Source organism: Bradyrhizobium sp. Ai1a-2 (genome assembly GCF_000426245.1).
Taxonomy (GTDB): domain Bacteria; phylum Pseudomonadota; class Alphaproteobacteria; order Rhizobiales; family Xanthobacteraceae; genus Bradyrhizobium.
On the sequence record NZ_AUEZ01000022.1, the window covers coordinates 1 to 112,262 of the forward strand.

Here is a 112,262-nt window from a genome sequence, read left to right on the forward strand (position 1 = left end):
CCGGTGACCGGGCTTTCTTGCCACCGTCACCTCAAGCGCGAACAAAGTTCGCGCGAAAGGCTTAGCGCCAGCGTCGGGGCGCCAGGACCACACGACTTCGCCGTCCGCGATGTGTGTGCTCGTCAGTCACACCCATCGCGTCCACCGCATCTCACCGCAACGTTCGTGACGATCGCGAGCCGCCCCTCATTCGGGTGAGACGCGCGGATTCATAGTGCTGATTTGCCCGACGACGGAAGCGGAATGTTTTTCGCAAGCCGACTGGACGGGCCAAATCAGGTTGGAATCGCTGGCAAATTTTCTCTCCGTCATTCCGGGGCGTCGCGAAGTGATGAGCCCGGAATCGATTTTTCCTCTTGCGCATGTGGCGCAATGGATTCCGGGCCTGCGCCTTCGGCGCATCCCGGAATGACGACGAGAGAGGTTTTGGCCCGATGGATTGCGGGCCCGCGCCGGGGGCGCGCCCTGGAATAACGGGGTGGTGAAGAGTGCGCGGTTACCGTCTGCGGAACTGGCAAACCGCGGTGGGGCCACCATATCTGGCACAAAAATCGACCGCCTACCGCAATCGCTTGGCCGGCAGCGGGCGATGTGATAACGCTGACCGACCAGCTTCGACCGCCCACAATGGACCGACCGCATCCTCTAAAGGCTTGCGGCGGTGGAGATATTTCGCCGATGACCTCATCCTCCCCGAGCGCCAAATCCGGTTCCGCGCCTGATTCCTTCTTCAGGGCGACCCTTGCCGAGGCCGACCCTGAAATCGCGGAGGCGATCAAGGGCGAACTGGGCCGGCAGCGCCATGAGATCGAGCTGATCGCGTCAGAGAACATCGTCAGCCGCGCGGTGCTGGAAGCGCAGGGCTCGGTGATGACCAACAAATATGCCGAGGGCTATCCGGGCGCGCGCTACTATGGCGGCTGCGAATGGGTCGACGTTGCCGAGACGCTGGCGATCGAGCGCGCCAAGAAGCTGTTCGGCGCCAAGTTCGCCAACGTGCAGCCGAACTCCGGCAGCCAGATGAACCAGGCGGTGTTCCTGGCGCTACTGCAGCCCGGCGACACCTTCATGGGCCTCGACCTCGCCGCGGGCGGCCATCTCACCCATGGTTCGCCCGTCAACATGTCCGGCAAATGGTTCAAGGCCGTGCACTACACGGTGCGGCGCGAGGACCAGATCATCGACATGGATGCGGTGGCCAAGCAGGCCGAACAGGTCAAGCCGAAGCTGATCGTTGCGGGCGGCTCGGCCTATTCGCGCGCCTGGGATTTCAAGCGCTTCCGCGAGATCGCCGACAGTGTCGGAGCCTATCTCATGGTCGACATGGCGCATTTCGCGGGCCTCGTCGCCGGCGGCGTCCATGCTTCGCCGGTGCCACACGCACATGTCACGACCACGACGACGCACAAGTCGCTGCGCGGCCCGCGCGGCGGCCTGATGTTGTGGAATGACGAGACGCTGACCAAGAAGCTCAACTCGGCGATCTTCCCGGGCCTGCAGGGCGGCCCCTTGATGCATGTGATCGCCGCCAAGGCGGTTGCATTCGGCGAAGCGCTGCGGCCGGACTTCAAGGTCTACGCCAAGAACGTGGTTGAGAATGCCAAGGCGCTGGCGGAAACACTGCGCGGCCATGGGCTCGACATCGTCTCGGGCGGCACCGACAATCACCTCATGCTGGTCGACCTCCGGCCCAAGGGGCTGAAGGGCAACGTGTCCGAGAAGGCGTTGGTGCGCGCCGCCATCACCTGCAACAAGAACGGCATTCCGTTCGATCCCGAGACTCCGTTCGTCACCTCCGGCCTTCGGCTCGGTACGCCCGCGACGACCACGCGCGGCTTCGGCATCGCCGAGTTCAAGGAAGTCGGCGGCATGATCGCGGAAGTCTTGACCGCGCTGCAGCAGTCGCCGGAGGGCAAGGCGCCGCTGGTGGAAGCCGCGATCAAGGAACGCGTGAAGGCGCTGACCGACCGCTTCCCGATCTACCAGTAAAGGCTCGTTCGATGCGCTGCCCGAGTTGCAACAGTCTGGATACGCAGGTCAAGGACTCGCGTCCGACCGAGGATTCGGCTGTGATCCGGAGGCGGCGCGTCTGCATCACCTGCAATTTCCGCTTCACGACATTTGAGCGGGTGCAGCTCCGCGAGCTGACGGTGATCAAGCGCAACGGCCGCCGCGTTCCGTTCGACCGCGACAAGCTGGTGCGCTCGCTGCAGATCTCGTTGCGCAAGCGGCCGGTGGAGACCGAACGTTTGGAGAAGATGGTGTCCACCATCGTGCGGGAGCTCGAAAGCAGCGGCGAGGCCGAAGTTTCTTCCGAGGCCATCGGTGAGATCGTGATGGAGCATCTGCGCCAGCTCGACGATGTCGCCTATGTCCGCTTCGCCTCGGTCTACCGCAACTTCCGCGAAGCCAAGGATTTCGAGGCGGTGCTCGGCGAGCTCACCAGCGAAGACGACCCGCGCATCGCACAGTTCCGAAAATGATCTTCCGCATCCTGGAAGACAAGCTCGCCGCAGAAGCCAAACAGTCGAAAGCCGCCGATCTGCGGTTCATGCAGCTCGCGCTGACGCTCGGCCGCCGCGGGCAGGGCCGCACCTGGCCGAATCCGGCGGTCGGCGCAGTCGTGGTCAAGGATGGCATCATTGTCGGTCGCGGCTGGACCCAGCCCGGCGGCCGGCCGCACGGCGAACCGGAGGCGTTGCGGCGCGCGGGCAAAGCGGCGCGCGGCGCCACGCTCTATGTGACGCTCGAACCATGCTCGCATTTCGGCCGCTCGCCGCCTTGCGCCGACGCGATTATCGCCGCGGGCATCGCGCGCGTGGTGTCGGCGATCGAAGATCCCAATCCGCTGGTCGGCGGCCAGGGCCATGCACGGTTGCGCGCGGCCGGGATCGCGGTCGATCTCGGGCTGTGCGCGGAGGAGGCGGCGCGCGACCATGCCGGGCATTTCCGCCGTATCACCGACAAGCGCCCGCATGTGCTGCTCAAGCTCGCGGTCTCCGCCGACGACAAGATCGGCGCTGCCGGTCACCGCCCGGTGGCGATCACGGGAGACGTGGTGCGGACGCGGGTGCATCTGCTTCGCGCGCAGAGCGATGCGATCCTGATCGGGATCGGCACGGCGCTCGCCGACGATCCGGTCTTGACCTGCCGCTTGCCGGGCATGGAGGCGCGTTCGCCGGTGCGGGTGGTGCTGGATCGCGCGCTGCGCCTGCCGGGCGACAGCCGCCTGGTGCATTCGGCGCGCCAAACGCCGTTATGGGTGATGACGTCGGAGCTCGCCGAAGCACCGGCTGCGATGAAGCTGGGGGCCGCGGGGGCCCAGGTGATCCGGGTCGCGGACGCGAGCTCGCCGCCGGGACTGGACTTGCTCGCGGTGCTGCATGCGCTGGCCGAGAAGGGCATCACGAAAGTGATGGTCGAGGGCGGGGCGCGGGTGGCGTCATCCTTCGTCGCGGCTGACCTTGTCGACGAAGCCTGGCTGTTGCGCGCACCCGAAGCGGTCGGCGCCGACGGCGTGCCCGCGCTGGACGCATTGCCGCTCGCCGCGATCACGCAGTCGCCGGCCTTCAAGGTTCGTGCTAGCGAAACGCTCGGAAAAGATAGTCTCACAATTTATGAGCGTGCTTGATGTTCACGGGCATAGTCACGGATGTCGGCGAGATCACCAGCCTGACACCCACGGCGCAGGGACAGTTGCACCGGTTGCGGATCGCCTGCCGTTACGATCGCGCGACCATCGCCGATGGCGCCTCGATCGCCTGCAATGGCGTGTGCCTGACGGTGGTTGCCTCCGGGGTTGAGGGCGGCAAGGCCTGGTTCGACGTCGATGCCGCCGCCGAAACGCTTGGCATGACCACGGCGAAGCACTGGTCCGTCGGAACCCGCCTCAATCTCGAGCGCGCGCTGAAGATTGGCGATGAACTCGGCGGCCATATCGTGGCGGGCCATGCCGATGGCGTCGCCAGCATCGTCTCGCGCGAAGATCTGCCTGATATGGCGCGGTTCGTGCTCCGAACCACGCGCGATCTGGCGCGGTTCATCGCGGTCAAAGGCTCGATCACGCTCGATGGCGTATCGTTGACGGTGAATACGGTCGATGACGTCACATTTTCGGTGCTGATCATCCCGCATACTTTCACAGTCACGACGATTGGCGGCTGGCGCGCCGGCAGCGAGGTCAATATCGAAGTGGACCTCATGGCCCGCTATGCAGCACGGCTGACAGAGATGAAGTGACGGCGGCCCTTGGCACAGGCAGCGCCTGCGCCTAAAACGCCTGCCAACTCCTCATGGTGAGGAGGCGCGAAGCGCCGTCTGCGGACGGTGCTCCGTACCGCCCGGAGAACCATGAGGCCCGGATGCATCTCATCCTTCGAGACGCGGCCTCCGCCGCTCCTCAGGATGAGGGCCATGTGTGAAACGGAAAGAGATAATGGCAGACGCACGGCGTGCACCGCTGAAGGACCAGACCGACATTTCCGGCGCGCGTGCGCTGATCGTCGAGGCACGGTTCTATGACGACATTCAGGATGCGCTTCTGGAAGGCGCGGTCGCGGAATTGAAGGCCGCCGGCGTCGGTTACGACGTCATCACGGTTCCGGGCGCGCTGGAAATTCCGGCGGCGATCGCGATTGCGATCGATGCCGCAGAGAAGAACGGCAAGCCCTATGATGCGGCCATCGCGCTCGGCTGCGTGGTGCGCGGCGAGACCATTCATTTCGAGATCGTGTCGATGGAGTCATCGCGCGGCCTGATGGACCTCGCCGTGAACAGGAAGTTTCCGCTCGGCAACGGCATCATCACTGTCAACACCGAGGAACAGGCCTGGGCACGGGCGCGCGCCAATGACCTGAACAAGGGCGGCGATGCCGCGCGCGCGGCGCTTGCGATGCTGCGCATCAAACGTCGGCTGGCGAAGGGTTGACCATGGCGGAAGACAGGAAGCCGGTAAAACCAGCGGACCGGAAGGCCAATCGGCGCGGCGCGGCTCGGCTCGCAGCCGTGCAGGCGCTCTACCAGATGGACATCGCCGGCGCCGGGCTGAACGACGTGATCGCGGAGTTCGAGAGCCACTGGCTCGGCAACGAGGTCGAAGGCGAGACGTATCTGCCGGCGGAAGCAGCGTTTTTCCGTGACGTCGTCTCCGGCGTGGTGCGCGACCAGGCCAGGCTCGATCCGTTGATCGACGAGGCGCTGTCCAAGGGCTGGCCGCTGCAGCGGATCGATGCGATCCTGCGCGCGGTGCTGCGGGCAGGCTCCTACGAACTGGAGCACCGCAAGGACGTGCCGGGCCGCGTGGTCGTCTCCGAATATGTCGACGTCGCGCATGCGTTCGTGGAGAAGGACGAGACCGGCATGGTGAACGCGGTGCTCGACCAGATCGCCCGGCAGTTCCGGGCCGACGAGTTCGTGCGTGGCTAACCCACGCATTCCGCCGTCATCATCCGCGAATGCGGATGATCCAGTAAGCGGCGACGGTTATGCTGGATCACGGGCAGCGCGGAATACTGGATCGCCCGGTCAAGCCGGGCGATGACGGGTGAGGAGACTTCGGGCGGCATGGCCAGCGGGAAGAGCAACTCATCCGGTGAAGACTCCCTGATCGCGCGCTACTTCAAGCCGCTCGCGAAGGACCCGGGCGCCTTCAATCTCGATGACGATGCGGCGGCGCTGCGTGCGGGGGACGACGATATCGTCGTCACCACCGATGCGATCGTCGAGGGCGTGCATTTCCTGCGCGGCGATCCGCCGGCGACGCTGGCGCGCAAGGCGCTGCGGGTCAATCTCTCCGATCTGGCGGCGAAGGGGGCGGACCCTGCCGGCTTCGTGCTGACACTGGCGCTGCGCGGTGCTGACGATGCCTGGCTAAAACCGTTTGCGCAGGCGCTTGGCGAGGACGCCGCGCAATTCGGCTGTCCGCTGCTAGGCGGCGACACGGTCTCCACGCCGGGACCGGTCATGATCTCGGTTACTGCGTTCGGGCGCCTGCCGCAGGGCAAGATGGTTCATCGCCGCGGCGCGCGGGCAGGGGACCGCGTCGTGGTTACCGGCACCATCGGCGATGCCGCGCTCGGGCTCAACCTGCTGAAGGCCGGGCCGGTCGCTTCGGCGCTCGCCAACGACGCTGCCGCCCGCGAGATGCTCACCGGCCGCTACCGCGTGCCGCAGCCGCGCAATGCGCTCGCCAGGGCGGTGCGCGACTACGCCAGCGCCGCGATGGACGTATCCGATGGGCTTGCCGGTGATCTCGCAAAGCTCTGCACGGCTTCCGCCGTCTCGGCCGTGATCGACGTCCAGAGCATTCCGCTCTCGCCGTCGGCCGCCGCGCTGGTGGCGCGCAAGGTCGTCGGCATCGAGACCCTGCTCTCGGGCGGCGACGACTACGAGATCCTCTGCGCGATCCCCGGGGACCGCATGGCCGCCTTCGTGCAGGAGGCCAAGCGGGCCGGCGTTGCTGTGACAGCGATCGGCGGCATCATCGCGGGCTCCGCACCCCCAAGCTTCCTCGACTCACAGGGCCGGGAATTGGCGCTGAAGCGCCTGTCCTACAGCCATTTCTAGAGGGCAAGCCGCATCCGCGATGGATGCTCTGCTCCTTCTCGCGCTCGCGGGGAGGTGAAGGGGACGCGCGGCCTGATTTAACCGGTCGCATCGGGCTCTAGAATTACCCGAGAAAGCCGCCCCTCAGACTAATTGGCTGCCCAAATCGTCCCGTTTTGGCCCCCGGCGGCGTTGCGCTGCGAAAGCGATTTTGGCAAGGTCGTGACCGATTGTGGCCACCCTTCAGGGCAGGGGTGGACCACTTAATAAGCGCCTGCCGCATCCCGCGGAAAAAACAAAGGCGTGGGGATACATCAAGGATCTGAGGCAAAATTCCAATGACAGCATTATGGTTGATCGTGCTCTGCGGAATACTTTCCGTTGTCTACGCGATCTGGGCTACTTCTTCCGTTCTGAACGCTGACGCGGGCAGCCCGCGCATGCAGGAGATTGCCGCGGCGGTGCGCGAAGGCGCACAGGCCTATCTGCGGCGCCAGTACACCACGATCGGCATCGTCGGTGTCGTGATCTTCATCCTGCTGACCTACTTCCTCGGCGCCCTGGTCGCGATCGGCTTCGCGATCGGTGCGATCCTGTCGGGCGCGGCCGGTTTCATCGGCATGAACGTCTCGGTCCGCGCCAATGTCCGCACCGCGCAGGCGGCGACGAAGTCGCTCGCCGGCGGCCTGGAGCTGGCCTTCAAGGCGGGCGCGATCACCGGCCTGCTGGTCGCGGGCCTGGCGCTGCTCGGCGTCACCATCTATTTCGCCTACCTGACCAAGATCGCAGGGTTCGCGGCGGATAGCCGCACTGTGATCGACGCCATGGTGGCGCTCGGCTTCGGCGCTTCGCTGATCTCGATCTTCGCCCGTCTCGGCGGCGGCATCTTCACCAAGGGCGCCGACGTCGGCGGCGATCTCGTCGGCAAGGTCGAGGCCGGCATCCCCGAGGACGATCCACGCAACCCGGCCACCATCGCAGACAATGTCGGCGACAATGTCGGCGACTGCGCCGGCATGGCGGCCGACCTGTTCGAGACCTATGCGGTGACCGCGGTCGCCACCATGGTGCTGGCGGCGATCTTCTTCGCGAAGTCGCCGATCCTGGTGAACATGATGACGCTGCCGCTCGCGATCGGCGGCATCTGCATCATCACCTCGATCATCGGGACTTTCTTCGTCAAGCTCGGCTCCAGCCAGTCGATCATGGGCGCGCTCTACAAGGGCCTGATCGCGACCGGCATCCTGTCGCTGATCGGCATCGCCGGCGTGATCTACTACCTGATCGGCTTCGACAAGCTGCCGGGCGTGGACTATTCCGGCATGTCGCTGTTCCAATGCGGCGTGGTCGGCCTCGTCGTCACCGCGCTGATCATCTGGATCACCGAATACTATACCGGCACCGACTATCGGCCGGTGAAGTCGATCGCGGCCGCCTCGGTCACCGGCCACGGCACCAACGTGATCCAGGGGCTGGCGATCTCGATGGAGGCGACCGCGCTGCCGGCCATGGTCATCATCGCCGGCATCCTCGTCACCTACAGCCTCGCCGGCCTGTTCGGCATCGCGATCGCGACGGCGACCATGTTGGCGCTGGCCGGCATGATCGTGGCGCTCGACGCCTTCGGTCCGGTCACCGACAATGCCGGCGGCATCGCCGAGATGGCGGGACTGCCGAAGGAGGTGCGCAAGTCGACCGACGCGCTGGACGCGGTCGGCAACACCACCAAGGCCGTGACCAAGGGCTATGCGATCGGTTCCGCCGGTCTCGGCGCGCTGGTGCTGTTTGCGGCCTATAACCAGGACCTCAAATTCTTCATCAGCGACTCCGCCAATCACACCTACTTCGCGGGCGTCAATCCGGACTTCTCGCTCAACAATCCTTATGTGGTGGTCGGGCTGCTGTTCGGTGGCCTCTTGCCATATCTGTTCGGCGCGATGGGCATGACCGCTGTCGGCCGTGCGGCCGGCGCGATCGTGGAAGAGGTGCGGCGCCAGTTCCGCGAGAAGCCGGGCATCATGCAGGGCACCGACAAGCCGGACTACGGCAAGGCGGTCGACCTCCTGACCAAGGCTGCGATCAAGGAGATGATCATCCCCTCGCTGCTGCCGGTGCTGTCGCCGATCGTGGTCTACTTCCTGATCTACGCGATCGCGGGCGGCGGCGCGGCCGGCAAGTCGGCGGCGTTCTCCGCCGTCGGCGCGATGCTGCTCGGCGTCATCGTCACCGGCCTGTTCGTGGCGATCTCCATGACGTCAGGCGGCGGCGCCTGGGATAACGCCAAGAAATACATCGAAGACGGCCATTACGGCGGCAAGGGCTCCGATGCCCACAAGTCCGCGGTGACGGGCGACACCGTCGGCGATCCCTACAAGGACACCGCGGGCCCGGCGGTCAACCCGATGATCAAGATCACCAACATCGTGGCGCTGCTGCTGCTGGCAATCCTGGCGCACTGAGCGGCGCGAGCTGAACGCAAAACCCCGCGACGCAAGTCGCGGGGTTTTGTTTTGAGCGTGTCGATCGCACCCTCCGCGTCATTGCGAGCGAAGCGAAGCAATCCATGTCACTACGGGTGGATTGCTTCGTCGCTGACGCTCCTCGCAATGACGGCGGTAGAAGCTATTTCACCTCCATCTGCAGGCCTTCCTTCTCGATGATAGCAGCGAATTTCTTCGTCTCGGCGTCGACGAAATCGGTGAACTGCTGCGGCGTGCCGTAGTCGGGGCGGGCGCCCATGCCGGCGATGTTCTTCTTGATGTCGTCGCGCTCAAGCATCGCCTTCACCTGGCGGTTGAGCTCGTCCACGATCGGCGCGGGTGTGGTCTTGGGCAGGAAGACGCCGAACCAGGAGGAGACTTCGAATTTCGATAGCTCCGGCGCGCTCTCGCGCATGGTCGGCAGTTTCGGCGCGGCATCGCTGCGCTCGGTGGTGGTGACGCAGAGCCCGTTGAGCTTGCCGTCGAGCACCTGCGGCAGCGACGGGTAGAGGTTGTCGAACAGGACCTGGATGTCACCCGCGAGTCCGGCCTGCAGCGCGGGGCCGGCGCCGCGGAACGGCACATGGGTCATCTTCAACCCGGTGAGCTGCAGGAACCAGGCGCCCGTTAGATGCGGGCTCTGGCCGGTCCCGGACGAGCCATAGGTGAGCTTGTCCGGATTGGCCTTCAGATAGGTGATCAGTTCGGGGATCGACTTGATGCCGGTCGAGGGATGCGCCGAGACGATGTTCGGAATCCGGATCATGTTGGAGACCGGCTGCAACTGATCCTTCTGGTAGTTGAGGTTCTTGAAGATCGAATAGGCGATCGCATTCGGCCCGGGATTGCCGATCAGGATGGTGTGGCCGTCGCCCTTGTTGCGGACGACCTCGGCGGTGCCGATGGTGCCGCCGGCGCCCGAGCGGCTCTCCACGATCGCCGACTGTCCCCAGGCGGTCTGCAGATGCGCCGCCAGCAGGCGGCCCATCACGTCGGTGGAGCCGCCGGCGGCGGCCGGCACGATCAGGCGGACAGTCTCGGTCGGCCGCCAGTCGCCGGCCCCGAGGCTCGCGCGCGGCAGGATGGCGGCGGCCGAGACGGCGGCCGTGCCCGTCAGCAGACGACGGCGGGAAAGCAAGGTTCGGCTCACGTGTTCACTCCCTGATTTGATCTTGTTTTCAGGGAGCGTAGGGGAGCGCAGGGCGGTCCGGCAAGCGAGGAGTTAAGCGGCGACTTGGCGCAGCGGGCCGATGGTTAGTTGAAGCTCAAGAGCTTGAACAGCGGCGTCAGGTAGCTGAGCTCCTGGCCCGAGGTCGGGGTGGTGCGGCTGACGAAGTCGAAGATCTTGCCGTCCTGCAGGCCGTAATTGGCGATGCGGCGGACGGTGCGGTTCTTGTCGAAATAAACCGCGATCACGCGCTGGTCGACCACCCGCTGGTTCATGAAGGCGACCGGACGCTCGGTGCGCTGGGAGATGTAATAGAACACCTCGCCGTCCAGCGTCGCCACCGTCGAGGGCGTGCCCATCACGATCAGCACCTGGTCCTGGCTGGCGCCGATCGGAATCTGCTCCAGCGCGCCCTGGGGCAGGATATACCCCTTCTGGAATTGCTCGCCAGTGCAGGCGGCCAGCAGCACGCAGACGAGGCCGATGGCCGCCGCGACGCGGCAGCGCGCTAGCACGCCGCGTAAAGAGGACACGCGTGGGCTGATCTCGTTGGCTCTGGTCATCGGCGGAACTGATTCGTCCCCTTGCGTCGCGCGAGGCGTTGACGTACCGGGCACGGCTGAGGATTGCAACAGAAGCGGGCGCTTTGGGCCCCCGCGCGGAACCCACAATGCTTTGGCCGTTCAATCAATTCAGAAAACCCCGGCTAACACCGCGCGGCACCATTGAGACCATCTATGGCATGATCGTGACGCAGGCGCGAGAACCGGTGTTTTACCGGCAGTTCGCGGTCGCGGACACGGTTAACGGCCGATTCGACCTGCTGCTGGTGCATTTGTGGCTGGTGCTGCGGCGCCTGCGGGCGGTGGAAGGCGAATCGGGCCTGTCGCAGGCGTTGTTCGACCGCTTTTGCGAGGACATGGACGACAATCTGCGCGAAATGGGGGTTGGCGACCTCACGGTGCCGAAGCGGATGAAGGCGTTCGGCGAAGCCTTCTACGGCCGTTCCGTGGCCTACGATCTTGCGCTCTCCGACGGCCCCGAGGCGCTGGCAAACGCTTTCTGCAAGAATATCTTTGATGGCAAGGACATCGAGAAGGCACGGCAGCTCGCGACCTATGCCGGGCGCGTGGCGGCCGTGCTGGACCAGCTCGACGCAACGGCGCTGTCGGGCGGATCGTGGAAGTTTCCAGTGCCGGAGCAGGTGGGCGCGGCTCAATGAACAGGACGACCGAGACAGAGAGGCTGAGCATTCCGCGCGACCCTTGGCGCGCGCTGGTCGCGGTGGCGCAGGTGCCGGAAACCGGCCTGCACCGCGACATCGAGGCCGATCCACGCCAGCGCCAGGCACTGGCTGATATTGCGGGCCTGCGCGAAGTGCTTTCCGCTGAGGCATCGTTCGACGTCACGCCGAAGAGCGGCGGCCGCTTCCATGTCGCGGGCTCCGTGCGCGCCCGCATCGGGCAGACCTGCGTGGTGACGCTCGAGGAGATCGAGAACGACATCGACGAGGAGATCGACCTGATCTTCGCTCCGCCGGAGCAGATCCCGCAGATGGCTGCGCTGGCGGAAGAGGCCGAACGCAGCGACGCCGAGATTCCCGACCCGCCGGAGCCGATCGAGAACGGCATGATCGATCTCGGCCGGCTTGCGACCGACGCTCTGTTCCTCGCGATCGATCCCTATCCGCGCAAGGCGGATGCCGTGTTCGAGTCGGTGGTCGAGGCCGCCGACCCCGAGGATCACCCGTTTGCCGCGCTGAAAGCGTTGCAGGCCACGCCGAAAACCCCCGGTGGAAACAGGCCGAAAGGGAAATCCAACGGGAAATAGGCTCCGGTTAAAGTGGATTGTGAGGGCGAACCATCGCGCGAAATCGATCCTATGCATTCTCATAAATATGAGATAAGATATTGAACAAATTGAAATATCCTGTGTCGATGCCTCCGCATTCCCGCAACCCTGAGCCGGCTGGTAAAGCTTGGTGAAGAGGTTGTGTCAGAATGGGGACAGGTTATTGTCGCGGCCCGGCCGGGCGCGCCGTTGCCTCCGGCCGTACATCGCTTGCGCGATGGACATCGCGATTGCGACAGACATCGCTGACCGCGATGGACATCGCTGATGGCGGTGGCTTTCAAACGGGTGGCTGGTCCGCTTCAAGGCCGCCGAGAGCAGGTTTCCGGGACGTTCATGCCTAAAAAGGTTCGAATCGCGCTTGACGCCATGGGTGGCGATGACGGCGCATCGGTCGTCGTCCCCGGCGCCGCCATCTCGTTGAGCCGGCATCCTGACACCGAATTCTTGCTGTTTGGCGACAGCAAGCTGATCGAGTCGGAATTGGCGGCGCATCCCGCTCTGAAGGCGGCCTCGCGCGTGATCCACACCGACGTCGCGATCAGCAACGATGAGAAGCCGAGTCAGGCGCTCAGGCGCGGCCGCAAGACCTCATCGATGTGGCTTGCGATCGACGCGGTGAAGCACGGAGAGGCCGATGTCGCGGTGTCAGCCGGCAACACCGGCGCGCTGATGGCGATGGCGCGGTTCAACCTGCGCACGTTGCCCGGAATCGACCGCCCGGCGATCGCGGCGCTGTGGCCGACCGTGCGTGGCGACACCATCGTGCTCGACCTCGGTGCGACCATCGGTGGCGACGCGCAGCATTTGGTGGCGCTGGCTTTGATGGGCGGCGCGATGGCGAGCGTCCGATTCAACGTGGAGCGGCCGACCGTAGGGCTGCTCAACATCGGTCGGGAAGAGATGAAGGGACATGAGGAGATCCGCGAGGCGGCCGAGATGTTGCGGGCGATGAACCTGCCGCAACTGAACTATGTCGGCTTCGTCGAGAGCGACGGCATCGGCAAGGGCATCGCCGACGTTGTCGTCACGGAGGGATATGCCGGCAACATCGCGCTGAAGGCGGCCGAGGGCACCGCGCGGCAGATGGTGGACTTCCTGCGCAATGCTTTGTCCCAGACCTGGCCGAGGCGCATCGGCTATCTCCTGGCCCGCGGCGCCTTCCGGGCGTTGCGCGACAAGATGGATCCCAACAAGTCAAATGGCGGGGTGCTGCTCGGCCTCAAGGGCCTGGTGGTGAAAAGTCACGGTGGGATCAATTCCGAAGGCTTTGCCTACGCGGTCGATGTTGGCTATGAGATGGCCCACTACGATCTCCTCACCAAGATCAATCAGATGCTCAACCGCGTCGGCAGCGCGCTGGCCTCAGCGCAGACCGCGCAGGAGGCTGTCTCGTGACTGCGATACGATCGGTCGTGCTCGGCTGCGGCTCTTATCTGCCGGCGCGGGTCGTGACCAATGCCGAGCTGGCGACCCGGGTTGATACGTCAGACGAATGGATCGTGCAGCGCACCGGCATCAGGGAGCGGCACATCGCGGCCGAAGGGGAGTTCACCTCCCATCTCGGCATCAACGCGGCGCGCGCGGCACTGGCGAACGCCGGCCTTGATGCGCAGGACATCGACCTGATCGTGCTCGCGACCTCGACGCCGGACAATACGTTTCCGGCAACCGCGGTCGCGGTGCAGAACGGGCTCGGCATCACCCATGGCGTAGCTTTCGACTTGCAAGCGGTGTGCTCCGGCTTCGTGTTCGCGCTGGCGACCGCCGACAATTTCCTGCGCACCGGCGCCTACAAGCGGGCGCTGGTGATCGGTGCCGAGACCTTCTCGCGCATCCTGGACTGGAACGACCGCGGCACCTGCGTGCTGTTCGGCGACGGCGCCGGCGCGGTGGTGCTGGAAGCGCAGGAGCAGCCGGGCAAACCGTCTGACCGCGGCGTGCTGACGACGCATCTGCGCTCCGACGGCCGCCACAAGTCGAAGCTGTTCGTCGACGGCGGCCCGGGATCGACGCAGACGGTCGGCCATCTGCGAATGGAAGGCCGCGAAGTGTTCAAGCATGCGGTCGGCATGATCACCGACGTGATCGTCGACGCCTTCAACGCCACCGGCGCCAGCGCCGAGGACATCGACTGGTTCATTCCGCACCAGGCCAACAAGCGGATCATCGATGCTTCGGCGCACAAGCTTCATATTGCACCGCAAAAAGTGGTGCTGACGGTCGATCGCCACGGCAACACCTCGGCGGCATCGATTCCCCTGGCGCTGTCCGTCGCGGTGAAGGATGGACGCGTGAAGCGGGGCGATCTCGTGCTGTTCGAAGCGATGGGTGGCGGCTTCACCTGGGGCTCGGCGCTCGTCCGTTGGTGAGTCTCGCAATCAAAAAGGATACCTCCCTGACGATTTTTGGCAGGCTGCTGCATTATCGCCACTGTTGACCATTGCCTGCTAACCTCCTAATTTCAGGGGACAAATTTTGTTCGCCGAGAGTGCGGGGCAGGCGATGACCGGAACCGGTAAAACAGTCACACGAGTCGATTTGTGCGAAGCGGTCTACCAAAAGGTGGGGCTGTCGCGCACCGAATCCTCGGCGTTTGTCGAGCTCGTCTTGAAGGAAATCACCGATTGCCTGGAAAAGGGTGAAACGGTGAAGCTGTCATCCTTCGGCTCGTTCATGGTGCGAAAGAAGGGCCAGCGCATCGGACGTAATCCGAAGACCGGCACCGAAGTGCCGATCTCGCCGCGGCGGGTGATGGTGTTCAAGCCGTCGGCGATCCTGAAGCAGCGGATCAACGGCAACCACGGGCCGACCAACGGCGAAGGCAAGAGCGGATAAGTCCTTCTTGGGCGTTATGACGTTTCTTCGAATCGTCATCCCGCGCTATCGTTGTTCGAGTGTGATCACGGCGCGGACGCGTGGCGTCTGTCGCAAGCGCATTTGCGCGGATCATGCTCTGGAGCATGTTCGGTTCTGTTGAATCAGAGCCGAAACTCTAGAGTCTTGTTCTGACGCGTTTTCTTGACGCGAACCGGTATCCACTTCGCTCGAAAACGCTCTAGGAGAGGGAGCGGGCATTTGGAAAAGGCGCCCGATGCATTCCGTACCATCAGCGAGGTAGCGGACGAACTCGACATCCCCCAGCATGTGTTGCGCTTCTGGGAGACGCGGTTCGCGCAGATCAAGCCGATGAAGCGTAGCGGCGGCCGCCGCTACTACCGCCCTGACGATGTCGACCTGCTCAAGGGGATTCGCCGTCTGTTGTACGGCGAGGGCTATACCATCCGTGGCGTGCAGCGGATCCTGAAGGAGCACGGCATCAAGTCGGTCCAGGCGGTCGCCGACCAGAGCGCGGCGATCTCCTTCGGCGCCGTCGAGGAGGCGATCGGCCAGAGCCTGCGGGAACCCGACGAGGAGGATGAGGAGGCCGCCGGCCACGATAACGATGCCGAGGACGAGGAATTTGATGACGGCAACGCTATCGAGATCGATTACCGCTTCGTCGACCCCGACGAGGACGGCATCCTTGCCCCCTTCAAGGGCCGGCAGGCACCGGCCGCGCAGCCTGCGGCCGCAGCGGCGCCCGCCCGCGGCATCCCTGCCGCCGACCGCGAGCGCCTGCAGCGCGCGCTGCAGGACCTGATCAGCTGCCGGGAGATGCTGGATTCGGCATTGAAGGACGGCGAAAGCCGGTAATCGCGGCCGGGCTGTCTAGAGCATTTTCGGTTCTGATTGAATCAGAACCGAAGCTCTAGATTCTTGTTTTGACGCGTTTTCTGCGCAGATAAGTCTACGCAATCTGCGTAAACTTGATTGCTGTGCGAACCGGTATCCACTTCGCTCGAAAACGCTCTAGGAGCCGGCCGGCGGATGCACCGGCTCGCGGTGCACCTCGCGTCCTGACTCGCTGACGACCACGATCGCCAGGTCCGGTTCAGCAGGAGCCTCCTTGCGAAAATGCGCGGCGAGCTCCTTGCTGTATTCGATAGCCTCGGCGTCCGATGAAAACTGCTTCCCGATCCGGTCGCGGGTCGGAACTCCGTCCTTCCGGTCGAAATAGAAGGTCTGCACTTCGTTTGCCTCTGGTTTTGGGATCGTGGGCGGACTGGCGGAACGGCTACCCAACTACCGCGCCGACGGGAACTTTGGCTTGATCTGCCTCAATCTGGAGCGGCGGGCCCAAGCCGAGCCGTTTCGGTCGCGCGCTTCTGCGAGAGCCGCCCGCGGGACAAGGCTCGGTGAGCACGATCCGATCGCGCCTTGCGCGAAGCCCTGATCGCAGCTAATGGAACGATATCGGAGCGTGGCGCAGCCCGGTTAGCGCACTAGTCTGGGAGACTAGGGGTCGAAGGTTCAAATCCTTTCGCTCCGACCAAAATCTTCAATGTTTTGATGTGTACCCAGACGGGCGGTTTGCAGGCGACCGCCCGGTTTACAATTTTGTTCGCCGACCGTTCTGGCCCCGCATAAGCGGGAAGCCGGTAAGCCAGCCTGCCGCTCCGTTTCACGAAAAAAATGCGATGACGAGAGGATCACGCCGGCGCAATCCGTAAGGGTTGCGTCAATGTCACATCGAACATTTGTTTTATGGATGGAAAGCCAGAGTTTGGCGGCACGCGGAACCAAAAGTTCTCAAAGCGGTTCGAACTTGGTTTTGCCCTAACAAATGCCAGGAGGATAAATGGCTCGTCGACCCCTAGGAGCCGGGCTGCTCGCTGCGATTGCATTAACGTGGCCAGTGGATCTTGCGATGCTTCCTTCACCAGCAAACGCGGCCGTTGTGACCGACATGAGTGCGCAGCGTCGACCTCCGGGCGCGCATCGTCCTCCCGGCGCCCATCGTCCTCGTCCACCGGCTGCCCGTCCGCCCGGAGCGCATCGCCCTCGGCCACCTGGTGCGCATCGCCCACGTCCGCCAGGTGTGCATCGTCCCCCAATTGGCGCCCATCGTCCCTGGGCGCGTCCGCCGCGCTACACTTGGCGTCCCGGCGGCGCAATCGCAGCAGGTGCTGCGCTTGGCTTCATCGCGGCCGCAACCGCCGCTGCGTGGGCGGGCGCGCCGCCCGCGCCTGGTCTTTGCTGGTATTACACTGACTGGACGCAACGGCAGGGCTTCTGGGACACTTGTCCGTAGGCTCGACCCGGAGATCGAAAATCAAGAGGGCGCGGTGATCGCGCCCTTTGTTTTGGTGGGCTGATGGCCCGCCGTTAGCGGAAGTGTACATCGTGCTCGACATGGAGCAAGGGAGCGACGTTGGCCGCGCTTGATCCAACCTTACCGTGGCAGCTTCGCGTTTCTGATGTGTTTGATAGCCATGAAGTACGCTGACACTGCAACCATCAGCACACCTACGGCGAACATGACTCCTTCAAAAACCAACACAGTCTCTTCCTTTCACTCACCGGGCCAGGACACCCTCTGAGCGTTCCCTTGCTCATTGATATAGGACGCCGGCGTCTCGGACGCGGTCTTCCGCGGCTTAAATTCGCGTAAGGCGCTCCGTCCTCGATGCTCGACCGCGCATGCAACCTCAAAGCGCGGCTTTCTCGAAAGGTTGCGCATTTGCTGCTTGGGTTCGGGGTGGCGGCGTAGCCGCAACTTCCTGTTGATGCGTGTGAATTGCCACACAGGATACAAATGCGAATCGCTCTAGACTGAAATGGCGTCCCTCAGGCGCGCCTCCCTAACCTTGAGCCCGTCGCCAATGGCGGGCTTCCCTTCAACAGGCGCCCAACGCCAAAGCGTTTTCGAGCAAAGTGGACGCCGGTTCGCGTGAAGAAACGCGTCAATCCAAGAATCTGGTGTTCGCGCTGGTGCACACCTGTGCTCACCGGTGGGGTATCCGCATTCTTACTGAGCCGATTTTCATTCCCTCGTTACAAGCTTCGGCATTTAATTGCCGCATCGTATCACCTGATCATATTCGCGAATTAACCCGGCAGCTGCTACCTGCCGGGTTTTTCGTTTCTGTCCCGAGGGGCCGTCTAACCCTTGAAGAACCCTCTGATGGACGGCTGGATCGTCAAACGGTAAGCGACCGCGCTGTTGCCGCTGAAAGTCTCCAGCGACGTATCGCAAGCGGGGCAGCGATATTCGCCCGGCTCGCCCTTCTCAGACGATAGCTCGATCCTGCGGAATCCCGCCCCACACTTGGGACAGGTCACGTCGTCTTTTCTCATCAGATCACCCTTCGGTATGTGCCAACGCTTTACCCTGCGTTGGGCGGCGGAGCTATGATCTGAGAGTTACGAGTGTAACAACGTACGGACGCGCTACACCATCAGTGCCGCGGTGGATATGTGGCGATCTTACGGTCGCCCTGCCAAAGTTCGACTGCGCAATCTTGCGCGAGTTGCTCGGCCCGTTCCTTGGCCGTGTCCTCGTCGCTGCAAAGCAGATCAATACGGCTGACAATCCTGCCATCAGGCCCAAGCAAATAGGCCCTGTACTCTTCCATCGAAGTCGTCTCGCGTCGCGCGGCTTACGGCCGGCGCGTCATGATTAAAGCGACTCGCGATGGCTTGTCACCGGGAAAAATAGGCAATCTGTTCGCGGATTGGCCGGCGATCTCGCTGAGATCGGCGAGGTCGCTACCTCGCCACGTTCGCCGCCGGTTCACGCCGGCGGACCGCTCCAATCCAGGCGACAGGTCGAAACCAGAGAATTGGTCAAGCTTTGCACAGCCAACCTTTCCTCGTTCAGGCGCCTTTCGACGAACCCGCGCTCAAGGTCCGAGAGATTGGTTCCAAGCAGCCGCCGATATCGGCTGATGTTGCTTCTATGAGCCCGCAGACGGGTGACTTTGTCGTCGGTCATCGAGCATCCAATGTACGGGAGGGGTCGGTTGTGAAGCTGTGGGAATACCGTCGCTACTTAACCCTCGATATGAAGCTTTCGCAGGTTCATCTCGGCCCCAACACTTGGCGGTTGATAAAATTGCGCCGCCGGGCTCGAAATACATTGTCCCGGCGGCGTGTCTCAACTGGTGCCCTGAAATCCCAGCAACGGTATTCTAGCAGGACCATGCTGCGCGAAATGTGAAATAGTTCACACAACAGGCAAAGAAAGCAGCCGAGCGGGACCGGACTGCAAAGGGCAGGGGGTCCCAACTTGGGGGATCTGGTGCGCGCTCATGCAACTTGACCACGAGAGTTTCCCAAGGATGGTTCAATTCCGCCGCTCCGACCATTCAGCGTCGGATGCTCCTTGATCTTGAGCCACACGCCCCCCTGAGGGCGCAGCGTGATCGACGGAAATGGCGTCACCTTGCGATCCGGCAGCCACTCCATCGAGAAACGTTGCGCCATCGTCGTCAGCACCAGAACGGCTTCCATCATGGCGAAACGCTGGCCGATGCAGACGCGCGGTCCGCCGCCGAACGGCATATAGGCGAAGCGGGGCAGCTTACGCTCAAGGTCGCCCATCCAGCGCTCGGGACGGAAAGTCTCCGGGTCCTGGAAGTAATGCGGGTTGCGATGCAGGACCCATGGAATGATGAAGATGGTTGTCCCGGCTTCGAAGGAGTAGCCGCCAAGCTCGAAAGGTTGCACGGATTCCCGGCCGATCGCCCACGCCGGCGGGTAAAGCCGCATCGCTTCCATCACGACGCTTTCGGTGAACTTCAAGCGCGGAAGGTCGTCGGCTGTTACGGGGCGATCGCCCAGCACTTCCGCGATCTCGGCGGCCATGCGCGCTTCCACGCCCGGATACTGGCCGAGCAGGAACCAGGTCCAGGAAAGTGCCAGAGCCGTGGTCTCGTGCCCTGCAAGCAGGAGCGTAATCGCCTCGTCTCGAAGCAGCGAGTCGCTCATAGGCTTTCCCGCCTCGTCGCGCGCTGTCATCAGACGCGACAGAAAGTCATTTCGATGGTCCAGGCCGCCCTTGCGCCGCTCAGCGATCATGGACGAAACAACTCTCTCGGCCGTTCGGATCGCCTGCTGATATCTGAGGTGGCCGGGCAATGGAAACGCGTCCGGAATAAGGATCGGGCGCTTGTAGCGCGATGCGATCTCCACGATGAGATCGTTTACTGCACCGTCCATGTCGCGGATGTCTTGCTCCACCTCAGAATCAAACAGAGTCTTGGCTGCGATGCGCAGTGTCAGTCCCATCATCTCGGGATGGATGTTGATGATCTCGCCATCCTTCCAGCCATCAAGCATCCGGCGGGTAAGGGTCACCATCGCGTCGTCGTAAGCACGAAGTTGCTCGCCGGCGAAGGCAGGCGCAGCCAAGCGCCGCTGGCGCTGCCAAAGCGCGCCTTCGCTGGTCAGCAGGCCTTTGCCGAACACCGCCGTTACATGGCGCCAGAAGAACGTGTGCTTGATGTAGTTTCGATGTTCCTGGACGAGGACCTTCTCGGTCGCGGGCAAGTCGCTGACAAAGAGTGCCTTCCACCCGGCAAGATTGAGCGAGACGAAGTCGCCGTACCGGTCCGCCATTTCGGGAAAGAAGCGAAGCGGGTCCTTGCCGAGCGCCAGCAGGTTTCCAAGCAACGGCACGCCGCGCGGGCCTGGCGGCCGACGCGGCGGAGAACGCCACCCGTCGCTTGTTGGTGCGTCCACGGGAAAAGTTCAGTCCTGCTTTCGGCGGCGCCTGATCAGCCAGTAGACGCCATAGCCAATGGCGAGAATCGGAAGGCCTGCGCCAGCGATCGGCCCGGGGGCTCCGCTGACTTTGTTGTGACCGGGGGCGTACTCGCAATTCCCGTTGTCGTTGCAGGCTTGCGCGGGCAGGGTGACGGTCGTCAGACCAAGCGCCAAAATCGCGGCGGCAATGCCAGAACCGGTCTTCATTCGACTTCTCCTTGATCCTGACGAGATTAAACTGACGAATTAAATATCGCATTAAAAAAATAAATGAGTTAACCTATTTAATGTTCCCGATGTTTTTTGCCGTGCTCGCACGTCGCAAGGAGATGCCTGCCGGGTTCGGCGCCGGAAGAAGCCGCTGGTTCAGTCGCAGCCATATTTCCACTCGCTGACAGCTCGAACTGGGCAAGGACGTCAGCAGCAACCTCCTGGTGCAAATGGAGATGCCGATCAGGCAGGGAGAGCGGCGGCCGTTGATGCGAGCAAGGTCCATCACGGCCAATCGGGAACATGCAATGCGCTATGGCGTTCTATCGGCAGGAAGAGGAATCGCCATGGATAGTCTGACCAAGAGGGATCAACGCGACCGCTCCAAGATCAACATGCACGAGGACTTCGAGGTCAAGTACTGGACCAGAGAACTCGGGATAACGAGAGAGCGGCTGCAGAAGGTTGTCGACAAGGTTGGCAATAGCGCCGCCACGGTCCGGAAGGAGCTGGGCAGATGAAGGTGGACGAGCAGGCGATCCGAGCGCGCGCCTTTCGATTGTGGGAAGCGGCGGGAAGCCCCGAAGGTGAAGAAGAGCGTTACTGGTACGAAGCGGAGCGCCAGCTCAAGCAAGAGCAGATCCAGCACGAGTTGAAGATGCCGGATACCTTGTGAACCGGAACGGCGCTCAAGCAGCAACGGTTGGAACAGTGCAGCTGCGGTCATGGCAGACGACGCAAACAGATTCCGCAAGCAGGCCGAAGAGTGCCGTCAGCACGCCGCCAAGGCCGTAGGCCCGCTTGAGAAAGAGCAATGGCATCGGCTTTCGGAGGAATGGCTGAAGCTGGCGCAGGCGACGGAGGACGGACGCTCTCGCTGCAGCGAAACGAGACCGGCGTGACGGCTTGCTAGATACCCAGCACCCAAACGGCGACGATGGTGCCGAGCACGGCGAGGCCGCTGATGGTCCAGCCGGTGAGGTACGCCCCGCTGCCAGCCTCGGGCTGATCGACCATGGTATCGTGCCAATCGGTCATGACGGCCTCCATCCATTGCCTCCCGGAAGTAGGTCGCCGCAGACGGCTCAAGGTTCAAAGCGCGAACGCGGCGCAGATGGTCTGCGCCGCGTTCGAGCTGGATCAGGCAAACGAGCCGGCTATTTCGCGCTTCGCTTGGGTTTGCGCACCGCGCGGACCTTGCCGCTGGTGCCCCCGCCGCAGAAGAATTGATCGCGTCCGTCGGACTCGAGCCCTGACACGCTGACGCCGGGCGGCAGCGCGAGGCGCTCCAGGGCCTCTCCGGTCTTGGGATCAATTCTGGTCAGATCGCCTTCGTCGCCTTCCCAGGTGCCGTGCCAAAGCTCGCCGTCGATCCAGGTGACGCCGGTGACGAAGCGGTTGGACTGGATGGTGCGGAGGATCGCTCCGGTTTTGGGGTCGATCTGGTGGATCTTCCGCTCACGGTACTGCCCGACCCAGAGCGTGCCTTCGGCCCAGGCCAGCCCTGAATCTGCGCCGCCGCCGGGCGCGGGGATCGTGGCGAGCACGCGGCCGCTCTTCGGATCGATCTTCTGGATGCGGTTCTCAGCGATTTGAAACAAATGCTGGCCGTCGAAGGCCGTCCCCGCATGCGCCGGCACATCGATGGATTGCACCGTGTCCCCGCTCGCCGGATCCATGGCGCTGATCCGGTCGCCGGACGCGAACCAGACCAGCTTGCCGTCGTATGTCAGCCCATGAACGTGGTCGACGCCCGGGAATGGGCCGTATTCGCGGATGATTTCGGCTGCTGACGTGATCATGCTTCCTCCTCGCTGTTCGAAAGTGGAGGCACCCTAGCCATTTGGCAGCGGCGCGGTGAGTAACAACGTCGTCGCGAAACCCGGCAAAGGCGGGGTCATCCAGCGGCGCGCGCGCCCGCGGCCGAACCACTGCACCTTGTCTCTTGCCGCGAGCTCGTCGAGCGCCCGCTGCACGGTGCGCTGACTGGAGCCGAGCGCCAGCGCCAGCGCCGAGCTCGACCACGACTCCCCGTCGGCGAGAAAGGCGAGCACCTCCGCATGCTCCTCTTCGACCGGGCGCGCCAGCACGACGATGTCGCGGGCGTGGTGCGGCACCAGCGCGAACCCCTGCTTGGTCGCGCTGACGTCGGCGAGCATGCGAAGCATGCCGCGAAGCCGCCCGATCTCGACCCGCAGCCGCGCGCGATGCGATTCATCGGCATGCTTGCCGCGGAATGCCCGCGCGACCAGCGTCTCCCTGGTCACGTCGTTCGGCCAGGCTTCGGCCAGCGCGCGGGCAAGCGCGAACAACACCGGACGCGTGGCGAGCGAGACCGTCGTGTCGCGCTCGCGCAGGACATAGCGGCACGCGTCCACGACCAGCGACTTCGACGCCAGCAACGCTTCGATCTCATCGAGCAGGAGCGGACGCTCCTCGCCGCGTGCGATCAGGCGCGCCGCTGACGTGCCGAGCAGCAGGGCCGCGCTTTCGACTTCCGCCGTCAGTGCGGGGATCCGTGCCTGCCGCGCCGCGACCTCTGCCCGCGCTAGCGCGGCGCGGGCCGGCTCGGTCCGGATGCGGCGCATCGCGATGCCGGCAACGACCAGTTCGTGCGCGGCCCTCGAGGCGGGCGGGAAGGGCGCAGGGTCGAGTTCGGCAAGCCTGCGCTCGGCGTCGTCGAGGCGTCCGATCAGGAGCAGGCGGCGGATCTCGAGATAGCGAGCATGCGCGGCGTTGACGAAATCGCTGTGCGCTTCGAGCGTCGCCCGCGCGGCGTCGAGTGCCTTGGCGGGGAAGCCGAGGTCGCGGGAAGCGAGCGCGATCTCGGCCTCCGCGACGACGCATCTGGCGCGCGCGATCGCCTCCTTCGGGCCGAAGGCGCGCGCAGCGCTGCGCAGCAGAGCCTTGGCGCGGACGAAATCGCCGAGCTGCGCCATCGCGATCCCGCGAAGCGCCAGCGCCGCCGCATCCTCGCGCAGCGCCACGCGGTTCAATGCGCCGAGTGGATCGCCCATCGCGAGCGCACGCGCAGCGGCCGTGATCAGCGAGTCCATGAAAATCCCGTCACACTTGTCACTCTCACCCCTTCCGCGACCGGTCCTAGTCTACCTCACCGTTACAGACCAGTACGCAGCGAGGAGGCAAAAGGAGGCCAACCCATGGTCGACTGGACGATCCTTTCCCCAACATTCCTCACCGCCACGGTGCAGTGGGCTGAGGCCGTCGTCACGGTGCTGACGGTCGGCCCGGGCCACTCGACGAGCGATAGCAAGAGGTGAACTTGGCGATGACGACAAACTGTTCAAAGCTCGACGTTGATGCTCGTTCGACGGTCACAACGAGGATGTCGGCGGCCGACTGGCTATCGCTCGCGGCCGCGCCGACCTTCGCGGTCATGGCGCTGTTGACCGCTTGTGTCGGCGGCGCGCCCGATATGCTCTGCTCGCAAGGCACGTCGCCGTTTGGGGGAATGGTCCCGATGTACCTGCTGATGACCGCCTTCCATTCGGGGCCGTGGCTCAGGCTGATCGCGAGGCGACGAAGCGGCTAGGTAGCGAACCGCCGCATCCGGAAGCGGCGCAACTGGATCACAGCCCCCACATTCGATAATCTCACTGCCACCGGCACAAACGCCGGGCGTCGATTTCCCGCATGGTGGAATGGGACGCATCAACCAACAAGAACACGGGGGAAGCGTCTCCAATGAAGGAATTTGCAGGGAAGATTGCCGTGATCACGGGCGGCGGCACGGGCATGGGGCGCGAGCTGGCGCGCCAGCTCGTGGCGGAGGGCTGCAATGTTGCGATGTGCGACGTCTCAGCGGAAGCCATGGCGGAGACGAAGCGGCTCTGCGAAACGGAGAAGCTGCCGCAGGGATTGCGCGTCACGACCCATGTCGCCGACGTCTCGATCGAGGATCATTTCAAGCGCTTTCGCGACGAGCTGATGGAACAGCAGGCGACCGACAAGATCCACCTGCTGTTCAACAATGCCGGCATCGGCGGTGGTGGCAGCCTGTTCACCAATACGCGCGAGCAGTGGGAGCGCACCTTCAACATCTGCTGGGGCGGCGTCTATCTCGGCGTACGCACCTTCCTGCCGCTGCTGGTGAAGGCGGACGAGGGGCACATCGTCAACACCTCCAGCGTCAACGGGTTCTGGGCGAGCGTCGGCATGGGCGTGGCGCACACCGCCTACAGCGCGGCGAAATTCGCGGTGAAGGGATTCAGCGAGGCGCTGATGAACGACCTCAGGCTGAATGCGCCGCATATCAAGTGCTCGGTGGTGATGCCCGGCCATATCGGCACCTCGATCGTCTCCAATTCGCGGAAGGTGCAGATCGGTACCGATTCCGACCGGCTGACCGAACAGGAGATCCTGCAGGCGCGCCAGCGCATGAAGGGCGCAGGCATCGATGTCGATGCAATGTCGGACGAAGAAATCCAGCAGGCCGCGCTCGACCGGGCGCGGACGTTCCACGATGACGCGCCGACCACGGCGGCCGCCGCGGCCAGGATCATCCTCGACGGCGTCAAGGCCGATCGCTGGCGTATCCTGGTCGGCGAGGACGCCCATGTGCTGGACGAGCGCGTGCGCCAGACGCCGGAACTGGCATACACGCCGGAATTCCTCGAGCGCATCAAGTCGGATATCGGCTGGCGATTGGGTTAGTTACCCCCGCGCCACGCGGAGGCGAGAGTTCGGCTGATAGGCGAGCCGGGCGTGGCCTGCGCAATAGGGCAGGCCGTCGACCGGCCGGTTGCCACAGAAGCGGAAATCGGTGGCGTCTGGCGTCTCGACCGGCCAGCGGCAGCGCTGCTCGTCGAGTTCGAGCAGCGAACAGCAATGGCCGTTGGCGATCGGCTCCTCCGGCGGCGCCTCGCCGTATTCGGCCTGCAGCATCCGGATCTGATGCCGCACTGTCCTTGCGCGGGCTGCGCGGGGAGAGGCCTTGCGCGGCGGCCGTTCGGCGTCGTCGCGCGGTTCCCGTGTCAGGTTGAGGCGGGAGAGCTTGCCGATCACGGCGTTGCGGCTGACACCGATGTCGACGGCGATCTCGCGGCAGGTCAGTCCGGCATCGAAGCAGCGTTTCAACTGTTCGACGCGTTCGGTGGTCCAGATCGATAGGATAGCGGTCATGGCGATGGTCCCAGGTTGCCGGAAGGTTTCCGGGTTGGCTTGACCACCCTTCAGTCGGACCGTTTGACGCCTCGCTTCACGGCTTGCCGTTGTCACGGATCGACAACAGCCCATCCTTGATGGCGAGGCGGATGCCTTCCTCGATCAAGGTCCGGGCGACGCCGGGGACGCTGGTGCCATGGGTACCCTGTCTCACCAGCTTCTCCATGTAAGCGATGGTCGAGAGCGCCAACGTGACGGGAATGCGATCGGTCTCGGCTTTCTCCGTGGCCATGGCAAAACGCTAGCCTTTTACGCCTGTACAGAAAAGTATCTATTCAGACTCTATTTAGTTTTGCACTGGTGAGTCAAATTGATTCGCTTTTCGCGCTCTATCTTATTGGAAAATCGTGGGAAAATTTCAGACGGCCCTGGGGATAACGCGCGCAGCCGGTGTACATCGCCCAGAGCGCGGGCGCTGAGGGCGCGGCGAAACGCGCATGGAATCTCCGATTTATGGGATTGCTTCCGGTCGCCCGGGCCGACGATGATGCAGTGGGAATGCGGGCGCGATGACGGTAACGAACGGGCTCTACACCATCCAGATCGAGATGACCGAGGGCGGGCAGGGCCGCGCCAACGGCGTCATCGTGCTGCACGACGGCAAGATCGCGGGCGGAGATTCGTATTTCTACTACTCAGGCTCCTACAGCGGCGATCGCGGCAAATGGCGCGGCGAGCTCACCACCAGCGAGCACACCAAGTCTGCCGGCGTGCTGCCGTTGTTCGGCGGGCGCGATGTGACCTGCGGCTTTACTGGCCTCTATTCGGCCGACACGGCGCAGGTGAGCGGGACGGCGCTGGTCGGAAAAACCAGCGTCATGTTCGTTGCTAGGCTGATGCTGCGCTCGAAATTATGAGGTCGGGGACGCCTTGACCTCGACCTTGACAGGGAATTTCTGCAGCAGGCGGCCGGCCGTCTCCGCCTTGTCGGGCGCGGCGTTGACGCGCAGATACAGCCCACGCGCTGGATCGGTGATCGCTTCCACGTTCACCTCTCTGGCGAGACCTTCCGTGGCAAGCAATTCGCGCGCGGCGTCTCCGGCAGCGATCTCGCGCAGCTTCGGCTTGAAGATCTTGCCGACCGGTGTCACCGGCATTTCCGAGATCACCGAGACCGAGCGTGGCCGCGCCGGTGGCTCCGGAATATTCTCCTGCACGAACGCGGCGAGTGCCTGCGGATCGATCTGGACGCCGGGCTGGGTCGAGACGAACAGCATCGGCACCTCGCCGGCGTAAGCGTCGGGGCGTCCGACGGCTGCTGCGAGCGCGACGCCCGGAAATTGCAACGCCGCGTCCTCGATGGACCGCGGATCGATATTGTGGCCGCCGCGGATGATGACGTCCTTGGCGCGGCCCATGATGTAGACGAAGCCGTCGGCGTCGATCCGGCAGATATCGCCGGTGCGCAGCCAGCCGTCGTAGAACGCATCCTCTGTCTGTTTCTTGTCGACGTAACCCGCGAAGACCTGCGGCCCGCGGGTCAGCAGTTCGCCGACCGGCGAAGGCCACGGACCGGTGTGCAGCTTGCCGCCCGCGAGGATCGCAAGCTCGACCAGCGGATTGCGGGTGCCGACGGCTTCGGGACGCGGCTTGATGCCGTGGACGTCATGGGTGATGGCGCCGGCAAGCTCGGTCATGCCGTAGAGCTGCTGGATGCAGGGACCGCCCCAGGTCGCCAGATAGCGGCGCTCGATCTCCAGCGGGCAGATCGACGCGCCGGTGGCGGTCACGCGCAGCGACGAGATGTCGGCGTCTCCGACCGGAACGCTGGCGATGGCGCCGAGCGCCGTCGGCACATTGCCGTTGATGTTGACGCGGTACTTCTCGACGATCTTCCAGAAATTCGTGATCAACGCCGGATCGCGCGGGCCGGCGGGGCCGGGGATGAACATGGTCGCGCCGGCGGACAGGCAGTTCGCCACCGTGCAGAACAGGCCGCCGACATGGAACAGCGGCAGCGTGATCGTGCAGCGCTCGCCCTTTCGGAAGTCGAGCGCCATGCGCGAAGAGACAGAGGAGGCGACCATCGCGCGATTGGTGAGCCGCGCCACCTTGGGATGGCCGGTGGTGCCGCCGGTCGGCAGCATCACGGCGACGCGGTCGGCCTCGGATACATCCTTCGACCGGCCGTAATCGTCACGCCAGGCCGGATCGGGCTGCAGGATTTCGCCATCGAACGAAATGGTGCCGTCGAGCGGCACGATCACGATGCGCTTCAGCGTGGGTACGTCGCGCTGCAGGCCCTCGATCTTCTCGTAAAGTCCGCCCGGCATGCCCGGTGGCGGCGCCAGCAACAGTTTTGCTTGCACCGCATTGAGCTGGGCGATGATGGCTTCACGCGTGAACAGGAGATTGAGCGGCTCGGCGATGCCGCAGGCCGCCGCGCCCCAGATCGCGGCAATCGCGGCGGGGCAGCTCGGGAGCAGGATCGCGATCGCATCGTCCTTGCCGATGCCTTCACGGCGGAAGAAGTTTTCCGCCGCCTTGATCGAGCCCATGAGCTGATCGTTCGAGAGGGTGACCGGATTGGGATCGAGGGGCGAGCGCAGATAGATGACGCCTTCCGCATTGGGATCGCCGAGCGGACCGCGGGCGATCAGATCGAGGATGCGTGGGCAGGCGGCAAGGTCCTGCCGCATTTCCTGCTCGCGGGCGGCTTCTTCCGCCGGCGCTAGTCTCTCTTTCAGCATGTGTCTCCCTGCCGTTCTTGTTTTCGTTGTTTGATTGTATCGGGCCAATACTATCGAGCGCAGCTTGCGAAGCACAAGTGCGGCAATCGGTCATTCCCGGACTGAGCGTAGCATCGAATCCGGAAATGCCGCGGTCACGAAACGGAGCACGCTGGCGATTCCGGGCTCGCATTTTCGTGCGTCCCGGAATGGCGGCGGCAGGTCAGCCGTGCACGATCGCCTTTGCGATCATGCAGTGGATCCCTTTCGAGCCGTTCACGGTTTGCGTTACCCGCAGATCGGCGGCGAGGCTGCACAGCGTGTACGCGTCCTCGCGCGACAGATTCCGCTTTTCGCCCAGCAGCGCGATCATGTCACGCAGCGCGCGCACCACGCATTGGTCGAGGTCCGGGTCCATCGCCATCGTCATGTAGTGATCGGCGGTCTCGGCGCGGGGATAGTTGAGCCGCAGGTCCTTGCGCAGCGTCAATTTGAAGCGACCCTGCAGCGCGGTCTCGATCGCGGTGACGCAGACCTCACCGTCGCCCTGCACGCCGTGACCGTCGCCACAGGAGAACAGCGCGCCGGGCACGAACACCGGCAAATAGAGTTTTGCGCCCGGCCCGAGCTCCTTGTTGTCGAGATTGCCGCCCATCGCGCGCGGGATCAGCGAGGTGATGCGGCCCCAGGCCGGCGGCGGCGCCACGCCCATCACGCCGAAGAACGGCTTTAGCGGCAGCTGCAATCCCCAGGGCAGGTGGCCGACCATGCGCTCGTGGTCGAGCGGGATGTTGAGGATGCGCGGTTCATGGAAATCATCGGTCAGGGTGCCGGAGAGCGGTCGGATCAGGTTGTAGCCCCAGTCCTGCCGCAGGCTGACATCGAGGATATCGACCTCCAGCACGTCGCCGGGCTCGGCACCCTCGACCGCGATCGGGCCGGTGAGGATGTGACCCGGCAGCATCCGTTCGGACTTCGCATGGATTTCCGCAAGCTCCGGCGGAATGTGAAACTTGGCCCGGTCGGGTACCACGTCGGGGCTGCCGCTGACGGAGTCGATGGTGACCTCGTCGCCGCTCTTGATCGCGAGCACCGGCTTCAGTTTTGCTTCGAAAAAGCCCCAGTGGCAGGTCTCGGGGCTCGCGGGAAGATGATGATGTGTCATGGGATTTCTCGGGCAGGGTATGTACAGCGTTGTCGAGCGAAGCGGACACCGGTTCGCGCAGCAATCGAGCTTATACAGATTGCTTTGACTTATCTGCGTAGAAAACGCGTAAAAAATCCAGAGCTTCGGTTCTGATTCAATCACCGTAGCTCCAGGTAGAATGCCGGTCCGTTTGCTGCTATGGCGCTTCCCAGCTTGAACGGATCGGAGGCCGCCGCGGGTGTTTTTTGTGCTGTCGAAGACGCTCGGCATCATGCTGCTTCCGGCCAATTTCCTGATCGGCATCGGAGTGCTCGGCGCGATCCTGCTCGCGACGCGGTTTGCCGCGTTTGGCCGCAAGCTTCTGGTCGCAGTCATGGTGCTGCTTGTCGTGGCTGGGTTCTCGCCGCTCGGAAACCTGCTGCTCTACCCGCTGGAGTCACGCTTTCCGCCGTGGAATCCGGCGGAAGGCACGCCCGATGGCATCATCGTGCTTGGCGGTTCGGTCGATTCCGACGTTTCGGCCTCGCACAATACGCCGATCGTGCGTAACGCAGCCGACCGCATCATCGCCGCGGCCGAGCTTGCGCGAAAATATCCGAATGCCCGCGTGGTGTTTTCCGGCGGTAGCGCCAACCTGATTTCCAATGATGCCAAAGAGGCCGATTACGTGGTGGAGATCTTCGAAAGCCTCGGCATCGCGAAATCGCGGCTGACCATGGAGCGGCAATCGCGCAACACGTGGGAGAACGCCGAATTCTCCAAGGCACTGGTGGCCCCGAAACCGGGCGAGCGCTGGCTCCTGGTGACTTCGGCGTTCCACATGCCGCGATCCGTTGGGCTGTTCCGGAAAGTAGGATTTCCGGTCGAGCCTTATCCGGTCGACTGGCGAGTCGGAACAGGCGACGACATCTTCTGGTTCACCAACACCGCGCTCGATGGATTGTCGCGAACCGATCTTGCGGTGCGCGAGTGGATGGGCCTGATCGCCTATCGCGCGGTAGGCCGAACCGACACGTTGCTGCCGGGGCCGTCGACCGACTAGGGCGTGAACCCATAAATCGGAATGAGTGTGAGATTGATGGAAAGCGGTCGTCCGCTTGCATCTAGTCACGATAAGGATAGGCTTTACCCAATGGAGCCTGAATACCTGCATCTTCGCCCGGAGCAACCGCCACCCGAATTTGCGTCGAGGCCGTTTCGAGCAATCATTATTGCCGACGAGGCGGTCAGCGAAGCGTGGCGGAACCAGATCTCGACATGGCTTATAGAAGTCGGGTGCCTCTATGTCGTCGCGTGGGGCATTGATTGCGAGGCATGGCACGATAGCGTTGACTGGGCGAATCTCGATGCGTTCAACTTCGGCGACATTCCAGATGACCGCCTTGTGATGACCATCTGGCATGACAACGAACCTTTGTCAGAAGCGCTGTGGTTTGGCGGCAATTGGGCCTTTCACCCCCACATCGAACTGAGCGAAACGATCATTATCCATGCCGCTCAGGAAGAGCGACGCTCAGGCATATTGCAGGCCTACCACGACAGCCAAAAATTGGCCGAGGACAGCTAAAATATGGATCTGGAGCATTCTCCTTAACCTGCAGATCGTCGTCGATACTGTTGCGATGCCAAAGAAGCTTCCATACCGCGCCGAATACTAATTCAGTCTCGATCGAGATCATTGTCTCGGTCGTTCCCGAGGCCGCTTACTCAGAGAGCTTGGTAAGCGCCTCGCCCTTATGAGCGGCAATATGGTCCGTCTTGCTGCTCTTGATCTCGTACTGCGGTGATTCCGGGCTCGCGTGATGCGTATAGCCCTTGTAATTGAAATCCTTGACATGAACCCGGATGATCGTGCCGCTGACATGCCCAGCTTCCGAGTTCCACCGGACTCGATCGCCGACCTTGAATCGTTCAGCCATTCGCAGCCTCCTTGTCTAGCGAACAGTACAGGCCACTACCAAACGCATTCTAACGGTCTATCTTCATCGTGTGAAGCAACGCCGTCCGATCTCCATTTGCATGATGCCGATCGAAATCAATCCCATCTACACGGTCGGTCACGCGACGCGCAGCATCGGCGAATTCGTCGAGCTCCTGAAAGTCGGTTCAGTCGGGATGGTCGTTGATATCCGTAGCTTCCCGCGGTCACGAACCAACCCGCAGTTCAATATCGACAAGCTACCTGAGGCACTTTCGGCTTGGCAGATCGGTTATATCTGGATCGAGGAACTCGGCGGCCGACGAGCGAAATCGAAAACGGTACCACCCGAAGTCAATAGCTTCTGGATCAACCAGAGTTTCCACAACTATGCGGACTACGCGCTCTCTGACGAGTTTCGCAGGGGCTTATCGCAACTCGAGCAATTGAGCTTGGGGCGGAGATGCGCGATCATGTGCTCGGAAGCCGTCTGGTGGCGTTGCCATCGACGGTTCGTGGCGGATTACCTTCTCTACCACGGACGAGATGTCTTCCACTTGATGGGACCGGCGCGCGCTGAAATTGCCAGCATGACCGCCGCGGCGCGCGAGCATGGCGTATCACTCGTCTATCCGCCGTAGTGATGTCATGCAATGGCGCGTTCACTCTTGCGGCATTCCGGCCTTGTGCAGCCCGCTCCTGAACCGCTGATGAAATTGCGCGAACGCGGGATTGTCATCGGGGACGTAGTCCCACTGCGCCACGGTCCGTGTCCACGTAGCCGGGAGCGAGAGATATCGCGCCAGCGTCGCGCGTGCTTCGGCATCTTGCCCGGCCAGAGCGAGCTGTGAGGCCAGAGCAGCAAGGATGATCGGCGTCTCCGGAGAAGCGGCAGCCGCGCGGCGCAACCATACGAGGGCCTCGTCGTCCTGGCCCATCTGGAAGTACGCCAAGCCCTTGAACAGCAGGAATATTGGCGTTGCGGGATCGCGCGGGCTGAGACGCGTTCCACGGTCGACATAGGCGAGTATCTGTTCAGGCCGGGCAAGGAAGAAGTTGAGAACTGCGAGAGCCCTGTAAGCGTCGACCGAACTCGGGTTCAGCGCCAAACAGCGTTCGGCGGCGGCGACAGCGTCGCTGACGCGGCGTCTGCCTTCGAGTACGGTGGCTTTGGCGCAGTGTGCCGCATAATAGCCGGGATCGACCTCGAGCGCCCGCGACACCAGCGTATTGGCCTGCTCCAGATCAGCCTCCCGGTCGGGACTTTGCACGCGCGACACGCGCGAACCATAATAGGTCGCCAGCCGGACCAGCGCCCGGACGTTGCGGGGATCGATGCGAAGCGCGCGTTCGCAGAGATCGAGGCGAGGGGTCGTGACTTCGCCAGTGAGGCGATAGGCGGAGGCCTCGCACTGCATCGCCAGATCCTCGGCGTCGACATTCGACGCCGCATCGCTCGGGGAACGACTGACCTCCGCTTGCATCAGTTCGCCCTGAAGCGCACTGGCGAGCCGCGCGACGATTTCATCCTGCGTCCGCAGCAGATCGGCACGATTGACGTCAAAACGATCCGACCAGAGTGTGGACAGGGCCTGCGTATCGACCAGCCTCGCGTTGATGCGCAGCGATCCATCGCTTCGTAGCACGCTGCCCTCGAGCGCGTAGCGCACGCCAAGCTCGCGACCGATTTGCTTGATGTCGACGACTTTGCCCTTCAGGCTGAGCGCACTGCCGGCGGAGATGACGGTCGAGCCGCGCAGCCGCGACAATGCGCTCGTGAGGTCTTCTGTGACGACATCGCCGAGATAGTCCTGGGCTGGATCGCCGTTCAGATTGGCGAAAGGGAGCACCACCAGCGACAGGCGCGGCGGGACGCTCGTCTGCTGCCACCAGCGCATGCCGTACCAGGCTCCGCCGGCCAGCGCGAAAATGGCGACCATCGACAGCAGCGCGGGCGTCCATCGCCGTCTCCTGACGTCATGCTTCTCGGGAGCCGGCGTTTCGACAGATACCGAGACGACCGGATTATCGTCCAGTCTCGTCACGGGTCCGACATAGGCGTAGCCGCGTCGCGACACGGTCTTGATCATCGTCTGGTCGGTGTCCCCAAGCGCGGCCCGGACCTCGCTCACGCAGCGGGTCAGCGAGTCCTCGGTCACGACGACGCCGGGCCAGATTTTTGACAGCAACTCGTCCTTGGTGACGAGGCGGCCGGCGTGGGTGACCAGATATTGCAGCAGGGCAAAGCTCTTGGGCCGCAATGGAATCTCGGCGCCATTGCGGCACAGATGGCCGAGCGAGAGGTCGAGCGTCGCTTCACCGATCAGGTACCGATCCGCCGACATCCAGATCCTGCCCCTCCGGGCCGATTTCAGCCGCTACCGCCGCAGAGTCCGCGTTTTCAGCGCTGCATCGGCAATTCTTCAGCGTTCCTTCAGGACGCGCAAGGGTTGCGGCGACAAAAATGGCCATCCGCGCGGTCAGAGGTCCGCGCCACTATGGCAGGGGAGGGCTATCATGAGGATGACAGGTGTCCGTGGCCGGATCGGCTACTTTGTGGGGTGCGTGGAGATCGCTGCGGCGCTCCTTGTCGGCTCAGCCGCTCTCGCCGAGCCGCAACTGCTTCTGGTCAACGCCAAGGTTTTCACCGCCGATCCCGCGCTGCCCTACGCCGAGGCCGTCGCGGTCGAAGGCGGCCGTATCCTCGCGGTTGGCAGCAACGAGCAGGTGCATGCGCTCCGCGGACCGAGCACGCGGGTCATCGACGCGGGTGGCCGGCTGGTCACCCCCGGGCTGATCGAAGCGCATGTCCATCTCGGAACCGAACTGCCGACACCGCCGCTGGCCATGCCGAACCTGCCGTTTCCCGGCCCGACGCCCGAGCAGGCCCTGGCTGCGGTGGAGCAGGCGGCCAAGACGCGCAAAGACTGGATCACAGCCTATGTCGGCCCGCTCATTGGGCGCGATCGCCGCAACTGGCGTAAGGCGCTGGATGCCGTGGCGCTGGAAACGCCGGTGTTTCTGCGAGGATTTTGGGGACACACCAGCATTGTCAACAGCGAAGGCCTTCGGCGGCTCGGGATCGCCGAAGACATCGCCGATCCCCTGGGCGGATGGTGGGGGCGGGACGAAAGCGGCCGGCTCGACGGGCGGGCCTATGAGGCGGCCGAGACGATCACACCGCGCATCCGTCCCGCCACTGCCGAAGGCCTGGCTGCAGTCTTCGGCGAGGCGCAAAAGCGTTACGCACGCTGGGGAGTCACGTCGATTCACCTGATGAATAACGACAAGTCGCTGGAGGTGACGCTCGCCGGGCTCGCCGCAGCAAAGCCGCAGCAGAAATGGACGGTCTATTCATGGGGCACCTGGCAGACAACGGCACAGCGCATTCCCGACGCCTGGGCCGTGATTGACGCTGCGGCCAAGCGGACGCCGGCCAAGGTGCGTGTCGAAGGACCGAAGTGGATGCTCGACGGCACCCCCATTGAACAGAATTCGTTGCAGCGCGCAGCCTACGACGGCCGTCCCGGATGGAACGGGCGGTCGAACTTTTCCGACGACCAATTACGCGAAATCTTGCAGCTTGCCTTGGCGCGGCCGACGCAACTCGCACTGCACGTCGTCGGAGACGCGCAAACCGATCGCCTGCTGAGTATGATGGAGCAACTGGCGCCCGCCTCGGCGTGGCGGTCGAAGCGCGTGCGGATCGAACATGGCGACGGCATCGGACGTGACGCGTTCGAACGCGTTGCAGGCCTCGGCCTCGTCGTCATCCAGAATCCGACCCATCTTGCAATCCCGCCCGTAGCTGGGAAGAAATTGCACGAGCACGACATGGTGCTGAAGAGCCTTGGCAACGCGGGCATTCCGTTGGCGCTCGGCTCCGACGGCGGCCCGAACGAGCAGAACCCCTTTCTGAATTTGATGCTTGCCGTGCTGGTTTCGAACGAACCCACCGAGGCTCTGACACGCGAACAGGCTCTTACGGCTTACACCGCCGGCGGCGCATATGCCGAAGGTGAAGAGCGGCGCAAGGGACGGCTTGCGCCCGGTTTTGCCGCCGACATAGCCGTGCTCTCCCAGGACGTGTTGACGGCGCCAACGCAGCAACTGCCGGCCACGACCAGCCTGTTGACCATCGTGGATGGCGAAGTGATCTTCGCGGATGCGATGTTCGCATCGGCGAACTAGTTCGCGGGTCGCAACCGGCTGTCGATCGGGCTATGATCGGGCAAAACAAGCCCGGGAACTCATGCCATGCAACAGCAAACACCGCCGGAACAGTTAGATCCGGCCACGATGGTGGCCGATCTCAACAACCTGCTCCGGCTGAAGACCACCGTGATCGGCCTGAAACTGTTCGAGCGCGTCGAGGACATGATGGCGATCCCGAAGATCCGGCGTCCGACCGCGGTCCACACCACCGACCAGATCGTGAGTATGGCCTCGCGGCTCGGCTGGACGGTCGGCGTCACCGCCGACGATCTCGTCGGCGCGCAATGCCGGGCCGTTATCGGGCTCGGGCCACAGGACGAGAAATGGCTGGCGGGCGAATCCTATGTCGGGGTCTGGCATGGCACCGCGGAAGATGCGCGCAAGCGCCAGGAGGCGCTCGATGTGGTGCCCTATGGCCAGTACAAGGCATTCGTGGCAAGCCCGCTCTCCAGCGGCCGGCTGAACCCGCCCGATATCTGCCTCGTCTATGCGACGCCGGGGCAGATGATCATCCTGATCAACGGCCTCCAATATACCGGCTACAGGAAATTCGAATGGGGCGTGGTCGGCGAGACCGCCTGCGCGGATTCCTGGGGACGGGCGTTGAAGACGCGCGAGCCGTCGCTGTCGCTGCCTTGCTTCGCCGAGCGGCGCTATGGCGGCGTGCCTGACGAAGAGATGCTGATGGCGTTGCCGCCGGCCGATCTCGCCAAGGCGATCGCCGGCATGAAGCAGCTTGCCAAGAACGGCCTGCGCTATCCGATCGCGCCCTACGGCATCCAGGCCGACGTACGCGCCGGCATGGGCGTGTCGTATGCGAAGAAATAGTCATTGCGAAATGGTGCCAAAAGCGTCATTGCGAGCGTAGCGAAGCAATCCATGCAGCCGCTCGCGGAGATATGGATTGCTTCGTCGCTTCGCTCCTCGCAATGACGAGAAGTCTCAAGGAAATCATCATGTCGTCGAAGTTCGACATCGTCGTTTATGGCGCAACCGGCTTCACCGGCCAGCTCGTCGCCGAATATCTCGCCGAGCATTACAAGGGCGATGGCCTGACATGGGCGATGGCCGGGCGCAGCAAGGACAAGCTTGCCTCGGTGCGCGACGCCATCGGCGCGCCTGCGGACACGCCGTTGATCGTTGCCGATTCAAGCGACGTCGCGTCGCTGAAAGCCATGGTTGGGCAGGCGAAATCCGTGATCAGCACGGTCGGCCCGTATCAGCTCTATGGCAACGACCTGGTCGCCGCTTGCGTGGAAGCGGGTGTCGATTATTTCGATCTCTGCGGTGAGCCGATCTGGATGCGGCAGGTCATCGACAAGCACGAGGCTGCGGCGAAGGCGAGCGGGGCGCGCATCGTGTTTTCCTGCGGCTTCGACTCGGTGCCGTTCGAGCTCGGCGCGTTCTTCGTGCAGGAGGAGGCCAAACGCGTGTTCGGCACGCCGGCATCGCGCGTCAAAGGCCGCGTGCGCGACCTCAGCGGCACGCTCTCGGGCGGCACCGCGGCAAGCGCCAAGGCGACCTTCGATGCTGTTGCCAAGGATCTCAGTCTCGTGGCCATCCTGAAGGATCCCTTTGCGCTGACACCCGGATTCAAAGGCCCCAAACAACCGCAAGGCAACAGGCCGGCCTACGAGGAAGACCTGCAGTCATGGGCGGCGCCGTTCATGATGGCGTTGATCAACACGCGTAACGTCCATCGCGCGAACATGCTGATGGGTTTCCCCTACGGCAAGGAATTCATCTACGACGAGATGGTGCTGACCGGTGCCGGCGAGAAAGGCGAAGCCAACGCCAAGCTGGTGATGGCCGCGAACACCGAGAAGACCGGTCCGAACGCGCCAAAGCCGGGCGAGGGGCCCTCGAAGGAAGAACGCGAGAACGGTCGCTACGATCTGCTGTACGTCGCGATTGCGCCCGACGGCCGTCAGGTGCGAGCGTCGGTGAAGGGCGATCGCGATCCCGGCTATGGATCGACAGCGAAGATGATCTCGGAATGCGCCATCTGCCTGCTGCGCGATGCGTCGGATGTTCCCGCCGGCATCTGGACGCCGGGTGCTGCGATGAAGGACAAGCTCGTCAAGCGGCTGGTCGATCACGCCGGCCTGACGTTTACGGTGGAGAAGTAGGTTTGCAAATGTAGGATGGGTAGAGCGAAGCGAAACCCATCAGCTTCGGAGCAAGCCTGGCGATGGTGGGTTTCGCTTCGCTCTACCCACCCTACAATTTATGCCGTCTTCGGATCATAGACGTACATGAAGTCCATGCATCGCGATGTCACCGGCAGCAGCAGACTGAGCACCTGATCGCGCAGCCACGCTCCCGCGGCGCTGAATTCGCGCTTGCTGTTGCCGTTGCGGCGGGCGATCGCGACGATCTTTTCCGCGCGCGGCCGGCGCTCGTGCTCGAAATTCTGGAAGGTCAGGCCGAGTTCCTGGCCGTCCAGCATGAGCTTGCCGAGCCGCATCGCATCTTCCAGCGCCAGCGAAGCGCCCTGGCCGGCGTGCGGGCTGGTGGCATGGGCGGCGTCGCCGATGAGGAGCGAGCGCTTGCGCGACCAGGTCGGCAGGCTCGCGACATCGAGCGTATCGGTCACCACGATGTTCTCGGCGGCCTCGATGATGCGCGGGATCGGATCGTGCCAGCCTCGATGGAAGTCGCGCAAATGCTGTTTTAGCGCCCCTTGATCCATGGCGCGGAACGTGGCGGCGTCGACACCGTGCGACGGCTGCGTGCTCCACCACATCACGCCGTCGGCGGGATCGGAGCTGCAGAAGCCATAGCCGAAGAAGCCGCTTTGGCCGAACGTGGTCTCGACGCGGCCGCCGATCGATCTATCTTCGAGCACCGAGCGAGGTACGAAGCCGCCGAAACCGATCAGCCCGGTGTCGAATGGCTTTGGCCCGTCGGGCACAACATGGCGCCGCACCTTCGAGTGCACGCCGTCGGCGCCGATCAGGAAATCGCCTTCGGCGGTCGTGCCGTCGGCGAAGTAGGCGACGATCGGCTGGTCAGGACGGTCGATGATCTTGACTAGACGCTTCTCGAAATAGAGCTCGGCATTCGAGCACCAGGCCTTGTTGAAGAGGATCTCCTGCAGCGTGGCGCGACGGAGATTGACGGCCGGCTGGCCAAAGCGCTTCTCCATGTTGCGGTTGATCGAGCCGAGCTTCCTGCCTCCTTGCGAATAGAAATCGAAGGATTCGGCGATCGAACCCTGACGGATCAGTTCGTCGGCGAGGCCGAGCTCGGCCATCACATGCATGCCGTTCGGCGCAATCTGCAGGCCGCCGCCGATGCCGCTCGAATGCGGCCAGCCCTCGTAGACCTCGACGTCGTAGCCGGCGCGCTTGAGGAAGATCGCAGCGACAGGGCCGGCGATGCCGCCGCCAATGATCAGGGCCTTGCGGGGACGGCGCGGCATGGCTTGCTCCGTTCGGTTGCGTGCGTTAGGAAAGGTGAGTAGTTAATTATCTTAATATCTAAGATATCGAATTACTAAGAGATAGGAGAAGCCTTGTCAAGGTCGAAACCGCGCGTGGCGTTGATGCAGGAATTGGAAGAGGCGATGCGGCGGTCGTCCGCACAGGGCGTGCTGTATGGGCAAGCCGTTGCCAACGTGGCGGGAATTTCCGGTTCCGACCTCGAATGCCTCGACTTCCTCAACCTCGAAGGCCGCGTGACGGCGGGCCGGCTTGCGGAGGTCACCGGGCTCACCACCGGCGCCATCACCGGCGTGGTCGACCGCCTGGAGAAGGCCGGCTTCGTGCGCCGCGAGCGCGATGAGACCGACCGCCGCAAGGTCTTCATCGTGACTGTGCCCGAGAACACCGCCAGGATCGGCCGCCACTACGTTCCGATGCAGGAGGCGATGCACCGCCTCTGGGGCACTTATTCGGAAGCGGAGCTGCAATTGCTGCTGCGCTTCGCCAGCGAAGGCTACAAGGCTGTGCTGGAGGCAACCGAGAAACTCAAGGGGCTGCTCGATACGCCCGAGGACAAGTCGGCTAAGAAGCGCGGGCGGCCGCCTCGGCGGTGAGCGCCGGTTCGGCAGCGGCGCGATAACGCGACGCGGCGGCATACATGCCCCACATCGCTCCCAGCATCATCCAGAAGTGCCGCCAGTGGTCGGTGTCGATGATGAAGCTTTCGCCGACGGTGCCGAGGAAGGCCGAGAAGATCGCCACATAGGTCCGCTGCCAGGGCACGGGCAGGAAGACGTAGCGGAAGCCCGTGATCACGGTGACGAAGACCAGCGCCGGATAGACGACGCCGGAGATCCAGCCGCCTGACATGAACGCGTTCAGGTAGGAATTGTGGGTGTCTTCGGGGAAGTAGTTGTGAAACTGCAGCGGGCCGATGCCGAAGGGCAGGTCGAGCGCCATCTCGGCGCCGAGGATGTGGCGCCCGAACCGGCCGAAGCGGCCCTCGTCATAGCTCTGGTCGAAGCTTGCGCGCTGCTTGAACATCTGCGCGACCGAGTCGAATGACAGCAGGATCGCGATTAGCGCGACCGCGAGGATGACGGCAACGAGCGCCATCACAATGATGCGCGAGCGCTCCGTCTGGGAGCGGCTGGTCAAGACCATCAGCGCCAGCATGAAGGCCGCGGTGATCACGAGGCCACCCCAGGCCGCGCGCGAGAACGCGAGCAGGATCGCGAGCGACATGATGCCGAAGGCGATGCTGTTGCGGAACGCCTTGCCGGGAGGATCGGAGACGACGCTTTGCAACGAGAACAGCGCTGGCAGGATCAGGAAGGCGCCGAGCACGTTCGGGTCCTTGAATGTGCCGCGGGCGCGGTCATACAGGGTCAGGAGATCGTTGCCGCCGGGCACGAGGTGGAAATAGCCGCCGACCGCCGCGAGCGATGCGATCATCCCGCCGACGACGAGGCCGCGCCGGAGCATGTCGAGCCGCGCCTCGGTATCTTCGGAGACGACCATGGCGAAGAACACCACGGTGACTGCCATGTACCAGGACGTCGCGATCCAGGTCGCGACCTCCGGCCTGTCCAGGAACGGAATGGCGCCGATGCTGTAGCCGACATTGAGCACGACGAGCATCAGGAGCAGCGGCATGAAGGCGAGCCGCATCCGCATGCCCGTGGCGAAGAAGATGACTGCCGCCGTCAGCGTGACCAATTCGTAGGGGCTCGGCTCGATGAAGACGATCGCGCCGGAAGCGCCTGCGAGCCACACCATCGCGCGCTGCAGCGCCAGCACGCCCGGCGGAACCGTGGCTTGCGGGAAGGTGGTGCTGGCTGTTGCGGCGTAGGCCATCACGGCCGGCCTGTCCGCAGACTTGTTTCACCTCTCCCGCTTGCGGGGGAGGTCGGCGCGTCAGCGCCGGGTGGGGGCTCTCTCCACTTGCTCGGACAGCATGAATCGCGGAGGCACCCCCACCCCAGCCCTCCCCCGCAGGCGGGAGAGCGGGCGGACCGCCGTCGTGGCTGCGACTCGATCATCAATACGCGTTCTCGCTCTTGGTCAGCAGCGAGAACGGCGTCTTCAGGAGGATGTAGAGGTCGAACAGCACCGACCAGTTCTCAATGTAGTAAAGGTCAAACTCGACGCGCTTCTGGATCTTCTCGTCGGTGTCGACCTCGCCGCGCCAGCCGTTGATCTGTGCCCAGCCGGTGATGCCGGGCTTGACGCGGTGGCGCGCGAAATAGCCGTCGACGGCTTCGTCGAAGAGGCGGTTCTGCAATTTGCCCTGCACCGCATGCGGGCGCGGGCCGACGAGGGAGAGGTTGCCCTTCAGCACGACGTTGAAGAGCTGCGGCAATTCGTCGAGGCTGCTCTTGCGGATGAAGCGGCCGACGCGGGTGACGCGAGGATCATCCTTGGTCACGACCTTCGAGGCGGTGGGATCGGCCTGATGATGGTAGAGCGAGCGGAACTTGTAGACGTCGATCCGTTCGTTGTTGAAGCCGAAGCGCTTCTGGCGGAATAGCACCGGGCCCGGACTGTCGAGCTTCACCGCGAGTGCCACCAATCCCATCACCGGCAGCGCGGCGAGCAGGACCAGGCCGCCGACGATGCGGTCGAACAGCCATTTCATCACCAGGTCCCAGTCGGTGATCGGCGCCTCGAACACGTCGAGCGTCGGCACCTTGCCGAGATAGGAATAGGAGCGGGGGCGGAAGCGCAGCCTGTTCGTGTGCGCCGACAGGCGGATATCGACCGGCAGCACCCAGAGCTTCTTCAACATTTGCAGGATGCGGGTCTCGGCCGAGATCGGCAGCGCAAACAGCACGAGGTCGACGCGGGTGCGGCGGGCAAACTCGACGATGTCGTCGACCTTGCCGAGCTTCGGGCTGCCGGCGCAGCTATCCATCGCGCGGTCATCGTTGCGGTCGTCGAACACGCCGAGCACGCGAATATCGGTGTCGGGCTGCATCTTGAGCGCTTCGACCAGCTGCTCGCCATTGTCGTCGGCGCCGACGATCACGGTGCGGCGGTCGAGCCGGCCGTCGCTCGCCCAGCGCCGCACCAGGCCGCGCAGGATCAGCCGTTCGACGATCAGGGCCGCGAGACCCACGAAAAAGAACGCCGTCAGCCATACCCGCGAGATTTCGCTGCCGAGCTTGACCAGGAACGACACGCCGATGAACAGCAGGAAGACGATCGCCCAGGACGAGATCATCCGTGTCGTCTGCCGCAACTGTCCGCGGAACGTCTGGATTTCGTAGATGTCGGCGGCCTGGAAGCAGATCACCGCGGATATCGTCATCGCGAGGATCGCCGTGACGTATTCCCAGCGGAAGCCGGCGAGCGGCATCACGTACCAGAGATAAAGCGCAACGCCGACCAGGCTCAGCAGGATGAAATCGACGAGGCGAACGATGCCGGTGATGACAACAGGCGAATAAGCGCCGCGGACCTTTTCATTGGCAACGGTGAGCGCGGCGGGCGACAGCCTGCGGCGCCGTTCGACCGGCGGATGGCCGCCACCGGCGGTCGCTGCCACGTCCAGCATCGAGCGTGCGTTAATCGGTTCCACGTCGTCACGTCCGATCTTGCGGCGGCACATAGGCATGCGCCAGCCGCTGCGGAATTGTCTGGCGTCACGGATTAGGGGAGAAATCGGAACAAACGGTTACGTTGGTAAATGAAGGTTAACGATTGGCAAACGCGTCGCGATAGCCGGCGAGTACACCCTCGACCATCGCTTTCTGCGAAAAATGCGCAAGGATGCGCTCGCGCAGCGCCTCTGCGCGCGCCAGCGTTGCCGCGGGATCATCGAGCGCACGGCTGATCGCTTCCGCCATGGAAGCAGCATTGCTCGGCGCAAACAGCGCATCGGTATGCGGGCCGAAGATCTCGGGGATGCCGCCGACATTGGCTGCTACCATCGGGATCCCCGCGGCTGCAGCCTCGATCACCACATACGGCATCGAGTCGCCGCGGGAAGGAACGACGAGCAGCCTGCCTTTCGAGAACCCGTAACGCGCCTTGACGTGGCCGATGAATCGCGCGGCGTCGCCGAGTGCAAGCTGTTTGACCTGTGCCTTCAGCTTCTCCGATTCCTCGCCATCGCCGCCAAGCGTCAGCCTCACCGGCCTGCCTTCGCCGCGCAGTTTTGCCACGGCGTCGATCAGGAGGTCGGCCCCCTTGATGTGCCTGAATTCGCCGACATAGACGATGTCGGTGGCATCCTCGGCGCGCTCCACGGGGTCGAATTCTTCCGCGGTCACGCCGTTGAACACGCAGCGCACCACTCCGCTTGTCGGCATGCCGACCGTGCGCTGATAGGTGTCGCGCGCAAAGGCGCTCTCGAACAGGAACAGGTCGGTGCTGTTCATCAGCGCGCGCTCGAGCCGGCTGTAGAAATTGCCCTTCAGCGTGTCGAGCGGGTAGTGCAGCGAGCCGCCATGCGGCGTGTAGACGCGAATGGTGTGCTTGGAGTGCCGCCGCAAGCGGACATAGGCACCGGCCTTGGCACCATGACCGTGCAGCACATCCGGCTTCAGCTTCCGGATCAGGCCGGCGATCTGCGCCCAGACCATCGCATCGGCAAACCGCGGCTCGCGGCGAATGGCCACTCGGCGGACGCCGAGCTTCAGCCGCGGCTCGATTTCCGCCAGCGCAGTCGCGGCGCGTTCGCCGCCGGTGATGCTGTCGGCGACGATACCGACGTGATGGCCACGCTCGATCTGTCCGTTGGCGACGTCGAGGATATGGCGAAAGATGCCGCCGACGGGGGCGCGCACAACATGCAGGATGCGGAGCGGCTGATCGGAATCCACGGCCACGTCAGGCGCTCGCTGATGAGCGTGCGATCGCCGGCCGAGCACCGCTGCGCGCAAGCATCGAAAGCAGGCAAAAGGTCGCGGCGCGCAGGCGGCGCATTCTGGGAATCCCGACAAAATATCGCGGCCGATTAAGGACGCCCATGGTTAACAAAGCATGACGCGCTGGCGAGGGCGTGCTGTTCCTCAAGTAGGCCGATTAACCCAGCGGCAACCTTAATGGAGTGTAATCGCGCCCGGTTGAGGCAGATTGAGTGGCGTCCCCGCGGGAGTGAACAATGCGTTTTGCGTTCTGGCGTGCAGGCAAGGACAAGGCCGCGGTCCGGCGCGCGCTCGCAAAGCCCGCGCCGGCTGCGGGCGAGCCTACAATGGTTGCCACGTCGCCCGCAGGCGATCTCGACCTGCCTGCGCTCGGCCAGGCGCTGATGCGCCAGCGGAGCTGGATCATCGTGCCGACTGTGCTGGCGTTCGCGCTGTCGCTTGCCACGGTCAACATGGTGACGCCGCGCTACAAGTCGGAAGCGCGCATCCTGATCGACGGCCGCGAGAACGTGTTCCTGCGGCCGAGCGGCGAGCGCAACGAGGAGCGCAACGTCGTCGATCCGGAGGCCGTTACCAGCCAGGTGCAGCTGCTTCTGTCGCGCGATCTCGCGCGCGAGATCATCAAGAAGAACAAGCTCGCCGAGCGGCCGGAATTCGATCCGGTGCTGCAGGGCTTCTCGCCGTTGAAATCGCTGCTGGCGCTGTTCGGCATCGGGCGCGACCCATTCTCGCTGACGCCGGAAGAGCGGGTGCTGGAAGCCTATTATGACCGCCTGCAGGCTTACGCGGTCGACAAGTCGCGCGTCATCGTCGTCGAATTCCAGTCGCGCGATCCCGAGCTCGCCGCACGCGTCGCCAACTCGATCGCCGAGGGTTACCTGGTGCTGCAGCAGAATGCGCGGCAGGAGCAGGCGAAGACGGCGAGCCAGTGGCTGGCCGGCGAGATCGAGAATCTGCGCAAGAAAGTCGCCGACGCCGAATCCCGCGTCGAGGATTTCCGCTCCAAGTCGAGCCTGTTCGTCGGCACCAACAACACGTCGCTGTCCAACCAGCAGATGGGCGAGCTCAACACGCAGCTCAACAATGCGCGCGCGCTGAAAGCCGACGCCGAGACCAAGGCGCGGCTGATCCGCGAGATGCTGCAGAGCGGCAAGCCGATCGAAGCTTCCGAAGTGCTCAATTCCGAACTGATCCGCCGCTTGAGCGAGCAGCGTGTGACGCTGCGCGCGCAGCTCGCCGAGCAATCGTCAACGCTGCTCGACAATCATCCGCGCATCAAGGAATTGAAGGCGCAGCTCGCCGATCTCGATCGGCAGTTGCGCGAGGAGGCGGGCAAGATCTCCCGCACGCTCGACAATGACGCCCGCGTCGCCGGCGGCCGCGTCGAGGCGCTGAGCGCGAGCCTCGATCAATTGAAGAAGCAGGCGTCGTCCTATAACGGCCAGGACGTTCAGCTCCGCGCGCTGGAACGCGAAGCCAAGGCGCAGCGCGACCTGCTTGAGTCCTATCTGGCGAAATATCGCGAAGCCAATACCCGCGAGAACATCGACGCAGGACCGTCCGATGGCCGCATCATCTCACGCGCTTCGGTCTCCAACACCCCGGCCTATCCGAAGAAGCTGCCGATCGTGCTGATCGCGACACTGGCGACGCTGTTGCTCTCTTCAGGCCTGGTCGTGACCGGCGAGCTTCTGCGCATGACTGCGCCGCGCGCCGCCGCAGCACCCACCGCGCCGCAGATGGCGGCGCAGGTGCCGGTTCGCGCTGGTGCCGTCGAGAGCGACGATGAGCCGGAACCGGAGCTGGAGCCAGAGGCGGGGACTGAGCCCGAGGTCGAGGCTGCATCCATCGTGCCGCAGCCGGAAATCCCCACGACCATCGGAGAAATCGAACAGCTCGCTGAGAAGCTGCGCCGGGCTGGCGCCGACGCGCGCAAGGTCACCGTGCTGGGGACGGCCTCGAGTGAGAGCATCGCGCTGACGACGCTGTCGCTGGCGCGGCTGATGGCGCGCGAGGCCAAGGTCGCCGTGGTCGACCTCGCGGCGGCATCGCCGACGATAGCGGCGGTCTCGACCGATCCCGGTGCGCCGGGGCTCGCCGAATTGATGCAGGGGCAGGCGACGTTCTCCGAGATCATCACGCGCGACCGTCTATCGCGGGTCAACTTGGTCAGCGCCGGCCGCCCCGGCTTCAATCGCACGCAATTGCAGTCGCCGCGGCTGACGCTCGCGATCGACGCGCTGCTCAGCGTCTACGATCACGTGCTGCTCGATGCCGGCACGGCTTCCGATCTGCCGGCCGATCTGTTGACGGCGCACGCCCGCGCTGTCGTGGTGCCGAATCCCTCGATGGCCGACGATGCCCGCCGTCTGATGTGCGAGCAGCTGGCCGCGGTCGGTTTCTCGGAAGTGACGATGCTGACGCAGCCATGCGAACCATCGGACGCCGTCGAGCCGGGCCCGCGCGTGGTCGCGGCGTAGACCAACAGCGCTAAAGCGTGATGACTTTTCTTCGAATCGTCATCCCGCTTTAGCTCTTTGTTTGAGCATGATCTTCTTCGGAAAACCGGTGCCCACTTTTCCGGATCATGCTCTAGGAGCCGAGACCTTCAATCGGTCGGCGTGAACTCGGTTGCCTGCACGATCGCTTTCCACCTATCGGACTCGGTTGCGAGCAGCCGGGCAAAGTCGGCCGTCGGGATTGCGTCAATCTCGACGAACTGTCTTGCCATGCCGGCCTTTACCTCGTCGGTGCGCAAGGCCGCCTGGATCGCTCCATTGAGCCTTTCGACGGTGTCCGTCGGGGTCTTTGCCGGAGCGAAAAACCCGAACCATGTGAGGTCCTCAAGCGAGGGATAACCGGCTTCGGCCATCGTGGGCACGTCGGGAAGAAACGGGCTGCGGCGCGGACCCGTGGTCGCCAGCGCGCGAATCTCTCCGGACTGGACGAGGCCAAGGGAACTGCCGAGCGGCATGATGGCCGAGGCGATCTCGCCTTTCACGAGATCCTGTATCGCGGCCCTGCCTTGATAGGGCACGTGGAGATACTCGAACCCCGCAGTGCGGCCCAGCATCGCCCCGGTGAAGTGCAGCGTCGATCCAGCACCCGCCGTGCCGTAGGTCGCCTGCGTTGGATTGACGCGGCACCATGTGATGAATTCAGCCAGCGTCCTTGCCTCACGCGGCACCTTCGGACCCACCGTCAGCAATGTCGGGAATGAGGCGACGGTCGATACCGGAGTAAAATCCCGCGGCTCGTATCTGAGCGTCTTGTAGACGTGAGGAAACAGCGTCAAGAAGCCAAGCGGCGCCAGCAGAAGGACAGATCCGTCGGGGGCGGCCGCCCTGACGGCCTCCACCGCGACGCGTCCGCTCGCGCCCGGCCGGGGTTCGACCACGATCGTTGCAGCATAGTCCTTCATTTGATCGGCGACGAGCCTTGCCACGGCATCGGGGAGCCCAGGCGTGAAGCCTGTCAGTATATGCGCGGTCTTCAGGCGCGGCTCGGCGATGCTCTGCGGCACGAGACCGGCGGCGGAGAAAGCGATGCCGGCCCCCGACATTGCCAGCACATCGCGGCGCGTCATCACCATCCAAGCCATCGGATCCTCCGCGTCTGAAACGACTGGGTCGGGATCGAGAGGATGCTTGAGGCGGGCATATCCGTCCAATGCTAGTATGTGAGGGTTTCATAACTGTTTTGATAAGGATCGGACATGCAATCCATTGAGCGAGCCCGGCGCCGCATCAAGCTGCGCGATCTTCATATCCTGCTCGTCGTTGCCCAGCGGGGCAGCATGGCGAAAGCCGCGGCCGAACTGGCGATCTCTCAGCCCGCAGTGTCGAGGGCGATCGCTGACATGGAGCATGCGCTCGGGCTTCGGCTTCTCGACCGCGGCCGCAACGGCATCGAGCCCACGCCCTACGGGCGCGCGCTCGTCAAGCGCGGCACGGCGATCTTCGACGAACTGATGCAAGGACTGGAAGAGCTCGAGTTTCTTGCCGATCCAACCATCGGGCAGCTCCGCATCGGCAGTTCGGAAAGCGTTGCGGCCGGCCTGCTTCCGGCCGTAATCGATCGATTCACGCGGCGCCATCCAGGCATTCGCCTGAACGTCGCGCAGATGGTGCTTGGCACCACGCGTTACCGCGAACTGCGCGAGCGGAGCATCGATCTATTGCTGGGCTGGATTCCGACGCCATTCGCCGAGGAGGATCTGGCGGTGGAGGCAGTGCTGAGTGATCCGCGGGTCGTGGTTGTGGGGCAGCGAAGCAAATGGGCGCGCTGTTCCAAGGTCAGCTTCGCCGACCTTGCGGATGAGGCCTGGATCTTGCCGCCGCCGGACACTTTTCCAGGCGTCGCAACCGCCGATCTGTTCCGCGAGAGTGGATTGAGCATCCCTCGCACGCCTGTCACGACGCTGTCGCTTCACCTCTGCTGCAGGCTCGCTGCGACCGGGCACTTCGTCACCTTGCTTCCAAGCTCGATTGTGCAGTTCAGCGGCCGCGATCTGTCGCTGAAGAAACTCCCCGTCAAGCTGCCCCGAACTTCGGCTGTGGCGGCGGCTATTGTGACGCTGAAGAACCGCACGCTGAGCCCGGCTGCCGAGATATTCATCGCATGCGTTCGCGACGTCGATGGCGGGCAAATCGGCGGCTCACACGTCATGAGCTGCATGCAGGGGCAGGGCGATGCACGCCCCTAGAGCATGATCCGGAAAAGTGGAGACCGGTTTTCCGGAAAAGATCATGCTCAAACAAAGAGCTAGAGCGGGATGACGATTCGAAGAAAAGTCATCGCGCTCTAGCGGAACATGCCGCGCAGGTTTTGTGCGAGATCGAACAGCGCCGGATTGCGCTTGATCAGCCGCTTGGCGCGATTGACGCCTGACATCGCGCTTGCTGCGGCCTTGCCGCGCCAGGTGAGCGGAATGAAGCTGTCGAAGATCGGCTCGTCGCTCTTGCAGAACAACCGCTTGTATTCGTCCGAGCCGATGCCGAGGTCGAGGGCGCGGTAGTTCAGCGCGGCGTAGTGATCGATGATGTTGCGCGTCAGGATCAGGCCGGGGCTGAACTTGGCGCTGGCAGACATCGTGTAGGTGTTGAACATCATCGAGAAGCGATGGCCGTCGGCGACGCCGGCGAAGATCGCGATCACCTCGTCGTCGCATTCGAGCGCGTGGATGTCGATGATGCGCCCTCCGCCGGGAAGTTCGGTCAGGCAGGCTTCGCGGATGAAATCCTCCACGCCCGGCTCGGCAAAGACATTGGGCAGCTTCTGTTCGGCCATGCGCTGCGGCTTGACGCGGAAGAACCAGTTCAGGACCCGCGTGACATCGGCATCGGTGGTGGCGATCTGATAGCGATAGCCGGCCAGCTGCTGCAGCTTGCGTTCCTTGCCCTTCAGCCGCCGCCGGAATGAATTGCTGATGAAGGTCGTACGCTCGGCGCCGGGCTCGATGGTGAGCACGGGACACCCATTCACCGAGGATTGGTACGACAGCAGGGCCAGCGGGTTCGGCAGATCGCGCCAGTTGAACGGCTGTTGGTGCAAGGCGAGCACGTCGGCCTCGCCATGTGCCGCGATCGCCGAGACCATGGTCGTGAGATCGGCGGCGGTCGCGTCAGCTGCGAAGTCGCGATCCCACAACGCCATGTTGAAGGTGGCATGCTTGCCGCCCATGAACTTGGCGCAGCGCGTGCCAAGAACGGTCTCGAGCGTCAGCGGCAGCACGAACAGCGGCCGCCGCTCGCCATCATGACCGATCACGATGAAGGGCGTGAGGCCCTCGCGCGCGCCGACCTGCCGCTGCCAGGTGGCGAGGAAATCGAAGCGCTGGTAGGGCGTGCAGAACTGCTTTTCGAAGCTGCGCCAGATCGGTTCGGCGGCTTCGAGATCGCGGATCATGTCGACGCCGGCGACGCGGCTTGTTTTCGACCACGCTTCCAACTCCGCTGTTCGTGCTTCGATCGCGGCAGCCATGGTCATTGTCGAACCCGGTATTAATCGATTATTTACAATTCGGCGCGGGCGACCTTCGCAGGGAATTGTCAACAAAGAGTAATAACAATCGTTAGACGGCGCCTGGAAACCGCCGGATCGGGGGCGGGACGAGGTGGCGGATATTACCTTCTTGAAGCGGGCACAGATGGAGCTCGCTTACTTCTCTGGCTATGCGCGACTGCGGGAGCGACAGACCGGCGGGGCTGGCGTCATCCTGCGTTTCGAGCACGTGCGTGCGCGCCGTCGAGGGCGGTTTCGGCCGCTGGCCTCGCGTGAGATCACGCCGGAATTCCTGGAACGTACAGTTCGGGCGCTCAAGCGCTGGAATTACGATATCGTCTCGATCGACGAAGCCTGCCGCCGCGCGGTCACCTTGCCGCTGCCGCGCCGCTTCGCCTGCCTGACGTTCGACGGCGGCTACAAGGATCTGGTGACGGATGCCTATCCGGTGCTGTCGAAGCACGGCGTGCCGTTCGCCATCTACCTGCCGAGTGCATTTCCGGATGGGCTGGGGGAGGCGTGGTGGCTGGCGCTGGAGAAGATCATCGCGCGCGAGAGCCGTGTCAGCCTTGTGATCGAGCGCAAGGAGTTGCATTTTTCGATTCCTGGTGTCGCGGAGAAATACGAGCTCTACGACTTCCTCGCGAAATGGATGCGGACGCTGGCGCCCCCCGATCTTTCAGTCGCGATCAACGATCTCTGCAAACGCTACGGGGTGGATCTGGCAGCGCTGTCGCGCGACGCCTCAATGGACTGGAACGATCTCACGACACTCGCGGCCGATCCCAACGTCACGATCGGCAGCGCGACCGTGAATTATCCGGCGCTATCGAACCTGCGCGATGCCGACGCCGGGCGCGAGATGGCAATGGGCAAGGCAGTGCTCGAGTCCGGCATCCGCCGCGAGGTCAGGCATTTCGCCTATCCATTCGGAGACCGCGAGAGCTTTCGCCCTACGCATGTGCTGATGGCCGGTGAGACCGGCTTTGACAGCGCGGTGTCGAGCATCGCAGGCGTCGTGGAAGCGCAGGGGCCCACCAACCTGCACGCGCTGCCGCGGGTGTCCTGGGACGGGCGGCTGCGCTCGCTGCGGATGATGCGGGTGGCGTTGTCGGGCGTGATGTTCTAGGCGCGGTCGGGCCGCGACATCCAGGCCACGATCGGCATCGCCGGCAGCACCCAGCCGAGCCCGGCCACGACATAGAAAATCGCCTGCAGCACGCCCGAATTGGCCAGCCACGGCGTCTGCGCGACCGTCATGCCGAGCAGCGACCACACCACGACCAGCATCAGCAGGAAGATGGTTCCAAGCAGCTTGCGGGTGCGTATATTCATGGCCGATCGATCGATCACTCGTGAGGCAAAGCGCGCCTTGCGCCTGCGAGGAGGCGGACTATAAGGTGCGCGGAAATCCGATCAAGCAGGACCGATGACCGCACGTTCCGTCTCCGAGCGCTCCCAAAATGCCGCCCTTCCCTGGTGGCTGCTTTCGGTCGCAGCCCTGATCGCGATCATGGTGCTGGTCGGCGGGGCCACCCGGCTCACCGAGTCAGGGCTTTCGATCGTGGAATGGAAGCCGGTCACCGGCACGCTGCCGCCGCTCACGGCGGCGCAATGGACGGAAGCCTTCGAGGGCTACAAGCAGATCCCGCAATATCGCGAGCTCAACGCCGGGATGACGCTGGCCGAGTTCGAGACGATCTACTGGTGGGAATGGAGCCATCGCCTGCTCGGGCGTGTGATCGGGATGGCCTACTTGCTGCCGTTCCTCTATTTCCTCTGGCGCGGCGCCGTCGCTGACGGCGAATTGAAGCGGCGGCTCTGGCTGATCTTCGGCCTCGGCGCACTGCAGGGGGCGGTGGGCTGGTGGATGGTTGCTTCGGGCCTCTCCGAAAAGGTCGAGGTCTCACAGTATCGCCTCGCGGTCCACCTGATACTGGCGCTCCTGATCTATTCGGCGATCGTCTGGACGGTGCGGCGGCTTGCCGACCGGCCGCCAAATCCGGCGCCGTTCCGGCTGAAGATCACGGCCTTGCTGCTGCTGGCGCTGACCTTCCTGCAGCTCTATTTCGGCGCGCTGGTCGCGGGCCTGCGTGCGGGCAAGGTCTACAACACCTGGCCCGAGATCGATGGCGCTTTCATTCCATCCGCGGGGCGTCTGTTCTTCGAGCAGCCCTGGTGGCGCAACATGTTCGACAATACGCTGACCGTGCAGTTCGAGCACCGCATGACCGCCTATGCGCTATTGGCGCTGGCGATCCTGCACGCAATCGACACCGTCCGTTCGCGCGCGAGCGGCGAAACTATCGCCGGCGCCTGGTGGCTGGTGGCCGCGATCACGCTGCAGGCGACGCTCGGGATCCTGACGCTTTTGAACCAGGTGCCGATTGATCTCGCGCTCATGCACCAGGCGGTGGCGATCGTGGTGCTCACGCTGGCGGTCCTGCAGGTCGAGCGCCTGCTGCCGCGACGCCGCGAAGTGGGGCGTGCAAAGCTTGCCGTGCCGGTCGGTCAACCCGGTTGACTTGAACTATTCTAATCTCCCGTCGCAGCAAGAAGTCCCCGTTTTGCGCGGGTTTCTTGCGTGGTCCGGCCGTTGACGAAATCGTGCGGGCCGACATCGCTTTACTTGAAAACCCCTCGCGATAGAACGAACAAAACATAGGTTCGCTCATGTCGTCTGCATTCATTCAGGCCGCCGTCATCCTGCTGCGCGAGGGGCTCGAGGCGATGCTGGTGATCGCCGCGCTCGCCGGCTACCTGTCCAGGGTCGGTGCCGGCCATCGCATCCAGGCGCTCTATGGCGGCGCGCTCGTCGCGGTCGGCGCCAGCATCATCGCGGCCTGGCTATTCGCGGTGCTGAACTCGGGCGAGCACAGCGACATCCTCGAGGGCGTCATCATCCTGTTTGCCGCGGCTCTGATGCTCTACGTCAGCGGCTGGCTGATGGTGAAGCAGGATCCGAAAGGCTGGAACGAATATCTCGCGCACAAGGCCGACACGGCGCTGGCGCAGGACACAGTGTGGGCGGTCGGCGCGCTCGCTTTCCTCGCGGTGTTCCGCGAGGGCGCCGAGACCGTACTGTTCATCAACGCGCTGGCGACCACCGAAGGTGGCTGGAGCGCGGGCCTGTTTGCCGGCCTTGGCGCGGCCACCATCGGTCTCGCGGTGCTGTTCTATTTCATCAACCTGATCGCGCAGAAAATTCCGCTGCGGCCGTTGTTCATCCTGACCTCGGCCTTCCTGTTCGTGATGGCGATCAAGTTCATCGGCGAGGCTGTGCAGGAATTCCAGGAGCAGTCGCTGCTGCCGTTCACGGAACTGACGAGCCTGTCCTGGCTCGCCGCTCTCGGCCTGAACCCGACGCTGGAGGCGCTGTCGCTGCAGCTTCTGGTGATCCTGTTCGCGCTTGCGACCTATTCGGTGTTCCAGCGCAACAGTCGCCTGACCCGCCAGAGCAGGGCGTCGACCAGCGCAGCGGCTGAATAGTCTCACCAACGGTCGATCCAGCCCGAAGATCGCGCTTCACTGGTTCCGCTACGCAGCAAGTGGCGCAAAGCAGGCTTCCGCCGACACTTCGCGGTATTTTGGCACCGTAAGTCAGTTTTTTTTCATTTTTATTGCAGATTGGCCGTTGCCGAAGTGTCTGTCAAAGAGGGCGCTTTGTGAACGGTGCATATTTTTATGATTGAGAACGATGGGGATCGGCGGCTGCTCGAGCCTCAGGGCGTGATCGCCTGCGAGATACTCATTCCCGACGCCTATATGGCCGATGACGGTGATCTGGTCGCCACCGTCGTCGATTTCGTGAACTGGGCGATTGGCCCGGCCCACCTGGTTTCCGGCGAGATCGTAGCGGAGGCATTCTGGAGTTATCACGCCGACTATTATCTGGCGCAGGTCAACAACGGCGGCCATGGTCAGTTTGCCCACAACAGCGGAATGAGCGAGCAAACGCTCGACAATTGCCGTTGCGGGCTCGTGGCGATGGGCGCAACGGATTACGTGGCGATCTTCGACCAGTTCATGGCCATCATGAAGGGCGATCCGCGTCGGGCAAAAGCCATCCAGGACGGCAGCGGTTTTGGGGATATCGATCCCGAGATCAAGCTCCTCGACAAGCGCTTCCTTGCTCTCGGCGACATGACCAGGCTCAACGCGGCCTGGCTACGCGCGCTACCGGTGCTGCGGTCGTTGCCAAACGATCAGCTGACGGCCGAGCGTGAAGCGGTCATTGCGCACAATTCCCTGCTCACCACTCGCCAGGACTATCTGCGGCGGGCCAAAGAGCGTTTCAGCGCGACTGACCCGCTCCAGGTGGCGGCGCGCGCCACTTGCGCGCAGGAGCGCATCGCCTTCGAAGGCGTCAATGCGGGCCTGCCGGCGGGCAATGGTCAGATCGCCTGGACCCTGAACACGTCCGCCGGTTCGCGTATGCTTGTGATGGGACACGGCATCGCCGTGCTGCGCGCCAACGGGTCGCTGCGCGGCCAGTATTTCTTCGAAACGCGCGATACCTACCCTGCGCCCGTCGGAGACGGCGAAATGCGCCGGGCGCTGATGGACGCGACGTTGCGTGACATCCGCGAGCGGATGAAATCGGCAGCAGGCGAACGGACATCGATATCGCCGGCCCAGTCCCGCGAGACGGTGCTGTCGAACTTTTTGTCGCCCGCGTTCGCTGCCTTCTGGGGTAGCTTCACGGCCGGATCGAAGCGGATCAACACGGCGATCACCTGTCCCTATGTCGGGCACAATCCCGCGCTGGTGAGCTACGTTCCGCGCGCCTCGTCTCCGTTGCTGGCGGCCACCGAGGAGCATTCCCTGATCCGGCTCATCATCGCCAATGCGCTGTGGGATTCGTTCCTGGCTGCCGACGCCTTCAACGAATCGATGCTCGAGGAGCCCGATCGCGCATCGGCCCTGTTGATCAATCTCGGCGCCGCCGCCACGGTTGCGGCGACCAGCTTGCGCCTGCTCGATACGGATCGCGTCGCGGCGCTCGCCGTGCTTGCGCCCGGCGATCTCGCGCGCGAGCAATACAACATCCGATTCCAGTTGCTCGAGATCGCACGCTGGTGGTTCAGCTTCGTGCCCAAGGCGGCAGCCGTTTTCGCAGAAACACGTTTTGCGCAGCGGTCGTGGATGTTCAACAATGTCTGCTTCAACCATGCGCAGGCGCTCGCCGAAGCGCTCCGTCCGGCGGTGACGACCGATTTGAACGAGGCGCTCGTCTATTTCGATCGGGAATATCCGTCGATGGCCATGCCATCCATGGACGCGACCTATGATCTGGCGCTCAAGACATTCACCTCATATTTCGCGAGGTCCGAGCGCCACGCCAAGGCATGGGCAAACATGGTCGCCGAAATACGCAAGACGATCATGAGCGCCAGGCCCTACGATGAAGCGACGGTGTTCGTGGTGACGCCTGACATTTTGCAGGTTCGAACCTGCGAAAAGCTGGTCGGTCTGATCGGGGTCGTTGAGAACGAGGTCAGGGCGCGTCAGATTTTCTACTACCGCAAGGAAGGCGCGCGGGCAGCGCTTTGAGCGCGTGCCCGAACGCGGCGTCGTCACGAGCTAAAGATAATCGAGCCCGATATCGAGCGCGGCCGAGGAATGCGTGATCCAGCCGACGGAAATGAGGTCGACGCCGGTTGCCGCGATCGCGGGCGCGGTGGCAGCCGTGATGCCGCCCGATGCTTCCGTGACCACCTTGCCACGGGCCATCGCCACTGCCTGCCTGAGCTCGTCGACCGTCATGTTGTCGAGCAGGACGGCGTCGATCCCTAGCCCCAGCGCCTCTTCGAACTGCGCCAGCGTGTCGACCTCGACCTCGATCTTGACGAGGTGGCCGACATGCGCCTTGGCGCGTTCGATGGCGGTGCGGATATTGCCGGCAAGCGCGATGTGGTTGTCCTTGATCAGCACGGCATCATCGAGGCCGAAGCGGTGATTGCTGCCGCCGCCGGCGCGCACCGCGTATTTTTCCAATGCGCGCAGGCCGGGAGTGGTCTTACGGGTGCAGACGATCTGCGCCGGCGCGCCCTTGACGGCAGTAACCAACGACGCCGTTGCGGTCGCGACGCCGCTCAGATGGCAGAGAAAATTGAGCGCGGTGCGCTCGCCCGTCAGCAGTGCACGCGCCGGGCCGTTGATGGTTGCGATCGTGTCACCGGGGGCGACGACGCTACCGTCGGGCCGCTCGATCTCGATGCGGATCGCCGGCGAAATCGTTTGAAAGGCGCAGCGCGCCACGTCGAGGCCGGCGACGACGCCCGGCTGGCGCGCCCGCAAGGCGAGCGAGGCGCGCTGGTCGGCCGGTACAATCGCGTCCGCCGTGATGTCGCCGGCGCGGCCGAGATCCTCGAGCAGCGCGGTCCGCACCAGGGGTTCGTACATCAGGGGCAGAAGAGGATTGAATGTCACGACTGAACGCTCCGGATCGGCAGTTCGGATTCGATGATCTCGCGGGCGACGCCGAGCGTTTCCGCGAGGGTGAAGGTGGAGGGCACGCCCTTCGGCAACGTGTCCGGAAAGTCGGTGCGGTGGTGGCCGCCGCGGCTTTCCTCGCGCCTTGATGCGGCGACGGCGATCATCAAGCCGACCAGGGCCGGATCGGCGGCGACGCCGTTCCCCCTCGCCATCGGATAGAGATTGCGAATGGCGCGCTCGATCGCAGGCCGATCGCGCAGCACGCCGAGCCCCTGCGAGACGAACGGCCGCACCATGGATGGATCCGATGCGGGCGGCAGCGCGATCGGCGTGCGCAGGGCGGCGGCGCTGCCAGCAACGCCATTGACGCTCTCGGCGACCCATTGCGCGCAGACGATGGCTTCCATCAGCGAATTGCTGGCAAGCCGGTTGGCGCCATGCAGGCCGGTTCGGCTGACCTCGCCGCAGGCCCACAAGCCGGTCACGGTGCTGCGGCCTTCGCTGTCAACGGCGATGCCGCCCATGTGGTAATGCGCCGCAGGACGCACGGGGATCGGATCGTCAGCCGGATCGATCCCGGCCATCTTGCAGAACGCGCTGATGACGGGATAGCGCTGCGCGAAATCCTTGCCCGGATGCTGCCGGGCATCGAGGAAGACGCGATGTCCTTCGCCGCGACGTCGCCAGACCGCGCGCGCCACAATGTCGCGCGGCGCGAGCTCCGCGCCCGGCTCGTCTGCCATGAAACGCTGCCCGGTCTCGTCGATCAGGATCGCGCCGTCGCCGCGGATCGCCTCGGTCAATAGCGGCATCGGCCGCGACGGTCCGTCGAAGGCGGTGGGGTGAAACTGGATGAATTCGAGGTCGGAGAGAACTGCGCCGGCGCGCGCCGCGAGCGCGAGCCCTTGGCCGAAACAGCCGATGGGATTGGTACTGTCCTGGAACAGGCCGCCAATGCCGCCGGTCGCCAGCACGATGCGATTGGTTGGAATGACGAGCGAGCCATACTTGTTCGCAGCGAGCACGCCCTTGATCGCATTGTCCTCGACGATGAGTTGGCGGGCTTCAACGCCCTCGAGCAGCGTGATCGACGGACAGCGGCGCACGGCGGCGATCAGCGCGCGCATGATCTCGCGCCCGGTGCCGTCGCCGGTGGCGTGAACGATCCGCTTGCGGCTGTGCGCGGCCTCCAGCCCGAGCCGCCAGCTTCCATCCGGCCTGCGGTCGAAGCCGACGCCGAGCTGCGCGAGACGCTCGACAGCAGCCGGCGCCGCAGCCACGATCCGGCTGGCGGATTCCTCGTCGCAAAGGCCGGCGCCGGCGGCAATGGTGTCCTGCAGATGCAGGGCGGGGGTGTCGTCGTCGCCGACCGCTGCCGCGAGCCCGCCTTGCGCCCACATGCTGGAGGCCTCCGCCCCGAGCGGCGATTTCGACAGCAGCACGACCGGTGCGGGCGCAAGCTGCAGCGCCGTCATCAATCCGGCGGCGCCGCCGCCGATGATTATCGGTTGCCCGGCCATGGCTGAAACATCTGTACTCATAGCGCCAGCATCCTTTCGACGGAGCGCCGCGCGCGGTCGGCGATTTCAGGGTCGATCGTGACCTCGTGCTCATTGGTCTCGAGGGCGTGGCGGATGTTCTTCAGCGTGATCCGCTTCATGTGCGGGCAGAGATTGCAGGGGCGGATGAACTCGACGTCCGGATGGAGCACTGCGACGTTGTCGCTCATCGAGCATTCCGTCAGCAGCACCACGCGTGATGGATGCTCCTTGCCGACAAAGCCGGACATGGCTGCGGTGGAGCCCGAGAAATCGGCCTCTGCCACCACCTCGGGCGGGCATTCCGGATGCGCCAGAATGGTGACGCCGGGATGGTTCTCGCGAAGCTGGCGCACGTCCTCGGCGTTGAACAGCTCGTGCACTTCGCAATGGCCTTTCCAGGCCGTGATCTTCACTTTGGTCTGCGCGGCGATGTTCTGCGCCAGATATTCGTCCGGCAGCATGATGACATGCTCGACACCGAGCGATTGCACGACCGCGAGTGCATTGCCTGAGGTGCAGCAGATATCGGACTCCGCCTTCACCGCGGCCGAGGTGTTGACATAGGTAACGATGGGAGCGCCCGGATAGCGCTCACGCATCAGCCGCACATCCGCTGCGGTGATGGACTCCGCGAGCGAACAGCCGGCCCTGAGGTCGGGGATCAGCACCGTCTTCTCGGGATTGAGCAGCTTTGCCGTCTCGGCCATGAAGTGCACGCCGGCGAGCACGATCACGTCGGCATCGACCTTGGTCGCCTCGCGCGCGAGCATGAGGCTGTCGCCGACGATATCGGCAACGCCATGGAAGATTTCCGGCGTCTGATAGTTGTGCGCCAGCACCACGGCGTTGCGCCTGCGCTTCAGGTCGAGGATGGCGTCGACGTCATCGGCGAAGGTCGCCCATTCGAACTCCGGGATCACCCGTTTGACGCGGTCGTAAAGGGGCGCGGTGCGCGCGAGCGCACTTGACTGAGAAGTGGCCATTTATGCTCTCCATGAGTATATCTGAGATTATACTTATCCTGAGCATAAGGGAAGTCAAGAGCGCGAGAGCGGGAGCTTGGTGCCGGCAACGGCCCGTTCGGCCACGACGCCGTGGCGGAAGCGGAATAGCTTGGCGGGGCGGCCGACCGTCTCGGCGGCCATTGCGCCTGTCTCTTCAACGAGTTCCTGCTGCTCGATCAGACGCCGAAAATTCTGTTTGTGGACAGTGCGGCCTGCAAGAGCCTCAACACTGCGTTGCAGTTGCAGCAGGGTGAATTCGGCCGGCATCAGTTCGAAGACGACTGGCCGGTATTTGATCTTGGCGCGCAGCCGCGCGATGCCTGTGGCCAGAATGCGGCGATGATCCGATATCATGGCGCGGCCGGGCACGACGGCTTCTCCGGTGCGCTTGTCGCGAACCGCTTCGGGGATCAACGAGGCCTCGTAGAGCAGTTCGTAGCGCTGCAGCACCAGCTCTTCATTCCATGCGCGGTCGTCGATGCCGAAGGTGATGGCGGCGCGCTGCCAGCGCGCCTTCTGCACGGAGGCGCTCTCCGCCGATTTTGCCCAGGCGCGCAGCCTGGGCGCCACGATCTTTGCGATCAAGGCGGGGCTGCCGGCGCGATGATCTTCCCACGGGAAATACTCATACCAGCCGGACCAATGGGCTTCGGAGGCCTCCCTGACCTGGTCCTCGCGGGTCAGGCCGAGATAGCTGATCGAGATGCGATGCGGCGCCCTGGCGTCGCCCGTGCGCCCGTGATCAGCGAAGGTATAGAGCTGCTCGACATAGCCGAGCGGGTGCCCGGTCTGCGCCTCGACCCAGGCCCGCAGGCCGGTCTGCAGCGAGCGGTGCCCGAACTGGAAGGGACCGCTCGGCAGCGCGGTCGCATTCGCGATCGTCATGATCTTGGGTTCGCCCTCGGTCACCGCGACCAGGACGGCGACGAGGTCAGCGGTGATCGCGTCGATCGATGTTTCGGCTTTTCGCAGTGCCTTTGCCACGCGGACATCCTGTCGCGGCTAGCAATAGCCGTAAACGCCGCAGGCGTACGGCAGGCGATTCCAGTAGGGACCGCCGTAGTAGGGGCCCCCATAATATGGACCGTCATAGCTGTAGGAGAAGTGATTTCCGTAATAGCCGGGCAGGCTCGACGAACCCGGCAGGATCGGCTCGCCATTGACGAACGGCACGTATGGCACCACGGCGGCGGGCGTGAACAGCACGTCTGGCTCCTGCTCGACGACGACAATCTGGCGACCGCGGCGGACGTAGGGGGCTGGTGTCACGGTCGTCCGGTACTTGTAGTGCGGCCGCGGCAGGCCAGGGGGCAATTGGTGGGCGGCGCGGTAGGCCGCATGCTTGGTTGCAACCGGGCCGTCGGCGGCAATGGCGGCATCGATCGCAAACAGGGCGATCGAAGCGAGCAATGTCGAGCGCAGCATCGTCGTCTCCGATTCGAGAGGGCGACAGAATGCCACCTTATAGCGGAATGACCGTTAATGAGATCGGGTCATTCCGGGTTTGACGCCGCCGCGCCATCCCGGAATGACGGCCAAGGGAACAGCTAAGCGCTAAGCCCCCAGCGCCTGATCAAGGTCGGCGATCAGGTCGTCCTTGTCCTCGATGCCGATCGAGAGCCGGACCACGTCCGGAGCGGCGCCGGACTTGACCTTCGCGGCATCGTCGAGCTGGCTGTGGGTGGTGGAGGCCGGGTGGATCACCAGCGAACGGGTGTCGCCGACATTGGCGAGATGGGAGAACAGTCTCAGGTTCGACACCAGGTTGACGCCGGCGTCATAGCCGCCCTTGAGGCTGAAGGTGAACACCGCGCCTGCACCCTTCGGCGCATATTTGCGAGCGAGGTTGTTGTACTTGTCGCCGGGTAGCCCCGCGTAATTCACCGACGCCACCGCGGGATGGCCGGCGAGGAATTCCGCGACCGCTTTGGCGTTGTCGCAATGTTTTTGCATGCGCAGCGGCAGCGTCTCGATGCCGGTCAAAATCATGAAGGCATTGAACGGAGAGAGCGCCGGGCCGAGATCGCGCAAGCCCAGCACGCGACAGGCGATCGCGAAGGCGAAATTGCCAAAGGTCTCCTGGATCTTGATGCCGTGATATTCCGGGCGCGGCTCGCTCAGCATCGGATATTTGTTGTCCTTCGACCAGTCGAAGGTGCCGCCGTCAACGATGATGCCGCCGAGCGAGTTGCCGTGGCCGCCCAGGAACTTGGTAAGCGAGTGCACGACGATGTCGGCGCCGTGGTCGATTGGCTTGATCAGATACGGTGTTGCGAGCGTATTGTCGACGATCAGCGGCACGCCGGCCTTGCGAGCCACCGCGGCAATCGCCTCGATATCGGTGACGCTGCCGGAGGGATTGGCGATCGATTCGATGAAGATCGCTTTGGTGTGTGGCGTCACCGCGCGTTCGAAGCTTTCGATCTCGTCGGGATCGGCCCAGGCGACGTTCCAGCCAAAGCTCTTGAAGGCGTGGGTGAACTGGTTGATCGAGCCGCCATAAAGTTTGCGCGCGGCGACGATCTCGTCGCCCGGCTTCATCAACTGCTGCAGCACCACGACCTGCGCCGCGTGTCCCGAGGCCACTGCGAGTGCGGCGGTGCCGCCTTCCAGTGCGGCCACGCGCTCTTCCAGCACCGCATTGGTCGGGTTGCCGATGCGGGTATAGATGTTGCCGAACGACTGCAGGCCGAACAATGAGGCCGCATGGTCGGCGTCGTTGAACACGAATGACGTCGTCTGATAGATCGGCGTCGCCCGCGCGCCGGTGGTGGGATCGGGCTGCGCACCGGCATGCACGGCGAGGGTCGAAAATCCCGGAAGGCGATCGGTCATTCTGGTCGTCCTATGTTTGGGTCGGAAATAAAAGCGCGGCATGCTGATTGCAGCCACGGCGGCCGTCAAGGCGAGTTGCGGGCCGCATGCGCGTTGGAAACAGCGTGCTTCGTTATGCCGCGAAGTCGAAACATTTGTTTCGCATTCGCGTCACGTCGTCTCGGTCTTGTTCTTTGCAGCGCGATCGGACGCGGCGGTTTCGCCGCCGCCGACGCTCATCCGATTGAGCGACAGCCGCATGCCCTGTGTCGGCATCGGTGCACGCTTGGAGCTCAGCGTGCGCGAATTGACGCCCATCCACGAAATCTCCGAAGACAGCCGGCCATATTCGATTTTCGGGCAACGGTTCATCACGACCTTGATGCCAACGGCCTCGGCCTTTGCGGCGGCCGCGTCGTCGCGTGCGCCGAGCTGCATCCAGATCACCTTCGGCAAGGGCGACAGCCTGAGCGCTTCCTCGACAACCGGCATGATGTGGCTGGAGTTGCGAAAGATGTCGACCATGTCGATCGGACGTCCGATGTCGGCGAGCGACGCGACGAAGGGCTTGCCGAGCAGGCTCTTGCCGACATGTCCGGGATTGACCGGGATCATGTCGTAGCCGCGCTCCGCCAGATATTTGAAGGCGAAATAGCTCGGCCGCACATTGACCGGCGAAGCGCCAACCATCGCGATCGACTTCACGCTGTTGAGGATGCCGCGGATGTAATTATCGGGGTAGGTGTCGTGGTTCATTGTGCCTTCCACTTCGTCATCGCGAGGAGCGAAGCGACGAAGCAATCCATGCTTCTGCGCGGGGAGATGGATTGCTTCGCTTCGCTCGCAATGACGGGAAACTATCTATCCTGCCATTTCGGCTCGCGCTTCTCGATGAAGGCGCCGATGCCTTCCTCGGCATCCTGCGCCATCATGTTTTCGGTCATCACCTCGGCGGCATAGCGATAGGCGTCCGCGAGGGTCATCTCGGCCTGGCGGTAGAACGCCTCCTTGCCGAGCTTCACAGTGTAGGCGGATTTCAGCGCGACTTTTTGCGCCAGCGCAATCGCGGCCTCTCGTTCGGTGCCGGCTGGTACGACGCGGTTGACGAGCCCGATGTCGCGGGCGGTCGCGGCCGAGATCGGCTCGCCCGTGAGCAGCATCTCCATGGCCTGCTTGCGCGGAACATTGCGCGACAGCGCCACCATCGGCGTCGAACAGAACAGGCCGATATCGACACCGGGTGTCGCGAAGGCCGCATCCTCAGAGGCGACCGCGAGGTCGCAACTTGCGACCAACTGGCAGCCGGCGGCGGTCGCGATGCCCTGGACGGAAGCGACCACCGGCTTTGGCAGATGCACGACTGCCTGCATCATCGCGCTGCACGCGTTCATGATCTCCGCGAAATAGGCGCGGCCGCGGTCGGCATCGCTGCGGTGCGCGGTGAGTTCCTTCATGTCGTGGCCGGCCGAGAAGGCAGGACCGTTGGCGGCGATCACGACGGCGCGCACAGCTCGGTTGTCGTGAATCTCCTTGAGCGCGCCATGCAGCTCTGCGATCAGGCCTTCGGAGAGGCTGTTGCGCGCGGCGGGGCGGTTGAGCGTCAGCACGGCGATGCTGCCGACCTGCTCCCGCAGGAGGATCGGCGATTGCGGCGCGACGGCACGGGCAGCTTGGGGCATCTCCAAATTTCCACTAAGGCTTTTTTCGATTAAGGCTTGGCCGCAACTTAGTGTAACACGCGGGCTGAATCGAGGGCGGGGACGGCATGGCGTCGGCGAAAATGAGCGTGGCTGAACTGGAGAGGTTCCTGCGCGACGAGTTTCCCCAGGCATTCAGTGGGGACGACATCACCATCGAGAGCGCCGACGGCCGGACCTGCCTTTTGCGCCAACGCTACAGTGAGCGGATGCTGCGGCCGGGCGGCACGGTGTCGGGCCCGACGCTGATGGCGCTGGCCGATTTCGCGATGTACGTGGTGTTGCTGTCGGCGATCGGCCCGGTTGGCCTGGCGGTGACCACCAATCTCAACATCAATTTTCTCCGCAAGGGCCAGCCGGGGCAGGACGTGCTGGCGGCGGCGAGGCTGTTGAAACTCGGCAAGCGGCTGGCGGTCGGGGAGGTCAACCTGCTTTCGGGCGATTCCCCGGATCCGATTGCCCACGTGACGGCGACCTATTCCATTCCAAACAAATAGGGTTTCTGGAGGTATTATTATACCTTATTTACAAGTAATTGTTTTTGCTGGACTAAATCGCGCTGATCGGCGTTGACGAATTTCGCTCACTTCTCTAGAAAGCCGCCAATCCGGCGCGACGCCTTGCGCCGGAAACTCATTTTCACGGACAGCTCTCATGAAAACCTTTTCGGCCAAGCCCGCCGAGGTGCAGAAGAAGTGGGTCGTGATCGACGCCAAGGGTGTGGTGGTCGGTCGGCTCGCTACCATGGTCGCGATGCGGCTGCGCGGCAAGCACCTGCCCACCTACACGCCGCATGTTGATTGCGGCGACAACGTCATCATCATCAACGCCGCTCATGTGGTGCTGACCGGTCGCAAGCGCGACCAGAAAGTCTACCACAAGCACACCGGCTACATCGGCGGCATCAAGGAGCGCAGCGCGAAGCAGATCCTCGAGGGTCGCTTCCCCGAGCGCGTAGTCGAGAAGGCCATCGAGCGCATGATCCCGCGCGGCCCGCTCGGCCGCGTCCAGATGGGTAATCTGCGTGTCTATCCCGGCGCCGAGCATCCGCACGAAGCGCAGAACCCCGAGAAGATCGATTTCGCCTCGCAGAACCGCAAGAACATGAGGGCCGCATAAGATGTCCGATACCATGCAGTCTCTCGACCAGCTTGCGCAGCTGAAGCCGGCGGCTCCCGAGGCGCCGAAATATGTGAAGAAGATCGACAAGTACGGCCGCGCTTACGCCACCGGCAAGCGCAAGGACGCGGTCGCCCGCGTCTGGGTCAAGCCGGGCTCCGGCAAGATCTCCGTCAACACCCGCGACGTCGAAGTCTACTTCGCCCGTCCGGTGCTGCGGATGATGATCCAGCAGCCGCTGGTCGCCGCGGCCCGCGCCGGCCAGTACGACGTGATCTGCACGGTCACCGGCGGCGGCCTGTCCGGCCAGGCCGGTGCGGTGCGCCACGGCCTCTCCAAGGCGCTGACCAATTTCGAGCCGGAATTGCGCAGTGTCCTGAAGAAGGGCGGCTTCCTCACCCGTGACTCGCGCACGGTCGAGCGCAAGAAGTACGGCCGCGCCAAGGCGCGCAAGTCGTTCCAGTTCTCGAAGCGCTAACCGCTTCACTGCAATTTGCAGCAACTGCAAAGGGCGCCGCGAGGCGCCCTTTTTGCTGCGCCTTTGCACATCAATTGTCGCAGTTTTTCCTGAAAACTTTTGTGTGCACGCAAACGGATTGCCAACGCGCCACGCATAGCCTGAGCGGTATTAACGCAGCGCTATCCTTTTCGGATCGCGCCCTTGAGAACGTGGCATCACACGCTTTCATCACACGCACCAGGCGGGGCTCATGTCGTTCGATATTTCGACGCTTTATCTGTTTGCCACGATGGTGGCCGCCATGCTCGGCGCCATGCTGTTGTTCTTCGGCAATCAGGAGAAGATTCCGGCGTTGAAGTGGTGGGGCAGTGCGTATCTTCTCGGCGCGGCCTCGGTTGCGGCATCGACCCTCGCGGGCTCGATGCTTGGCGAAATTGCCTCGCTGGCGTTGAATGCGGTGGGCTTCATCGCCTGCGGCATGGTGTGGAATGCTGCACGGGTGTTCCATGGCCGCAAGCCGAATATCCCCGGCCTCGTGCTCGGCGCGATCGCGTGGGTCGGCGCCGCGCTGACCTTGTCGCCCGAACGGCCCATGCTGAAGCTGACCATCGGCGCTGCGATCATCGCGATCTACGCGTGTCTCACGGCAGCCGAATTGGGAAGGGAACGGCGACGCGCGATGCGGCGGCGCTGGCCTGCACTCGCGGTGCCCGTGCTGCATGGCTGCGTGCTGCTGCTGCCGATCCTGCTCGGCAATTTCCTGCGCCCGCATGATGCGGCGTTCGGCGAAAGCATCTGGGTGACGGTGTTCTCGGTCGAGCTCATCCTCTATGCGATCGGTACCGTGTTCGTGATCTTCATGCTGGTATCGGACCGCGAGGTGACCGCGCACAAGACGGCGGCTTCGATGGATCCCCTGACCGGCATGTTCAACCGCCGCGGCTTCGCCGAGGCCTGCACACGGGTGATCGAACGCGAAGCCGAGGCCGGCCGTCCGGTGACGGTGATGATCTTCGATATCGACCACTTCAAATCGATCAACGACCGCTTCGGCCATCCCGCCGGCGACGAGATCCTGAAATTGTTCTCGGCCGTCGTCGTCAACAACCTGCGCATCAGCGATCTCTCCGGCCGCATCGGCGGTGAGGAATTCGCGGCGCTGCTGCCGTGCCCGCTGGAAGAGGGCGTGCTCGCCGCCGAGCGCGTGCGCGAATGCTTCCAGGCCTCCGGCATCGTCTGCGACGAAGGCCCGGTCGATACCACCGTCAGCATCGGCGTTGCCGGCGGGCCCGCAGGCACCGAGCTCGAGGTGCTGCTCGCCGCCGCCGACACCGCGCTCTATCAGGCCAAGCGCGGCGGTCGGAACCGCGTCGAGGCCGCGGAGGAATTGCCGCTGTCGCTGGAGAACTGGCGGCGCAAGACCGCCGGTCTCGCGCCGCCGGCGCGCGAGAGGCCGGTCGCGGCTTGAGAGCAACTTGATCGATATTGGTAAGATTCCATTTACCACTCGATTCCTATCATCCCGGGCATGGAATCGACCCGCCTTCACAATCCCCAATCCTCCCTGTTGTCGCTCGAAGCTGCCGCCGCCACCGCCCGTGGCGGGTTCGGCTGCCTGTTCTCGAGCTCGGCTGAATACGAGACCGCGCTGATCGCCGAGCGCCGCGCCCAAGGCCGCTACGGCCGCCCGCGCAGCCCCTGGCCGATGCTGATGTTCCTGGGAATCACGCTGATGCTCCTCGGCACGGTGCTCGTGTTCAATTAGGCCAGCGCTACATCCCGTATCGGTGAAGGCGCCGCGAGGCGCCTTTTTCTTTTCGATAAGCTGAGCTAGAGACGGGCCCTTTCCAGGGAGAAGCCCAATGGTCACCGAAATTGCACTCATCGACGTCAAGCCCGGCTCTGAAAAGGATTTCGAAGCCGCGGTAGAGAAAGCACGCCCGCTGTTTCTGCGCGCCAAGGGCGGCAAGGGGTTCGAATTGCACAAGTCGATCGAAAAGCCGTCGCGCTACCGGCTGCTGGCGAAGTGGGAGACGCTGGAGAACCACACCGTCGATTTCCGCGGCTCGGAAGACTTCGCCGCCTGGCGCGCACTGGTCGGACCGTTCTTTGCCGCGCCGCCGGAGGTCGAGCATACCGAGACCGTGCTGACGGCCTGAGCCTTCTCACGCCGCCACCCGCGGCTCCTCGGCCTTGAAGTGGTCGAGCATCACCTTGGCGATCGCCATCAGGGGGAGCGCAAGCGCGAGCCCCCAGACGCCGAACACCACCCCGAGCAGGATCTGGAACGCAAACAGCGTGGCAGGCGGAATATCCAGCGCCTGCCGCTGGATGATCGGGGTGAGCACGTAGCTTTCCATCGCGTGCACCCCGAGGAACAGCACGAAGGCCGAGAGCGCCGCGATCCAGCCCGAGGCAAGGCTCGCGAGCACCACGATCAATCCGCCCAGGATCGCGCCCACCGTCGGAATGAAGGCGAGCAGGCCGGCCTGGATGCCCAGGATGAACGAGCTCTGGATGCCGATGATCGAGAGCCCGATCCAGGTGACGAAGAATACCGCGCTCATGGTGATGATCTGAGCGATCAGCCAGCGCTCCAGCGTGTCACCGATGCGGTCGACGATGATGGTCGCCTGTTCCCGATGTCGGGCCGGCATCACGAACAATAGCCCGGCGCGGTAGATGCTGGGCTGCGCGGCAAAGGCGAGGCCGAGAAACAGCACGATGAAGAAGTTGCCGACCGCACTCACGGTGCCGAGCAGGACTTTCAGGGTCTGGCTGATGATCGCGCCGCCGCTGGAGGCGAGCGCGCCGGCGCTCGGAAGACTGTGGGTCGCTGCGGCGCCCGGGGTCGTCGGTGTCGACGAGTCCGTCGGCGCGGAGGCCTGGTTGCTGAAGTCGAGGTAGCTGGTGTCGATGCCATGCTGCTCGAGGAAGGACTTCACGTTCACCAATTGCGACTTGATGGTATCGCTGAGCGCGGAGGCCTGCTGGGCGATGGTGGCCCCGCCGAGGAAGACGACGCCCGACAACAGCGCCGCCAGCGCCAGGCAGACGATGGTCAGCCGAAGCGCGTGCGGCAGCTTGACGCCGTAGCCGAGCAGGTTGGTGAGGGCGTTGAGCGCGACCCCGAGCAGGACCCCGGCGAAGATCAGGAACAGCGTCGCCGCATAGTGCCAGGCGAGCGCCAGCAGCGCCGCGAACAGCACGATCCCGATGCCGCCAACGCTGATCGCCCACGCCAGATCGTTGCGGGTCTCAAGACGGTCGCCGCCCGGTAGTCTCACATCGATTCCCTCGCGCATCGATTGTTCTCACCTTGTCGCCAAAATCCCGCCGGGATCAAGCCGCCGCCCGCGCGCCGGTTTGCCGCTGTCCGCAGGGCAGGGCAGGCCGCCCAGCCCAGCCCGCGGGGCCGCGCTTCGTCCCTTGACCCCGCGGCGCCTGCGTCCCACGCCGATGTGATCCGCAAGCATAATATGTTGATCCGCGATCCGGTCGGGGGCATTATCCCTCCGGAACCATGACAAACATAGAAAATCATTCCTACGCGAGACGCTGAACAATGAGACGGCCCGTGGTCGGCGTGATCGGAAACGCCCATCGCATCGAAGATCGTTTCACGGTTCAAATGGTCGGGGAACGCAACCTGCGCGCGATCACCGATGTGGTCGATGCCGTTCCGCTGATGTTCGCAGGCTCGCCTGAAATTACCGACGTCGGCGCCTTGCTCGACGTGGTCGACGGTGTGGTCCTCACCGGCGCCCGGGCCAATGTCCACCCGACACGCTTCAATTGCGAGCCGCATATCAGTCACGAGCCTTACGACATCCACCGTGACGAGGTCGCGCTGGCGGTGTCGGAAGCCTGTGTCGCGCGCGGCATCCCGCTGTTCGGAATCTGCCGTGGGCTGCAGGAGATGAACGTCGCTTTTGGCGGCTCGCTGCATCCCGAGATTCGCGAACTGCCGGGACGCATCAACCATCGCATGCCAAGGCTGGACAACGGCGAGATCCATCCTGACCCGCTGGTGGTGTTCGCCGACCGCCATGACGTGACGCTCACGCCCGGCGGTGTTCTCGCGCAGCTCCTGGGCTGCGAGACCATCCGCGTCAATTCGCTGCACGGGCAGGGCATCCTGAAGCCCGGCGAACGCGTCGTGATCGAAGGCGTCGCCGAGGACGGCACCATCGAGGCGATCCGGATCGCCGACGCGCCGGGCTTTGCCCTCGGTGTGCAGTGGCATGCGGAATATGACCCGCAGCGCAACCCGATCAACAAAAAGCTGTTCGAAGCTTTCGGCGCAGCGCTGCGCGAGCGGCAGCGCGCGGCGGCGTAGTGGCGTTGCTCGCCGCGAGAGCAGTTGGTTCTGATTTCATTGTCAAACAGCGATTCCGTAGGATGGGTAGAGCGAAGCGAAACCCATCGCGATGGAGCAAGCGGGTCGAATGATGGGTTTCGCTTCGCTCTACCCATCCTACGTCTGATTCAAACAGCGGATGTGAGTGCGCATTCTCGCGGCATGCATTGCCCGAGCTTTGCTTCACTTTCCGCCCTCTCATTGAACAGAGGGCGCAGGGAAAGCCGGGTGCTGGTTGCACCCGTGGGTCCCGTGCAACAAAAAGCACGGGGGTAGGACCACAGGTTCAACCGAAGCATTCCGGCTTTCCCTGCGCGATGGTTTTACGGTTTCCTTCGTGCTCTCCCCGGTGACCGGGCTTTCTTGCCACCGTCACCTCAAGCGCGAACAAAGTTCGCGCGAAAGGCTTAGCGCCAGCGTCGGGGCGCCAGGACCACACGACTTCGCCGTCCGTGATGCGCGTGCTCGTCAGTCATACGCATCACGTCCACCGCATCTCACCGCAACGTTCGTGACGATCGCGAGCCGCCCCTCATCCGCCGTGAGACGCGCGGAGTTAAATCACTGATTTGCCCGACGACGGAAGCGGAATGTTTTTTGTCTGAGGGCTGGACAGACTTTCGTCCTGATTTGCCCGTCGGGTTGATTTGTCGCACTCAAACCAGCGACATCGTCGTCGCGAGCGGAGCGACTTGTCCGCCGTAGCTCAACGAGCGAAGGCGGAAGCAATCCACAGCGCAGCAGCGAAATGACGCGATAGGCCAAGAGCTGATCTCAACGCTGTCCGCTTAACGCCAATGAGTCGCCTTGGCTCAACTACCGAGTCTAAAATCGGTAAGTTGCGGTTCCCAGGATCGTGCGTCCGAGGCCATAATAGCAATCGCCGCGCGCGTAGCACGCCGCCACGTAACGTTCGTCACCGATGTTATTGACGTTGAGCTGCAGCCTGAACAGGCCGGGATCGTAGGCGACCATCATGTCGAACAGAGTATAGGCCGGAATGGTGTAGGTGTTGGTCTCTTCGTAGGAGTCGCCGATGTAGCGGACGCCGGCGCCGACCGTGACGTCGCGGAGGCCGAGCGCGCTCAGGCGGTACTTGCCCCACAGCGAGGCCTGGTTGGCAGGCACGCCCTCGACGGTTTTGCCGACATTGTCGCCGCGTTCGACCTTGGCATTGATGTAGGAATAGCTGGCGATCAGGTCGAGATCGGGCGTGACCTTCCCGATGACTTCGATTTCCGCGCCGCGGATACGGACCTGTCCAATCTGGCTCGACGCGAATGGATTGGATGGATCGGTTGACGCCGCGAGTCGATTTTTCTCTACCGTGTCGTAGATCGCGCCGTTGATGGCGAGGCCCGGCATCGGCGTGTATTTGAAACCGACCTCGTAGATCTCGCCGCGCTGGTCCTTGCAGGGGCCGTCAACGCAATTGCTGCCGCCAAAGGTCGGGCTGAAATACACCGGATTGAACGACTGCGCCCAGACGACGTAGGGATTGAAGCCGACCGGCGTTTCATACATCAGGCTCGCGCGTCCGGTTGTCGCCGACCTGTCGCTGTCTGCTCCGGTATAGCGCGTGCTGGCATAATCCTGCCGGACCCCGATCGTCGCGAGCCAGGGGCCGAGGCGCATCTGGTCCTGTGCGTAGAGGCCGGTCTGGGTCTGCTGTGCGTCGGGACCCCGCGTCAGCGCAGGCAGATCGACGCTGGTATAAACCGGCGCATAGAGATCGAACGGCGTCGGGTCGAAGCCGGAGCCGACGGACGAGCGCGCATAGACGTCGCGATAATCCACGCCGAACAGGACCTTATGCTCGAGCGCACCGGTGAGCGCCTTCACCTGGATATTGTTGTCGATGGTGAAGTTATCGTTCGACACTTGCTGATTGGCGCTGTAGCGGTCCACCGTGCGCCGCGCGGCATCAAGGAAGGGGTCGGCCGAGAATACATTCGCATAGACGGAACGATAGATGCCGTCGACGTGGGCGTAACGCAGGTTCTGGGTGAATTTCACCGCGTCGTTGAAGCTGTGCTCGAACAGGCTGCTGATGGCACCGGTTTCGGTCTGGTACAGATCGGTGTTGGGATCGCCGACGAAACGGTTACGCGGGATGTAGCCGTTGATGCTCGGCAGGAGCGTGCCTTCGCGCGGCAGGAAGCCGTTGGTGGTGCCGGTCCGGTCCTTCTGATAGACGCCGAGCACGGTCCAGCTCGTGTTCGTCGTCGGTCGCCAGGTCAGCGATGGCGCCAACAGGATGCGATTGTCAGGAACGAAATCGACCTGCGTCCCGCTGTCACGAAACAGGCCGACGAAGCGATAGAGCCATTCACCGTCCTTGGTCAGTTTGCCCGTCGAATCCATCTGGACTTGCTTGCGACCGAAATTGTCGAACGACACGCCTATTTCATTGTAGGATTCTGCCCGCGGACGCTTGGAAATCAGGTTGACGAGACCCGCGGTGGAGGTGTCGCCATAGAGCACCGATGCAGGTCCGCGGAACACTTCGATGCGCTCGAGCATATAAGGATCGACGCGCCACTCGTTGAAGTTATTGCGGTTGTTCACCCGCGTGCCGTCGAGATAGACGTTTGGGTCCTGGCCGCGAACTTTGAAATAGTCGTTGCGTGAATCGACGCCGCCCGGCTCGGCGAATACACCAGGCACGTAGCGCAGGCTTTCCTGGATGTTGGTAGCGCCCTGATCCCGGATCCGCTCGGCGCTGACGACCGAGATAGACTGTGCCGTCTGGCTCAACGGCGTGTCGGTCTTGGTGCCGGTACCGCTCACCGTCGCGAGGTAGCCTTGCACGGGACCCGTGGCAGTCTCCTGCGTCGAGGCAGCGCCGGGGGTGACTGCAGCGGCGGCGGGACGATTGGCGGCGCGTGTCGCGTTGCGTCGCGCGGCTGACCGGGCAGACTGAGAGCGTTGTGGACGGACGGCAGGTCGCGGTTTCGCTTGTTCGACAACGACCGGCGGCAACTGAGTGGACGCCTGGCCAAAAGCAGAAACGTCGAATGCTAAACTCGCAAACGCAATGGTCGACGCGCCAAAGAGATATCTCGCATTGTTCATCACCGCTACACCGCCCCAGTCCAACTGATATTGCTTAGCAGTGGTAACAACGGTGGTAGTGCGTCGAAAGTGGATTCAGGCTTTATTCCGAGATCTAGAACTAGAAGAACTCCATGTGGAATGATTCCAAGATCTGGAATTAGAAGCACTCTAGGTGAAACGTTCGGACGGGCCGATCCAGCTATCAGGCAAACTACTGACGCTCCCGATGCATCACTCCGCTGCGGCGAGCACCTGCTGCGCAGAACGGCTTTGGCTGTTCGCTCTTGCAGCCAGCCGGGCACGCCGTTTGCGATACCAGATCACAACGCCGGTCACCGATAGCGCCGCCACCACGATGCCCATCAGCGAAATAAGGATTCGTCCCGGCAGTCCGAGAATGCGTCCCGAATGCATTGGAAACTGAGCCTGGACAAAGATGTCAGCCGCTGTGCCCTGCCACGGCACGCGCGCACCGAGCGGGCGGCCGTCCTGGCCATCGTAATATAGCTGCGCCGGGCCGACACCACCGGCACCATGGTCGTCTCCGGGACGGAAGAAGCTGACGCTGTAGATGTCAAATTGTCGGGCGTAGTAGACCGCCCCGACCGGTTCAGTCCAACCGCGACTTCGCCCATCCGCTTCGCCCTTTGCAATGATGTCAGCGAACGAAAGCTTGGGCGCGGCCGGCTGATCGAGTGGTGCAGGCGTGCGCACTTCATATGGCGTTGGCGTGTAGTTCGACACCGTCTTCATGAGCGGCGAAAACACTTCGAAATAGAGATTGAGCGAAAAGGCGGTGAACGCAATGACGAGGAGCAGAGCCCAAGTCCACAGGCCGAAGGCGCGATGGATGTCGAAATTGATGCGGTAAGCGCTTCCCTTTGTCTTAATAACCCAGGCCGGCTTCCATCTCGCCCAGAAGCCGCGGTCAAGCTGGCGCGTTACGACCGCGGGTCTGGCGGCACTGCTCTTACGACGCGCCGGCAGCGTCAGGTAGAAGCCGACAAAACAGTCGAGAGTCCAAATGATGGCGATGATGCCAAGCAGGCGTGTGCCCCAGCGATCGCTGCCCCAGAACTCGGGAATGTGAAGGGTATAGTGCAGCTTGTAGAGAAACGAGACGAAGTTTTCTCGCGTCACAGGCCATACCGCGCCCCAGTAACGACGGCCGAGTTCTTCGCCGGTCGCAGGGTCGAGAAACACCTGATTGTAGTTCAGCTCAAACCGCTTTCCAGTTGCCGGGTCGATTGCGGGCTCCACGAAGAACGACAAGGCGTCTCCGGCCTCTGGCGTCGTCACGAGATAACTGACACGCACCCGCGGATCACGATCCTCGATCAGCTTTGCCAGTTCTGTGGACGGCCTGGCCGGTCCGGACGTCTTCGCCGAGGTGAGGCGGCTATTGAGCCATTCGTCGAGGGCATGGTCCCAGGAAATCACCGCTCCCGTCACGCCGGAGAAAAACAGAAACGCAGCGGTGATGAGGCCCGCCCAGCGGTGGATGATTCCAAACGGAGCTCTCATTCTCTGGCCTCATGCCCTCGGTCGGGAACAGCAGCTCAACGCCTGAACTGGTGAAACGCTCTGAAGGTTCGCGGAGCTCCTTGGTCCTAACCCATCCAGGGTTGATCCAATACGACCACGTTTTTGAATTTCTCTAGTGTCGCATTCGGGCTCGTCGTTGCGGCATATGACGCGTTGCAAGGCCGTGACGTGAGGCCGCCGCCTTTAACGCTGCGTCCCCACGTCGCACCCCGCCGATAACTCGATGCTGCCGAGCGAGCGCGCGCCAGCGCCGCGCGATGCCTACGAGGCCGGCCGGCCCGACGGTCCGAGGTCGTTTGCGAATGTCGCATGGGCTGGCCGGGGTATCGTTCCCTAGCGAGCTGTCGCGAAGACAGTTTGGTTTTACGGAAGTTCTTTGAAGCGGCCGCTGCTATCGACGACAAGCGATACGGCTTTGCCGTTTTTCACAGCCTGGAAGGTGGTGATCTTTCCGGATTTCATTTCGCGGATTTGGGTATAGCCCTCACGCTCGAGCTTCACTGTGATCTCCTCCAGGCTCAGTCCATAAGCAGTCGAGATGGCACCGATCATCGCTACGGCGCAAAGGACGGATCGATAGATCGCTCGAGCCGGCATGAGCTTCTCCTTTGGTGTCCATCGTCGGGACTGGTGGCATCACGCCGCAAAACAAAAAGGCGCCCCTCTCGGAGCGCCTTTCGCATCGTTGCGGCGGTGAAAACTCACTGCGAATAGTACATGTCGAATTCGACCGGATGCGGGGTCATTTCGAAGCGCTCGACTTCGGTCATCTTGAGTTCGATGTAGGCGTCGATGAAGTCGTCGTCGAACACGCCGCCGGCCTTCAGGAATGCGCGGTCCTTGTCGAGATTTTCCAGCGCCTCGCGCAGGCTGCCGCATACGGTCGGGATCGACTTCAGCTCTTCCTTCGGCAGGTCGTAGAGGTCCTTGTCCATCGCCGGGCCCGGATCGAGCTTGTTCTTGACGCCGTCGAGGCCGGCCATCAGCATCGCGGCGAAGCCGAGATAGGGGTTGGCCATCGGATCGGGGAAGCGGACCTCGACGCGCTTGGCCTTCGGCGAAGCGGTGTAGGGGATGCGGCAGGAGGCCGAGCGGTTGCGCGCGGAGTAGGCGAGCAGCACGGGGGCCTCATAGCCCGGCACCAGACGCTTGTAGGAGTTGGTGGACGGGTTGGTGAAGGCGTTGATGGCCTTCGCGTGCTTGATGATGCCGGCGATGTAGGAGAGGCAGGTCTCCGAGAGGTCGGAATACTTGTTGCCGGCGAACACCGGCTTGCCTTCCTTCCAGATCGACTGGTGGCAGTGCATGCCCGAGCCGTTGTCGCCATAGACCGGCTTCGGCATGAAGGTGGCGGTCTTGCCGTAGATGTGCGCGACCTGATGGATGCAGTACTTGTAGATCTGCATCTGGTCGGCCATCAGCGTCAGCGTGTCGAACTTCATGCCGAGCTCGTGCTGGGCGGAAGCGACTTCGTGGTGATGCTTCTCGACCTTGACGCCCATCTTGGCCATGGCGCCGAGCATTTCCGAGCGCATGTCCTGCACCGAGTCCTGCGGCGGCACCGGGAAATAACCGCCCTTGGTGCGGATGCGGTGGCCGAGATTGCCGCCCTCATATTCGGTGTCGGAATTGGTCGGCAGCTCCGAGGAGTCGAGCCGGAAGCCGGTGTTGTACGGCGTGGAGGAGAAGCGAACGTCGTCGAACACGAAGAATTCCGCTTCGGGACCGAAATAGACGGTGTCGCCCACGCCCATCGACTTCACCATCGCTTCCGCCTTCTTGGCGATGCCGCGCGGATCGCGGTTATAGGGCTCGCCGGTGGTCGGCTCGAGCACGTCGCAGGTGATCACCATCGTGGTCTCGGCGAAGAACGGGTCGATCGTCGCGGTAACGGGATCGGGCATCAGGCACATGTCGGACTCGTTGATCGCCTTCCAGCCGGCGATCGAGGAGCCGTCGAACATGGTGCCTTCGGCGAAGACCTCGTCGTCGATCATGCCGACGTCGAAGGTCACGTGCTGCCACTTGCCGCGCGGATCGGTGAAGCGAAGATCGACGTATTTGACGTCGTTGTCCTTGATCGATTTCAGGACGTCTTTGGCGGTCTTCATGAGTATCCCTTTTGACTTTGCGGGTCGGTTTCCAGGTGAGCGACGTTGTTCTCGCTTGGCCAGGTTTCGCGCGATGATACAAACGAAATCAGGCCGCCAAAGGCAGCCTTATTCTTTATTGGGTCGCAAGATTGCGGATAGCACCGGGCTCAAATAGCGTCCAGCCCGGATTCGCCGGTCCGGATGCGGATCGCTTCCTCGATGTTGGAAACGAAAATCTTGCCGTCGCCGATGCGACCAGTCTGCGCCGCGCGACGGATCGCATCGATCGCCTTCTCGACCAGGTCGTCGCCGATCACGATCTCGATCTTCACCTTGGGCAGGAAGTCGACGATGTATTCCGCGCCGCGATAAAGCTCGGCGTGACCCTTCTGCCGTCCAAACCCCTTGGCCTCCGTTACCGTGATGCCCTGAAGTCCGACTTCCTGAAGCGCCTCTTTCACCTCGTCGAGCTTGAACGGCTTGATGATGGCTTCGATTTTCTTCACTGAAGGCCTCCCGGGCATTTCCAGAATACAAGTGCAGCTAGGTTCGATGCGCGTGGCGCAATCAGTTCGATCCGTCAACTCCCGGCGGAGCCGGAAACGCTCGCCACGGCCGCACGGGGCGGGCCGTTCCGAGCGGCTTCCTCAAAAGCAGGGTCTATGCCAAGTTGTAAATGTCCCTGATTTCGGAATGTTATCAGCCTTTTAACGGGCAGACAGACAAGGTTGGACCGAGCGCCCCATGATACCGAAGCCTGCGAAATAGGCAAACGGATGAATTGGTGTGCAATCACCGGCGGAAGATCGACGCGAGCCGGGCGAGATGCCTCTCGAAAAGGCTGATAGATTGAGGATTCAGCATGGAAGTCCTGACCACGGCTGAAATGGAACGCGCCGATCGGCTGACCATCGCCGAGGGCACACCCGGCTTTTCGCTGATGATGAGCGCGGGGCAGGCGGTCGCCGAAGCGGCCATGGACCTGGTCGAGGAGGGGCCGATCCTGGTGGTGGCGGGCCGCGGCAACAATGGCGGCGATGGCTTTGTCGCCGCCGCCGAACTCGCCGCACGAGGGCGGGAGGTCTCGGTCATCCTGCTGTGCGAGCGCGACAGCCTGAGGGGCGATGCGGCGCTCGCTGCACGCGGCTGGAAGTATCCGGTGCTGCCGTTCAACCCGCAGGCGATCGGCAAGCCCGCACTGATCATCGATGCGCTGTTCGGCGCCGGGCTCAACCGTCCCGTGAAGGGCGAACCCTACGAGATGATCGAGGCTGTCAACGCCCATGGCACGCCGGTGCTAGCCGTTGACCTGCCGAGCGGCATCAATGGCACCAGCGGTGTCCCGATGGGGATTGCGATCCGCGCCACCGAGACCGTGACCTTCTTCCGTCGCAAGCCGGCGCATCTGCTGTTGCCGGGCCGGATGTATTGCGGCCGTGTGCGCGTCGCCGACATCGGCATCGATCCGAAGGTGCTCGAGGAAATCCGGCCCGCAACCTTCGAGAACGTTCCGTCGACCTGGCAGCGCGCGTTTCCGGTGCCGAAGATCGACGGCCACAAATATTCCCGCGGTCACGTCCTCGCCGTTTCCGGCGACCTCGCCGCGACCGGCGCCTCGCGGCTTGCCGCGCGCGGCGCGCTGCGGGCAGGAGCGGGCCTGGTGACGCTGGCCTCGCCGAGCGATGCGCTGGTGGTGAATGCCGTGGCGCTGACGGCGGTGATGGTGCGCGCGGTCGACAATGCGATCCAGTTCGCCGATCTCCTGAACGACAGGCGGATGAACACGAGCGTGATCGGGCCCGGTGCCGGCGTCGGCCCGCGCACGCGCGATTTCGTCCACACCGCGCTCGCGGCCAAGCGCAACCTGGTGCTGGACGCGGATGCGCTGACCAGCTTTGCCGATGCGCCGGAGCGGTTGTTCGAGGCGATCAAGGCATCGGACGGTGCGCCGGTCGTGCTGACGCCGCATGAGGGTGAGTTCCCGCGGCTGTTCAGCGACATCAGCAACAAGCATCCCGGTCGCTCCAAGCTCGAGCGCGTACGCGCCGCCGCCGAGCGCTCCGGCGCGGTGGTATTGTTGAAAGGACCCGACACGGTGGTGGCCGCGCCCGATGGCCGCGCCACCATCGCCTCGAACGCGCCGCCCTGGCTCGCCACTGCCGGCGCCGGCGACGTGCTGTCCGGCATCATCGCGGGGTTGCTGGCGCAAGGCGTGCCCGCCTTCGAGGGCGCCAGCATGGGCGCCTGGATGCACGGCGAAGCCGCGGTGGAAGCGGGGCCGGGCCTGATCGCCGAAGACCTTCCCGAGACGCTGCCGGCAGTCTTCCGCCGGCTGTATGACGGATTGGGGATTGAGTATTGAGAGGGCGTAGGATGGGTAGAGCGCAGCGAAACCCATCGATTTGCATCTGCGGCGGAGATGATGGGTTTCGCTGCGCTCTACCCATCCTACGGCAGTGGGCTACGTCACCTGATATTTCGCAACCGCTGCTTCGCTCCATTCTAGCCCCAGGCCCGGGCCGCGGGCGGTGACGGCGCCGTCGATGATCTCGGCCGGCTTTGCCAGGATGGCGCCGGCGAAGTCGAGGAATTCGAGCCAATGGGCGGTCGGTGTCACCGCGAGCACGTGGGAGCTTGCCTCCGCGAACAGATGGCTCGACATCGGGATCGAGGCGGCGTCCGCTTGACCTGCGACCTGCAGCCAGCCGGTGACGCCGCCGACCTTCATCAGGTCGGGCATGATGAAATCGCTGGCGCCGACCGAGATGGCCTCGGCGAAGCCGCGTGGGAACCACCAGTTCTCGCCGGCCTGGATCGGGATCGGCGAGTCCATCCGGACACTGGCGTGGCCGGAGAGATTTTCCTGCGGCACGGGCTCCTCGACCCAATGCAGGTCGTAGGGCGCAAGGCGGGCGATGCGGAGCTCGGCTTCCGCCGGATCGAGCGACTGGTTGAAGTCGATCATCAAGGCGATGTCCGGCCCGATGACGGCGCGCACGCCCTTGACTACGCGTTCGTCGTTGGCGGCATCGCCGTCGCCGCCCTTGATCTTGACGCCGCGAAAGCCCTGGTCGAGTGAGCGGCGGAGCGCCCGCTCATCGGCTGTGGGATCGACCACGCCATAGCTGTCATAGGCGGGGAGCGGACGCGCCGATCCGCCGAGCAATTCGACCACCGGCTTGTTCGCGATCTGCCCCAGCGCGTCCCAACAGGCCATGTCGAGGCCGGAGACGGCCATGCCGACCAGACCCTGCCAGCCGAGCAGGCGGAATTTGGCGTCCATCGCCTTCATCAGGTCGAACGGGGCGACCGGTTTACCGACGAGCTCGCGCCCGGTCTCCTCGACCAGGTGAACCAGCGGTTTAAGTGTGAGCTTGGTGTAGGCGAAGATGTAGGAACGGCCGGTAACGCCCTGATCGGTTTCGATATCGATCAGGACCAGCGGTCCGGAATCGATCACGCCGAAGGCGTTCTTCACAGGACGCTTGAGCGGCACGACGACGGCGCGCGCCTTGATGGTGCGGATGGCTGGAACGGTTTGGCTCATGGTCGTTTCCCCTTGTTCTTATTCAACACTGTACCATCGCAAGAGCCTTGGCGCCGCCCAGTCGGTTGTGACCTGTTCGACCAGGAAGCGGCCGGTATGCTCGGCCAGGAAGGCGATGCGCTGGGTCTGGCCGGGTTCGACTGCGAGCGTGTCGAGCCAGAACGGCTTCCAGCCGTCGTCGAGCCGGTCGAGCAGGCGGAAGTGATGACCGTGAAGGTGGAAGACGGTGGCGAGCGGCGCGCGATTGGCGAGCGCCAGCACCACCGCGCGGCCGGCCTTCGTCCGGAAGACGGGCGGCGTGGAGGGGGCGAAGCTGGCCGGACGTGTCCAGTCGGCCGGAGTGCCGAGGACCAGTTCGACCCGTTGCGCATTCTTGAGGTCGAGTTGCGCCGGCAGGCCGTTTGACGGGAGCGGCGGCGCCGATGGCAGCGGGGCGGGGCGCAGCGGCGCCTCGCCAGAGAGTACCAGCCGCCCGATGGGGCGCGCTTCCTTGCCGTCATGGAGCAGGATCGATGCGGTCGCGGCGGCATCGATGAAGGCGTCGGCGCGGCCGCCCGGTGCGAGCACCAGCGCGCCGTTGCGCGCCGGAAACGGCTCGGCAGGTTCGCCGTCGATGGCCATGACGCGGACCTCGTGGCCTTCCAATTTTGCTGCAAGTACAGTGCGTTGGGAGGCATTGATAAAGCGAAGGCGCAAGCGTTCATTGGCGCGTGCTGAGAGCTCAAATGAAGTTCGGCCGTTAACGGTATAGACCGGCGTGGTATCCTTGGCGTCCGCCCCCGACGCAACGGCGGTACCATCCGGACGCAGCCGCCATTCCTCGATCAGGAGAATTTCGTCGCGGTCGACGGGGACCCGTTCGCTTTCGAGGACGACCAGTGGTTTTGCGCGTAATGGCAGCGGCTGGCCGTCATTCAGGAGGCCGGGATCGCACAGGAATGTGCCGGCATGGCGCAGCGGAAGCTGGAAACTCTCCTTTGCCCCGGCGGCAAGCGGCGCGCGGGCGAGCAGGGGTTCGGCGGTCGGAGCGCCGTCGATTCCCCGGCAATACAATGCAAGTGGCGCGGGAAGATCGTTGCCGAGCGTCAGCGCGATGGCCTCGCCGCGATTCGCCCTGACGTCCTCGCCGGGGAAGGACCAGATTGGCGTGGCCGTGCCACCCTGGCGCAGCACCAGGCTGTCGGGTCTCGCGGAAATGGCGAGCGTTCGGCGGGCTTGCGCCAAGGTTGCGGCGGGAAGGGCTGCCTCCAGTGCGGCGGCGCCCAGTCCGGCCAGCAGGGTGCGTCGATCGAGCATCGGGAAAAGGCTTGCCATCGGCTCGATCCGGTCCATTTTTACACCTGTAAGTCTAGCGGCCGTTGGGCCGAGGGGGCATGCGAAAAAGGCCATTTTTTTGCTGCGTGGGGGCAGGGCCATGCTATAAGCCGCCGCCCGCGGCATCGCGGCCGGACATGATGCGCCAAGCGGGTGTGGCGGAACTGGTAGACGCGCTGGATTTAGGTTCCAGTGACGAAAGTTGTGGGGGTTCGAGTCCCTCCACCCGCACCAAGCGCTCTTCCAGCGTTTGCATGATCCCTTTCTGGAGGGCCTGTCTCCTGTTTCGGGAGGCAGGTCCGCCAAACCACCGGCGCAGGCGTTGAGCCACGCGTCGAACCATTGACACAGTCGCGCCCGCGGAGGCGCGACAGGAGCGGAAGAAGAAGATGCAGGTCACCGAGACCCTTAACGAGGGATTGAAACACGAGTTCAAGATCAGCGTTCCCGCCACCGACCTCGATGCCAAGGCGGACGCGAAACTGGTGGACCTGAAGGACAAGGTCCGCATCAACGGTTTCCGTCCGGGCAAGGTGCCGGTCAGCCATCTGAAGAAGATCTACGGCCGCTCGGTGATGGCGGAGACCATCGACCAGACCATTCGCGACACCAACACGCAGATCTTCACCGACCGCGGCTTCCGCCTTGCGACCGAGCCGAAGATCACGATGCCGACCGAGACGAAGGAGGTCGAGGAGCTGCTCGCCGGCAAGAGCGACCTGACCTACACTGTCTCGATCGAAGTGGTGCCGCCGATCGCGCTCGCCGATTTCAAGACCTTCAAGGTCGAGAAGCCGGTCGTCGATGTGACCGACGCCGATGTCGACGAGGCGATCAAGCGCATCGCCGACCAGAGCCGCCCCTACGCAGCCAAGAGCGAGGGCGCGAAGGCGGAGAACGGCGACCGCGTCACTATAAGCTTCAAGGGCACCATCAACGGCGAAGCCTTCGAGGGCGGAACCGGCGAGGGCATCCAGGTCGTGCTCGGCGCCGGCCAGTTCATTCCCGGCTTCGAGGAGCAGTTGATCGGCATCGGCGTCGGCGAGACGCGCACGCTGCAGGTCACGTTCCCGAAGAACTATGCGAGCGAAAAGCTCGCCGGCCAGCCGGCTGAGTTCGAGACCACCGCGACCGCCGTCGAAGCTCCCGGCGAGACCGTGATCGACGACGAGTTCGCCAAGACGCTCGGACTGGAATCGCTCGACAGGCTGAAGGAAGCCGCGCGGGCGCGGCTGACGACCGAATTTGCCACCGCGACGCGTCAGCGCGTCAAGCGTGCGCTGCTCGACCAGCTCGACGAGAACCACAGGTTCGAGGCGCCGCCGTCGCTGATCGACGAGGAGTTCAACCTGATGTGGAACTCGATCAAGGCGGAGATGGACTCCGCCGGCAAGACGTTTGCCGACGAGAACACCACCGAGGACGACGCCAAGGAAGAGTACCGCAAGATCGCCGACCGCCGCGTGCGGCTCGGCCTCGTGCTGTCGGAGATCGGCGAGAAGAACAAGATCACCGTGTCCGACGACGAGGTGGGCCGCGCCGTGATCGAGCGCGCGCGTCAGATGCCGGGCCGCGAAAAGGAAGTCTGGGACTTCTACCGCAACAATGCCCAGGCGCTCGCCCAGCTGCGCGCCCCGATCTACGAGGACAAGGTGGTCGACTTCATCCTCGAGCTCGCCGACGTGACCGAGAAAAAGGTCTCGAAGGAAGACCTGTTCAAGGATGAAGACGCCGAGAAAACTGCGGCGTAATCTCGGCACATCATGTTAATGATGAACGGCGAAACCGGCCCGGCGACGGCATTCCGTCGCTAGGCGGGAACAGCCGAATCGGTTTGAGTTGCCGCGTTCGGACCTAGCCATCTGTGCGGTCTTGCCGCCGCCAAAATGGCGCATATCTGAGCGCAGCTTAACGCAGTCCTGCATCACGGGACGACCGTCTGTCCGGGTCACCGACGGACGTTCGGGCCCGCCAACTCTCAGGGGTAATCCCATGCGCGATCCCGTCGAAACTTACATGAACCTCGTGCCGATGGTCGTCGAACAGACCAACCGCGGTGAGCGCGCCTACGACATCTTCTCGCGCCTCCTGAAGGAGCGCATCATCTTCGTGACCGGCCCGGTCGAGGATGGCATGTCGACGCTGATCGTCGCGCAGCTCCTGTTCCTCGAGGCGGAGAATCCGAAGAAGGAAATCTCGATGTACATCAACTCGCCCGGCGGCGTGGTGACATCGGGTCTTGCGATCTACGACACCATGCAGTTCATCCGCCCGCCGGTATCGACGCTGTGCACGGGCCAGGCGGCCTCGATGGGATCGCTCTTGCTCGCCGCCGGCGAGAAGGACATGCGCTTCACGCTGCCGAATTCGCGCATCATGGTGCATCAGCCCTCCGGCGGCTTCCAGGGCCAGGCCACCGACATCATGCTGCACGCGCAGGAGATCCTGAATCTCAAGAAGCGGCTGAACGAAATCTATGTCAAGCACACCGGCCAGACCTACAAGGCCATCGAGGATGCGCTCGAGCGCGACAAGTTCCTCACGGCTGATGACGCGAAGGCGTTTGGTCTCGTCGACAAGGTGATCGACAAGCGTCCTGAGGATCCGGCTGCCGCGAAAGCTGCGTAGTCTTACGGGATCGCTTGCGCGATTTTGGCGTTGACGACGAAATCCCTGTCGGCAAACTCAGGCGATTGCGGTGCAGTATGTCCCAACTTGGGCAGAAAGTTCCGCTTTCGTATCGCGCTGTCGCGTGGCAATGTCGTACGACCGTGCGTTTTCGACAGGTTATCCACGTGTGGAGGTTATAAATCACGGTATTGTCACGGTGCCAGGTACGCCCCCGGTTAGCGAATTCTTGATAGTCGGGTGACAGCATGGTTGGCTCTGGCTTATCGGATGTAATTGCGGGGGAGATTCGACTGAACCGCGATTCGCCGGATCAGTATTAAGTAGGGTCTTTTTTGGTACGGTTTTTGCTCTATGTACACCTAAGGCCCGGGCAGTACCGGTAGGTCGATGGAGCGACGGGTTCGAACGGCGGACGGAGATAAGAATGAGTAAGGTCGGCACGAGCGATTCCAAGAACACGCTATATTGCTCGTTCTGCGGCAAGAGCCAGCACGAAGTCCGCAAGCTGATCGCGGGTCCCACCGTTTTCATCTGCGACGAATGCGTTGAGCTCTGCATGGACATCATCCGCGAGGAGAACAAGTCCTCGCTGGTGAAGTCGCGCGACGGCATCCCGACTCCGAAGGAAATCTGCAAGGTGCTCGATGACTATGTCATCGGCCAGAGCCATGCGAAGAAGGTGCTGTCGGTTGCCGTGCACAATCACTACAAGCGGCTCAATCATCAGACCAAGCACAACGACGTCGAGCTCGCGAAGTCGAACATCCTACTGATCGGTCCGACCGGTTCGGGCAAGACGCTGCTTGCGCAGACGCTGGCGCGCATCCTCGATGTGCCGTTCACGATGGCTGATGCGACGACGCTGACCGAAGCCGGCTATGTCGGCGAGGACGTCGAGAACATCATCCTGAAGCTGCTGCAGGCGGCCGACTACAATGTCGAGCGCGCGCAGCGCGGCATCGTCTATATCGACGAGATCGACAAGATCAGCCGCAAGTCCGACAATCCCTCGATCACGCGCGACGTGTCGGGTGAGGGCGTGCAGCAGGCGCTGTTGAAGATCATGGAAGGCACGGTGGCTTCCGTTCCGCCGCAGGGCGGCCGCAAGCACCCGCAGCAGGAATTCCTCCAGGTCGACACCACCAACATCCTCTTCATCTGCGGCGGCGCCTTCTCCGGGTTGGAGAAGATCATCTCCGCACGCGGCCGCTCGACCTCGATCGGCTTCGCGGCGCAGGTGCTCGCGCCGGAAGATCGCCGCACCGGCGAGATCTTCCGCCACGTCGAACCGGAGGATTTGCTGAAGTACGGCCTGATCCCGGAATTCGTCGGCCGCCTGCCGGTGGTCGCGACGCTGGAGGATCTCGACGAGGCCTCGCTGAAGAAGATCCTGACCGATCCGAAGAACGCGCTGGTCAAGCAGTATCAGCGGTTGTTCGAGATGGAGAATATCGAGCTGACCTTTGCCGACGAGGCGCTTGGCGCGGTCGCGCGCAAGGCGATCGAGCGCAAGACCGGCGCGCGCGGGTTGCGTTCGATCCTGGAGAGCATCCTGCTCGAGACCATGTTCGATCTTCCGGGCCTCGAAGGCGTGGAGGAAGTCGTGATCTCGCGCGAGGTAGTCGAGGGAACGGCCCGTCCGCTGTACATCTACGCGGATCGTTCGGACCGCGCCGTCGAGAGCAGCGCGAGCGCCTGATCGCGCTCGTCGGCCGCGGCGGCCGGATAGGTGACAATAGGATGGCTGCCGGGATTTCCGGCGGCCATTTCGATGTAATTAATGCTGCGTGTTTATTCCGGATTTTCCGGTATTTCTATGTACTTGACACCCCCACGGCCGATAGCCACCTAATGCTGTCGGTGATGAAAATTTACGTCTTGAGATTCGTCATCTGAAATCCGAAACGGGAAGCGGCCGAGGGCCGAGCGACATTCGGATCATACAGGCACCTTGTGGTGGTTGCGCAAGCAGGCGGGCCGCGTGCAAGGGGGCACAACGAAAGGAATAGGCCAATGACAACCTCAAAACCCCGGCCATCGATTGTCTACGGCGAAAGCCATTCTTATCCGGTGCTGCCGCTCCGTGACATTGTCGTCTTCCCGCACATGATCGTGCCGCTCTTCGTCGGCCGCGAGAAGTCGATCCGCGCTCTTGAAGAAGTGATGAAGAACGACGCGCTGATCCTGCTCGCGACGCAGAAGAATGCGTCCGACGACGATCCGGCGCCCGAGTCGATCTACGAGACAGGGACGCTCGCCAGCGTGCTGCAGCTGCTGAAGCTGCCCGACGGCACCGTGAAGGTGCTGGTCGAAGGGCTCGAGCGCGCGCGTGTCGAGAAATACTCCGATCGCAGCGAGTTCTACGAGGCGACCGCGGTCGCACTCGCGGACACCGACGCCAATTCGGTTGAAGCCGAAGCCTTGGCGCGTTCGGTCGTGTCCGATTTCGAGAGCTATGTGAAGCTCAACAAGAAGATCTCCGCCGAAGTCGTCGGCGTGGTTCAGGGGATCACCGATTTCGCCAAGCTCAGCGACAACGTCGCTTCGCATCTGGCGGTCAAGATCGCCGATCGCCAGGCTATCCTGGAGACGCTGTCGGTCACCCAGCGCCTGGAGAAGGTGTTGGGCCTGATGGAGAGCGAGATCTCGGTCCTGCAGGTCGAGAAGCGCATCCGCTCGCGCGTCAAGCGCCAGATGGAAAAGACCCAGCGCGAATATTACCTGAACGAGCAGATGAAGGCGATCCAGAAGGAACTCGGCGACGACGAAGGTCGCGACGAGCTCGCCGATCTGGAAGAGCGCATCAACAAGACCAAGCTGTCCAAGGAAGCGCGCGAGAAGGCGCAGCATGAGTTGAAGAAGCTGCGCCAGATGTCGCCGATGTCCGCGGAAGCGACCGTGGTGCGCAATTACCTGGACTGGCTGCTGTCGATCCCGTGGAACAAGAAGTCCAAGGTCAAGAAGGACCTGGAAGCCGCGCAGGCGGTGCTGGACTCCGACCACTACGGACTCGAGAAGGTCAAGGACCGCATCGTCGAGTATCTCGCGGTGCAGTCGCGCGCCAACAAGCTGACCGGACCGATCCTGTGCCTGGTCGGGCCTCCCGGCGTCGGCAAGACCTCGCTCGGCAAGTCGATCGCGAAGGCGACGGGGCGCGAATTCGTGCGCGTCTCGCTCGGCGGCGTGCGCGATGAGGCCGAGATCCGCGGTCACCGCCGCACCTATATCGGCTCGATGCCCGGCAAGATCATCCAGTCGATGCGGAAGGCGAAGACCTCCAATCCGCTGTTCCTGTTGGACGAGATCGACAAGATGGGCGCCGACTTCCGCGGTGATCCGTCGTCGGCGCTGCTCGAGGTCCTGGACCCCGAACAGAACTCGACCTTCAACGACCACTACCTGGAGGTCGACTACGACCTGTCGAACGTGATGTTCATCACGACCGCGAATACGCTCAATATTCCGGGCCCGCTGATGGACCGCATGGAGATCATCCGGATCGCCGGCTACACCGAGAACGAGAAGGTCGAGATCGCGCGCAAGCACCTGATCCCGAACGCGCTCTCCAAGCACGGTCTGGACTCCAAGGAATGGTCGATCGACGACGATGCGCTTCTTTTGATGATCCGCCGCTACACCCGCGAAGCGGGCGTGCGCAACCTGGAGCGTGAGCTCTCCACACTTGCCCGCAAGGCGGTGAAGGAGCTGATGATCTCCAAGAAGAAGTCGGTCAAGGTCACCGAGAAGAACATTGAAGAGTTCCTCGGCGTTCCGAAGTACCGCTTCGGCGAGATCGAGAGCGAGGATCAGGTTGGTATCGTTACCGGCCTGGCCTGGACCGATGTCGGCGGCGAGTTGTTGACCATCGAAGGCGTCATGATGCCCGGCAAGGGCAAGATGACGGTTACGGGCAACCTGCGCGACGTGATGAAGGAGTCGATCTCGGCTGCGGCGTCCTATGTCCGCTCGCGGGCGATCAACTACGGCATCGAGCCGCCGCTGTTCGACCGGCGCGACATCCACGTGCACGTGCCGGAGGGCGCAACGCCGAAGGACGGTCCGTCCGCAGGCGTGGCCATGGCCACCGCGATCATCTCGGTCATGACCGGCATCCCGGTCCGCCACGATGTCGCGATGACCGGCGAGATCACGCTGCGCGGCCGCGTGCTGCCGATCGGCGGTCTGAAGGAGAAGCTCCTGGCTGCCGCCCGCGGCGGCATCAAGACGGTGCTGATCCCTGAAGACAACGCCAAGGATCTCACGGAGATTTCCGATGCGATCAAGGGCGGCATGGAGATCATCCCGGTCTCCCGTCTCGACGAGGTCGTCGCCAGGGCCTTGGTGCGGGTGCCCGTGCCGATCGTCTGGGATGAGGAGACCAAGGTCGACGTCAAGCCCGACTCCGCCGAAGAGACCGGCGGCTTGACGGCGCACTGACCAGACTGGATTGCTTGAACAACGAACGGCGCCTTCAGGCGCCGTTTTTGTTATCACCGTTTTTGTTATTGGAGTTTCGTTCGAAAATAGCGCGCCAGGACAGAGAGCACGCGGAGGCGCAATGAAGATCGACGGACAATGTCACTGCGGCCTCGTGACCTTTGAGGCCGAGATCGATCCGGAGTGGGTCTCGATCTGTCACTGCACGGATTGCCAGACGCTGACCGGCTCACCGTATCGCGTCACCGTGATCTGCGCCGGCGAGGCAATCCGCCTCACGGGCAAGTCGCCGAAAATCTACGCCAAGCCCGGCGACAACGGTCTGATCCGCTTCCAGCACTTCTGCCCGGAATGCGGTTCCCCGCTGTTCACGAGCGGCGAGAATGGCGGCCCCGAGGATTGGGGGATCCGCTGGGGCAGCATCCGCCAGCGCGACCAGTTGCAGCCGCAACGCCAGATCTGGTGCCGCTCGGCCGCACCCTGGATCAACGATCTCAAGGCGTTGCCGGGGCTTGCGACTGAATGATGGACCCACCTTGCGCCTCGGGGCGGGGCGAGGGTAAAGAAGCGGCCGAGGGCGGTTAGCTCAGCGGTAGAGCGCTTCGTTTACACCGAAGATGTCGGCGGTTCGATCCCGTCACCGCCTACCAGCCTTCGCCCTGCGGGCTTCGGCTGGGCAAGCCGGAGTATGCAGGGCGAAGGCTGTTGCGCCGAACCTCGTAGAGCGGAAGGCCGGCTGGTGCTCATACCGCACCGATTCAGTCTGTCGATGAATATCCCGATCTCACGCCGTCTTGGTGAACATCGTCAGGACGCCGTCGGCGATGTTGATGGCAACGACTTGCGCCGACGTCACGCCCTTGGCCTTGAGCGCGGACACCGCCTGCGGGGTCGCGTCGATGGATTTCCGAAGTGACGTCATGTCCTCGTCGCTCGTCTGCGAGACGATCTCATCGACTTTCGAGCGCACGGCCGGCTGCAGTTCCTTGACGTCGACGACCTGTATCGTCCGTATCACGGTGCCGGAATCGGACTGAGCAGGCGGTGATTCTGCCCCGCGTTGCGAGGGAGTTCCCTGCGCGAGCACCAAGGCCGGTGTTCCGAGGCAGAGAGCTGCAATGATGGCGGACGCCGTGAAGATGCGCATGGTCGTGCCTTTCCAGGTTGGAGAATGCATCAATTCTATCCGGGAAATCTGGTTGGCATCTGCTTCCCATGTGGCCATTCGGTGAAAGCAATGCGGCCTCAATGCGTAACGCGGCGCTCGCCGGCGGATTGGCGATGCGCCCAACCGGGTGATATCATTGCGTGAAAACCCGGGGAGAGCTGCCCATGCGAATCTTTGTTGCCGCCGTGATGATCGCGCTGATGACCGGATCGGCATTCGCGCAGGACGCCGTGCCGCGATATGGCGACGTCGACAAGGAGAAGAGTCCGTCGCAGAAGGAGGAGGAGCGCAACGCCGAGCGCGCCTACAAGAAATCGCTGCGCAACATTCCCGACAAGTCGGGGCCCAGCGATCCCTGGGGCGCCGTGCGCACTGACAACGCGGCCCCGTCGGCCACCAACACGACGCAGAAGAAATCCAAGACCGGCAGCGTCGCGAAGTAGGCGCCGCAATGAAATATTTCGTCTGCAAGCTTGTCCCGCCGCGTCCGACCTTTCCGCAGGACATGACACCAGGCGAGGCCGAGATCATGCAGGCTCACACGGTCTATTGCGGGGAACTGCTGCGGGCTGGCAACGCGATCGTGTTCGGTCCGGTGGCCGATCCGGCCGGCGTCTGGGGACTCGGCGTGCTACAATTGCATGACGACGCCGATCCGCAGACCATTATCGCCAACGATCCCGTCATGAAAGCCGATGCCGGCTTCACCTATCAGGTGATGCCGATGCTGCGGGCTGCAACGAAAGAGACCTGCTGATGGACACCCTCGGCCACGAGCAAAACGCCGACCAGATCGCATACTGGAACGGGCCTCGCGGCCAGCGCTGGGCCGACCGGCAGGCGGCGCAGGACGTCCTTTTGACTCCGGTCCTCGATATCTTGATTGATCGCGCCAAGCCGAAGACAGGCGAGCGCGTCATCGACGTCGGCTGCGGCAGCGGCGCGACCACGGTTGCGTTTGCGGAGAAGGTCGGGCCGTCCGGCCATGTGCTCGGGGTCGACGTGTCAGGCCCGATGCTCGAACGGGCGCGGCAACGCGTGACGCCCGGATTGTCGCTGGAGTACACGCTTGCGGACGCAACGGTGTATCCGTTCGCTCCCGCGAGCGCCGACCTGTTGGCGTCGCGGTTCGGCGTGATGTTCTTTGCCGATCCGGCGGTGTCGTTTGCGAATATGAGGAAGGCGCTGCGACCGTCAGGACGCCTTGCGTTCGTCTGCTGGCGAGAGCCCCGCGAGAATCCGTTCTTCATTGCGCCGTTGCAGGCCGCCTACAAGCACGTACCGAAATTGCCGCAGCAGGGGCCCGACGATCCCGGGCCATTCGCGTTCGCCTCGGAGGAGCGCGTGCGACGCATCCTCGGCGCGGCCGGCTTCACCAACGTGGAGATGGAGCCGTGCCCGCTCACGCTCGATGCCGCGATCGGCGGCGGCCTGGATGGCGCCGTGCAGGGCGCGCTTGAGATCGGGCCAACCAGCCGGGCGCTGCAGGATCAGCCGGACGAGCTCCGCGCTGCTGCCGCGGGTGCGATCCGCGAGGCGCTCGCGCCTTTCGTCAAGGGCAATTCGGTGATGCTGCCTGCCTCGATCTGGATCGTGACGGCAAAGGCTTCGTAGCCGTTGACCATCATTGCGCTCTTGCCGTCATTGCGAGGAGCGACAGCGACGACGCAATCCATGCTTCCGCGCATGTGGAGGGATGGATTGCTTCGCTGGCGCTCGCAATGACGGAGTAGTCCGGTCGCGCGTGTAACCGCTACGCCCGCTCTTCCCAGATCATCGCGAGATGGACGATGGTCTGCACCGCCTTTTCCATGTCCTGCCGGCTCACCCATTCCAGGCGCGAGTGGAAGGCGTGCTCGCCGGCGAAGATGTTGGGGCAGGGCAGGCCCATGAACGAGAGGCGCGAGCCGTCGGTGCCGCCGCGGATCGACGCCTTCACCGGCGTCAGGCCGGTGCGGCGGACGGCTTCGACCGCGTTGTCGATGATCTCCGGATGTCGGTCGATGACCTCTTTCATGTTGCGGTACTGCTCCTTGACCTCCATGCGGTAGGTCGAGCGCGGATAGGCCTTCATCACGTCCTTGATGATGGCCTCCAGCAACGCCTCCTTCTCCTTCAGCCCGGCTTCCGTGAAATCGCGCACGATGAAGTCGAGCCTGGCCTGCTCCAGCGCGCCCGAGATCGCGATCGGATGCAGAAAGCCTTCCTTGTCTTCGGTGGTCTCCGGCGAGCAGGTGGTCTTCGGCAGCCGCTCGATGATCCCTGCGGCGATCTTGATCGCGTGCTCCATCTTGCCCTTGGCGAAGCCGGGATGGGTGGAGACGCCTTCGATCGTGATGGTGGCGCCGTCGGCGGAAAAGGTCTCGTCCTCGATATGGCCGGCGGTTTCGCCGTCGATCGTATAGGCGAAATCGGCGCCGAGCTTCTTCAGGTCGACCTTGTCGACGCCGCGGCCGATCTCCTCGTCGGGCGTGAACAGGATCTTGATGGTGCCGTGCTTCACTTGGGGATTGTGAACCAGGAAATGAGCGGCATCCATGATCTCGGCCACGCCGGCCTTGTTGTCTGCTCCCAACAGCGTGGTACCGTCAGTGGTGATGATGTCGTTGCCGATCTGGTCGGCAAGCGCCGGATGCTCGGCGGCCCGAATCACCTGCGCAGGGTCAGCCGGCAGCGCGATGTCCCCGCCGCGATAGTTCTTGACGATCTGCGGCCGCACATTCTTGCCGGTGCAGTCGGGCGAGGTGTCCATGTGCGAGCAGAAGCAGATCACCGGCACCTTCTTGTCCGTCGTGGCCGGGATGGTCGCGTAGACATAGCCGTGCTGGTCGAGATGGGCGTCGCCGAGCCCCATCGCCTGCAATTCCGAGACGAGGAGGCGGCCGAGATCCTTCTGCTTCTCGGTGGAAGGGCAGGTCGGCGATTCCGGATCGGACTGGGTATCGATCACGACATAGCGCAGGAAGCGCTCGGTGACGGTGTGTTTGAAATCAAGCGTGGGAGCCAGCATGTGACCGCAAGTCCAGGAGAGGGATTGGGCTGGCTCTATAACAGAAAAGCGCCACTCCGGGGGCCGCGTCGATGAGCCGGAATGGCGCTGACCTGAACGACGGGCGTGGCCGATCAGATCGCTTCCTTGAGTTCCTTCGCGGGGCGGAAGGCGACCTTCTTGCTGGCCTTGATGTGGATCTGCTCGCCGGTGGCGGGGTTGCGGCCCATCCGGGCGGCGCGCTTGCGGACCTGCAGGATGCCGAGGCCGACGATGCGGATGCGCTCGCCCTTCTTCAGGTGCTTGGTGATTCGCGTCACGACGTCGGTCAGGATGCTTTCGGCCTGCTTCTTGGAGAGTTCCTGGTCTTCGGCGATCGCCGCCGCAAGGTGCTTCAGGGTGATCGTCGCCGGGGTCGCAGCTTTCTTCGCCATATGTGGCCCTCCTCGTGGTGAACGGCTTAGAGAAGCGTTTTCGAGCGAAGCGGATACCGGTTCGTTGAGGAAAACGCGTCGACGGGAGATCTGGAGCCCTTGGGGGTCTCGACGGCGAGGGTCCAGGAAACCCTGACATTTCAGGCCTTAGTCGATTCGGGCCATGACTGACTACGCCGTTTCGCCCGAAAACCGGCTGCAATCTATGTCGAAACGGCAAAACCAGCCGCAGGAGGTCGGGAGTCTCAACGTCCTTGACTTCAAAAGATCGCCCCTTTAAGTCCCGCACGTCTCGCGGATTTGCGCATCACGCGGGAGTAGCTCAGTTGGTTAGAGCGCCGGCCTGTCACGCCGGAGGTCGCGGGTTCGAGCCCCGTCTCTCGCGCCATTTTGGCGATGTTTTTCAAGCAGTTGGCTCCGCACCCGCCCTTCAACCCGACCCTCGTCCGCGAAACTTGTCGCCGGCGACTTGGTGCCCTTCGTTCGTAGCGAACGGGCCGGTTCACGCAGCGAGTTCGAGGCGACGGCGCGGATTCGGCCTTATGCCGGCGCCAGGCGATCCTGTTGCCACAAGCACACAGCGAAACTCCTTTGATCGACCACCGGCGCGTGCCGCCAGCTTTGGACCGCGACATCTGTCATGAAATCGATATAGAACTGTTCTCAGAACGTTTCTGATTGTGCTTCGACTTTTCAATTTCACGAGGTCCGGGCTTTGCAATCGGTGTTGTTCGCCATTCTGCTGTCCGCTGGGCCGATCGCGGTGCTCGCTCACGGTTTCGCCGGGGCCGGCTCGAGAATCACTGCTTTGCTGATGGCGGGGCCAATTGCCCTGCTTTTTCTTCTGGCGAGATGGCGTGAATTCAGGCCCGACATTTGCGATGTGCTCTTCGTGCTTTTTTGTTGCTGCATCGCGCTTTCGTTCGCCGTCAACGGCGTCACCGCGCCGAAAGAGGCCGCCCTTCTGGGGCTGTCGCTTGCGGCCTATCCCGCGGTCAGGGTGAGCTCCCGTTGTGGCCAAGTTCCCCAGGCCTTCGTGGTCATCACAGGCGCCGTGGTGGCGATCGGAGCCGTCGTCACCCTGGAGGCGCTGCTTGGCCAGTGGAACGACCATCATGGCAAGCCGCTGGTCTTTGACGAGTACGACGCCGCGCCGGCGCAATTCACGATATCGCTTGGCTTTCTGCTTCTGGCGCTGGCCTGCTCAGAACTGAACTGGCGACGGACTGCATGGATTTCGATGCTCTCGGCCGTGCCCGTGGCCATCTTCGCAGCGTCGATCGTGCGCTACTCCTTTGTCGTGATCGTCGTGACGCTGCTTGCAGCGATGATGGCCACCAAGCCCGGCCAGCGCAAATTCATCGCTGTGATCGTGTGCGCCACGATCGTTTCGGTTGCGCTTGGCGCGGTCGTCAGGTCATCGACAACGCTCAGGTTCGTCAGGCATGCCGAAGTGGCGTTGGGTTTTGAGGTTGCAATGCCAAGCGAGCAGGAGTCGCCGGTGCCGCCGCCGGCCAGTGCGCCGCCTGCCGCCCCCGCCGCATCGGGCAGCGTCGCTACCGAGGCAGCCCCGCCGGCACCAGCGCTACCGCAAGCCTCCTGTCCTTCGATTGATCTGGACAATTCGATCATCATCCGACAGCAGCTCTACAAGGACGCGTTCGCGTTGCTGCCAGAGGCGGGGCTGACGGGACTGGGACTGGACGGTTTCACCCAGCGGTCATGCCTGAAAGGCTTCCAGGTTCACAACTCGATCCTCCAGGTCATCATCGAAATCGGGTGGCCGGCGGGCGTCTTCCTCATCCTGATGCTCTATCACACGATGGGAGCGCGGATGTTCTCGCTCGCGAGGATCAACCGCGAAGCCCGCTTCGTGCTGTGCGGCTTGGTGTTCACGCTCATGCTGAGCGTGGCGCACGGCAGGATCAGCCGGGACATGGCCCTGTTCCTGTTCTTGGGATACGCGGCCAAGCTGCGAAGCAGCGCGCTCGATATTGAAGAGCAGGCCTGGGTATTCGGAGACGGTCAGATCAGAGCCATTCCGGGGCCAGGTGTCGCCTGACGGTGGCGAGGCTGGCAGGCTGGAGCGTTTTCGAGCGAAGTGGACACCGGTTCGCGTGAAGAAAACGCGTCAAAACAAGAATCTAGAGCTTCGGTTCTGGTTCAATTAGAACCGAAGCTCTAGAATTCGTAGAGGCCCCGGCCGCGGCGCGCCAGTTCCCTGAGGTCCGCCAATGTGCCACGGACAGCGCCGCAGCAGCGGCACTCGATGACCGTGTCGCCGGATGCGGCGGCCGGTCTCTCCAGCTTGATCGAGAGGCTGCCGCATTCGGTGCAGACGATCTTGAAACCGGAGGAGTATGTTTCCTGATGCAGATTCATCGGCGGCGAGGGTCCTGTCGATCTTTCTATACGCGCCGAAATTTAAGCTTGGGATCGCAACGTCGGTTGCAATCGAGGGATTGCGTTAGGGCTTGTTAACGCCGGCTGTCTGGCCGGTGGTCCCCCAAACAACAGAGCCGCCCTGAGGCGGCCTTCGGTACCTTGTCTGGAAATGCCCGCGTCAGCGGACCGCAGAGGTCCCCGAGCTCGTGATCGCCACCGGCTTGCCGGCCTTCACGACCTGGGTCTGAGCCGTCTGGGTGAACTCGGAATTGTTGCGCGCGGCGATACCCAGGGCTGTGACCGCAATGCCCGCCACCAACGCTACCACCACGATCTTCAGGTGGGTCGAGCGATCTGCAGAGTGAATTGAGTGGTTCATCTGAAGCCTCCGGGCGAACTTTGCCGTCGCCTGTTGGGCAAAGAGGTACCTTTGGTCTGTTTCCGGATGGTTTCGTGGGTTCCCCAAAATGGTTTCGTTGCCGGGCTGGATCGGTTTCGTGCGGCCTGCGGCCGGACACGAGGTAAGAGGAAAAAAGTCATAGGTCGCGGAGCAATCTCTGGGGATAACGCCGCTAAAGGTGGGGCGGACCAGCATACCGTTGCAATTGGCAGAACCGCTGCGGTTCAACAAAGCGGGAGGGGCGCGGAAGGATCGCAGGCGGCTATTGTCCGGGGCCGATTTCAGTGATCTGAACCTGCAAATCCGGGGCACGAACCTTCGAGGTCACGCGTTCTTCATATCGGGCGAGAACGCGTGCTCAACACCGGTTGATCGGAGGCGGCTGGGCCCGGCAGAGCTTTAAAATTGCTTGTCTTGCGCCCTCTGTTGCGCTGCGCTAAGGCTCAAGAATAATTCCAATGAACGAATCTGCGGCAGTCCGAAACCGCAGCAAGAAGGCACCGCCGATGAACGGCATCCTGCAGAATTATCTACCGCTTGTGGTGTTTATCGGGGTCGCGGCCGTGATCGGCCTGGCTCTCCTGATCGCGCCATTCCTGCTCGCATTCCAGCAGCCCGACCCGGAAAAGCTGTCCGCCTATGAATGCGGATTCAACGCTTTTGACGACGCCCGCATGAAGTTCGACGTCCGCTTCTATCTGGTGGCCATCCTCTTCATCATCTTCGACCTCGAAGTGGCGTTTCTTTTCCCCTGGGCGGTGGCGTTCGGCAAGCTGGGCGCGACCGGGTTCTGGTCGATGATGGTGTTCCTGGCCGTGCTGACGGTCGGCTTTGCCTATGAATGGAAGAAAGGCGCGCTCGAATGGGATTGAGCCCCACCGCCGCAACGTCCCAGCCGGCGATTGCGCCGGCGCCGAAGGGCATCCTTGACCCCGCCACCGGCAAGCCGGTCGGCGCCAATGATCCGTATTTCCGCGAAATCAATCACGAGCTCTCCGACAAGGGCTTCTTCGTCGCGGCCGCCGATGACCTGATCACCTGGGCCCGTACCGGCTCGCTGATGTGGATGACGTTCGGCCTGGCCTGCTGCGCGGTCGAGATGATGCAGGTCTCGATGCCACGCTACGACGTCGAGCGTTTCGGCTTCGCGCCCCGCGCCTCGCCGCGGCAGTCGGACGTGATGATCGTCGCGGGCACGCTGACCAACAAGATGGCGCCGGCGCTGCGCAAGGTCTACGACCAGATGCCGGAGCCGCGCTACGTGATCTCGATGGGCTCGTGCGCCAATGGCGGCGGCTACTACCACTATTCCTATTCGGTGGTGCGCGGCTGCGACCGCATCGTGCCGATCGACATCTACGTGCCAGGCTGCCCGCCGACGGCGGAAGCGTTGCTCTACGGCGTCTTGCTGCTGCAGAAGAAGATCCGCCGCATCGGCACTATCGAACGCTAAGGTATTACGTCATGGACGACGCCAAGCTCGACGCCTTGGGGCAGACGATCGTTAGCGCGCTTCCCGGCGCGGCGAAGGCGCATTCGGTTGCGTTCAATCAGCTCACGGTTGATGTGGACGCGGAGAAGATCGTCGACATCGTCAAGCACCTGCGCGACGATCCGGCCCTGCGCTTCGTCAACATCACCGATGTGACCGCGGTCGACTATCCCGAGCGGGACAAGCGGTTCGACGTCGTCTACCACTTCCTGTCACCGACGTTGAACACGCGTATTCGCCTGCGCGCGGAGGCCGACGAGAACACGCAGGTGCCGTCGATCATCGAGGTCTTTCCCGGCGCCGACTGGTTCGAGCGCGAGACTTACGACCTCTACGGCGTGATCTTCACCGGCCACCCGGACATGCGCCGGCTCCTGACCGATTACGGCTTCGACGGTCATCCGCTGCGCAAGGACTTTCCGCTCACCGGCTTCGTCGAGGTTCGCTACGACGACGAGGAGAAGCGGGTGGTGTACGAACCGGTGCGCCTCAACCAGGAATTCCGCAAGTTCGATTTCCTCTCGCCTTGGGAAGGTGCGGATTATCCGCTGCCCGGAGACGAGAAGAGAAGTGGCGAATAGCGAATGGCGAGTGGCGAATAGGGATGATTGTTGAGCGACCCATCGATCAGCTCGTACCGGGACCTAAGAGTGTGGCAGGATGCCATGATCTTAGCGGAGTCCTGCTATCGCTTGACGGGGCGATTTCCTCGCGACGAACTGTTTGGCCTGACATCCCAGGTCAGGCGGGCTGCGGCTTCTATTCCCGCCAATATCGCGGAAGGCCATGGGCGCGAGAGTACAGGCAGTTTCGTGCAGTCGCTGCGCGTGTCACAGGGCTCTCTGAAGGAATTGGAAACTCATCTCTTGCTGGCGGAGCGGGTCGGCATTCTGCCTGTATCCGAACTGGAACTGGTAATGGGGCGGTGCGAGAGTTTGGGCAAAATGGTTCGAGCGTTGATCCGCTCCCTGCAGGACAAGTCCACAAGATGACGTTCGCTATTCGCTACTCGCCATTCGCTATTCGCCAGGCAGCGGGAGCTGCATCATGAACGAACAACCTCAAAACCTGCGTAACTTCACGATCAATTTCGGGCCGCAGCATCCGGCGGCACACGGTGTGTTGCGTCTCGTGCTGGAGCTGGACGGCGAGGTCGTGGCGCGCGTCGACCCGCATATCGGATTGCTTCATCGCGGCACCGAGAAGCTGATCGAGCACAAGACCTACCTGCAGGCGATCCCGTATTTCGACCGGCTCGACTATGTCGCGCCGATGAACCAGGAGCATGCTTTCTGCCTCGCGGCGGAAAAGCTGCTCGGCATCACGGTGCCGCGGCGCGGGCAGTTGATCCGCGTGCTCTATTGCGAGATCGGCCGCATCCTGTCGCATCTGCTCAACGTCACCACGCAGGCGATGGACGTCGGCGCGCTCACCCCGCCGCTGTGGGGTTTTGAGGAGCGCGAGAAGCTGATGATGTTCTATGAGCGCGCCTCCGGCTCGCGCATGCATGCGGCTTTCTTCCGCGTCGGCGGCGTCCACCAGGACCTGCCGCCGAAGCTGATCGATGATATCGAGACATGGTGCGATCCGTTCCTTGAGGTCGTCGCCGATCTCGATACGCTGCTCACCGGCAACCGCATCTTCAAGCAGCGCAACGTCGATATCGGCGTGGTGTCGCTGAAGGAAGCCTGGGAGTGGGGCTTTTCCGGAGTGATGGTGCGCGGCTCCGGCGCGGCCTGGGACCTGCGCAAGGCGCAGCCCTACGAATGCTATGCCGAGATGGATTTCGATATCCCGATCGGCAAGAACGGCGACTGCTACGACCGCTATCTGATCCGGATGGAAGAGATGCGCCAGTCGGTGCGCATCATGAAGCAGTGCATCGAGAAACTGAAATCGCCCGACGGGCAGGGGCCGGTCGTCGTCGAGGACAACAAGATCGCGCCGCCGCGCCGAGGCGAGATGAAGCGCTCGATGGAGGCGCTGATCCATCACTTCAAGCTCTACACCGAAGGCGTGCACGTGCCGGCCGGCGAAGTCTACGCCGCGGTGGAAGCGCCCAAGGGCGAGTTCGGCGTCTACCTCGTCGCCGACGGCACCAACAAGCCGTACAAGTGCAAGATTCGCGCGCCGGGCTTTGCCCATCTGCAGGCGATGGATCACATCTGCACGGGCCATCTGCTCGCCGACGTCTCGGCGATCCTCGGTTCGCTCGACATCGTGTTCGGAGAGGTCGATCGGTGATGGTGCAGCCGCCCATCCAGTTTGACCGCGCCTCGGGGGCTCTCGAAGGAGCCAACCTGTGGGAGCGGACGGCTGCGCTGGCGCTGTCGACCGGTTCGAAGATCTCCTCCCGCTTTTCCCACATGGGCTACATCGCCTGCGCCAACCTGCTGCGTAAGACGCTGCCCGAGCGCAACATTGCAATCAGGCTCAATGAAGACGCGGTGTTCGAGTTTCCGTATGGCGATGGCTATTGGAGCAAGCTGCTCAACCGCTCCTACAATTACGAGGACGAACTCGAACTCCTGTTCAGGGATTCCGCCGACGTTGACTACACGCTGATCGATTGCGGCGCCAATTACGGCTACTGGTCGGTGCTGGTCTCGAGCAAGCCGTTCGGTTCGCACAAGGCGATCGCGATCGAGCCGTCGGGGCAGAACTTTCCGAAGCTCGCCAATAACGCCAGGGTCAATGGCGACCGCTTCGAGACGATGAAATGCGCGATCGGCGCGGGCAGGGGCACGGCCAAGCTCTCCGGCACCAAGCATGAAGCGTTCAGCATCGCCGGCGACCAGACCGGCGGCGAGGACGTGCCCGTGATCGCGCTCGACAATCTGCTCGACGACGGCAAGATCGCGCTGAACGGAAAATATCTGGTCAAGCTCGACGTCGAGGGTGTCGAGATCGAGGCCATGAAGGGCGGCGTCCGGCTGATGCAGGGCGACAGCGTGCTGCTGTGCGAGGAGCATGGCAGTGATCGCAAACACACCGTGTCGCGCTATATCCTCGAACAGACGCCGCTCGAGCTGATCGTCTACGATCCCAGCTCCAATCGCCTTGAAACCGTGACCGAGCTTTCGATCCTCGATCGCATCAAGGTATCGACCCATGTCGGCTACAACGTGTTCGGCACCGCAAGCGCTTTCTGGCAGGACCGGATCAACGCGCTGAATGCCAAGGCCGTGCGCCGCGTGCAATGAGAGAGTAAGAAATGTCGGTCCGTCGCCTCGCCCCGAAGGAATTGCAGCCCGCGAGCTTTGCGTTCACGGAGGAGAATCTCGCTTTCGCCAAGCAGCAGATCGCGAAGTATCCGGCCGGACGTCAGGCCTCGGCTGTGATCGCGATCCTGTGGCGGGCGCAGGAGCAGAACGAGGGCTGGGTTTCCGAAGCCGCGATCCGCACCGTCGCGGACCTGCTCGAAATGCCCCACATCCGCGTGCTGGAGATCGCAACCTTCTACACGATGTTCCAGTTGCAGCCGGTCGGCAAGAAGGCGCATGTGCAGGTCTGCGGCACCACGCCGTGCCGCCTGCGCGGCGCGGGCGACCTGATCGAGGTCTGCCAGCATCGCATTAATCACGAGCCCTTCGAATTGTCGAAGGACGGCAATTTCAGCTGGGAAGAGGTCGAGTGCCTGGGCGCGTGCGTGAACGCGCCGATGGTCCAGATCTGGAAGGATACTTATGAGGACCTGACCAAGGAGAGCTTCGGCAAAGTGCTGGACGGTTTCGCCTCGGGCAATCCGCCGAAGCCGGGCCCGCAGATCGACCGTCAGTTCTCGGCGCCGGCGGGCGGGCCGACCACGCTGAAGGAAACCACATGAGGCCTGGTCTCGCATGGCAGCGGGCGGGAAGGGAGGTCGCGATGAAGCACTGGCGTTACATCGCTCTCCACGCGGCGGTCGCCGCCGCGTTCATTTTCCTGCTGCAGCGCTATGGGCTGAACGCCTCGCTCGAATCCAGCCTGTTGTGGGCGTTGACCTTCGGCGGATGCGCTGCGGGGCTCGCTTACGCCCAGGCCAATCGTTGATGTTTGGAAAGTTCTAGGCATGCTCGACGACAAGGACCGCATCTTCAAGAACCTCTACGGCCTCCACGATTGGGGCCTCGAGGGCGCGCGCCGCCGCGGCGCCTGGGATGGCACCAAGGCGATCATTGACAAGGGTCGCGACTGGATCATCGCCGAGATGAAGGCCTCTGGCCTGCGCGGCCGTGGCGGGGCCGGTTTTCCGACCGGCCTGAAATGGTCGTTCATGCCGAAGGAATCGACCGACGGCCGGCCGAGCTATCTCGTGGTCAACGCCGACGAGTCCGAGCCCGGCACCTGCAAGGACCGCGAGATCATGCGGCACGATCCGCATCTCCTGGTCGAAGGCTGCCTGCTCGCGAGCTTCGCGATGGGCGCGCATGCCTGCTACATCTATGTCCGCGGCGAATTCATCCGCGAGCGCGAGCACCTGCAGGCTGCGATCGATCAGGCCTACGAGGCCAAGCTGATCGGCAAGGACAACGTCAACGGCTGGCCGTTCGACCTCTACGTCGCCCATGGCGCCGGCGCCTATATCTGCGGCGAAGAGACGGCGCTGTTGGAAAGCCTCGAGGGCAAGAAGGGCCAGCCGCGGCTGAAGCCGCCGTTCCCGGCCAATGTCGGCCTGTTCGGCTGCCCGACCACCGTCAACAACGTTGAGTCGATCGCAGTTGCACCGGATATCCTGCGCCGCGGCGCGGCCTGGTTCGCCGCGATCGGCCGGCCGAACAATGTCGGCACCAAACTGTTCTGCGTCTCCGGTCATGTCGAGCGGCCCTGCAACGTCGAAGAGGCGATGGGGATTCCGTTCCGCGAGCTGATCGAAAAGCATTGCGGCGGCATCCGCGGCGGCTGGGACAATCTGAAGGCGGTGATCCCCGGCGGCTCCTCGGTGCGCATGGTGCCGGCCGAGCAGATCATCGACACGCCGATGGATTTCGACAGTCTGAGCAAACTGCGCTCGGGCCTCGGCACCGCGGCCGTGATCGTGATGGACAAGTCGACCGACCTGATCCGGGCGATCGCGCGCATCTCCTATTTCTACAAGCACGAGAGCTGCGGCCAGTGCACGCCGTGCCGCGAGGGTACGGGCTGGATGTGGCGCGTGCTCACCCGCATGGCCGAAGGCCGCGCCCACAAGCGCGAGATTGACATGCTGCTCGAAGTGACAAAACAGGTCGAGGGTCACACCATCTGTGCGCTCGGCGACGCGGCGGCCTGGCCGATCCAGGGCCTGATCGCGCACTTCCGTCATGAGATCGAAGCGCGCATCGACCAATATTCGCACAAGGCCGACATCGATGATGCCGGGATTCTCGACCCCGAGCACATGGTGGCGGCGGAGTAGACGCAAATGACCAAACTGATCATCGATGGCAAAGAGATCGATGTGCCGCCGGAATACACGCTGCTGCAGGCTTGCGAGGCCGCCGGCGCCGAAATCCCGCGCTTCTGCTACCATGAGCGGCTGTCGATCGCCGGCAATTGCCGGATGTGCCTCGTCGAAGTGAAGGGCGGCCCGAAGCCGGTCGCAAGCTGCGCCTGGGGCGTGCGCGACTGCCGTCCGGGCCCCAAGGGCGAACCGCCGGAAATCTCCACCCGCTCGCCGATGGTGAAGAAGGCGCGCGAAGGCGTGATGGAATTCCTGCTGATCAACCATCCGCTGGACTGCCCGATCTGCGACCAGGGCGGCGAATGCGATCTGCAGGACCAGGCGATGGGCTATGGTGTCGACACCAGCCGCTTCGCCGAGAACAAGCGCGCGGTCGAGGACAAATATCTGGGCGCGCTGGTCAAGACCTCGATGAACCGCTGCATCCAGTGCACGCGCTGCGTCCGTTTTTCCGCCGAGGTCTGCGGCACGCCGGAGATGGGCGCGACCGGCCGCGGCGAAGACATGGAGATCACGACCTATCTGGAGCAGGCGCTGAGTTCGGAACTGCAGGGCAATCTGGTCGACATCTGCCCGGTGGGCGCGCTGACCTCGAAGCCCTACGCCTTCGTGGCGCGGCCCTGGGAACTCAACAAGACGCAGTCGATCGACGTCATGGACGGCGTCGGCTCCGCGATCCGGGTCGACACCCGCGGCCGCGAGGTGATGCGGATCCTGCCGCGCATCAATGAGGCCGTGAACGAGGAGTGGATCTCCGACAAGACCCGCCACGTCGTCGATGGCCTGCGGGTGCAGCGGCTGGACCGGCCGTATATTCGCGAAAACGGCCAGCTCCGCCCGGCCTCGTGGCAGGAAGCCTTCGCGGCGATCGCCGCCAAGGCCGGCCGCATCGACGGCAAGCGGATCGGCGCAATCGCCGGCGACGTCGCCGCGGTCGAAGAGATGTTCGCTCTGAAGGAACTGCTGGCGAAATATGGCTCGTCCAACCTCGCCGTGCAGGGCGGCGATGCCTTCGCCCCGACGGCCGGCCGCGGCAGCTACATCTTCAACCCGACGATTGCAGGCATCGAACGGGCGGATGCGCTCCTGATCATCGGATCGACGCCGCGCAAGGAAGCCGCGATCATCAACGCGCGCATCCGCAAGCGCTGGCGCAGCGGCCAGCTCAAGATCGGCGTGATCGGCCCGAACGCCGACCTGACCTATCACTATGACTATCTTGGCGCCGGACCGGAGACGCTCGCGTCGCTGGCAGCCGGCAAGCATTCCTTCGCCGACGTGCTCAAGAATGCCAAGAACCCCGTCGTGCTGGTTGGCGCCGGCGCGTTCGGCCGCCAGGACGGCGCGGCAGTGCTGGCGCAGGCGGCGAAGCTTGCGGTCGACTTCGGCGCGCTGAAGGACGGCTGGAACGGGTTCGGCGTGCTGCACGATACCGCCTCCCGCGTTGGCGCGCTCGATATCGGCTTTTCGGCCGGCGCCGGCGGCCTGAATGCGGCGCAGATGACGGCCCCAGGCGCGCTCGACGTGCTGTTCCTGCTCGGCGCCGATGAGATCAAGGCGTCGGAGGGAACATTCGTCGTCTATATCGGCACCCATGGCGACCGCGGCGCGCACCGTGCCGACGTGATCCTGCCGGGCGCGGCCTACACCGAGAAGTCCGGCGTCTACGTCAACACCGAGGGCAGGGCACAGATAGCCGCCCGTGCCGCCTTCCCGCCCGGGGAAGCGCGCGAGGACTGGGCGATCATCCGCGCGCTCTCGGATGTGCTGGGCAAGAAGCTGCCCTACGATTCGCTGGCTGCTTTGCGCCAGGCGCTGTTCAAGGCCGTGCCGCATCTGATGCGGATCGACCAGATCGAGCCCGGCAAGGCCGACGATATCAAGGCGCTTGCGTCGAAGGGCGGAAGCGTCGACAAGGCGGTGTTCAAGAGCCCGGTCGAGGATTTCTATCTGACCAACCCGATCGCCCGGGCGTCCGCCGTGATGGCGGAATGTTCGCGCCTAGCGTCCGGGCGGATGCTGACGGCAGCGGAGTGAGCGTGACCTGATGTCTGATTTCTTCGCAAGCTCGTTCTGGACCGGCTTCCTCTGGCCGCTGATCATCATGCTCGCCCAGAGCGTGCTGCTGCTCGTCGTGCTCCTGATCGCGATCGCCTACATCCTGCTCGCCGACCGCAAGATCTGGGCGGCGGTGCAGATTCGCCGCGGCCCCAACGTGGTTGGTCCCTGGGGACTGCTGCAATCCTTCGCCGACCTTTTGAAATTCGTGCTGAAGGAGCCGACGATCCCGGCAAGCGCCAACAAGGGCGTGTTCCTGCTGGCGCCGCTGGTGTCCTGCGTGCTGGCGCTGGCCGCCTGGGCCGTGATCCCGATGGATTTCGGCTGGGTGATCTCCGACATTAATGTCGGCGTGCTCTACATCTTCGCGATCTCGTCGCTGTCGATCTACGGCATTATCATGGCCGGCTGGTCGTCGAACTCGAAATACCCGTTCCTTGCCGCGCTCCGCTCGGCGGCGCAGATGGTGTCCTATGAAGTCTCGATCGGCTTCGTGATCATCACCGTGCTGCTCTGCGCCGGCTCGCTCAATCTTTCCGCGGTGGTCGAAGCGCAGAACACCCGCGGGATTGGCAGCCTGATCGGCTTGCCGCAGCTCACCATCCTGAACTGGTATGTGTGGCCGCTGCTGCCGATGTTCGTGGTGTTCTACGTCTCGTCGCTGGCGGAAACCAACCGGCCGCCGTTCGACCTCGTGGAAGCGGAATCCGAACTGGTCGCGGGCTTCATGGTCGAATACGGCTCGACGCCGTATCTTCTGTTCATGCTTGGCGAGTATGTCGCGATCACCACGATGTGCGCGCTGGCGACGATCCTGTTCCTCGGCGGCTGGCTGCCGCCGGTGGCGCTGCCGCCGTTCACCTGGATCCCCGGCGTAATCTGGTTCGCGCTCAAAGTCTTCTTCATGTTCTTCCTGTTCGCGATGGCAAAGGCGATCGTGCCGCGCTACCGCTACGATCAACTGATGCGGCTTGGCTGGAAGGTGTTCCTGCCGCTGTCGCTGGCGATGGTGGTGGTCGTTGCCGCTGTGCTGCAGTTCGCCGGCATCGCGCCGAAGTGAGGCGTCATGAATATCAACGCAACAGCCCGCTCGCTTCTGCTCTCGGAATTCGTCTCGGCGTTCTTCCTCGCCATGCGCTATTTCTTCAAGCCGAAGCCGACCATCAACTATCCCTTCGAGAAGAACCCGATCTCGCCGCGTTTCCGCGGCGAGCATGCGCTGCGGCGCTACCCGAACGGTGAGGAACGCTGCATCGCCTGCAAGCTGTGCGAGGCGATTTGCCCGGCGCAGGCGATCACGATCGAGGCCGGCCCGCGCCGCAACGACGGCACCCGCCGCACCGTGCGCTACGACATCGACATGGTGAAGTGCATCTATTGCGGCCTGTGCCAGGAGGCCTGCCCGGTCGATGCCATCGTCGAGGGACCGAACTTCGAATTCGCGACCGAGACGCGTGAGGAACTCTATTATGACAAGGCCAAGCTGCTCGCCAATGGCGACCGCTGGGAGCGCGAGATCGCAAAGGCGATCGAGCTCGATGCGCCGTATCGCTGAGGTGAGGGCATGATCCTTCCCGCACTGTTCTTCTACCTGTTTGCCGCGGTCTGCGTGGCGTCGGCGGTGATGGTGGTTGTGTCGCGCAACCCCGTCCATTCCGTGCTGTATCTGATCCTGGCCTTCGTCAACGCCTCGGGCCTGTTCGTGCTGATGGGCGCCGAGTTCCTGGCGATGATCCTGATCGTCGTCTATGTCGGCGCGGTCGCGGTGCTGTTCCTGTTCGTGATCATGATGCTCGACGTCGACTTCAGCGAACTCCGCGAGGGCTTCCTCGAATACCTGCCGGTAGGCCTCGTGATCGGCGGCATCTTCATGTTCGAGCTGCTCTTGATAGTCGGCGCCTGGGTGATCAACCCCGCCGTCACCAAGACCATCACCGCGGCGATCCCGACCAACGTCTCGAATACCGAGGCGCTCGGGCTCGTGCTCTATACGAAGTACATCTTCTACTTCCAGATCGCGGGCCTCGTGCTGCTGGTGGCGATGATCGGCGCCATCGTGCTGACGCTGCGCCACAAGGCGAACGTCAAGCGGCAGGACATCACGGTGCAGAATGCACGCACGCCGGACATGGCGATGGCGCTGCGCAAGGTGACGTCGGGGCAGGGGCTGCAGGAAGCCGATGCGGCGGAGTGGGTGAAATGACGATCGGCCTCGGACACTATCTCGCGGTCGGCGCGATCCTGTTCACGCTCGGGATCCTCGGCATCTTCCTGAACCGCAAGAACATCATCGTCATCCTGATGTCGATCGAATTGATCCTGCTCTCGGTCAACATCAACCTGGTGGCGTTCTCGACCTTCCTCGGCGACATCGTCGGACAGGTGTTCGCGCTTTTGGTGCTCACCGTTGCGGCCGCGGAGGCCGCGATCGGGCTTGCCGTGCTGGTGGTCTATTTCCGCAACCGCGGTTCGATCGCGGTTGAAGACGTCAATCTGATGAAGGGCTAACGCGCCGATGTACCAGGCAATCGTCTTTCTGCCGCTGCTCGGCGCCATTCTTGCCGGCCTGATTGCGATCGTCGGCCCGCATGGACGCAATCCGAGCGGCGACACCGTCGATCATCATGATGACGGGCATGGCGCGGACGCTCACGCCGCCGAAGCTCACGACGCGCATGGTCATGATGATCACGGCCATGACGACCACCATGTCACCGAGCCGCCAGCCGCCGGCTCCCGCGCGACCGAACTGATCACGACCGGGCTGTTGTTCGTCTCGGCGGCGCTGTCCTGGTTCGCGCTGGTCGATGTCGGTTTCCTACACCACGACGCCCGCGTCACGCTGTTCCCCTGGATCACCTCCGGCGACCTGCAGGTCTCCTGGGCGCTCCGGATCGACACGCTGACCGCGGTGATGCTCGTCGTCGTCAACACCGTCTCCTCGCTCGTGCACCTCTATTCCATCGGCTACATGGACGAGGACCCGAACCGGCCGCGCTTCTTCGCCTATTTGTCGCTGTTTACCTTCGCGATGCTGATGCTGGTGACGTCGGACAACCTGGTGCAGCTGTTCTTCGGCTGGGAGGGCGTCGGTCTGGCGAGCTACCTGCTGATCGGCTTCTGGTATCAGAAACCGTCGGCCAACGCCGCCGCGATCAAGGCCTTCGTCGTCAACCGCGTCGGCGATTTCGGCTTCGCGCTCGGCATCTTCGCGATCTTCGCGCTGATCGGCTCGACCGATTTCGACACCATCTTCGGCGGAGCCGGCGGCCTGACCGGCAAGACCATCAATTTCTTCGGCTGGCATGTCGATGCGCTGACGCTGACCTGCATCCTGCTGTTCATGGGCGCGATGGGCAAGTCCGCGCAGTTCCTGCTGCACACCTGGTTGCCGGACGCGATGGAAGGCCCGACCCCGGTCTCGGCCCTGATCCACGCCGCGACCATGGTGACCGCCGGCGTGTTCATGGTGGCGCGGCTGTCGCCGCTGTTCGAGCTGGCGCCGACCGCGCAGGCCGTTGTGATGTTCTTCGGCGCGACCACCGCGTTCTTCGCCGCGACCATCGGTCTGGTACAGAACGACATCAAGCGCATCGTCGCCTATTCGACCTGTTCCCAGCTCGGCTACATGTTCGTGGCGATGGGAGCGGGGGCCTATTCGGTTGGCATGTTCCATCTGTTCACCCACGCCTTCTTCAAGGCGTTGCTGTTCTTGGGCTCCGGCTCGGTGATCTACGCGATGCATCACGAGCAGGACATCCGCAACATGGGCGGGCTGTGGCGGAAGATCCCCTATACCTACGCGGTGATGGTGGTCGGCACGCTGGCGCTGACCGGCTTCCCGCTGACCGCTGGCTATTTCTCCAAGGACGCGATCATCGAGTCGGCCTACGCCTCGCACAATCCGCTCGCCTTCTACGGCTTCCTGCTGACGGTGGTCGCTGCCCTTCTGACCTCGTTCTATTCGTGGCGCCTGATCTTCAAGACCTTCCATGGTACGCCGCATGACGAGGAGCATTACGAGGCTGCGCATGAGAGCCCGATGTGGATGCTGATCCCGATCGGCGTGCTCGCCGTCGGCTCCATCCTCGCCGGTTTCCCGTTCAAGGAATTGTTCGCGGGCCACGGCATCGAGGAATTCTTCCGCGAATCCGTGAAGATGAACCCGCACATCATCGAGGAAATGCACCACATCCCCGAGTCGATCGCGTTCCTGCCGACCGTGATGATGGTGGTGGGCTTCCTGATCGCGTATCTCTTCTACATCAGCCGGCCCTATCTGCCGGTCGAGCTCGCCAAGCAGCAGCCGATGCTCTACCAGTTCCTGCTCAACAAGTGGTATTTTGACGAGCTGTACGATCTGATCTTCGTGCGGACCGCGAAGTGGATCGGTTACACCCTCTGGAAGAAGGGCGACGGCGCCATCATCGACGGCTTCGGGCCGGATGGCGTGTCGGCGCGTGTGCTCGACGTCGCCCGCAACGCCGTGAAGATCCAGACCGGCTATCTCTATCACTACGCCTTCGCCATGTTGATCGGGGTCGCCGGCCTGATCACCTGGTTCATGTTCGGCCTGGGAGCCCAGTGATGACGACCTGGCCCATTCTTTCCGTTGTTACCTTCCTGCCGGCGCTCGGCGCGATCCTGGTCTATCTGCTCGCGCGGGGCGGGGACGAAGCGGCGAACCGCAACGCCCGCTGGATTTCGCTCTGGACCACGCTGATCACCTTCCTGATTTCGCTGATCCTGGTGGTGCGGTTCGATCCGGCGAACGCCGACTTCCAGTTCGTCGAGAAGGCGTCGTGGCTTGCCACCGGCATCAACTATCACATGGGCGTCGACGGCATCTCGCTGCCGCTGGTGATCCTGACCACCGCGGTGATGCCGTTCTGCATCATCGCGAGCTGGAAATCGGTCACGCAGCGCGTGAGCGAATACATGATGGCGTTCCTGATCCTGGAAACGCTGATGGTCGGCACCTTCTCGGCGCTCGACCTCGTGCTGTTCTACCTGTTCTTCGAAGGCGGCCTGATCCCGATGTTCCTGATCATCGGCGTCTGGGGCGGTCCGCGCCGGGTCTACGCCTCCTTCAAGTTCTTCCTCTACACGCTGCTCGGCTCGGTGCTGATGCTGCTCGCGATCATGGCGCTGTACTGGAACGCGGGCACGACCGACATCCCGACCCTGCTGCACACCGCTGTGCCGCACAGCCTGCAGAAGTGGGCGTGGCTTGCGTTCTTCGCTTCGTTTGCGGTGAAGATGCCGATGTGGCCGGTGCACACCTGGCTGCCTGACGCCCACGTCGAAGCGCCGACCGCGGGATCGGTGATCCTGGCGGCGATCCTCCTGAAGATGGGCGGCTACGGCTTCCTGCGCTTCTCGCTGCCGATGTTCCCGCTGGCGTCGCACGACTTCGCGCCGCTGATCTTCACGCTCTCGGTCATCGCCATCATCTACACCTCGCTGGTGGCCTTGATGCAGGACGACATGAAGAAGCTGATCGCCTATTCGTCCGTCGCCCATATGGGCTTCGTCACCATGGGCATCTTCGCCGGCACCATGCAGGGCGTCGCCGGCGGCGTGTTCCAGATGATCTCCCACGGCATCGTCTCCGGGGCGCTGTTCCTCTGCGTCGGCATTGTCTACGATCGCATGCATACCCGCGAGATCGCCGCCTATGGCGGCCTGGTGAACCGGATGCCGCTCTATGCGCTGGTGTTCATGGTCTTCACCATGGCCAATGTCGGCCTGCCCGGGACCAGCGGCTTCATCGGCGAGTTCATGACATTGCTCGGCACGTTCAAGGTGTCGCTGCCGACCACTGTGTTCGCCACCACCGGCGTGATCCTGTCGGCGGCCTATGCGTTGTGGCTCTATCGCAAGGTGGTGTTCGGCGCGCTGGTCAAGCCGTCCTTGATGAGCATCAAGGATCTGACGGCGCGCGAATGCCTGATCCTGTTCCCGCTGGTGGCGCTGACCATCCTGTTCGGCGTCTATCCGAAGCCGGTGCTCGACATGTCCGAGGCATCGGTCCAGCAGCTCGTCAATAATTACAACACCGCCGTGACTGCCGTGAAGGCAGCCGCGCTGCTCCAGTAAGGCCGTAACCCATGAGCTTCTCGAGTGCAGGTTATCAGTTGCAGCCGGTGCTGCCCGAGCTCGTGCTCGCGGTCGGCTCGATGGTGCTGTTGATGATCGGGGCCTATCGCGGGCAGGGGACGACCCGGCTCGTGACCACGCTTGCGACGCTGCTGCTGATCCTCACCGGCGTGCTCATCCTGATGCTGCCGTCCGGCAAGCTCGTGACCTTCGGCGGCAGCTTCATCGTCGACGACTTTGCCCGCTTCCTGAAGATACTCGCGCTGATCGGCTCGGCGGCCACACTGATCCTGTCGACCGAATTCCTGTCCGACCCGTCGCGCCGCATCTTCGAATATTCGATCCTGGTGCTGCTCTCCACCCTCGGCATGATGGTGCTGATCTCGGCGGGCGACCTGATCGCGCTCTATCTCGGCCTTGAGCTGATGAGCCTTGCGCTCTATGTCGTCGCCGCCAGCCACCGTGACAACGCCAAGTCGACCGAAGCCGGCCTGAAATATTTCGTGCTGGGCGCGCTGTCCTCAGGAATGCTGCTTTATGGCGCCTCGCTGATCTATGGCTTCACCGGCACGGTCAACTTCGCCGGCATCGCGGCGGCCGCCACGACCGCCACCCCCGGCATCATATTCGGGCTGGTGTTCCTGCTCGCCGGCCTCTGCTTCAAGGTGTCGGCGGTGCCGTTCCACATGTGGACGCCCGACGTCTATGAGGGCGCGCCGACGCCAGTCACGGCGTTCTTCGCTTCCGCGCCGAAGGTCGCAGCGATGGCGGTCTTTACGCGCGCGACGCTGACTGCATTCCCCGGCATCGTGCCGCAGTGGCAGCAGATCCTGGTGTTCGTCTCCATCGCCTCGATGGCGCTGGGCTCGTTCGCCGCGATCGGGCAGAAGAACATCAAGCGCCTGATGGCCTACTCCTCGATCGGCCACATGGGCTTTGCGCTGGTCGGCCTTGCCGCCGGTACGGTGGAAGGCGCGCAGGGCGTGCTGATGTACGTCGCGATCTATGTCGCGATGACGCTCGGCTCGTTCGCGATCATCCTCGCGATGAAGCGGGACGGGCAGGCGCTCGAGCAGATCAGTGATTTTGCCGGTCTCTCTCGGACCAATCCGCTGCTCGCCTTCTTCTTCGCGATGCTCCTGTTCTCGCTCGCCGGCATTCCGCCGCTCGCGGGCTTCTTCGCCAAGTGGTACGTCTTCGTCGCTGCGATCAAGGCCAACCTGTTCACGCTCGCCGTCATCGGCGTGCTCACCAGCGTGGTGGGCGCCTACTACTACCTCGCCATCATCAAGACGATGTATTTCGACGAGCCAGTCGGCAAGCTCGACCCGGTCCGGATTGAATTGCGCGGGGTTCTGGCGGTCGCGGGCCTCTTCAACATCTTCTTCTTCGCCTATCCGGGGCCGCTGGTCAGTGTTGCGACCGCTGCGGCGAAGTCACTCTTTTAGATGCCGTTCACGCTCGGTCCGCGCGCGACCTCCGCCG

Annotated in this window: 111 protein-coding genes, 4 tRNA genes and 1 pseudogene (1 of these 116 running past the window's edge); 74 read left to right on the top strand and 42 right to left on the bottom strand. The window is 63.4% G+C overall.

Annotation, left to right across the window (positions count from 1 at the left end; translation table 11 throughout):
• Positions 1-214: 214 nt before the first annotated feature.
• The 9 genes from K288_RS0116615 (at position 215) to K288_RS0116655 (ending at position 9,002) form a co-directional block, all read left to right on the top strand.
• Positions 215-412: a hypothetical protein gene (locus tag K288_RS0116615; protein WP_027580570.1), complete on the top strand. Its 198-nt coding sequence runs from the start codon at positions 215-217 to the stop codon at positions 410-412.
• 266 nt (positions 413-678) lie between these two features.
• Positions 679-1,989, top strand: a complete 1,311-nt coding sequence (gene glyA, locus K288_RS0116620) for a serine hydroxymethyltransferase (protein WP_027580571.1) — start codon at positions 679-681, stop codon at positions 1,987-1,989.
• Positions 1,990-2,000: 11 nt separating this feature from the next.
• Positions 2,001-2,483 (top strand): transcriptional regulator NrdR, encoded by a 483-nt coding sequence (gene nrdR / locus K288_RS0116625; protein WP_027580572.1) that lies wholly within the window; start codon positions 2,001-2,003, stop codon positions 2,481-2,483.
• Positions 2,480-3,631 (top strand): bifunctional diaminohydroxyphosphoribosylaminopyrimidine deaminase/5-amino-6-(5-phosphoribosylamino)uracil reductase RibD, encoded by a 1,152-nt coding sequence (ribD, locus tag K288_RS0116630; protein ID WP_027580573.1) that lies wholly within the window; start codon positions 2,480-2,482, stop codon positions 3,629-3,631. The genes nrdR and ribD overlap by 4 nt, the downstream gene beginning before the upstream one ends.
• A complete protein-coding gene (locus K288_RS0116635) occupies positions 3,631-4,239 on the top strand; it encodes a riboflavin synthase (RefSeq protein ID WP_027580574.1) in 609 nt (202 codons plus the stop codon). Before ribD ends, K288_RS0116635 begins: the two co-directional genes overlap by 1 nt.
• Positions 4,240-4,435: 196 nt before the next feature.
• The gene (gene ribH / locus K288_RS0116640; protein WP_027580575.1) at positions 4,436-4,927 is read left to right on the top strand and encodes a 6,7-dimethyl-8-ribityllumazine synthase; all 492 of its coding nucleotides are present in this window, start codon (positions 4,436-4,438) and stop codon (positions 4,925-4,927) included.
• Between the two features lie 2 nt (positions 4,928-4,929).
• On the top strand, positions 4,930-5,424 hold the full coding sequence (gene nusB / locus K288_RS0116645) for a transcription antitermination factor NusB (RefSeq protein WP_027580576.1): 495 nt from the start codon (positions 4,930-4,932) through the stop codon (positions 5,422-5,424).
• 138 nt (positions 5,425-5,562) lie between these two features.
• Complete coding sequence (gene thiL / locus K288_RS0116650; protein WP_027580577.1) at positions 5,563-6,564, top strand: thiamine-phosphate kinase; 1,002 nt, start codon at positions 5,563-5,565, stop codon at positions 6,562-6,564.
• A gap of 317 nt (positions 6,565-6,881) precedes the next feature.
• Positions 6,882-9,002, top strand: coding sequence for a sodium-translocating pyrophosphatase (locus K288_RS0116655; RefSeq protein WP_027580578.1), 2,121 nt, complete (start codon positions 6,882-6,884; stop codon positions 9,000-9,002).
• A gap of 163 nt (positions 9,003-9,165) precedes the next feature.
• Here K288_RS0116655 and K288_RS0116660 read toward each other — a convergent pair whose 3' ends face one another.
• Together K288_RS0116660 and K288_RS0116665 are read right to left on the bottom strand one after the other, a co-directional pair.
• Positions 9,166-10,173 carry a tripartite tricarboxylate transporter substrate binding protein gene (locus K288_RS0116660; protein ID WP_027580579.1) on the bottom strand — a complete coding sequence of 336 codons (1,008 nt, stop codon included), beginning with the start codon at positions 10,171-10,173 and terminating at the stop codon, positions 9,166-9,168.
• A gap of 104 nt (positions 10,174-10,277) precedes the next feature.
• Positions 10,278-10,754, bottom strand: coding sequence for an outer membrane protein assembly factor BamE (locus K288_RS0116665; RefSeq protein WP_027580580.1), 477 nt, complete (start codon positions 10,752-10,754; stop codon positions 10,278-10,280).
• A gap of 107 nt (positions 10,755-10,861) precedes the next feature.
• Between K288_RS0116665 and K288_RS0116670 the strand changes: the two genes are divergently transcribed.
• The 6 genes from K288_RS0116670 to K288_RS0116695 all read left to right on the top strand — a co-directional run bounded on the left by K288_RS0116670 (position 10,862) and on the right by K288_RS0116695 (position 15,738).
• On the top strand, positions 10,862-11,413 hold the full coding sequence (locus tag K288_RS0116670) for a ubiquinol-cytochrome C chaperone family protein (RefSeq protein WP_027580581.1): 552 nt from the start codon (positions 10,862-10,864) through the stop codon (positions 11,411-11,413).
• Complete coding sequence (locus K288_RS45745; protein ID WP_051334577.1) at positions 11,410-12,021, top strand: DUF177 domain-containing protein; 612 nt, start codon at positions 11,410-11,412, stop codon at positions 12,019-12,021. Before K288_RS0116670 ends, K288_RS45745 begins: the two co-directional genes overlap by 4 nt.
• Positions 12,022-12,378: 357 nt before the next feature.
• Entirely contained in the window at positions 12,379-13,440 is a 1,062-nt protein-coding gene (gene plsX / locus K288_RS0116680) for a phosphate acyltransferase PlsX (RefSeq protein WP_027580582.1), read from the top strand.
• Positions 13,437-14,414, top strand: a complete 978-nt coding sequence (locus K288_RS0116685; RefSeq protein ID WP_027580583.1) for a beta-ketoacyl-ACP synthase III — start codon at positions 13,437-13,439, stop codon at positions 14,412-14,414. Before plsX ends, K288_RS0116685 begins: the two co-directional genes overlap by 4 nt.
• Positions 14,415-14,547: 133 nt before the next feature.
• A complete protein-coding gene (locus tag K288_RS0116690; RefSeq protein ID WP_027580584.1) occupies positions 14,548-14,880 on the top strand; it encodes an integration host factor subunit alpha in 333 nt (110 codons plus the stop codon).
• Between the two features lie 240 nt (positions 14,881-15,120).
• Entirely contained in the window at positions 15,121-15,738 is a 618-nt protein-coding gene (locus K288_RS0116695) for a MerR family transcriptional regulator (RefSeq protein WP_027580585.1), read from the top strand.
• A 156-nt stretch (positions 15,739-15,894) separates the two neighbouring features.
• Here the strand turns inward: K288_RS0116695 and K288_RS0116700 are convergent, their stop codons facing one another.
• A complete protein-coding gene (locus K288_RS0116700) occupies positions 15,895-16,113 on the bottom strand; it encodes a hypothetical protein (protein ID WP_027580586.1) in 219 nt (72 codons plus the stop codon).
• Between the two features lie 226 nt (positions 16,114-16,339).
• Between K288_RS0116700 and K288_RS0116705 the strand changes: the two genes are divergently transcribed.
• Positions 16,340-16,417: transfer RNA gene (locus K288_RS0116705), tRNA-Pro, on the top strand.
• Positions 16,418-16,723: 306 nt separating this feature from the next.
• On the top strand, positions 16,724-17,176 hold the full coding sequence (locus K288_RS54725) for a hypothetical protein (protein WP_244443161.1): 453 nt from the start codon (positions 16,724-16,726) through the stop codon (positions 17,174-17,176).
• A 1,997-nt stretch (positions 17,177-19,173) separates the two neighbouring features.
• Here K288_RS54725 and K288_RS45755 read toward each other — a convergent pair.
• Both K288_RS45755 and K288_RS0116735 read right to left on the bottom strand, forming a co-directional pair.
• Positions 19,174-20,607: a cytochrome P450 gene (locus K288_RS45755; RefSeq protein WP_051334579.1), complete on the bottom strand. Its 1,434-nt coding sequence runs from the start codon at positions 20,605-20,607 to the stop codon at positions 19,174-19,176.
• A 9-nt stretch (positions 20,608-20,616) separates the two neighbouring features.
• Positions 20,617-20,838: a hypothetical protein gene (locus K288_RS0116735; RefSeq protein ID WP_027580589.1), complete on the bottom strand. Its 222-nt coding sequence runs from the start codon at positions 20,836-20,838 to the stop codon at positions 20,617-20,619.
• Between the two features lie 350 nt (positions 20,839-21,188).
• Here K288_RS0116735 and K288_RS50650 point away from each other — a divergent pair, with 350 nt between their 5' ends.
• Both K288_RS50650 and K288_RS50655 read left to right on the top strand, forming a co-directional pair.
• Entirely contained in the window at positions 21,189-21,362 is a 174-nt protein-coding gene (locus tag K288_RS50650) for a DUF3606 domain-containing protein (RefSeq protein WP_084799633.1), read from the top strand.
• Positions 21,359-21,517 (top strand): DUF2934 domain-containing protein, encoded by a 159-nt coding sequence (locus K288_RS50655; RefSeq protein WP_084799629.1) that lies wholly within the window; start codon positions 21,359-21,361, stop codon positions 21,515-21,517. Before K288_RS50650 ends, K288_RS50655 begins: the two co-directional genes overlap by 4 nt.
• Positions 21,518-21,750: 233 nt before the next feature.
• On the opposite strand, the gene K288_RS55510 is transcribed toward K288_RS50655, so the two are convergent.
• The 3 genes from K288_RS55510 to K288_RS0116765 all read right to left on the bottom strand — a co-directional run bounded on the left by K288_RS55510 (position 21,751) and on the right by K288_RS0116765 (position 23,897).
• Positions 21,751-21,879 (bottom strand): hypothetical protein, encoded by a 129-nt coding sequence (locus K288_RS55510; protein ID WP_256378829.1) that lies wholly within the window; start codon positions 21,877-21,879, stop codon positions 21,751-21,753.
• A gap of 119 nt (positions 21,880-21,998) precedes the next feature.
• The gene (locus tag K288_RS0116760; protein WP_027580590.1) at positions 21,999-22,643 is read right to left on the bottom strand and encodes a PQQ-binding-like beta-propeller repeat protein; all 645 of its coding nucleotides are present in this window, start codon (positions 22,641-22,643) and stop codon (positions 21,999-22,001) included.
• 33 nt (positions 22,644-22,676) lie between these two features.
• On the bottom strand, positions 22,677-23,897 hold the full coding sequence (locus K288_RS0116765) for a hypothetical protein (protein ID WP_027580591.1): 1,221 nt from the start codon (positions 23,895-23,897) through the stop codon (positions 22,677-22,679).
• Between the two features lie 290 nt (positions 23,898-24,187).
• Here K288_RS0116765 and K288_RS0116770 point away from each other — a divergent pair, with 290 nt between their 5' ends.
• Positions 24,188-24,394 carry a hypothetical protein gene (locus K288_RS0116770; RefSeq protein ID WP_064737330.1) on the top strand — a complete coding sequence of 69 codons (207 nt, stop codon included), beginning with the start codon at positions 24,188-24,190 and terminating at the stop codon, positions 24,392-24,394.
• Between the two features lie 152 nt (positions 24,395-24,546).
• The gene (locus K288_RS0116775; RefSeq protein ID WP_027580593.1) at positions 24,547-25,515 is read left to right on the top strand and encodes an SDR family NAD(P)-dependent oxidoreductase; all 969 of its coding nucleotides are present in this window, start codon (positions 24,547-24,549) and stop codon (positions 25,513-25,515) included.
• Here the strand turns inward: K288_RS0116775 and K288_RS0116780 are convergent, their stop codons facing one another.
• Both K288_RS0116780 and K288_RS0116785 read right to left on the bottom strand, forming a co-directional pair.
• Positions 25,516-25,983: a GcrA family cell cycle regulator gene (locus tag K288_RS0116780; RefSeq protein ID WP_027580594.1), complete on the bottom strand. Its 468-nt coding sequence runs from the start codon at positions 25,981-25,983 to the stop codon at positions 25,516-25,518.
• Positions 25,984-26,059: 76 nt separating this feature from the next.
• A complete protein-coding gene (locus K288_RS0116785; RefSeq protein WP_027580595.1) occupies positions 26,060-26,257 on the bottom strand; it encodes a hypothetical protein in 198 nt (65 codons plus the stop codon).
• Positions 26,258-26,534: 277 nt separating this feature from the next.
• Here K288_RS0116785 and K288_RS0116790 point away from each other — a divergent pair, with 277 nt between their 5' ends.
• The gene (locus K288_RS0116790) at positions 26,535-26,882 is read left to right on the top strand and encodes a GrlR family regulatory protein (RefSeq protein ID WP_027580596.1); all 348 of its coding nucleotides are present in this window, start codon (positions 26,535-26,537) and stop codon (positions 26,880-26,882) included.
• On the opposite strand, the gene K288_RS0116795 is transcribed toward K288_RS0116790, so the two are convergent.
• Together K288_RS0116795 and K288_RS0116800 are read right to left on the bottom strand one after the other, a co-directional pair.
• Positions 26,877-28,715: an AMP-binding protein gene (locus K288_RS0116795; protein ID WP_027580597.1), complete on the bottom strand. Its 1,839-nt coding sequence runs from the start codon at positions 28,713-28,715 to the stop codon at positions 26,877-26,879. The two genes, K288_RS0116790 and K288_RS0116795, sit on opposite strands and share 6 nt — an antisense overlap.
• Positions 28,716-28,917: 202 nt before the next feature.
• Positions 28,918-29,859 (bottom strand): acetamidase/formamidase family protein, encoded by a 942-nt coding sequence (locus K288_RS0116800; protein ID WP_027580598.1) that lies wholly within the window; start codon positions 29,857-29,859, stop codon positions 28,918-28,920.
• Positions 29,860-30,079: 220 nt separating this feature from the next.
• Between K288_RS0116800 and K288_RS0116805 the strand changes: the two genes are divergently transcribed.
• A complete protein-coding gene (locus tag K288_RS0116805; protein ID WP_027580599.1) occupies positions 30,080-30,883 on the top strand; it encodes a YdcF family protein in 804 nt (267 codons plus the stop codon).
• Positions 30,884-30,973: 90 nt separating this feature from the next.
• Positions 30,974-31,408: a hypothetical protein gene (locus tag K288_RS0116810; protein WP_027580600.1), complete on the top strand. Its 435-nt coding sequence runs from the start codon at positions 30,974-30,976 to the stop codon at positions 31,406-31,408.
• A 136-nt stretch (positions 31,409-31,544) separates the two neighbouring features.
• On the opposite strand, the gene K288_RS0116815 is transcribed toward K288_RS0116810, so the two are convergent.
• Positions 31,545-31,760 (bottom strand): DUF2945 domain-containing protein, encoded by a 216-nt coding sequence (locus tag K288_RS0116815; RefSeq protein ID WP_027580601.1) that lies wholly within the window; start codon positions 31,758-31,760, stop codon positions 31,545-31,547.
• A 100-nt stretch (positions 31,761-31,860) separates the two neighbouring features.
• Between K288_RS0116815 and K288_RS0116820 the strand changes: the two genes are divergently transcribed.
• Positions 31,861-32,400, top strand: coding sequence for a DUF488 family protein (locus K288_RS0116820; RefSeq protein WP_043160056.1), 540 nt, complete (start codon positions 31,861-31,863; stop codon positions 32,398-32,400).
• 21 nt (positions 32,401-32,421) lie between these two features.
• Here the strand turns inward: K288_RS0116820 and K288_RS45765 are convergent, their stop codons facing one another.
• Positions 32,422-34,104 carry a winged helix-turn-helix domain-containing protein gene (locus K288_RS45765; RefSeq protein WP_051334580.1) on the bottom strand — a complete coding sequence of 561 codons (1,683 nt, stop codon included), beginning with the start codon at positions 34,102-34,104 and terminating at the stop codon, positions 32,422-32,424.
• 172 nt (positions 34,105-34,276) lie between these two features.
• Between K288_RS45765 and K288_RS0116830 the strand changes: the two genes are divergently transcribed.
• The 3 genes from K288_RS0116830 (at position 34,277) to K288_RS0116840 (ending at position 38,103) form a co-directional block, all read left to right on the top strand.
• The gene (locus K288_RS0116830; RefSeq protein WP_084799630.1) at positions 34,277-35,950 is read left to right on the top strand and encodes an amidohydrolase family protein; all 1,674 of its coding nucleotides are present in this window, start codon (positions 34,277-34,279) and stop codon (positions 35,948-35,950) included.
• 66 nt (positions 35,951-36,016) lie between these two features.
• The gene (locus K288_RS0116835) at positions 36,017-36,802 is read left to right on the top strand and encodes a DUF169 domain-containing protein (RefSeq protein ID WP_027580604.1); all 786 of its coding nucleotides are present in this window, start codon (positions 36,017-36,019) and stop codon (positions 36,800-36,802) included.
• Between the two features lie 125 nt (positions 36,803-36,927).
• Positions 36,928-38,103, top strand: a complete 1,176-nt coding sequence (locus K288_RS0116840) for a saccharopine dehydrogenase NADP-binding domain-containing protein (protein WP_027580605.1) — start codon at positions 36,928-36,930, stop codon at positions 38,101-38,103.
• 98 nt (positions 38,104-38,201) lie between these two features.
• On the opposite strand, the gene K288_RS0116845 is transcribed toward K288_RS0116840, so the two are convergent.
• Positions 38,202-39,398: an FAD-dependent monooxygenase gene (locus K288_RS0116845; RefSeq protein ID WP_027580606.1), complete on the bottom strand. Its 1,197-nt coding sequence runs from the start codon at positions 39,396-39,398 to the stop codon at positions 38,202-38,204.
• Positions 39,399-39,521: 123 nt separating this feature from the next.
• On the opposite strand from K288_RS0116845, the gene K288_RS0116850 reads away from it, so the two are divergent.
• A complete protein-coding gene (locus K288_RS0116850; RefSeq protein ID WP_244443164.1) occupies positions 39,522-40,013 on the top strand; it encodes a MarR family transcriptional regulator in 492 nt (163 codons plus the stop codon).
• Here K288_RS0116850 and K288_RS0116855 read toward each other — a convergent pair.
• The 3 genes from K288_RS0116855 to K288_RS0116865 form a co-directional block, all read right to left on the bottom strand.
• Complete coding sequence (locus tag K288_RS0116855; RefSeq protein WP_027580608.1) at positions 39,982-41,256, bottom strand: O-antigen ligase family protein; 1,275 nt, start codon at positions 41,254-41,256, stop codon at positions 39,982-39,984. The genes K288_RS0116850 and K288_RS0116855 overlap by 32 nt on opposite strands.
• A 184-nt stretch (positions 41,257-41,440) precedes the next feature.
• On the bottom strand, positions 41,441-42,979 hold the full coding sequence (locus K288_RS0116860) for an undecaprenyl-phosphate glucose phosphotransferase (RefSeq protein ID WP_027580609.1): 1,539 nt from the start codon (positions 42,977-42,979) through the stop codon (positions 41,441-41,443).
• A gap of 115 nt (positions 42,980-43,094) precedes the next feature.
• Entirely contained in the window at positions 43,095-44,231 is a 1,137-nt protein-coding gene (locus K288_RS0116865) for a glycosyltransferase family 4 protein (RefSeq protein WP_027580610.1), read from the bottom strand.
• A gap of 275 nt (positions 44,232-44,506) precedes the next feature.
• Between K288_RS0116865 and K288_RS0116870 the strand changes: the two genes are divergently transcribed.
• Positions 44,507-46,750, top strand: a complete 2,244-nt coding sequence (locus K288_RS0116870) for an exopolysaccharide transport family protein (RefSeq protein ID WP_027580611.1) — start codon at positions 44,507-44,509, stop codon at positions 46,748-46,750.
• Positions 46,751-46,878: 128 nt separating this feature from the next.
• On the opposite strand, the gene K288_RS0116875 is transcribed toward K288_RS0116870, so the two are convergent.
• Positions 46,879-47,871 carry a tripartite tricarboxylate transporter substrate-binding protein gene (locus K288_RS0116875; protein WP_027580612.1) on the bottom strand — a complete coding sequence of 331 codons (993 nt, stop codon included), beginning with the start codon at positions 47,869-47,871 and terminating at the stop codon, positions 46,879-46,881.
• A gap of 114 nt (positions 47,872-47,985) precedes the next feature.
• On the opposite strand from K288_RS0116875, the gene K288_RS45770 reads away from it, so the two are divergent.
• A complete protein-coding gene (locus K288_RS45770) occupies positions 47,986-48,975 on the top strand; it encodes a LysR family transcriptional regulator (protein WP_084799631.1) in 990 nt (329 codons plus the stop codon).
• 98 nt (positions 48,976-49,073) lie between these two features.
• Here the strand turns inward: K288_RS45770 and K288_RS0116885 are convergent, their stop codons facing one another.
• Complete coding sequence (locus tag K288_RS0116885; protein ID WP_027580613.1) at positions 49,074-50,258, bottom strand: GNAT family N-acetyltransferase; 1,185 nt, start codon at positions 50,256-50,258, stop codon at positions 49,074-49,076.
• Positions 50,259-50,418: 160 nt separating this feature from the next.
• On the opposite strand from K288_RS0116885, the gene K288_RS45775 reads away from it, so the two are divergent.
• Complete coding sequence (locus K288_RS45775) at positions 50,419-51,402, top strand: polysaccharide deacetylase family protein (RefSeq protein WP_051334585.1); 984 nt, start codon at positions 50,419-50,421, stop codon at positions 51,400-51,402.
• On the opposite strand, the gene K288_RS0116895 is transcribed toward K288_RS45775, so the two are convergent.
• Positions 51,399-51,608, bottom strand: a complete 210-nt coding sequence (locus tag K288_RS0116895; RefSeq protein WP_027580614.1) for a DUF2842 domain-containing protein — start codon at positions 51,606-51,608, stop codon at positions 51,399-51,401. The genes K288_RS45775 and K288_RS0116895 overlap by 4 nt on opposite strands.
• Before the next feature lie 94 nt (positions 51,609-51,702).
• Here K288_RS0116895 and K288_RS0116900 point away from each other — a divergent pair, with 94 nt between their 5' ends.
• The 3 genes from K288_RS0116900 (at position 51,703) to K288_RS0116910 (ending at position 55,826) form a co-directional block, all read left to right on the top strand.
• Positions 51,703-52,797 carry a COX15/CtaA family protein gene (locus K288_RS0116900; protein ID WP_027580615.1) on the top strand — a complete coding sequence of 365 codons (1,095 nt, stop codon included), beginning with the start codon at positions 51,703-51,705 and terminating at the stop codon, positions 52,795-52,797.
• A 149-nt stretch (positions 52,798-52,946) separates the two neighbouring features.
• The gene (locus tag K288_RS0116905) at positions 52,947-53,762 is read left to right on the top strand and encodes an FTR1 family protein (protein WP_027580616.1); all 816 of its coding nucleotides are present in this window, start codon (positions 52,947-52,949) and stop codon (positions 53,760-53,762) included.
• 195 nt (positions 53,763-53,957) lie between these two features.
• A complete protein-coding gene (locus K288_RS0116910; protein ID WP_027580617.1) occupies positions 53,958-55,826 on the top strand; it encodes a hypothetical protein in 1,869 nt (622 codons plus the stop codon).
• A gap of 30 nt (positions 55,827-55,856) precedes the next feature.
• Here the strand turns inward: K288_RS0116910 and nadC are convergent, their stop codons facing one another.
• The 8 genes from nadC to K288_RS0116950 form a co-directional block, all read right to left on the bottom strand.
• A complete protein-coding gene (gene nadC, locus K288_RS0116915; protein ID WP_027580618.1) occupies positions 55,857-56,705 on the bottom strand; it encodes a carboxylating nicotinate-nucleotide diphosphorylase in 849 nt (282 codons plus the stop codon).
• The gene (locus tag K288_RS0116920) at positions 56,702-58,252 is read right to left on the bottom strand and encodes an L-aspartate oxidase (protein ID WP_027580619.1); all 1,551 of its coding nucleotides are present in this window, start codon (positions 58,250-58,252) and stop codon (positions 56,702-56,704) included. Before K288_RS0116920 ends, nadC begins: the two co-directional genes overlap by 4 nt.
• Positions 58,249-59,235 carry a quinolinate synthase NadA gene (gene nadA / locus K288_RS0116925; protein WP_027580620.1) on the bottom strand — a complete coding sequence of 329 codons (987 nt, stop codon included), beginning with the start codon at positions 59,233-59,235 and terminating at the stop codon, positions 58,249-58,251. Before nadA ends, K288_RS0116920 begins: the two co-directional genes overlap by 4 nt.
• A gap of 54 nt (positions 59,236-59,289) precedes the next feature.
• Complete coding sequence (locus K288_RS0116930; protein WP_027580621.1) at positions 59,290-60,240, bottom strand: membrane protein; 951 nt, start codon at positions 60,238-60,240, stop codon at positions 59,290-59,292.
• A gap of 18 nt (positions 60,241-60,258) precedes the next feature.
• A complete protein-coding gene (locus tag K288_RS0116935; RefSeq protein ID WP_027580622.1) occupies positions 60,259-60,681 on the bottom strand; it encodes a hypothetical protein in 423 nt (140 codons plus the stop codon).
• Between the two features lie 129 nt (positions 60,682-60,810).
• Positions 60,811-62,091: an O-acetylhomoserine aminocarboxypropyltransferase gene (locus K288_RS0116940; RefSeq protein WP_027580623.1), complete on the bottom strand. Its 1,281-nt coding sequence runs from the start codon at positions 62,089-62,091 to the stop codon at positions 60,811-60,813.
• Between the two features lie 150 nt (positions 62,092-62,241).
• Positions 62,242-62,826 (bottom strand): CoA-binding protein, encoded by a 585-nt coding sequence (locus K288_RS0116945; protein ID WP_027580624.1) that lies wholly within the window; start codon positions 62,824-62,826, stop codon positions 62,242-62,244.
• Positions 62,827-62,927: 101 nt separating this feature from the next.
• Entirely contained in the window at positions 62,928-63,749 is an 822-nt protein-coding gene (locus K288_RS0116950; protein ID WP_027580625.1) for an enoyl-CoA hydratase, read from the bottom strand.
• Positions 63,750-63,835: 86 nt separating this feature from the next.
• Here K288_RS0116950 and K288_RS0116955 point away from each other — a divergent pair, with 86 nt between their 5' ends.
• From K288_RS0116955 to K288_RS0116980, 6 genes are all read left to right on the top strand, one after another.
• The gene (locus K288_RS0116955; RefSeq protein WP_027580626.1) at positions 63,836-64,264 is read left to right on the top strand and encodes a PaaI family thioesterase; all 429 of its coding nucleotides are present in this window, start codon (positions 63,836-63,838) and stop codon (positions 64,262-64,264) included.
• 157 nt (positions 64,265-64,421) lie between these two features.
• Complete coding sequence (rplM, locus tag K288_RS0116960; protein ID WP_027580627.1) at positions 64,422-64,886, top strand: 50S ribosomal protein L13; 465 nt, start codon at positions 64,422-64,424, stop codon at positions 64,884-64,886.
• Position 64,887: 1 nt separating this feature from the next.
• Positions 64,888-65,364 carry a 30S ribosomal protein S9 gene (gene rpsI, locus K288_RS0116965; RefSeq protein ID WP_043160061.1) on the top strand — a complete coding sequence of 159 codons (477 nt, stop codon included), beginning with the start codon at positions 64,888-64,890 and terminating at the stop codon, positions 65,362-65,364.
• Between the two features lie 232 nt (positions 65,365-65,596).
• A complete protein-coding gene (locus K288_RS0116970) occupies positions 65,597-66,814 on the top strand; it encodes a GGDEF domain-containing protein (protein ID WP_027580629.1) in 1,218 nt (405 codons plus the stop codon).
• A gap of 60 nt (positions 66,815-66,874) precedes the next feature.
• Positions 66,875-67,111, top strand: coding sequence for a hypothetical protein (locus K288_RS0116975; protein ID WP_027580630.1), 237 nt, complete (start codon positions 66,875-66,877; stop codon positions 67,109-67,111).
• A 97-nt stretch (positions 67,112-67,208) separates the two neighbouring features.
• Positions 67,209-67,505 (top strand): antibiotic biosynthesis monooxygenase family protein, encoded by a 297-nt coding sequence (locus K288_RS0116980; RefSeq protein ID WP_027580631.1) that lies wholly within the window; start codon positions 67,209-67,211, stop codon positions 67,503-67,505.
• 6 nt (positions 67,506-67,511) lie between these two features.
• Here K288_RS0116980 and K288_RS0116985 read toward each other — a convergent pair whose 3' ends face one another.
• Positions 67,512-68,651: an AI-2E family transporter gene (locus tag K288_RS0116985; protein WP_051334582.1), complete on the bottom strand. Its 1,140-nt coding sequence runs from the start codon at positions 68,649-68,651 to the stop codon at positions 67,512-67,514.
• Positions 68,652-68,911: 260 nt separating this feature from the next.
• Here K288_RS0116985 and K288_RS0116990 point away from each other — a divergent pair, with 260 nt between their 5' ends.
• Complete coding sequence (locus K288_RS0116990; RefSeq protein WP_027580633.1) at positions 68,912-69,685, top strand: gamma-glutamyl-gamma-aminobutyrate hydrolase family protein; 774 nt, start codon at positions 68,912-68,914, stop codon at positions 69,683-69,685.
• Between the two features lie 846 nt (positions 69,686-70,531).
• Here the strand turns inward: K288_RS0116990 and K288_RS0116995 are convergent.
• On the bottom strand, positions 70,532-72,517 hold the full coding sequence (locus tag K288_RS0116995; protein ID WP_027580634.1) for a TonB-dependent siderophore receptor: 1,986 nt from the start codon (positions 72,515-72,517) through the stop codon (positions 70,532-70,534).
• Positions 72,518-72,994: 477 nt separating this feature from the next.
• Positions 72,995-74,287: a PepSY-associated TM helix domain-containing protein gene (locus K288_RS0117000; protein ID WP_027580635.1), complete on the bottom strand. Its 1,293-nt coding sequence runs from the start codon at positions 74,285-74,287 to the stop codon at positions 72,995-72,997.
• A gap of 240 nt (positions 74,288-74,527) precedes the next feature.
• Here K288_RS0117000 and K288_RS54735 point away from each other — a divergent pair.
• Positions 74,528-74,645 (top strand): annotated as a pseudogene (locus K288_RS54735) (SAM-dependent methyltransferase); the annotation flags it as partial.
• A gap of 26 nt (positions 74,646-74,671) precedes the next feature.
• Here K288_RS54735 and K288_RS0117005 read toward each other — a convergent pair.
• The 3 genes from K288_RS0117005 to K288_RS0117015 form a co-directional block, all read right to left on the bottom strand.
• Positions 74,672-74,905 (bottom strand): hypothetical protein, encoded by a 234-nt coding sequence (locus K288_RS0117005; RefSeq protein ID WP_027580636.1) that lies wholly within the window; start codon positions 74,903-74,905, stop codon positions 74,672-74,674.
• 104 nt (positions 74,906-75,009) lie between these two features.
• Entirely contained in the window at positions 75,010-76,419 is a 1,410-nt protein-coding gene (glnA, locus tag K288_RS0117010; RefSeq protein WP_027580637.1) for a type I glutamate--ammonia ligase, read from the bottom strand.
• 149 nt (positions 76,420-76,568) lie between these two features.
• Positions 76,569-76,907 (bottom strand): P-II family nitrogen regulator, encoded by a 339-nt coding sequence (locus K288_RS0117015; protein ID WP_011441447.1) that lies wholly within the window; start codon positions 76,905-76,907, stop codon positions 76,569-76,571.
• 356 nt (positions 76,908-77,263) lie between these two features.
• Here K288_RS0117015 and K288_RS0117020 point away from each other — a divergent pair, with 356 nt between their 5' ends.
• Positions 77,264-78,763 carry a bifunctional ADP-dependent NAD(P)H-hydrate dehydratase/NAD(P)H-hydrate epimerase gene (locus K288_RS0117020; protein WP_027580638.1) on the top strand — a complete coding sequence of 500 codons (1,500 nt, stop codon included), beginning with the start codon at positions 77,264-77,266 and terminating at the stop codon, positions 78,761-78,763.
• 99 nt (positions 78,764-78,862) lie between these two features.
• Here the strand turns inward: K288_RS0117020 and K288_RS0117025 are convergent, their stop codons facing one another.
• Positions 78,863-79,948, bottom strand: a complete 1,086-nt coding sequence (locus K288_RS0117025; RefSeq protein WP_027580639.1) for an enolase C-terminal domain-like protein — start codon at positions 79,946-79,948, stop codon at positions 78,863-78,865.
• An 18-nt stretch (positions 79,949-79,966) separates the two neighbouring features.
• Positions 79,967-81,262, bottom strand: coding sequence for a multicopper oxidase domain-containing protein (locus tag K288_RS0117030; protein ID WP_027580640.1), 1,296 nt, complete (start codon positions 81,260-81,262; stop codon positions 79,967-79,969).
• Between the two features lie 149 nt (positions 81,263-81,411).
• Between K288_RS0117030 and K288_RS0117035 the strand changes: the two genes are divergently transcribed.
• The 7 genes from K288_RS0117035 to K288_RS0117070 all read left to right on the top strand — a co-directional run bounded on the left by K288_RS0117035 (position 81,412) and on the right by K288_RS0117070 (position 88,980).
• Positions 81,412-81,496: transfer RNA gene (locus K288_RS0117035), tRNA-Leu, on the top strand.
• A 155-nt stretch (positions 81,497-81,651) separates the two neighbouring features.
• A complete protein-coding gene (gene tig, locus K288_RS0117040; protein ID WP_027580641.1) occupies positions 81,652-83,013 on the top strand; it encodes a trigger factor in 1,362 nt (453 codons plus the stop codon).
• 241 nt (positions 83,014-83,254) lie between these two features.
• Positions 83,255-83,890: an ATP-dependent Clp protease proteolytic subunit gene (locus K288_RS0117045; protein ID WP_027580642.1), complete on the top strand. Its 636-nt coding sequence runs from the start codon at positions 83,255-83,257 to the stop codon at positions 83,888-83,890.
• 427 nt (positions 83,891-84,317) lie between these two features.
• A complete protein-coding gene (gene clpX / locus K288_RS0117050; protein ID WP_024515407.1) occupies positions 84,318-85,592 on the top strand; it encodes an ATP-dependent Clp protease ATP-binding subunit ClpX in 1,275 nt (424 codons plus the stop codon).
• Between the two features lie 314 nt (positions 85,593-85,906).
• Positions 85,907-88,330 carry an endopeptidase La gene (gene lon, locus K288_RS0117060; RefSeq protein ID WP_027580643.1) on the top strand — a complete coding sequence of 808 codons (2,424 nt, stop codon included), beginning with the start codon at positions 85,907-85,909 and terminating at the stop codon, positions 88,328-88,330.
• Positions 88,331-88,451: 121 nt separating this feature from the next.
• Entirely contained in the window at positions 88,452-88,856 is a 405-nt protein-coding gene (locus K288_RS0117065) for a GFA family protein (RefSeq protein ID WP_027580644.1), read from the top strand.
• Between the two features lie 49 nt (positions 88,857-88,905).
• Positions 88,906-88,980, top strand: a tRNA-Val gene (locus K288_RS0117070).
• Between the two features lie 134 nt (positions 88,981-89,114).
• Here K288_RS0117070 and K288_RS0117075 read toward each other — a convergent pair.
• Complete coding sequence (locus tag K288_RS0117075; RefSeq protein WP_244443163.1) at positions 89,115-89,507, bottom strand: hypothetical protein; 393 nt, start codon at positions 89,505-89,507, stop codon at positions 89,115-89,117.
• Between the two features lie 155 nt (positions 89,508-89,662).
• Here K288_RS0117075 and K288_RS0117080 point away from each other — a divergent pair, with 155 nt between their 5' ends.
• The 3 genes from K288_RS0117080 to K288_RS0117090 are packed head-to-tail and all read left to right on the top strand — an operon-like array spanning position 89,663 to position 91,112.
• On the top strand, positions 89,663-89,941 hold the full coding sequence (locus K288_RS0117080; RefSeq protein ID WP_027580646.1) for a hypothetical protein: 279 nt from the start codon (positions 89,663-89,665) through the stop codon (positions 89,939-89,941).
• Positions 89,942-89,949: 8 nt separating this feature from the next.
• The gene (locus K288_RS0117085) at positions 89,950-90,255 is read left to right on the top strand and encodes a YciI family protein (RefSeq protein WP_027580647.1); all 306 of its coding nucleotides are present in this window, start codon (positions 89,950-89,952) and stop codon (positions 90,253-90,255) included.
• A complete protein-coding gene (locus K288_RS0117090) occupies positions 90,255-91,112 on the top strand; it encodes a methyltransferase domain-containing protein (protein ID WP_027580648.1) in 858 nt (285 codons plus the stop codon). The genes K288_RS0117085 and K288_RS0117090 overlap by 1 nt, the downstream gene beginning before the upstream one ends.
• Positions 91,113-91,251: 139 nt before the next feature.
• Here K288_RS0117090 and pepT read toward each other — a convergent pair whose 3' ends face one another.
• Both pepT and K288_RS0117100 read right to left on the bottom strand, forming a co-directional pair.
• A complete protein-coding gene (gene pepT / locus K288_RS0117095) occupies positions 91,252-92,508 on the bottom strand; it encodes a peptidase T (RefSeq protein ID WP_027580649.1) in 1,257 nt (418 codons plus the stop codon).
• A 113-nt stretch (positions 92,509-92,621) separates the two neighbouring features.
• Positions 92,622-92,921, bottom strand: coding sequence for an HU family DNA-binding protein (locus K288_RS0117100; RefSeq protein WP_027580650.1), 300 nt, complete (start codon positions 92,919-92,921; stop codon positions 92,622-92,624).
• A gap of 311 nt (positions 92,922-93,232) precedes the next feature.
• Between K288_RS0117100 and K288_RS0117110 the strand changes: the two genes are divergently transcribed.
• Both K288_RS0117110 and K288_RS0117115 read left to right on the top strand, forming a co-directional pair.
• Positions 93,233-93,309, top strand: a tRNA-Asp gene (locus tag K288_RS0117110).
• Between the two features lie 504 nt (positions 93,310-93,813).
• Positions 93,814-94,983, top strand: a complete 1,170-nt coding sequence (locus K288_RS0117115) for an O-antigen ligase family protein (protein WP_210164433.1) — start codon at positions 93,814-93,816, stop codon at positions 94,981-94,983.
• Between the two features lie 119 nt (positions 94,984-95,102).
• Here the strand turns inward: K288_RS0117115 and K288_RS0117120 are convergent, their stop codons facing one another.
• Both K288_RS0117120 and K288_RS0117125 read right to left on the bottom strand, forming a co-directional pair.
• Positions 95,103-95,303 carry a hypothetical protein gene (locus K288_RS0117120; RefSeq protein WP_027580652.1) on the bottom strand — a complete coding sequence of 67 codons (201 nt, stop codon included), beginning with the start codon at positions 95,301-95,303 and terminating at the stop codon, positions 95,103-95,105.
• 181 nt (positions 95,304-95,484) lie between these two features.
• On the bottom strand, positions 95,485-95,685 hold the full coding sequence (locus tag K288_RS0117125; protein ID WP_027580653.1) for a hypothetical protein: 201 nt from the start codon (positions 95,683-95,685) through the stop codon (positions 95,485-95,487).
• A 527-nt stretch (positions 95,686-96,212) separates the two neighbouring features.
• Between K288_RS0117125 and K288_RS0117130 the strand changes: the two genes are divergently transcribed.
• The 18 genes in view from K288_RS0117130 to K288_RS0117215 are tightly spaced (at most 55 nt apart) and all read left to right on the top strand, a layout consistent with a single transcriptional unit that may run on beyond the window.
• On the top strand, positions 96,213-96,578 hold the full coding sequence (locus K288_RS0117130; protein ID WP_027580654.1) for an NADH-quinone oxidoreductase subunit A: 366 nt from the start codon (positions 96,213-96,215) through the stop codon (positions 96,576-96,578).
• On the top strand, positions 96,575-97,159 hold the full coding sequence (locus K288_RS0117135) for an NADH-quinone oxidoreductase subunit B (RefSeq protein WP_201449691.1): 585 nt from the start codon (positions 96,575-96,577) through the stop codon (positions 97,157-97,159). Before K288_RS0117130 ends, K288_RS0117135 begins: the two co-directional genes overlap by 4 nt.
• 11 nt (positions 97,160-97,170) lie before the next feature.
• Positions 97,171-97,779, top strand: a complete 609-nt coding sequence (locus K288_RS0117140) for an NADH-quinone oxidoreductase subunit C (RefSeq protein WP_027580656.1) — start codon at positions 97,171-97,173, stop codon at positions 97,777-97,779.
• Between the two features lie 30 nt (positions 97,780-97,809).
• Positions 97,810-98,190 carry a four helix bundle protein gene (locus tag K288_RS0117145; protein WP_027580657.1) on the top strand — a complete coding sequence of 127 codons (381 nt, stop codon included), beginning with the start codon at positions 97,810-97,812 and terminating at the stop codon, positions 98,188-98,190.
• 55 nt (positions 98,191-98,245) lie between these two features.
• Positions 98,246-99,442, top strand: a complete 1,197-nt coding sequence (locus K288_RS0117150; RefSeq protein ID WP_027580658.1) for an NADH-quinone oxidoreductase subunit D — start codon at positions 98,246-98,248, stop codon at positions 99,440-99,442.
• Positions 99,442-100,401, top strand: coding sequence for an FkbM family methyltransferase (locus tag K288_RS0117155; RefSeq protein ID WP_027580659.1), 960 nt, complete (start codon positions 99,442-99,444; stop codon positions 100,399-100,401). The genes K288_RS0117150 and K288_RS0117155 overlap by 1 nt, the downstream gene beginning before the upstream one ends.
• Before the next feature lie 11 nt (positions 100,402-100,412).
• Positions 100,413-101,024: an NADH-quinone oxidoreductase subunit NuoE gene (gene nuoE, locus K288_RS0117160; RefSeq protein ID WP_027580660.1), complete on the top strand. Its 612-nt coding sequence runs from the start codon at positions 100,413-100,415 to the stop codon at positions 101,022-101,024.
• A complete protein-coding gene (locus K288_RS50660; RefSeq protein WP_080663622.1) occupies positions 101,021-101,230 on the top strand; it encodes a hypothetical protein in 210 nt (69 codons plus the stop codon). Before nuoE ends, K288_RS50660 begins: the two co-directional genes overlap by 4 nt.
• A gap of 19 nt (positions 101,231-101,249) precedes the next feature.
• Positions 101,250-102,575: an NADH-quinone oxidoreductase subunit NuoF gene (gene nuoF / locus K288_RS0117170; RefSeq protein ID WP_027580661.1), complete on the top strand. Its 1,326-nt coding sequence runs from the start codon at positions 101,250-101,252 to the stop codon at positions 102,573-102,575.
• Positions 102,576-102,581: 6 nt separating this feature from the next.
• The gene (nuoG, locus tag K288_RS0117175) at positions 102,582-104,657 is read left to right on the top strand and encodes an NADH-quinone oxidoreductase subunit NuoG (RefSeq protein WP_027580662.1); all 2,076 of its coding nucleotides are present in this window, start codon (positions 102,582-102,584) and stop codon (positions 104,655-104,657) included.
• Between the two features lie 10 nt (positions 104,658-104,667).
• Entirely contained in the window at positions 104,668-105,738 is a 1,071-nt protein-coding gene (gene nuoH, locus K288_RS0117180; RefSeq protein WP_027580663.1) for an NADH-quinone oxidoreductase subunit NuoH, read from the top strand.
• A 6-nt stretch (positions 105,739-105,744) separates the two neighbouring features.
• A complete protein-coding gene (gene nuoI / locus K288_RS0117185) occupies positions 105,745-106,233 on the top strand; it encodes an NADH-quinone oxidoreductase subunit NuoI (RefSeq protein WP_027580664.1) in 489 nt (162 codons plus the stop codon).
• Between the two features lie 9 nt (positions 106,234-106,242).
• On the top strand, positions 106,243-106,881 hold the full coding sequence (locus K288_RS0117190) for an NADH-quinone oxidoreductase subunit J (RefSeq protein WP_027580665.1): 639 nt from the start codon (positions 106,243-106,245) through the stop codon (positions 106,879-106,881).
• A complete protein-coding gene (gene nuoK, locus K288_RS0117195; protein WP_027537255.1) occupies positions 106,878-107,186 on the top strand; it encodes an NADH-quinone oxidoreductase subunit NuoK in 309 nt (102 codons plus the stop codon). The genes K288_RS0117190 and nuoK overlap by 4 nt, the downstream gene beginning before the upstream one ends.
• 7 nt (positions 107,187-107,193) lie before the next feature.
• Positions 107,194-109,266: an NADH-quinone oxidoreductase subunit L gene (gene nuoL, locus K288_RS0117200; RefSeq protein WP_027580666.1), complete on the top strand. Its 2,073-nt coding sequence runs from the start codon at positions 107,194-107,196 to the stop codon at positions 109,264-109,266.
• The gene (locus tag K288_RS0117205) at positions 109,266-110,777 is read left to right on the top strand and encodes an NADH-quinone oxidoreductase subunit M (RefSeq protein ID WP_027580667.1); all 1,512 of its coding nucleotides are present in this window, start codon (positions 109,266-109,268) and stop codon (positions 110,775-110,777) included. The genes nuoL and K288_RS0117205 overlap by 1 nt, the downstream gene beginning before the upstream one ends.
• A gap of 11 nt (positions 110,778-110,788) precedes the next feature.
• Entirely contained in the window at positions 110,789-112,225 is a 1,437-nt protein-coding gene (gene nuoN, locus K288_RS0117210; RefSeq protein ID WP_027580668.1) for an NADH-quinone oxidoreductase subunit NuoN, read from the top strand.
• Positions 112,226-112,262, top strand: partial view of a biotin--[acetyl-CoA-carboxylase] ligase gene (locus K288_RS0117215; RefSeq protein WP_027580669.1) — the 5' portion only. It continues 776 nt past the right edge of the window; 37 of the gene's 813 nt are visible here — the first part of the coding sequence; its start codon is at positions 112,226-112,228; its stop codon lies beyond the right edge, outside the window.

Coding starts and splice junctions, on each gene's coding strand:
- K288_RS50655 (WP_084799629.1), top strand. CDS start 21,359: ATGAAGGTGGACGAGCAGGCGATCCGAGCGCGCGCCTTTCGATTGTGG.
- rpsI (WP_043160061.1), top strand. CDS start 64,888: ATGTCCGATACCATGCAGTCTCTCGACCAGCTTGCGCAGCTGAAGCCG.
- nuoE (WP_027580660.1), top strand. CDS start 100,413: ATGTCGGTCCGTCGCCTCGCCCCGAAGGAATTGCAGCCCGCGAGCTTT.
- rplM (WP_027580627.1), top strand. CDS start 64,422: ATGAAAACCTTTTCGGCCAAGCCCGCCGAGGTGCAGAAGAAGTGGGTC.
- K288_RS0116975 (WP_027580630.1), top strand. CDS start 66,875: ATGGAATCGACCCGCCTTCACAATCCCCAATCCTCCCTGTTGTCGCTC.
- K288_RS0117100 (WP_027580650.1), bottom strand. CDS start 92,921: ATGGCGAAGAAAGCTGCGACCCCGGCGACGATCACCCTGAAGCACCTT.
- ribD (WP_027580573.1), top strand. CDS start 2,480: ATGATCTTCCGCATCCTGGAAGACAAGCTCGCCGCAGAAGCCAAACAG.
- K288_RS0117045 (WP_027580642.1), top strand. CDS start 83,255: ATGCGCGATCCCGTCGAAACTTACATGAACCTCGTGCCGATGGTCGTC.
- K288_RS0117190 (WP_027580665.1), top strand. CDS start 106,243: ATGATCCTTCCCGCACTGTTCTTCTACCTGTTTGCCGCGGTCTGCGTG.
- K288_RS0116770 (WP_064737330.1), top strand. CDS start 24,188: ATGTCGGCGGCCGACTGGCTATCGCTCGCGGCCGCGCCGACCTTCGCG.
- K288_RS0116845 (WP_027580606.1), bottom strand. CDS start 39,398: ATGCCGCGCCGTCCCCGCAAGGCCCTGATCATTGGCGGCGGCATCGCC.
- K288_RS0116795 (WP_027580597.1), bottom strand. CDS start 28,715: ATGCTGAAAGAGAGACTAGCGCCGGCGGAAGAAGCCGCCCGCGAGCAG.
- nuoN (WP_027580668.1), top strand. CDS start 110,789: ATGAGCTTCTCGAGTGCAGGTTATCAGTTGCAGCCGGTGCTGCCCGAG.
- K288_RS0117000 (WP_027580635.1), bottom strand. CDS start 74,287: ATGAGAGCTCCGTTTGGAATCATCCACCGCTGGGCGGGCCTCATCACC.
- K288_RS0116780 (WP_027580594.1), bottom strand. CDS start 25,983: ATGACCGCTATCCTATCGATCTGGACCACCGAACGCGTCGAACAGTTG.
- K288_RS0116985 (WP_051334582.1), bottom strand. CDS start 68,651: ATGCGCGAGGGAATCGATGTGAGACTACCGGGCGGCGACCGTCTTGAG.
- K288_RS0116935 (WP_027580622.1), bottom strand. CDS start 60,681: ATGCTGCGCTCGACATTGCTCGCTTCGATCGCCCTGTTTGCGATCGAT.
- K288_RS0117030 (WP_027580640.1), bottom strand. CDS start 81,262: ATGGCAAGCCTTTTCCCGATGCTCGATCGACGCACCCTGCTGGCCGGA.
- nuoL (WP_027580666.1), top strand. CDS start 107,194: ATGTACCAGGCAATCGTCTTTCTGCCGCTGCTCGGCGCCATTCTTGCC.
- plsX (WP_027580582.1), top strand. CDS start 12,379: ATGCCTAAAAAGGTTCGAATCGCGCTTGACGCCATGGGTGGCGATGAC.
- K288_RS0117025 (WP_027580639.1), bottom strand. CDS start 79,948: ATGAGCCAAACCGTTCCAGCCATCCGCACCATCAAGGCGCGCGCCGTC.
- nadA (WP_027580620.1), bottom strand. CDS start 59,235: ATGGCCACTTCTCAGTCAAGTGCGCTCGCGCGCACCGCGCCCCTTTAC.
- K288_RS0116800 (WP_027580598.1), bottom strand. CDS start 29,859: ATGACACATCATCATCTTCCCGCGAGCCCCGAGACCTGCCACTGGGGC.
- nuoF (WP_027580661.1), top strand. CDS start 101,250: ATGCTCGACGACAAGGACCGCATCTTCAAGAACCTCTACGGCCTCCAC.
- K288_RS0116870 (WP_027580611.1), top strand. CDS start 44,507: ATGCGTTTTGCGTTCTGGCGTGCAGGCAAGGACAAGGCCGCGGTCCGG.
- K288_RS0116885 (WP_027580613.1), bottom strand. CDS start 50,258: ATGACCATGGCTGCCGCGATCGAAGCACGAACAGCGGAGTTGGAAGCG.
- K288_RS0116855 (WP_027580608.1), bottom strand. CDS start 41,256: ATGGCCTACGCCGCAACAGCCAGCACCACCTTCCCGCAAGCCACGGTT.
- nuoK (WP_027537255.1), top strand. CDS start 106,878: ATGACGATCGGCCTCGGACACTATCTCGCGGTCGGCGCGATCCTGTTC.
- K288_RS0116875 (WP_027580612.1), bottom strand. CDS start 47,871: ATGGCTTGGATGGTGATGACGCGCCGCGATGTGCTGGCAATGTCGGGG.
- K288_RS0116665 (WP_027580580.1), bottom strand. CDS start 10,754: ATGACCAGAGCCAACGAGATCAGCCCACGCGTGTCCTCTTTACGCGGC.
- K288_RS0116905 (WP_027580616.1), top strand. CDS start 52,947: ATGTCGTCTGCATTCATTCAGGCCGCCGTCATCCTGCTGCGCGAGGGG.
- K288_RS45765 (WP_051334580.1), bottom strand. CDS start 34,104: ATGTCGGCGGATCGGTACCTGATCGGTGAAGCGACGCTCGACCTCTCG.
- K288_RS0117075 (WP_244443163.1), bottom strand. CDS start 89,507: ATGCATTCTCCAACCTGGAAAGGCACGACCATGCGCATCTTCACGGCG.
- K288_RS0117085 (WP_027580647.1), top strand. CDS start 89,950: ATGAAATATTTCGTCTGCAAGCTTGTCCCGCCGCGTCCGACCTTTCCG.
- K288_RS0116895 (WP_027580614.1), bottom strand. CDS start 51,608: ATGAATATACGCACCCGCAAGCTGCTTGGAACCATCTTCCTGCTGATG.
- thiL (WP_027580577.1), top strand. CDS start 5,563: ATGGCCAGCGGGAAGAGCAACTCATCCGGTGAAGACTCCCTGATCGCG.
- K288_RS0116810 (WP_027580600.1), top strand. CDS start 30,974: ATGGAGCCTGAATACCTGCATCTTCGCCCGGAGCAACCGCCACCCGAA.
- K288_RS0116980 (WP_027580631.1), top strand. CDS start 67,209: ATGGTCACCGAAATTGCACTCATCGACGTCAAGCCCGGCTCTGAAAAG.
- K288_RS0117150 (WP_027580658.1), top strand. CDS start 98,246: ATGAACGAACAACCTCAAAACCTGCGTAACTTCACGATCAATTTCGGG.
- K288_RS54725 (WP_244443161.1), top strand. CDS start 16,724: ATGGCTCGTCGACCCCTAGGAGCCGGGCTGCTCGCTGCGATTGCATTA.
- K288_RS50650 (WP_084799633.1), top strand. CDS start 21,189: ATGGATAGTCTGACCAAGAGGGATCAACGCGACCGCTCCAAGATCAAC.
- K288_RS0116835 (WP_027580604.1), top strand. CDS start 36,017: ATGCAACAGCAAACACCGCCGGAACAGTTAGATCCGGCCACGATGGTG.
- glyA (WP_027580571.1), top strand. CDS start 679: ATGACCTCATCCTCCCCGAGCGCCAAATCCGGTTCCGCGCCTGATTCC.
- K288_RS0116670 (WP_027580581.1), top strand. CDS start 10,862: ATGCTTTGGCCGTTCAATCAATTCAGAAAACCCCGGCTAACACCGCGC.
- K288_RS0116790 (WP_027580596.1), top strand. CDS start 26,535: ATGACGGTAACGAACGGGCTCTACACCATCCAGATCGAGATGACCGAG.
- K288_RS0117005 (WP_027580636.1), bottom strand. CDS start 74,905: ATGCCGGCTCGAGCGATCTATCGATCCGTCCTTTGCGCCGTAGCGATG.
- K288_RS0117090 (WP_027580648.1), top strand. CDS start 90,255: ATGGACACCCTCGGCCACGAGCAAAACGCCGACCAGATCGCATACTGG.
- K288_RS45775 (WP_051334585.1), top strand. CDS start 50,419: ATGGAGCTCGCTTACTTCTCTGGCTATGCGCGACTGCGGGAGCGACAG.
- K288_RS0116775 (WP_027580593.1), top strand. CDS start 24,547: ATGAAGGAATTTGCAGGGAAGATTGCCGTGATCACGGGCGGCGGCACG.
- nuoG (WP_027580662.1), top strand. CDS start 102,582: ATGACCAAACTGATCATCGATGGCAAAGAGATCGATGTGCCGCCGGAA.
- K288_RS0116735 (WP_027580589.1), bottom strand. CDS start 20,838: ATGAAGACCGGTTCTGGCATTGCCGCCGCGATTTTGGCGCTTGGTCTG.
- K288_RS0116920 (WP_027580619.1), bottom strand. CDS start 58,252: ATGAGTACAGATGTTTCAGCCATGGCCGGGCAACCGATAATCATCGGC.
- tig (WP_027580641.1), top strand. CDS start 81,652: ATGCAGGTCACCGAGACCCTTAACGAGGGATTGAAACACGAGTTCAAG.
- clpX (WP_024515407.1), top strand. CDS start 84,318: ATGAGTAAGGTCGGCACGAGCGATTCCAAGAACACGCTATATTGCTCG.
- K288_RS0117120 (WP_027580652.1), bottom strand. CDS start 95,303: ATGAATCTGCATCAGGAAACATACTCCTCCGGTTTCAAGATCGTCTGC.
- pepT (WP_027580649.1), bottom strand. CDS start 92,508: ATGCTGGCTCCCACGCTTGATTTCAAACACACCGTCACCGAGCGCTTC.
- glnA (WP_027580637.1), bottom strand. CDS start 76,419: ATGAAGACCGCCAAAGACGTCCTGAAATCGATCAAGGACAACGACGTC.
- K288_RS50660 (WP_080663622.1), top strand. CDS start 101,021: ATGAGGCCTGGTCTCGCATGGCAGCGGGCGGGAAGGGAGGTCGCGATG.
- K288_RS0116820 (WP_043160056.1), top strand. CDS start 31,861: ATGATGCCGATCGAAATCAATCCCATCTACACGGTCGGTCACGCGACG.
- K288_RS0117130 (WP_027580654.1), top strand. CDS start 96,213: ATGAACGGCATCCTGCAGAATTATCTACCGCTTGTGGTGTTTATCGGG.
- K288_RS0116940 (WP_027580623.1), bottom strand. CDS start 62,091: ATGACCGATCGCCTTCCGGGATTTTCGACCCTCGCCGTGCATGCCGGT.
- K288_RS0117020 (WP_027580638.1), top strand. CDS start 77,264: ATGGAAGTCCTGACCACGGCTGAAATGGAACGCGCCGATCGGCTGACC.
- K288_RS55510 (WP_256378829.1), bottom strand. CDS start 21,879: ATGACCGATTGGCACGATACCATGGTCGATCAGCCCGAGGCTGGCAGC.
- K288_RS45770 (WP_084799631.1), top strand. CDS start 47,986: ATGCAATCCATTGAGCGAGCCCGGCGCCGCATCAAGCTGCGCGATCTT.
- K288_RS0116765 (WP_027580591.1), bottom strand. CDS start 23,897: ATGGACTCGCTGATCACGGCCGCTGCGCGTGCGCTCGCGATGGGCGAT.
- K288_RS0116945 (WP_027580624.1), bottom strand. CDS start 62,826: ATGAACCACGACACCTACCCCGATAATTACATCCGCGGCATCCTCAAC.
- K288_RS0116990 (WP_027580633.1), top strand. CDS start 68,912: ATGAGACGGCCCGTGGTCGGCGTGATCGGAAACGCCCATCGCATCGAA.
- K288_RS0116635 (WP_027580574.1), top strand. CDS start 3,631: ATGTTCACGGGCATAGTCACGGATGTCGGCGAGATCACCAGCCTGACA.
- nusB (WP_027580576.1), top strand. CDS start 4,930: ATGGCGGAAGACAGGAAGCCGGTAAAACCAGCGGACCGGAAGGCCAAT.
- nuoI (WP_027580664.1), top strand. CDS start 105,745: ATGAATATCAACGCAACAGCCCGCTCGCTTCTGCTCTCGGAATTCGTC.
- K288_RS45745 (WP_051334577.1), top strand. CDS start 11,410: ATGAACAGGACGACCGAGACAGAGAGGCTGAGCATTCCGCGCGACCCT.
- nrdR (WP_027580572.1), top strand. CDS start 2,001: ATGCGCTGCCCGAGTTGCAACAGTCTGGATACGCAGGTCAAGGACTCG.
- K288_RS0116815 (WP_027580601.1), bottom strand. CDS start 31,760: ATGGCTGAACGATTCAAGGTCGGCGATCGAGTCCGGTGGAACTCGGAA.
- K288_RS0116690 (WP_027580584.1), top strand. CDS start 14,548: ATGACCGGAACCGGTAAAACAGTCACACGAGTCGATTTGTGCGAAGCG.
- K288_RS0116850 (WP_244443164.1), top strand. CDS start 39,522: ATGCAGGAATTGGAAGAGGCGATGCGGCGGTCGTCCGCACAGGGCGTG.
- K288_RS0117080 (WP_027580646.1), top strand. CDS start 89,663: ATGCGAATCTTTGTTGCCGCCGTGATGATCGCGCTGATGACCGGATCG.
- K288_RS0116910 (WP_027580617.1), top strand. CDS start 53,958: ATGATTGAGAACGATGGGGATCGGCGGCTGCTCGAGCCTCAGGGCGTG.
- K288_RS0116655 (WP_027580578.1), top strand. CDS start 6,882: ATGACAGCATTATGGTTGATCGTGCTCTGCGGAATACTTTCCGTTGTC.
- K288_RS0117155 (WP_027580659.1), top strand. CDS start 99,442: ATGGTGCAGCCGCCCATCCAGTTTGACCGCGCCTCGGGGGCTCTCGAA.
- K288_RS0116785 (WP_027580595.1), bottom strand. CDS start 26,257: ATGGCCACGGAGAAAGCCGAGACCGATCGCATTCCCGTCACGTTGGCG.
- K288_RS0117205 (WP_027580667.1), top strand. CDS start 109,266: ATGACGACCTGGCCCATTCTTTCCGTTGTTACCTTCCTGCCGGCGCTC.
- K288_RS0117125 (WP_027580653.1), bottom strand. CDS start 95,685: ATGAACCACTCAATTCACTCTGCAGATCGCTCGACCCACCTGAAGATC.
- K288_RS0116950 (WP_027580625.1), bottom strand. CDS start 63,749: ATGCCCCAAGCTGCCCGTGCCGTCGCGCCGCAATCGCCGATCCTCCTG.
- ribH (WP_027580575.1), top strand. CDS start 4,436: ATGGCAGACGCACGGCGTGCACCGCTGAAGGACCAGACCGACATTTCC.
- K288_RS0116900 (WP_027580615.1), top strand. CDS start 51,703: ATGACCGCACGTTCCGTCTCCGAGCGCTCCCAAAATGCCGCCCTTCCC.
- K288_RS0116830 (WP_084799630.1), top strand. CDS start 34,277: ATGAGGATGACAGGTGTCCGTGGCCGGATCGGCTACTTTGTGGGGTGC.
- K288_RS0116970 (WP_027580629.1), top strand. CDS start 65,597: ATGTCGTTCGATATTTCGACGCTTTATCTGTTTGCCACGATGGTGGCC.
- K288_RS0116760 (WP_027580590.1), bottom strand. CDS start 22,643: ATGATCACGTCAGCAGCCGAAATCATCCGCGAATACGGCCCATTCCCG.
- K288_RS0117140 (WP_027580656.1), top strand. CDS start 97,171: ATGGACGACGCCAAGCTCGACGCCTTGGGGCAGACGATCGTTAGCGCG.
- lon (WP_027580643.1), top strand. CDS start 85,907: ATGACAACCTCAAAACCCCGGCCATCGATTGTCTACGGCGAAAGCCAT.
- K288_RS0117065 (WP_027580644.1), top strand. CDS start 88,452: ATGAAGATCGACGGACAATGTCACTGCGGCCTCGTGACCTTTGAGGCC.
- K288_RS0116955 (WP_027580626.1), top strand. CDS start 63,836: ATGGCGTCGGCGAAAATGAGCGTGGCTGAACTGGAGAGGTTCCTGCGC.
- nuoH (WP_027580663.1), top strand. CDS start 104,668: ATGTCTGATTTCTTCGCAAGCTCGTTCTGGACCGGCTTCCTCTGGCCG.